Here is a 111,055-nt window from a genome sequence, read left to right as displayed (position 1 = left end):
CGCGCGCGAAGGAGAGGCTCATCATCGCCGTCAGCCGGGCATCGCGGGGCGAGACCTCGACCGCCAGAAGCGCATATTCCGCGCGGTCCGAAACCGGAGACAGCGGCAGTACCCAAAGCGCGTCCGCCCCGTCTTGGCCGATCCGGATCAGCAAAAGTTCCACCCGGTCGCCATCATCGGCCATCAGGGTGTAACGCGCGACCAGCTGCACGAGATCGCCCGCCTGACCGACGGCAGAGCCGGCTGCAACCCGCTGCGCGCCGCAGTCAGCGGCGGCCTCAAGCAGCAGGCGCGACGGGGCTGCGCCCAGCTCAAGCTGATAGATGTCGCCGCTTTCAACCTCATTGGGCAGGCCAAGCCCGTCACCGCTGTTCACACCGGAAGAGACGAAAATATCCCCGGCGGCGAAAACCTGACAGGCCTGCCCGGGCGCCGCGCCAGCCGCTGTTGCGGCGCGCTGGTCCTGGCTGGGGCTCTGGTCGGGGAAAGAAGTCATTTTGCCGGATCTGTCCTGAAACTTTGCCCATCAAAACGAGACCTGTTGCTCTGAAACCAGGTCTCAAAATCGTCCGGGCCACGGCCTGGACATTGGCGGCCCGAATTTGACCGCAAGGTATTTCCGACTGGTTATTACGCTTATGTATAACAGTTCGCGTCGCGCGGGGTCAAACGCGGCTTGTGACAAACATCCGGGAAGAGGTGCATTTTCCTGGACTTTCCTGCGCGAATCCGGCGGTTTTCACCCGGAGGGAATGCGGCCCCGGTCACGCATGACAGGGGGCGTATAACGGGGGTATTGGGTTCGAACGGGGGCTTGCAACCCGGAAGGGGCATTGTCAGGCTGGCCGCTGTAAACGCGCGAAAGGAAGCGATATGGATCTGGGCATCAGAGGTAAGACCGCGCTGGTCACGGCGGCGTCTAAGGGGCTTGGCCGGGGCTGTGCGGAGGCTCTGGCGGCGGCGGGGGTCGATCTGGTGATCTGCGCTCGCGGCGAGGCGGCTTTGGTGAAGACAGCTTCGGAATTGTCTGAAACCTATGGGGTTTCGGTGACACCGGTGGTGGCCGATATCACCGATGCGACGGCGCGGGCGCGGGTGCTGGAGACCGCCGGCGCGGTGGATATTCTGGTGACCAATGCAGGCGGCCCGCCTCCCGGTGTCTGGAGCGACTGGGACCGCGACGATTTCATCCGCGCAATTGATGCCAATATGCTGACACCGATCGCGCTGATGCAGGCGACGGTGCCGGGGATGATGGAGCGGGGCTGGGGCCGGGTGGTCAATATCACCTCGGCTTCGGTCCGGGCGCCGGTGGATGTGCTGGGTCTTTCCAACACCGCGCGCACCGGGTTGACCGGTTTTGTCGCCGGAACTGCGCGCCAGGTGGCGGGGAAGGGAGTTGCAATCAACAATCTTCTGCCCGGCATCCATGCCACCGACCGCGCTGTCGCGCTGGATCAGGGCCTGGCGGACAAAACCGGGCTCAGCCCTGAAGAGGCAAAGCGCCAGCGCGAAGCCACTATCCCGGTGCAGCGCTATGGCACGGCGGCGGAATTCGGGGCGACCTGTGCCTTCCTCTGTTCCGTCCATGCCGGGTTCATCATCGGGCAGAATATCCTCGCGGATGGCGGGGCGACCAATCTGACGATCTGATCATCTCTCCCCGGCGGGGTCACTCATCCGCCGGGTCCATATCGTCGGGTCCAATCCCGGCCTGAGGCAACAGCGTCGTGATCTTGTAAAGCAGATTGCGCGCGGCGCGTGCGAGGCCGGGATCATTGGCCTCGACATGTTTGAGTCCGCAGGCCAGGGCTTCCAGCTCGTCGGGCGTCAGAACGGTCGGCGGCAGCATCAGCGGCGAGCGCAGGATATAGCCCAGCCCGCGTTCGCCTGTCACCGGCAGCCCGGTCGCCGCCATCATCGCCATGTCGCGCCAGACCGTGCGGGTCGAGACGCCAAGGCTGGCCGCCAGCTCTTCCGCCGTGTGCAGCTTGCCGTCGCGCAGGATCTGCACGAGGTCGTAAAGCCGGGCATCGCGTTTCATCTTATGGACCTCTCCTCTCCCGCGACGCCTGTCCCTGCGCCTCCTGTGGTGTCGCCCGGGCCGGGCATCCCCGTCAGGGCAACTGACAAAATACTGTCAGTTGACCAGAGGACACAAGCGGAATGGCTCTTTTATCCGCCCGTCGATTGGCCCTACCCTGGGGACATATCGCGGTCACAGCGGCTGCGAAGACGTGAATCACGCTCCGGCGGTCAATCACCGGGGCCCCGTTTGGATGGAGGTTTCCATGCTTCAGAATATCGGCCTTCCCGGCCTTCTGCTTATCGCCGTTGTTGTTCTCGTGCTCTTTGGCAAGGGCAAAGTATCCTCGCTGATGGGCGAGGTCGGCAAAGGCATCACCGCCTTCAAGAAAGGCGTGTCCGATGGCACTGCCGAGATCGAGAAAGAGCGCGCCGAGGTTGCCAAGGACGTGACCCCGGCCGAGACGGCAGCAAAAGACAAGGTCTGAGCCGCAAGGGTCATCGCCCCCTTTGGCTGCCCCTGACCGGGCCGGGCAAAGACGGGTGAGGCAGTCTTGTTGCAGGCGATGCCGCTGGCCGGATGGCCGGCCGCAAGTCTTGCAGGCGGGCTGATCCTGGGGACAACACGCAGTTTAAGGAGAGGCGCGGATGGAAGTCGGCTGGTCCGAGCTTCTGGTCATTGGTGTGGTGGCGCTGGTCGTCATCGGACCGAAAGACCTGCCCGAGATGTTCCGCACTTTGGGGCGGTTCACGGCGAAACTCAGATCCATGGCGCGGGAATTCTCGCGCGCAATGGAAGATGCCGCGAAAGAAAGCGGTGTCCAGGATGTCGCCAATGACCTGCGCAAGGTGACGAGCCCCAAAAGCATGGGGCTCGATGCGGTGAAATCGGCGGCGGATAAGTTCGAGAAATGGGATCCGCTCAAGACCGCGCGGGGCAGCACGCCTGCCACGACGGCGGCAGCGGGCGGGGCTGTGGCACCTGCTGCGGCGGTCGGGCTCGGATCCGCCGTTGCGGCCGATCCCGCAGGGGCTGAGACGGGCGCGATCCCGGATCCCAATGCGCCTGTCGCTGCCGGAGTCTCTGCTGGCCCGAACACCACCGATCTCGCGATGAAACGCGCCGAGCGTGAGGCCATTGCCCGCGAAGCGGCAGAGCGGCTGCGCAATACGCCGCCTCCGGCACAAAGCACTGCCAGCGCTTTCGAGGATGCGCCAGAGACAATCCCGGCGTCGATCATCACGCCGCCGGTGACCAGCACACCGCTGGGCACCGCACCCGCCGCAAAGCCGGCCGCAAAGCGCAAGGTCGCGGCGGCGAAGGCCGAAGCCGCTGGCGATCCCGGCCCCAAAGCCAAACCCAGGACCGCCGCAAAGACCAAAGCGGCACCGGCCCCGAAGGCCGAAAAGCCGGTGACAAAATCCAGGACGGCAGCGGCAAAGGCAGAGACCGGCACACCCGCCGCGAAGCCCCGCAAGACTGCCGCAAAACCCGCCGTCAAAGCGGCTGCAAAAACTGGCCTCGATAAGGCGGAGGATCAGGCATGACCCAGGAGATCGAAGACAGCTCCGCCCCTCTGATCGAACATCTGATCGAGCTCAGGAACCGCATTCTGTGGTCGGTCGGGGCCTTCCTTGTCGCGATGCTGGCCTGTTTCGTGGTGGCAGAACCCATTCTCGGCTTCCTGCTCAAGCCGATCGAAAATGCGATGCGCGCGCTCGGAAACCCCAATCCGGTGATGCAATATACCGCGCCGCAAGAATATTTCTTTACCCTGATCCATGTCTCGGTGATCGCGGGACTGGTCGTCAGCTTTCCGGTGATCGGCTATCAGATGTGGCGCTTTGTGGCGCCGGGGCTTTATAAAAGCGAAAAGCGCGCTTTCCTGCCTTTCCTGCTGGCCTCGCCGGCACTGTTCCTGCTCGGGGCGGCATTCGCGCAATTCGTCGTCACCCCGATTGCGATGCAGTTCTTCCTGGGCTTTGCCTCGGTCACTTCGATGTTCAACGCGGTCTTCGGCCAGGTTGCGGGGGCGCTGCATGACAGCTCGCAGGTGGTGGTTCCTGGCGCGGCACCGGCGGTGCCGGCCGCGACCGGCAGCGGGATCGGCATCGTCTTCCAGGGTAAGGTCAATGAAACGCTTGATATCTCGCTCAAGCTGATCTTTGCCTTCGGCCTGTGTTTCCAGCTGCCGGTGCTTCTGACCCTGATGGGGCGCGCGGGGCTGGTGACGGCAAAAGGCCTGGCCGGGGTGCGTCGCTATGCCATTGTGATCATCCTGATCGTTGCCGCAGTCGTCACCCCGCCCGATGTCATGTCGCAACTGATCCTGTTCGCCGCCGTCTATCCGCTTTATGAGGTTTCCATTTTCCTCGTGCGCCGGTTCGAGAAGAAACAGGAAGCCGAGGCACGTGCGAATGGCGAATGGGAAGAGGACGCAGACGAAGCATGACTGATAAGCTGAGCGGGGGCGATCTGGCCCCCCAACTCACCCGGATCGCAGCGGCGCTGGAGCGAATGGCTCCGGCGCCTTTGCCCGATCCTGATTTCACTGCCGCCGAGGCCTTTGTCTGGGCCACCGGGCCTGAACGGCTTGACCCCGTTCCGCATGTGTCGCGCGTCGATATCTCGCTGCTGGTGGGCGTCGACAGGTCGCGCGACACGCTTCTGGAAAACACCCGCCATTTCGCGCGCGGGCTGCCCGCGAATAACGCGCTTCTGTGGGGCGCGCGCGGCATGGGGAAATCGAGCCTCGTCAAAGCCGCCCATGCGCAGATCCTTGCAGAGGGGCTGAGCCTCAAGATCGTCGAACTCGCACGGGAAGACCTGCCGACGGTCGCGCGGCTCCTGTCGCATCTGCGCGCGGCGCCGGAGCAGCGCTTCCTCCTGTTCTGCGACGATCTCTCCTTCAGCCATGACGACCAGCATTACAAATCGCTGAAAGCGGTGCTGGATGGCGGGATCTCGGGCCGGCCGGAAAATGTGCTGTTCTACGCCACCTCGAACCGCCGCCATCTGATGCCACGTGATATGATCGAGAATGAGCGTTCCTCGGCGATCAATCCCGGCGAGGCGGTCGAGGAAAAGGTCTCGCTCTCAGACCGTTTCGGGCTCTGGCTCGGTTTCCATCCCTGCAGCCAGGACGAATATCTGGCGATGATCCGGGGCTATTGCGACGCGCATGGCGTTACCGTCAGCCCCGAGCGGCTGCGCGCCGAAGCGATTGAATGGCAGGCGACGCGCGGTTCGCGCTCGGGCCGGGTGGCCTGGCAGTTTTTCTGCGATCTGGCCGCGCGCGAAGGCGTGACGCTGGCGGTGTGACAACAGACTGAAGGTGGCGCGGGCCGGCCACTTTGCGCCCGTTGCGCTGAGAAAGGGCGGCCCGATGCTGACGGAAATCCTGATCCTTCTGGCGCTGATCGCGTTGAACGGCGTTTTTTCAATGTCAGAGTTGGCGGTGGTATCGTCGCGGCCGGCGCGGCTGAAAAGCATGGCCGCCACATCGCGCGGCGCGGCCCAGGCGCTGCGTCTGTCTGAAAATCCGGGGCGGTTCCTCTCGACAGTGCAGATCGGGATCACCGGGGTCGGGGTGCTTTCAGGCGCGCTGGCGGGGGATACGCTGGGCGGGCGCCTTGCTGCCTGGCTGGCCGCCGGCGGGATGAGCGATGCCTGGGCCTCGCGGATCGGTGTCGGCGGTGCGGTGATCGCGATCACCTATGTCTCACTGATCATCGGCGAACTGGTCCCGAAACAGATCGCGCTGCGCAATCCCGAGGCGGTGGCAGCAAAGGTCGCGCCGCTGATGGCGCTTTTGTCGGTCGTGGCGGCGCCGGTCGTGTGGTTTCTGGAAAATTCCGGCCGGCTGATCCTGAGGCTTCTCGGGCAGCGCGGCGAGAGCGGCAACAGGGTCACCGAGGAAGAGGTCAATGTGCTTCTGACTGAGGCACAGCAGGGCGGCGTTCTCGAGGAAGAAGAGCGCAATATGATCTCGGGAGTGATGCGGCTGTCCGATCGCACCGCACGCGCGCTGATGACGCCGCGCCAGGAGGTGACGACGCTGCCGGTGGATCTGGAACCCGATGAGGTGGCAGCGCGGGTCAGTGAGATCGGCCAGAGCCGTATCCCTGTCGCCGATGCGGCGGGGGATGTGCTGGGGGTGATCCGGCTCACGGATCTCTATGGGGTATTGGCGCGGGGCGATCTGCCGGATCTGCGCAGGCTTTTGCGCAATGTGCCGGTGATTTCGGACCGGATGGAAGCGCTGGACGTGGTCGCGGTGCTGCAACGCGCGGGCGAGCACCTGGCGCTGGTCTATGACGAATATGGCAATTTCGAAGGGCTGATCACGCAAAGCGACCTGTTGCAGGCGATCACCGGCGCCGAGGCCGGGGCGGACCCGCGCGAGCCGCCGGTCTTCGAGCGGGCCGACGGATCGCTCCTGGTGGCGGGCTGGATGCCGGCCGATGAATTTTGTGACCGTATGGGGCTGCCGCGCGATGCGGCCGGCGAATATGACACCGTGGCGGGTCTGGTCCTGCACCAGCTCGGCCATATGGCGAGCCTCGGCGAGCGTTTTGCCCTGCAGGCCCCGGATGGCGTGGCCCTAAGCTTCGAGGTCGTGGATCTCGACGGGCTCAGGATCGACAAGGTGCTGGTGTCAAAGCTCTGATGCCGGCGCGTCTGGCAGGCTTCAGATGCCTCCGGCGGGGATATTTAAGAGACAGATGAAATCCGCTCTTCGTCTTTTCATCTGTCTTTAAATATCCCGGGGGGGCTGCGTCAGCAGACGGGGGCAGCGCCCCCTTCCGCAGGTGTCACTGGAGATAGGGCATCGGATCCAGGCTGTCGACGCCCTTGCGGACCTCGAAATGCAGGAAGGACGGGTTGCCCGAACGCACCACACCGATCTGTTGTCCGCGGCTGACAGAGTCGCCCTTTTTCACCTTCAGCTGGTCGACCCCGGCATAGACCGTCATCAGCCCGTTCGAATGCCGGATCACCACGATCTGCACCTGTTCGGTATCGCGGGTGATCGCGGCCACTGTGCCGCCATCTGCGGCCTTGACCGCCGAGCCGGCTGCCGCGCCGATATTGATGCCCTGGTTCGATTTTCGGTCATAGCCTTTGACGATGCTGCCCGAGGCCGGCATCGTCATGCGCGAGGCCGAAGCGCCGGTGCGGCTTGCCCCCATATCGGGTGAGGAAGGAGTGCCAGCGGGCTTCGTGCCGGTCGGCGTCGTCTTCTCATCGGGCAGGGGTTTCGAGGCCGAGGGCGGCACCGGGGTCGCGCTGCCAGAGCCCGGGGCTGAGGGTTTCGGCTCGGGATTCGGGGCGGCGCCGGTTGCGACCGGGATGATCAGCGTCTGACCTTCGCGGATCGCCATATCCGATCCCAGCCCGTTCCATTCTGCCAGCGATTTCGCCGAAACATTATAGGCGCGCGCGATGATGAAGGCGGTCTCGCCGCGTTTCACCGTGTGGCGGGTCGGTTCTTTGCCGCCGCCCGGCGTGGTCACGGCCGCCGGTTTCGTGCTGGCGGGAGGCGGCAGGGCCGAGCTTTCCACCCGGTCAAGCGCCGCCGTTGCGCCTGCGGTGATATCGACTGGGGCAGTTGCGACCATCGGTTGCGGCGCCGCGGCGACCCGGCCGGGGAGCAGCAAAAGCTCGCCCTCGCGCAGCGGATCGTTGATCTGCAGCGAGTTGGTGCGCGCCACATCGGTTGCACTCAGCCCCAGCCGCGAGGACATGCTGGCGACCGTTTCGCCGCGGCGCGCCTGGGCCATCTGATAGCCAGGATATGACAGTACGCCATTGCCATCGGGTACCGGGCGCGAAGCTGTCGCCTGGCGCGCCTCTTCCGAAGTCCCGCCGGGGCCGCCGCGCAGATCCCAGTCGAAATTATTGTTGTTCACGCAGCCTGTCAGCGCCAGCGTGGCACAGGACATGAGAACCAGCCCCAGCCTCGACCGTCCCCTGCCTTGGCCTGGCAAAACGCTGCGCCTCACGGGATCATGGGAAATCTGGGTCATCTGCTCCGCCTTTTGCCTTTTCGCCTCATTCTTCCGGGATTTGCCCCCGGTTCTGCCTGTTTCAGGGGATTCTACTCATTCCCGAGCCCTTCGACCAGAGGGACAAACCGCACCGGGCGAAGTTCCTCGTAATCAAAGCCATTTGGCAGCCGTTTCACCCGGATCAGCTGCTGCACCGTATCGGATTGCCCGACCGGCAGCACCATGATGCCCCCGGGTTTCAGCTGCGCGAGCAGCGGTCCCGGCGGGTCTTCGGCGGCGGCCGTCACAAGAATGCGGTCGAATGGCGCCTGATCGGGCAGGCCGAAAGACCCGTCCCGCGCCAGCGCCGTCACATTGGTCAGGCCCATGGATGCGAAAATCTCCTGCGCCTCGCGCGAGAGGCGTCGCCAGCGGTCGACCGTATAGACCCTTCGCGCCAGCGAAGACAGGATCGCGGCCTGGTAGCCCGAGCCGGTGCCGATTTCGAGCACGGTATCGCGAGGGCCGACCTGGAGGGCCTGGGTCATCAGCCCCACCACCGAGGGCTGCGAGATCGTCTGGCCGCAAGAGATCGGCAGCGGCATGTCATCATAGGCGCGCGCGGCAAAGACGCCTTTCACAAAGCGGCCGCGATCCACCTTTTCCATGGCCGAGAGCACGCGGCTGTCGGTCACCCCATGCGAGCGCAAGGCAAAGAGAAAACGCATTTTTCGTTCGGCATGGCTGCCGGAGGCCTCGTCCTCGGTATCCTCCGGCTGCCATGCGCTCATCCGAGGCGCGCCGCCAGATCGGCGAGCAGGTCATGGGCGGTCAGATCGGCGCGCAAAGGCGTGACCGAGATATGACCGGCAAGGTTCACCTCGGCATCGGTTCCGGGAAGGGTGGGGCTGTGCTGCGGCCCGCCCTTGATCCAGAGGAACCGGCGCCCATTGGGCGAGACCTGACCTTCGGCCGAGAAAGACGTATCGCGGCGGAAGCCCTGGGCGGCCACGCGCAGGGGCCTGGTCTGAGCTGCGGGCAGCGGCGGGAAATTCACATTATAGAAGATGCGGTAATCATCTTCGGTCCAGATGCCATTTTCCAGCAGGCGGCGGATGATCCCGGCGCCATGAACGCGCGCGCTTTCGAACTGGTCAGACAGGCCATCCGTCTCGGGCCCCATATATTGCGACAGCGCAACGGCGGGAATGCCCTGCAGCGCGCCTTCCATCGCGGCGCCGATAGTGCCGGAATAAAGCACATTCTCGGCCGAGTTATTGCCGCGGTTCACGCCCGACAGCACCAGATCGGGTTTTGCGCCCTGAAGCACATCATAGATCGCGGCCAGCACGCAATCGGCGGGGCTGCCCTCGGCCGCATAGCGGCGATGGCCGAGTTTTGCGATGGCCATGGGCTTGTTATAGCTGATGCAATGGCCGACGCCCGATTGCTCGAAAGCGGGGGCGACAGTCCAGACCTCACCGCCCGGTCCGGCGATTTCGGTTGCGATCTCGTACAGCACTTCAAGCCCCTGGGCGTTGATGCCGTCGTCATTGGTGATCAGAATGCGCATGATATCCTCTGGCTGGACTTCTGATTAGCCGGATCGGGGCTTTGCTTCAAGCTATGTGGCCCTGAAAGACCCGTCTGACGCGCTGAATGATGTGCATAATTGCGGCCTGGATACCGCAGGTTGACATCTGACAGCACCGGACCGCGCAAAGCCCGCAGCGCAAAGGGGCGCAAAGCCATGCGCAGGCGGTGGGGGACTTGCCGCGAAGGGGCAGAGGCCTTAGCTCTGGTTCATGCGAAAGTTCATCCCCTTTCTGAAAAAGCCGCCGCTGGTTCCGGTGATCCGTCTTGAGGGCCAGATCGGCCAGGGGGGCAGGGCGCTGAATGATGCCGGCCTTGCTCTGGCAATCGAGCGCGCCTTTTGGCGCGGCAAACCTGCGGCTGTGGCGCTGGCGATCAATTCGCCCGGCGGCTCGCCGGTGCAATCAAGCCTGATCGCGACGCGGATCCGGCGGCTCGCCGATGAAAAGAAGATCCCCGTCCATGCCTTTGTCGAGGATGTGGCGGCTTCGGGCGGCTATTGGCTGGCGACCGCCGCCGATGATATCTGGGTCGATGCAAGCTCGATCATCGGCTCTATCGGGGTGATCATGGCGGGCTTTGGCCTGACCGATCTGATCGCCCGCCACGGGATCGAACGCCGGGTCCATACGGCCGGCACGTCGAAGAGCTTCGCCGACCCGTTCCGGCCCCAGAGCGAGGAGGATGTCGCCCGCATCCGCGCGCTGCTGACGCCGCTGCACGAGAATTTCATCGCGCATGTGAAGGCGCGGCGCGGCGCCAGGCTGGAGGCCGGGGCCGATCTCTTCAACGCTGATATCTGGCTGGGCCAGCAGGCGGTGGATCTGGGCCTTGTCGATGGCGTTGCGCATCTGAAACCGAAGCTGCGCGAGATTTACGGCGACAAGGTCCGCCTGCTGCCGGTGACCACCCGCAAACGCGGGCTGCTCAGCCGTTTCGGCCTCAACCTTGGCGAGGCGGCGCTGGCTGCCGCAGAGGAGCGAGCGATGTTTGCACGTTACGGGCTCTGACATGGTGTGGAAAATCATCCTCGTTTTTCTCTGCGCCATGGCTCTTGTCGGGATGATCGGCAAGATCCTGTTCCCCGATGCGCGAATGCTGCGCGGGCGCCCGGCAAAGGCCGCAAAATGCGGGCATTGTGGCCGGCCGTTGCTGGGGCGCTCGCCCTGTGACTGCCGCAAGGGGAAGAAGTGAAGACGGCGCTGGTCACCGGGGCCGGTCGCAGGCTTGGCCGTGCGATGGCGCTGTACCTGGCCGGTCGCGGCTGGGATGTGGCGGTGCATTACCAGAAATCCGGGACGGCGGCGGAGGAGGTGGTGGCCGGGATCACCGCGCTTGGCCGGCGCGCGGTGGCCTTAAAGGCCGATCTGCTGGATGAGGCCGCCTGCGAGGCGCTGATCCCGCAGGCAGTAGCCGCGCTTGGGCCGCTGACACTTCTGGTGAATAATGCCTCGATATTCGAGCCGGACACGATCCGCTCTGCCACACGCGACAGCTGGGATCGCCATATCGGATCGAACCTGCGCGCGCCCTATCTGCTGATCCAGGGCTTTGCCCGCCAATGCCCGCCTGCGCTGACCGATACTATGGGCGAGCGGCTGGCGCAGGGGATGGTGGTCAATATGATCGACCAGCGCGTTCTGGCGCCCGGACCGGATTTCTCGACCTATACGATTGCCAAGATGGGCCTCTGGGCGCTGACGCAAACGGCGGCGCAGGAGCTTGCGCCCGATATCCGCGTCAATGCCATCGGGCCGGGGCCGACCCTGATCGCAGAGAGCCAGTCCGAGGCCGATTATGGCGCTGAACGCAGCGGCACGATTTTGCAGCGCGGTGTCGGTCTGGACGACATCACTTCCGCGCTTGGCTACCTGACCGAGAGCCCTGCCGTGACCGGCCAGATGATCGCGGTCGATGCCGGTCAGCACTTCGGCGCCCGGGGTCAGGGTGCGTTCCGGCCGGGTCAGGGGCGTTAACTTGTCCACTTTCGCCCCTCGCTTCACAAGCCTGTTACGAAAAGGCCTGATTTCTCAACGCCTTGTCGTAAGTGAGAAAATATTCTCCTGTTTTTCAATGCTTTATGAAAATGCCCAAAAATTAGGCAAACCGGTGAGGCCTGCCGAAAACAAGGAAAATTTCGGCTTCACGAAAGTTTCTCCTCATACTTATCCACAGAAACGGTGGACTTCTTCCCTCTTGCTCCTGGCTCTGGTTCATTGCAGCGCGGAGGCAGAATCGTGACCTTCTGCATTTGTCTTTTGACGGCAGCGGATATGTCAGCGGATGCGCCACGGGGCAGGCCATGAGCACAGCGACACGCAGCGGATATGAGGTGATCCAGGACTATCTGCGGCTGCTTGACGGCAGCCCGGGGGTGTACCGCATGCTCAATGCCGCCTCCGAGGTGCTTTACGTCGGCAAGGCGCGTAATCTGAAAGCGCGGGTGTCGAATTATGCGCGCCCGACCGGCAATTCGAACCGTATCCAGCGCATGATCGCGGAAACGCATTCGATGATGTTCCTGACGACCCGCACCGAGGTCGAGGCATTGCTGCTGGAACAGAACCTGATCAAGCAGCTGAAGCCACGCTACAATGTGCTGATGCGGGACGACAAGTCGTTCCCCTATATCCTGATCGGTGGCGCGCATGATTTCCCGCAGCTGAAAAAGCACCGCGGCGCGCGGAAGGAAAAGGGCAGCTATTTCGGGCCGTTTGCGAGCGCGGGCGCGGTGAACCGGACCCTGAACCAGTTGCAGAAAGTGTTCCTGCTGCGGAACTGTACCGACAGCATTTTCGCCAGCCGGACGCGGCCCTGCCTGCAATATCAGATCAAACGCTGTGCCGCGCCCTGCGTGGGCAAGGTGTCAGAGGCGGAATATGACGCGCTGGTGCAGGATGCCGGGCGGTTCCTTTCGGGGAAATCCTCGACCATCCAGGCCGAACTGGCGGGGCAGATGCAAAAAGCCTCGGACGAGCTGGAATTCGAACGTGCAGCGGCTTTGCGCGACCGGATCCAGGCGCTGACGGCGGTGCAGTCTTCGCAGGGGATCAATCCGCGCACGGTCTCTGAGGCGGATATCGTGGCGCTGCATCTCGATCACGGCCAGGCCTGTGTGCAGGTGTTTTTCATCCGCGCGAATCAGTCCTGGGGCAATCAGGATTTCTACCCGAAAACCGGCTCGGGGGCCGAGGAGGCCGAGATCCTCGAGGCCTTCCTGACGCAGTTTTACGACAATAAGGAACCACCGCGCCTCGTGTTGCTGTCACATGCGCCGGACGACCCGGACCTGGTCAGCGCGGCGCTGAGCGAGCGCGCCGGCCATAAGGTCGAACTTGCGGTGCCGCAGCGGGGCGAGAAGGCCGAACTGGTCGAGAATGCCGCGAGGAATGCCCGTGAAAGCCTTGCGCGGCGGATGTCGGAATCGGCGACGCAACGGCGGTTGCTTGACGGTCTGGCAGAGGCATTCGGGCTGGAAGGCCCGCCCGACCGCATCGAAATCTATGACAACGCCCATATCCAGGGCGCGCATCCGATTGGCGGTATGGTGGTGGCGGGGCCGGAGGGCTTTCTGAAATCGCAATATCGCAAGTTCAATATCAAGGGCGAGGCGGGCGCGGCCGGTGACGATTTCGGCATGATGCGAGAGGTGATGACGCGGCGGTTTGAACGGCTGGTGCGCGAAGACCCGGACCGCCAGTCCGATGCCTGGCCGGATCTCCTGCTGATCGACGGCGGTGCCGGGCAGATTTCGGCGGTCGAAGAGATCCTTGCCGATCTCGGGATCGAGGATATGCAGGTGATCGGGGTCGCGAAGGGCATTGACCGCGATCACGGCAAGGAAGAATTCCACCGCAAGGGCCAGCGTCCCTTCGCGCTGCAACGCAATGACCCGGTACTTTATTTCATCCAGCGCCTGCGTGATGAAGCGCATCGCTGGGCCAATGGCGCGCATCGGGCGAAACGCGCGAAAGTGGTCAGTGCAACGCCGCTCGACGAGATCCCGGGTGTAGGGGCGGCGCGCAAACGCGCCCTGCTGGCGCATTTCGGCTCGGCCAGGGCGGTCAGCCGGGCCGCCCTGCCGGATCTGATGGCGGTCGAGGGGATTTCCGAGGCGATGGCCGAGACGGTCTATAATTTCTTCCATCGCGAGTAGGGGCCTGACGCCGGGGGCTTCGCTCCCCCGGATCCCCGCGGGATACTTTCTGGCAGAAAATGAGCGGAGCTTCAGGCAGCAGGGGGCAATATGCGGTTTCTGGATTTCACCTCATGGCAGACATTGCTGGCGACGGTTGCCAGTTTGCTGCTGGTTACGCTGATCGGTGTGGGGATCCGCATTGTCATGATGCTGACGATTCAGCAGCGTCAGCAGCGGATGAACCGTCAGATCAATGAGCGGCTGAAAGTGCTGATCGCGGCCTACAAGGTGCTGGGCGGATCATTCACGGGCACGCTGACGGTCGATCCGACCCATTTGCGTGACCTGCGGGCCCGGCTGGAAGCCGAGGGCGCCGAGGCAGAAGTGATCAACTCTTCAGCCAGCCGGCTGGAACGGACATGGGTGGTGCGCGATGCGGTCGAGGCGGCGCTTTCGGACATCATCCTGCTCGGGACAAAGGAACAGGTGCGGCTTGCAGCTGCGGCCGCGGCCGATATGGCGGCAGGGCGGCCGGTGCCGACGGCGGAGCTGGTCATTTCCCTGCGCGCCTATATCCGCGCGGCGCTGGATCTGGAGCCGGTGCCGGGGGATGTGGTGATCCCGGCTCAGGGTCCGACACGGGGCGGCGCTGCGGCGGGTAAATCCGGGGGGCGCGGCGGAGATGGCGGCGGCTCTGGTGGAGGTGGCGGCGGTATGGGCGGCGGCGGTGGCATGGGGGGCGGTGGTATGGGTATGGGACCGGGCCGGCGCGAGGGCGAAAGCGGCTGAGGCGGCTGGCAAGGAGTCCTTAAACCTCTGGCGGCAACATAGGGTGATTCTGATCGACAGGTGCCGATGTGACCCGCCCGACCGAGCTGACCGATAATTGTGAGGCTGAGTTCGCCTTTTCCGAACTGATCTATTCGCGCACCTGTCCGCGCGGGCTGATCCGGTCGGGGAATTCCGTGTTCCGACGCATGGCCGGGATCCCCTGGGCCGATCTGATCGGGGCGCCGCACCGGGTTATTCGCCATCCCGATATGCCGAAAGGGTTCTTCTACCTGTTCTGGCAGATGCTGAAAGCGGGCGAGCCTGCGGTCGGCTATGTCAAAAACCGCAAGGCGGATGGCGGCTATTACTGGGTCCTCGCGGCTGCAATGCCCTGCGAAGGGGGGTTCTTTTCGGTGAGGTTACGCCCCTCAAGCCCGATTTTTGAAAAGATCCGGTCGGAATATGCCGGTTTGCGCGAGCGCGAACAAAGCGAGGGACTGACGCCCGAGGCCTCGTCGCAGATCCTGCTGGCCCGGCTCGCAGAGCTGGGGTTCCCCAGCTATGATGCCTTTGCGGCCCAGGCGCTGGCGACAGAAATCCGGTCGCGGGATATGCAGCTGAAACGGCCGGTGGATCGCAGCACCGAAACGCTGGCCTCGCTCCTGAACCTGCTTGTCGAGACACTATCGGAACAGGCGCGGCTGGTGTCGCAGTTTTCCGATCTGGTGCTGCTGCCGGTGAATATGCGGCTGGTTGCGGCCCGGCTGGAACCCCAGGGCGGGCCGATCAGCCAGATTTCGGTGAATTACAAGAACTCCTCGGAAGAGATCTCTCGCCGGCTTTCGGAATTCGTGTCGGGCAAGGGCAATCTTTGCGGACAGATGGCCAGCGCCGTGCGCCGTAGCCTGATCCTTGCCGGCACGTCGCGGCTCCAGGGCGAGCTGGTCGAGATCTACAATAATGGCGAAAGGGTTGAACGCGAAAAAGACGGCGAAGAGCGACGGGTCGAAGGCAAGGTTCTGGAAGGGGTGATCCGCGATTCCCGTACCACGGCCCAGGTTTCCCTGAAAGAGGCCGGCAAGCTGGCGGGGATCCTCAATGAGGCCAGTATGGATCTCAGGCGGATGATCCTGGGCCTTGATACGATCCGCATTCTGGCCCGGGTGGAAAGCCGCAAGACCCAGGACAGCCAGACCGCGCTGACTGCCACAATTGATCGTATTGACGAGGTGCAGGCGTCGGTCTCGGAAAGCCTGAAGGCATTGATGGATCGCTCTGCCGCGATTGATCAGGCGCTGACCCTGCTGCGCGCGCCTGAGCGCAGCAAGACCCTGGCTGCGAGCTGAGGGAACCGGCGAGGGGATATCTGTCCGTTTCCCGGCAGCAGGAAGGGCTTTCTGAAAGCGGAGGCTTTTGTGGAGTCTCTGGCGACATCGGGATCACCTGGCTGACAGCGGGCCGCGCCAGATCCCGCCCGCGTCGAAATGGTGAGGCAGTGAGAAGGCAAGGCCTCTGCCGCAGCTGACGCCAGCCATCACGGGCACCAGACTGGTGCTGGTACCGTCCGGCAGCAGGAGGTAACCGTTATGTACAGGTCAGACCCGGTGGGCGGATTTCAGCTGCCGCAGATTCACCCGGATCAGAAAGCGGCTTCGGCCTGCATCCGGAAAAATACGACGCATTTCTCCTGTTCCTAACGGGCGGCCGGCAAAGAGGTCTGGCCTGTATGCGATAACAGGCGGTCGACAGCGGTATAAAGGTCACCCTGTCGGGCCAGGTCTTTGTCAAATCCTTTGTCCCCCTTTCCAGAGGCCGAAGCCTCGGCTACGAATGGCGGCATGCGCTGGACGATCCCAAATACCCTCACTTTCATGCGGCTGCTCGCGGCTCCCGGCGTAGCTGTGTTGTTTCTCTATTTCCACAGGCCTTGGGCCGACTGGCTTGCGCTCGCGCTTTTCATCGGCGCGGCGGTGACCGACTATTTCGACGGCTATCTTGCGCGGTTGTGGAAACAGGAATCCAAATTCGGGGCCATGCTGGATCCGATTGCCGATAAGGCCATGGTGGTGATCGCGATCATGGTTCTGACCGGCTATAACGGCATGAACCCCTGGCTGATCCTGCCCGCCACCGTGATCCTCTTCCGTGAGGTTTTTGTCTCGGGGCTTCGCGAATTTATTGGGGCAAAAGCCGGCACGCTGCGTGTGACGCAGCTCGCCAAATGGAAAACCACCGCGCAAATGGTTGCGATTGCAGCGCTTTTCCTTGGGACCGGGCTCGATTACGTAAACGGAATCGCGGCGCGCGGCATGACGGTCGAGCAATATGTCGACGCTGTCCGTGCCGGTACGGCCGATCCTATCCGGGCCTGCGTCACCCAAAACTGCGCTTCTTATGCCAATTCCGTCGGCCTTGTGCTGATCTGGATCGCGGCCATCCTCACCGCCTTTACCGGCTGGGAATATTTCGCGAAATCAAGACCATATCTGCGGGATGATCCATGATCGAGATCCTCTATTTCGCCTGGCTGCGCGAAAAGATCGGTCTGCCGCGCGAGAGGGTCGAGACCGGGGCGGCAACGGTCGCCGATCTCGTGCAGGAGCTGGCGCTGCGCGGCGAGGCCTATGCTCTGGCCTTTGCCGATCTGACCAGCCTGCGGGTAGCACTTGATCAGGAACTTGCGGATTTTGAAGCCCCGCTTGCAGGGGTGCGGGAAGTGGCATTCTTCCCGCCAATGACCGGGGGCTGAGCGGTGAACGCGCCACAGATCCGGGTGCAGGCTGCGGCGTTTGACCAGGGGGCAGAGCTGAACCGCTTTTCCTCTGCCGCTGGTCCGGCCGGTGCGGTGGTCAGCTTTTCCGGCATCGTGCGCGATGAGGGCGGTATGCTCGAAGCACTTGAAATCGAACATTATCCTGCGATGACCGCCGTTGCGATCCAGGCCATTGCCGAAGAGGCCGCGCGCCGCTGGTCGCTTACCGCGACACTGGTGATCCACCGTTTCGGGCGGCTGGTTCCCGGCGAGGCGATCATGATGGTCGCCACCGCCGCCCTGCATCGTCGTGAGGCTTTCGAGGCGGCGGAGTTCCTGATGGATTATCTCAAATCGCGCGCGCCGTTCTGGAAAAAGGCCTTCACAGCCGGGGGCGCCGAATGGGTTGCCGCCAGAGACAGTGATGAAGAGGCGCTGGGCCGCTGGGGCTGAAGCATCTGCCCCGACGCGGCTAGCCCTTTCGACCGAACCGTTCAGACCAGCAGGGTTGCAGATCGCCGCGCTGAGGGCTGGCGAGCCAGACCGCGCGGGCAATGGCGCGCGACAGGCAGACTGCCGCCGCATGGCCGATCTGGAACAGATCGGTCAGCGGATCATGCAAGACCCGTGCGCCGCTCGCGGCTGCGAAGACCAGATCTCCGTCGATCAATGTGTGCGACGGGCAGATCGCCCGCGCCATGCCATCATGTGCCGCCACCGCGACCCGATGCGCCTCGGCTTTGGTCAATATGGCGTCGGTGGCGACAATGGCGATGGTGGTGGCCTCGCCCATCCGCTTCATTGGCAGGGGGGCTGCCGCTGCGGGCAGCGCGGGGGCCGGCCCGAGGCCGCCGAATTCGGCCCCCTCTTCGAACGGGGCTGCGAGAAACCAGGGGCCATCGCCCGCCGTCACCTGACCAAGCGCATTGACCGCGACCAGTGCGCCGACCGTGATCCCCGAGGGCAGCAGGGCCGAGGCCGAGCCAAGTCCGCCCTTCAGCGTGCCGGTCATTGCCCCGGTGCCGGCCCCGACGCTGCCGAGCGTGAAATCCACCGCCGCCGCCTCCAGTGCGGCACGACCCAGGGCAGGGTAGGGGCTGGTCACCGCCTCTTTGGCCCAGGCTTTGTCGCCGCCATTGAGCAGGTCGAAGAGGATGGCACCCGGCACGATCGGCACCCGCTGGTCGCCCACCGCATAGCCACGGCCCATCGCGCGCAGCCCCGCCATCACGCCGGAACAGGCGTCAAGACCAAAGGCCGACCCGCCGGACAGCACCAGCGCATCCACCTCGTTCACCAGCCTGTCGGGCGCCAGAAGATCGGTCTCGCGGCTGCCCGGGGCGCCGCCCATCACATGTACCGCCGCCGTGAAGGGGCGGTCAGCCGTCAGGACGGTAACACCCGAACGCAGCACCGGATCCGAGGCATTGCCGACCCGAAACCCCGCGACATCGGTGATCAGATTTCCTGGTCCTGGCCGCATCTGCCGCATCCCTTCCGCATCGCCTGCTCTGCCCTGTTCCAGGCGCAGACTGCCCGCATTTCTGCCATTGATCCAGTGCCTGCGCCTGTACCACCCGGTCCGGACCGGATGAAGCCCGCCCCGGGGCGATGTCTGATTTGTTGCCACAGTCGCAACACTTAACCCGTGCATTGGCCCGTCTGGCACCTGAATCGACGCGCGCGGCCCTTCGGGACTTGACGTGGCGCAGAGGGCGTGGCGCATGGACTCTATGCGGGACGGCGGCGGCCGTCCTGAGTCGTTTTCACCACACCGGGATGACCTTCGTGATTTTCACACTGCCCCGCCTTGTTGCCGTGCTTGCCCTTTCCGCCCTTGCTGCCTGTGGCGCGAAACCTCATATCGCAGAGACGCCGGGCGTGGTCGCCGGCTACGAGGCCGTGGATGACGGCAAGATCCATATTCCGGCCGTTGCGCCGAAATATCTGATGGAGGACCATCGCCGCGCAGAGGTGGCCTATAACGGCGATGATGCGCCCGGCTCGATCGTGGTCGATGTCTATTCGCGCAAGCTCTACTGGGTGCTGCCCGACGGGCGCGCGGTGCGCTATGCCATCGCGGTGGGCCGCGAGGGCACCTCGTTCCGTGGCAATGGCTATATCGGGCGCAAGGCGGAATGGCCGTCCTGGACGCCGACCGCCAATATGATCCGCACCCGCCCCGATCTTTACGCGGAATATGCCGGCGGTCTGCCGGGAGGCCTTGAAAACCCGCTGGGTTCGCGCGCGCTTTACCTTTATCGCGGCGGCCGTGACACCATGTTCCGCATCCATGGCACCATCGACAATGCCTCGGTCGGGCTGGCGACCAGCGCGGGCTGCATCCGTCTTTACAACCAGGATGTGATGGATCTCTACACCCGCGCCGGCAATGGCACCCATGTGAAGGTCCGCAGCGAGGCCGAGAGTGTCGCGCTTGAGGGCCCCTATATGGATGACGCCTTTGGCCGTGCCGTACCGGAGACCGAGGCGAATATCGCGAAAAAGGCGGCGGATGAGGCGGCCATCGCCAAAGCCGAGGCCGATGCCCGCGTGGCGGCTGAAAAGGCCGAGGCAAAGCGCCTGAAGCAATGCAAGCGCAAGAAGATCGCGCCCGAGGATTGCCCGCTGCCAGAGACCGAAGCCACCGCTGGCTGAGCACCTTCGCCCTGACCTGATGAAAACCGCGCCAGAACATGGCGCGGTTTTTTCATGTGAAGGGGGTTTGCGTCTGCCGTGATCGCGGCTTTCCCCTGATCATTGCGCCTCGGTTTCGGGGCATCGACCGGGTCCTTTCGGGGCCTCAGGCGGTGTTCAGGCGACGATCACATAATCTTTGAGCGTGGTCTCGATCACTTCCCAGGTACCGGCATAACCGGGGCGGATGATGAAACTGTCGCCCGCTTTCAGATGGGTCTCAGCGCCATTCTGGTCGGTCACCACCGAATGGCCCTCATGGATATAGACATATTCCCATTCGTCATAAGAGACCTTCCACTTGCCTTTGGTCGCCTGCCAGAGGCCGGAATAAAGCCCCTCTTTTTCCTCAAGGCTCCAGGTCGTATGGACCGGATCGCCCGCGATCACCTTTTCGGGCGAAGGGCGGTCCGTTTCGGGCGTGATGCCGTCACGGGTGACGCGCAGGATCAGGGGATGGGTCATCAATTGCTCCGTGGCTGAAAGGGGCTGCACAGGGCGTAAGCCCTGGCGCAAACCGGTTTGGCCCATTGGCGCCGGGAGGCGCCACGGCGTCAAGAGGGGGCAGCCGGAGGGGCAAAAGCCAGGTGCTGCACTGCGGCGCTTAATTCTTGCACAAGTTGCAGCGCTATGCCCTTATGCCGCGCAATCTGTTAACGAAGCCCGGGACCTGCATCGCCCATGAGCGCCACTTCCTCCGCCAGGGCGGTTCTGCCGCCCGATATCAGGGCCATGAAAGGGGGGGCGCCGATTGTCACCCTCACCGCCTATACGACGCCGGTTGCACGGCTGGTTGATCCACATTGCGATGTGATCCTGGTGGGTGACAGCCTTGGCATGGTGATCCACGGACTGCCCTCGACCATTGGCGTGACGATGGAGATGATGATCCTGCATGGTCGCGCCGTGGTCCGGGGCGCGTCAAAGGCCATGGTGGTGATCGATATGCCCTTCGGGTCTTATGAGGAAAGCCCGGCCCAGGCCTTTCGCAATGCGGGTCGGCTGATGGCCGAGACCGGTGCGACCTCGGTCAAGCTTGAAGGCGGCGCGCATATGGCGGAAACGATTGCGTTCCTGACCGCGCGCGGCGTGCCGGTGATGGCGCATATCGGGCTGACGCCGCAATCGGTGAATACGCTGGGCGGCTATAAGGTCGTCGGGCGTGACGGTGAGGCCGAGAAGGTGATGGCCGACGCCCGGGCCGTCGAGGCGGCGGGCGCCTATTCGGTGGTGCTGGAAAAGGTGCCCGCAGGGCTCGCGGCGCAGATCACCGGGGCTCTTGCGATCCCGACCATCGGGATCGGTGCGGGCGTCGATTGTGACGGCCAGGTTCTGGTGGTCGATGATATGCTGGGGCTTTTTACCGAATTCCGCCCGAAATTCGTCAAGCGCTATGGCAATCTGGGCGAGGCTGCCGATCAGGCCATCGCGACCTATGCCGCCGAGGTGCGCGCACGCGCCTTTCCTGGCCCTGACCATTCCTTTGCTGACACTATGCCAGGACCAAAAACCTCCAAATGACTGAAATCATTCATACTGTAGCCGAGCTGCGCCAACGTGTGCGGGCCTGGCGGGCGGCTGGCGATATGACCGGCGTGGTGCCAACGATGGGCGCTTTGCATGAGGGCCATCTTTCGCTTGCGCGGCGGGCGCGGCTGGAATGCGAGCGCGTGATCACCACGATCTTCGTCAACCCGCGCCAGTTCAACAATCCTGACGATCTGAGCCGCTACCCCCGCACGCTGGACGCCGATGCGGCGCTTTTGAAATCGGTGCCGGTGGATGTGGTCTTCGCGCCGGATGTCAATGAGGTCTATCCCGATGGCTTCATCACCACGGTCTCGGTCGGTGGTGTGTCAGAGCCGCTTGAGGGACGTATGCGCCCGGGCCATTTCGACGGTGTGGCGACGGTGGTAACCAAGCTTCTTGGTATGACCGAGGCGCAGCGCGGCTATTTCGGTCAGAAGGACTGGCAGCAATTGCAGGTGGTGACGCGGCTGGTGGCCGATCTCAACCTGCCGGTGCAGATCGTCGGCTGCGAGACGGTGCGCGAAGCGGATGGCCTCGCCATGTCCTCACGCAACCGCCAGCTGACCGGGGCGGGCCGCAACATTGCACCTGTGCTATATGCCGCGATCAGCCGCGCCGCCGACGAAATCCGTGACGGCCAGAGCGACCGTATGGCGATCCGCGAAGCGGCTGAAACCATGCGCAATGCCGGGTTCGAGCGGGTGGAATATATCGAATTGCGCGATGCAGGCACACTGATGCCCTCGGATGACCCGAAACGCCCGCGCCGGATGCTCGCCGCCGCCTGGCTCGACGGCGTGCGCCTGATCGACAATATCCCGGTCTGACCCTTCCGGGTGGAAGATAGAAGCCAGGAAGAACAGCAGGCTTCCTTCTGATCCGCACAGCCCCGGGGGGAGGGGGCGGCCGCGCCGCCTTGCACCGTCAGAAAGACAGAAAAAGGCGTCCGGATATTCTCCGGACGCCTTTCGTCTTTCGTGAAGTCACCAGTCCCGGCAGGGATCAGTTCAGCGGGCCCATCGGGGTTTCTGCCTCGACCATAGCCTGGGTCGCAGCCAGTTCCGGATCCGAGACGAGGCCGTAAGCGGCGAGCGGGCCATCCGGGCCAGCCACTTCATCCGAGACGAAGAACTGGACGAAATCCTTCAGGCCAGGCACCACGCCGAAATGGGCTTTCTTGACGTAGATATAGAGCGGGCGCGAGATCGGGTATTCGCCGGCCGCGATGGTTTCCACCGAAGGCACGATACCGTCGATGGTGGCGACGCGCAGTTTGTCGGTGTTGTTCTGGTAGAAGCTCAGGCCGAAGACGCCGATGGCGTTCTTATCGGCGTCGATGCGGGCGAGGGTCTCGGTATAGTCGCCGTCGATATCGACCGAAACGCCATCGGTGCGCAGGGCGTGGCAGCCCGAAACAGCGGCTTTTTTCTTCGCATCGTCGTCGCCTTCGGCAGCGGCGAAGAACAGGTCATAGGCGCCGGTGGCCTTGCAGCCGACTTCCAGAACTTTCACGTCGAACACTTCGCGGGTGCCGTGCTTGGTGCCCGGGATCATGGCGAGGATGTTTTGCGCCGGGAAATCGGCCTTCACATCGGCCCAGGCTTTGTTCGGGTTGGCCACCAGAGCGCCGTCTTTGGCAACCTGAGCGGCGAGCGCATTATACCAGTCAGCCGGCTCGAAAGCGAATTCCGGACCGTCCACGGCCGAGGCAAAGACGATGCCGTCATAGCCGATGCGGACTTCGAGGATCTCGGCCACGCCGTTTTTGGCGCAGAGGTCGATATCCGACTGCGAAATGCGCGAGGACGAATTCGCGATATCGATGGTGTTTTCGCCAACGCCTTCGCAGAGTTTCTTGCGGCCGCCACCCGAACCACCACCTTCGACAACCGGGGTCGGGTGGTCGAAATTCTCACCGAAAGCCTCGGCGACGATGGTGGCATAGGGCAGAACGGTGGACGAGCCCGACAGCTGGATCTGGTCGCGCGCAGAGGCGGCCGAAGCCGCAGCAGCCATCGCAAGGGCGGAGACGGCGAGTTTCACGGTGTTCATGGATCACTCCTGATGTGCAGACCGGCGAGTCGGCCTTCGCCAGCCGGAATATGCGGGTTCGGTAACGGCAATCCTGCATTTGTGTAACAAAGACATGACGATTTTGGTCTCCCGGCCCGCAGATCTCGAGGGCTCGCGCTGCCAGGGCAACTTCTGCGCTGCGGCATTGATCAGCATATATGAACACAGATGTCGAGAAAGCGGGCCTGCTGTTAGCGGATGTGCAGGTCTATATCCCTCTCATCCGACGCAAAACAGCGTCATGAAAAACCCGAAAGGACAATGAAATGAAACGCTTCGCTACCATCGCCACCGCTGCCGCCCTCATCGCTGCTTCGAGCCAGTTCGCTCTGGCCGCTCTGCCGGCTCCGAAAATCACCCGCGCTGCTCCGGAAATCATTGAAGTGCCGGCTGCCCAGATCAAATCCAGCAAAGAACTGCATCAGCTGGGTCTGGAACGCTCCACCCCGGTTGAAGTGACCAAAATCCCGGCTGGTCCGCGCGACACCAGCAAAGGCCGTGGCTGAACCAGGATCCGGGCGCAATGCGGCCGGATAGCAAAAGGGGCAGCTGCATCAGCGGCTGTCCTTTTTTAAGTAAGACGACAGAAAAGGGCCGGTATCTGCACCGCGCATGTTCTTCTGTCATTTAACAGTAACATTGATGTGAAATTCGCGCTCTGCCGCACAGATGTGACGCGTGGTCTCCGGTTGTCGGAAGACCTTCGCATGCCTAAATCCTGCACATATAAATCACCGGAAACCGGGTATGTGTTATGGATACGGCAGTTCTGCGTACTTATGTTCATATTATCGAGGAAGGCAGCTTTGCGGGCGCTGCCAGGCGGATGGGGGTCTCGCGCAGTCTTGTCAGCAAATATGTCTCGGATCTTGAGGCGCGGCTTGGCGCGCAGCTCCTGACCCGGTCGACCCGCTCGCTCAGCCCTACAGAACTGGGGCGTTCCTATTTCGAACAGGTGCGCGAAATCCTGCAACATCTGGATGACGCCGATGATTCCGTCCGTCAGGGCGTGGGAATGGTGGCGGGCAAGCTGCGGATCGGCGCGCCGGTCACGTTCACATTGCAGGTTCTGAACCCGCATGTGATGCGCTTTATGGAAGCCTATCCCGATGTCCGGCTGGATCTCTCGCTTGATGATGGCTGTGTTGATCCGGTTGCGGCGGGGTTTGATGCTACCATCCGGGTGGGGGTGCTGGATGACAGCAGCATGCGGGCCCGACATCTGTGCGAGGTCGATACGGTGCTGGTCGCCTCACCGGAATATCTTGCCGAACATGGCACGCCGACAGAGCCGGCCGATCTGAGCGAGCATCGCATTCTTTATTACACCAATACGAAAAGTGCCGGCACCTGGCCGTTCCGTCGCGGCAATGAGGTGATCCATCAGAAGGTGACGCCGGCTTTTTCGACCAATAACGGCGATATGATCCGCACGGCGGCGCTGGAGGGGCAGGGGGTCGCGCTGACGGTCGGCTTTCAGGTTGCGGCGGATCTGGCGGCGGGGCGGCTGGTGCCGATCCTGACGAATTACGGCCTGCCGGAACTGCCGGTGAGTGTGATCTGGCCCAGCTCGCGCAATATGGGGGCCGCGCTCCGGGCCTTTGTCGATTTCCTTGGTCAAAGCGATTTCCACACCCGTCGGGTCGTCACTCCGGAATTGGTCAAGTAGCGAAATCCCGCCGTTTCATATTGAATTTCAGCAGGTTCTTGCCTTGATGCGGGCGCTTCACGATGAGAACTTGCTCTTTGCGTGGCACGCCTGTCTTGTGCCGCAGCAATGATCCCAATTGTGGAGTTTGATATGCGTAAGTCTCTGGTTCTGTCTTCGGCCGCTCTGGTGGCTTCTCTTTTTGCTGCGCCGCTGATGGCGCAAACGATGGATGATGCCGTGGCTGCGGCGCGCAATCAGCTTGGTTTGCTGGAATACTGCCAGGCCGAGGGTCACACCGATGGCGCGGCTGTCGAGGCCCAGACCAAGATGATGGCGCTGCTTCCGGCAGCGACCGATGCCACCAAAGGCGACGAAGCCTATGCCAAAGGCAAAGAGGGCAAGCTCTCGGTCGGCGGCGTCGAGCAGGATCTGGCCGCGGCGGAAGCCCAGGGCAGCAGCATTGCCGATATGTGCAAGCAGATGGCGGATGCTGTCGTTGCGGCTTCGGCCCAGATGGGCGGCTGATCGCCCCGACTGCTTCCGGGATCGTGACGCGGTCCCGGCATGTCAAAGGCCCCCTCAGGGGGCCTTTTTCATTGCCCGCCAAACCCCTATCTTTTGTATGGGATTTTAAGGGGACCGTGCGATGCAGCTTCACCACAGCTATCTGACCGAGCTTCCGGGCACATTCCTGCGTCATATGCCGGATATGGCGCCGTCGCCTGCGCTGATCGTGCTGAATGAAACGCTGACAGAGGCCCTGGGTCTGGATCTGACGGAGTTGCGGGACGAGGGCGCGGCATGGTTTTCGGGGGGTGCCGTGCCGGAAGGGGCGGATCCTGCGGCGCTGGCCTATGCCGGGCATCAGTTCGGCGGCTTTTCCCCCGCTCTGGGCGACGGGCGGGCGCATCTTCTGGGTGAGATCCGGGGGCCGGACGGGCGGCTTTGGGATCTGCAGCTGAAAGGTTCGGGCCGCACACCGTTTTCGCGGGGTGCGGATGGCAAGGCAGCCCTTGGGCCAATGCTGCGCGAATATCTGATATCCGAGGCGATGGCGGCGCTTGGCGTTCCCACGACCAGGGCGCTGGCGGTAACGACCACGGGTGAACGCATTGCGCGGGATGGCGCGTTGGTGCCCGGCGCGGTTCTGGCGCGGGTGGCGGCGAGCCATATCCGGGTCGGCACTTTCCAGTATTTCGCCGCGCGCGGTGACGGCGAAAGGCTGCGCGCGCTCGCCGATTACGCGATCCGCCGCCATTACCCGGAAATCCCAGACACGCCAGAGCGTTATCTGGCGTTCTTCGATCAGGTTTGTGCCCGCCAGGCCGCGCTGATTGCCGAATGGATGGGGCTTGGTTTCATCCATGGCGTGATGAATACCGACAATATGGCGATCTCGGGCGAGACCATCGATTATGGCCCCTGTGCATTCATGGAAGATTACGCCCCCGGCACGGTGTTTTCCTCGATCGACCGCCAGGGGCGTTATGCCTGGGCCAACCAGCCACTGATCCTTGCCTGGAACCTGGCGCGGCTGGCGGAATGCCTGCTTCCGCTGATCGCGGAGGATGAGGCGGCGGGGGTAGACCTGCTGAACACCCGGCTTGAGGGGATCGCGGGGCTTTACCGGCGCGAATGGCTGCGGGTGATGCGGCGCAAACTGGCGCTTTCGGGCGAAGATGACGCAGATGGCGCGCTGATCGACGATCTGCTGACCGCGATGACCGGTGCAGACTGGACCCTGACCTTCCGCCGCCTTGCACCCCTGGTCGAGGGCGATCCGGTGCCGCTGAAAGCGCTGTTCGAGGATTTCACGAAGATGGAGGTCTGGCTGCCGCGCTGGCAGGCGCGGCTTGCACCCGACGCGGCGGCAAAGCTTCGGGCTGCCAATCCGGCAGTGATCCCACGCAATCATCGGGTCGAAGAAGCGCTCGCCGCTGCAACAGAGGGCGATCTTGTGCCCTTCCGGGCGCTGCTGGCTGCGGTGCAGAATCCGTGGGAAGAGGTGGAATATTACATGCTGCCCGCGCCGCAGGGTTTCGGGCGCTATGTGACTTTTTGCGGTACCTGACCCGGGAAACGGTTCCATCACATCTTTTTTGCAGAGGCAGCAACCACCCCATCGGCGGAAAGCTGCACAAAGACGTGCCCCGGGGTCGTGGTTTCCCGCACGAACCGGTGTTTTCAAACACTTATCAGTTGAAGGAAATGTGTCACAGCAGTATCGAATCGCCCGATGATCCCAATGCTGCAGGTGCGAAATACTCGATTCGCGCCCTGAGGCAGTAAGGATCGCCCAGCAAGACGGAAACCGGCAGTCAGGACGTCCTGATCCGCAAGGCCCGCCAGCCAGCACAGGGTTCAGAGGCGAGACGTGAGCGACAAACCAGTGACCGCCAGAGCCGAAGGCGGTGAGCGGCGTGAACGCGACATAAGGCTGGATTTTTTCCGTGGCCTCGCGATGATCGTCATCCTCATCGCCCATATCACCGATAACCCCTGGACCCTCTGGATGCCGGGCCGGTTCGGATTCTCGGATTCCACTGAGATCTTCGTTTTCTGCTCGGGCATGGCCTCGGCGCTGGCTTATGGCGTGATCTTTCACCGCGCCGGCTGGCTGATCGGGACGGGGCGTATTCTTTACCGCATCTGGCAGGTCTATTGGGTCCATATCGGTGTCTTCCTCGTCGCCGTTTTCGCGATGCTCGCTCTGAACATGTCGGGGGCCTTTCCCCGCGATGAGGTCGGTTCGCTGAACCTCTATCCCTTCCTGAAAAACACCGCGTCGAATTTCTTCGGGCTGATGACGCTGACCTATGTGCCGAACTATTTCGACATTCTGCCGATGTATATGGTGCTGCTGGCGCTGGTTCCGGTGATGATGGCGCTGGCAAGGATCGATCCGCGCCTCGCGCTGGCGGCCTCGGTCGTGCTCTGGCTTTGCGGCACCACAGGCAGTCTCTGGCTGCCTGCGGAATGGTGGTTCGTGAACAATTCGACCCGGCCCTGGTTCTTCAACCCCTTTGCCTGGCAGCTGGTCTTTTTTACCGGTTTTGCGCTGATGTCCGGCTGGATCCCGGCGCCCCCCCTGCGGCGTGAGCTGGTGGTCATGGCGTTGGCCATCGTGATCCTGACCGTGCCCTTCGCCTGGCATGTGGTGATCGGCAAATCCACGATCCTGCAGGACTGGCGCAATGAATGGCGCCTGCTTTACGACAAGACCGGCTTTGGCCTGCTGCGCTATGTGCATTTCCTGGCACTGGCCTATCTCGCCTGGGCAGTGGCGGGCGAAAAGGGCGCGCGGCTGCGCGGTCTCGCCACCGACTGGCCGCGCCTTATTGGCATGGTCACCGATATCGGGCGGCAATCGCTTGCGGTTTTCGCGGTGTCGATGGTGCTGGCGCGGGTGCTGGGCGCATTCCTCAAGCTTTTCGGCCCGGGCGTGATCGTGACCCCGGCCATCAATTTCACCGGTCTCCTGCTGATCTGGCTGACGGCGCGTATCGCCGCCTGGTTCAAGGGGCAGGGCTGGAAACGTCATATGAGCGCTGGTGCAGCACCGGATCCGGTGCCGGCCCAGGCGCCGCACATACATGAGGCCGGCCGCGTCGTGCCGCCTCAGGGAGCCAAGGCATGACCAGGACCGTTTCCGATTTCCTCATCTCGGGCGCACTGAACCGGCGCGGCGCGCTTGGCCTCGTGCTGGCCATGGCGGCGGCGGGTGTGTTGCCGCGGGCAGGGCGGGCGGAAGAGCTGCCCGAAGGCGGGATCGTCACCCCCGAAGGCGTGAAGCTCGGTGCGGCCGAGCCCTTTGCCGATGGCATGGTCGAGGCACTGGCCCGCGCCATGGCCGAACAGCCCTATGCCCCCCCGACGGAGATTTCGCCGGAATGGAAGGGCCTGACCTATGATCAGATCCGCGAGATCTGGTTCGATGGCAAACATGCGCTTTACGGTGCGACTGACAGCCCGGTCCGGGCCGAAATGTTTGTGGCCGGTCTGTACCAGCATTTCCCGGTCGAGATTTTCGCCGTCGCCCGGGGCGAAGCGCGCGAGATCCTGTTCGACTACGATCTCTTTGTCCGCACCGACCGTTTCCCTGAACTGCCCGAAACCGGTACCGGGTTTTCGGGCTTCCGCCTGACGGGCGAGATCGAGACCAGGGGCACCTTCCAGGAATATGCCGTCTTCCAGGGCGCAACCTATTTCCGCGCGGTGGCCAAAGGTCAGCAATACGGGCTTTCGGCACGCGGTTTCGCGCTGAACACCGCAGCGCCGGATCAACCCGAAGAATTTCCGCAGTTCCGCCGCTTCTGGATCGAAGAGGGCAAGCTGCATGACGAAGAGGCGGTGGTCTGGGCGTTGATGGACAGCCCGTCTTTGACCGGCGCTTACCGTTTCGCGATCCGCAAGGGCGATGTGACCACGATGGATATCGAAGCCGTCGTTTTCCCGCGCGTCACGCTGACGGCGACGGGTCTGGCGGCGGGGACGTCGATGTTCCTGTTCAATGATATGAACCGGATCGCCTTTGATGATTTCCGCGAAGGCGTGCATGACAGCGACGGGCTGCTGGTCGCGACCGGTTCGGGCGATCTGTTGTGGCGCCCGCTCAATAACCCGAAATCGGTCGAGACATCCTGGTTCAGCGATGAGAACCCGCGCGGATTTGGCCTGATGCAGCGCGCGCGCGATCCGGGCAGCTATAATGACTTTGCCGCGCATTATGAGCGCCGCCCGTCTTTGTGGGTCGAACCCAGAGGCGACTGGGGCAGGGGCTCGGTCGTGCTGGTCGAGATCCCGGCGGATAAGGAAATCTATGACAATATCGTCGCCTTCTGGCGCCCCGAGGCGCCGATGGAGGCCGGATCGGAAAACCGCTTCGCTTATCGCCTTTACTGGGCCGATGGCGCGCCGCCGGTCGATGGTGAAAAGGCCCGCGTGATTGCGTCCCGTCAGGGGGACCGGGTCTTCGAAGCGGGTCGTATGTTCGCGATTGATTATGAGGCGCATCCGGCGCTCGGCTCTGATCCGGGCGCGCTTGAGGCGCGGGTCACGGCCTCGGCCGGAGACGTGACCGGCACGCTGATCCACAGGAATGACGCGACCGGCGGAATGCGGGTCGATGTGACGCTGATCCTGCCGGAGGACCGACCGGTGGAGCTGCGGGTAGAGCTGTGGCGCGGTGGTGTGACCATGGTTGGTGAAGTCTGGCTTTATCGTTGGGTGGCCTGAACATGTCTCGTGCCTTTCGTCCGCAATATGGCTTCCGCCCGGTCACGCTGCCGGCGCCTCTGTCGATGCCTGACCAGCTGCTCGACCGGCCCGCGCATGACCCGGCCGCGCGGGCAGGCGGGCCGATCCGCAGCCATTCGCGGCTGGCCCGCGCGGCTGTGCTGCTGGTGCCGCCGCCCTTTGCGATCGGCTTTGGCTATATGACCGGCACGGTGCTGGCGGCGGATGGCATCTTTACGCCGGCCGATCTGCTGCTGGCGGCTTTGTCGGGCTTTGCGGTGTTCTGGATGGCGATGTCGGTCGTGTCGTCTTTCTTCGGCCTCTTCTGGCGCGCGCCGGCAAAGGCCAATGCGGCGGCCCCCGGCCTTCGGATCGCGATCCTTTTGCCGATGTATGGCGAGGATCCCGAAGCGACGCTGGCGCCGTCGGTGGCGCTGCTCGACAGCCTGCGGGCGCCGGGCCATGCGCATCGCTTTTCGCTGCATGTTCTGTCGGATACCCGCAACGGGCGGGCGGCACTGGACGAGGCGGCTATGGTTGCGAAACTGACCGCGAGCCGCCCGGATCTGGCGATCACTTATCGCCACCGGCTTAAGAATACCGATTACAAACAAGGCAATGTGCGGGACTGGATCACCCGTCAGGGCGCGGCCTATGATGCAGCGCTGATCCTTGATGCGGATTCGGTGATGGGGCGCGGGACGGTGCTGACGCTTGCCGATACGCTGGTCGCCGATCCGGGTTGCGCGCTGGCGCAGACCCTGCCGATCACCGGCGCGGGCGAAAGCCGCTGGCAGCGTATGCAGAGCTTCGCGAGCCGGGTTTACGGCGGCCCGCATGGTCGTGGCTTTGCGATATGGACCGGGTCTGACGGTAATTTCCTCGGCCATAATGCGATGGTGCGGATGAGGGCTTTTGCCACCAATTGCGGCTTGCCGCATCTTCCGGGCCCGCGCCCGATGGGGGGCGTGATCCAGAGCCATGACTTTGTCGAAGCGGCCTTGCTGCGCCGGGCCGGCTGGGGCGTGCGGATCATCCCCGAAGCCGCCGACAGCCATGAAGAGGCGCCGTCGAACCTGCTGGCCCATATCAAGCGGGATGCGCGCTGGTGCCAGGGCAATCTGCAACATATGCGGCTGTTGAAAGTGCCGGGGCTGCACTGGGTCTCGCGGCTGCATTTCCTCTCGGGGGCGATGGCCTATATCGGTTCGGTTCTGCTTTTGGTGATGCTGGTGCTCTGGGCGATGGCCGATCAGGGCCGGACGGGCCAGACGACGGACCGGCTGGAGATCTGGCTGGCCACCACGGTGATCTTTCTTCTGTTCGCGCCCCGGGCCTTCGGAGTGCTGGATTACCTGCGCCGTGTGGGCGTGGCGAAGGGGCGGCGGCTTGGCTTTGTGAAGCTCTTGCTGATCGAGACCGTGGTGGCGGTGCTGTCGGCGCCTGTGATGATGCTGCACCATGCGAAGATCATCTTCCGGGCGCTGACCGGTGCAGATACCGGCTGGCCCCAGCACATGTCGGGACGGATCCCCCTGAAGGCGCTGCTGAAGTTCCATGCGGGCGAGACCGGGCTTGGCGTGCTGCTGAGCGGGATGATCGCGCTTGGCATCCTGAGCGTCTGGTTCCTGCCGGTGGCGGCCGGGCTTTTGCTGGCGGTGCCGGTTTCGGCCTGGGTCTCGGAACCGGCTGGGGACCTGGCAGTGGTGCCGCTTGTCCCGGAGCGCTGAGGCCTGAAGCGGAATTGAGGCCGAGGCTGAGCGGTTTCTGAGGCAATGCAAAAGGGCGACCCGACCGGGTCGCCCTTTTGCATTATGGCGGGCGGGAAGGGGGCTCTGCCCCCGTCTGCGCCTGTGGCGCAGACTCCCCCGGGATATTTTGAGACAGATGAAAGGGGCGGGTTGCGCCTCAGATCCCGGGTCAGACCAGGCGGCCGCTGTCTTTCGCGGCGCGGACGAAATCGGCAAAGAGCGGGTGCGGCGAGAAGGGTTTCGACTTCAGTTCCGGGTGAAACTGGACCCCGATGAACCAGGGATGGTCTTTGATCTCGACGATTTCCGGGAGTTTGCCATCGGGCGACATGCCCGAGAAGGTCAGGCCGCAGGCTTCAAGCTGCTCACGGTACTGAATGTCGACCTCGTAGCGGTGGCGGTGGCGTTCCTCGATCACAGTGCCGCCATAGACTTCGGCGACGCGCGAGCCTTCTTTCAGCTGTGCGGTATAGGCGCCCAGACGCATGGTGCCGCCTTTGTCGTCGGAGGCTTTGCGACGGACCTTGTGATTGCCCTGCACCCATTCTTTCAGGTGATAGACCACCGGGACGAAGCGATTCCCGCCCGCCTCATGGTCAAACTCTTCCGAGCCGGCGCCTTCGATCCCGGCAAGGTGGCGTGCGGATTCGATCACCGCCATCTGCATGCCAAGGCAGATGCCGAGATAGGGCACGCCCTTTTCGCGGGCGAATTGCGCGGCGCGGATCTTGCCTTCGGTGCCGCGTTCGCCAAAGCCGCCGGGGACGAGGATGGCGTCATAGCCATCGAGCCAGGCAGCAGGGTCTTCTTTCTCGAACAGGGTCGAGTCGATCCATTCCGCGCGCACCCGCACCCGGTTTGCCATGCCGCCATGGGTCAGCGCCTCGGCAATCGACTTATAGGCATCTTCGAGCTGGGTATATTTGCCGACCACCGCGACGCGGACCTCGCCCTCGGCATGGTCAAGCCGGTCCATCACATCTTCCCACCGCTCCAGATTGGGGCGGGGTGCGGGCGAGATATCAAAACAATCCAGCACCGCCTGGTCGAGGCCAGCGCGGTGATAGGCCAGCGGCGCCTCATAGATCGATTTCAGGTCATAGGCCGGGACCACATGTTCCTGACGCACATTGCAAAAGAGGGCGATCTTTTCCCGCTCGCGGTCCGGGATCGGATGTTCCGAGCGGCAGACGAGCACATCTGGCGCAAGGCCGATCGATTGCAGTTCCTTGACGGAATGCTGGGTCGGTTTGGTCTTCAGCTCGCCCGATGCCGCCAGATAGGGCAGGAGGGTAAGGTGCATCAGAATGCATTCGCCACGCGGGCGTTCATGGATGAACTGGCGGATGGCCTCGAAGAAGGGGAGGCCTTCTATATCGCCCACGGTGCCGCCGATCTCGCAGAGCATGAAATCGACCTCATCCTCGCCGACGCGCAGGAAGTCTTTGATCTCATTGGTCACATGCGGGATCACCTGGATCGTTTTGCCAAGGTAATCGCCGCGCCGTTCCTTTTCTAGCACATTGGAATAGATCCGTCCCGAAGAGATCGAATCCGTCATCCGCGCCGAGACGCCGGTGAAACGTTCATAATGGCCGAGGTCGAGATCGGTCTCGGCGCCGTCATCGGTCACAAAGACTTCGCCATGTTCAAAGGGCGACATCGTGCCGGGATCGACATTCAGATAGGGGTCAAGCTTTCTGAGCCGCACCGTATAGCCCCGGGCCTGCAACAGCGCGCCCAGAGCCGCAGACGCGAGACCTTTCCCGAGTGACGATACCACGCCACCGGTGATGAAGACATAACGCGCCATTGGGGACTCCCGTAGTTCTGGAAACAGGCGATTCGGACAGGTGGAATCGCATCACCACGGGAGTCGGCAAATAGCCTGATGCGCGTAAGAACGCAACCGCCTGCCGCAAGATCATGTTTGCGGCAGTCGAAACCCGTCAATGGATTGTAGATCAGTTGGCCGGTTGGGCCGGTGTGGTTTCCGGGGCCGCTTCGGGCGCGGTTTCAGCCGGTGCGGTTTCCGCAGGGGCAGGCGCGGCAGGGGGTGCGGCGGGGTCCACAGCAGCAGGCGGTGCTGCCGGATCGGTGCTGCTCGAGGCCGGAGGCGGCATCATGCCCGAGATGTCCGGGCTGTTGCTGTTCGTCTGCGCGGCCGGGGGCATCAGCCCGTCAATCACCGAGCCGGTGCTTGCTCCGCGCGTAGCCAGAACGGTCAGCGCCAGCGAGGTCACGATGAAGGCGCCTGCAAGGATCCAGGTCACGCGTGTCAGGCCATTGGGCTTGGCGCGCGCCTGCATATTGCCGCCGCCGGACAGCAGGGCGGAGCCTTCGCTCTTCTGGACCAGCACCACTCCGATCAGCAGCAAGGCAAGGATCAGGTGGATCGTAAGGACAAAGGTTTCCATCGGGCAGAGGCTCCATCAGCGGATGCGGCTATCTATTCACAAGATCGCGCCTGCGCAAGGGCAAGGCGGTCTTACCGGTGCCAAAGGCTTCGGGAACGGGTGGTGCGGGCCGTGGTGCCGGCCGGGGCGGGGCGGAGCCGCCAGGGGTAAGGCAGGGGTGAGGGGCGCGCCGCCGGACCCGCGCCCGCGTCGTCATATCTCGTGTCAGTATCCGGAGCGCTTCGCGTGCGGCCTTTGCTGTGAAAACGGGCTGCGTGCTGTCGCTTTCAGCATGGCAGTGACCGGCGGGGCAGGGTAGCCAGGATCTATGACCCAGGCCATTTCCACTTCCCGTCCGACTGGCGCCCGTGCCGCCTCAGCCGGTGCCCGTGCCACCGACCGCATCCTGCCGGGCATCATTCTGATGCTGGCCTTTTGTACCCTGGCGCCGCTGCTGGATGTGTCGTCGAAGCTTGCAGCCGAGGCGGGCGTGCCGGTCGGCTGGATCACCGCGGCGCGGTTCATCGTCCAGGGGCTGATGATGGCGCCGATCATCCTCGTGATGGGGATCTCGCCTGCGCTGAACCTGCGTGCGCTTGGCCTTGTGTTCCTGCGCGCCTTCCTCCTGGTCTTTTCGACCTTTTCCTTTGTCTCGGGCCTGACGGTGATGCCGATCGCCGATGCCCTTGCCGTCGCCTTTCTCGAGCCCTTTATCCTGCTGCTCCTCGGCAGCTGGATCTTTGGCGACGAGGTAGGACCGCGCCGGATCGCCGCCTGTATTGTTGGCTTTGCGGGGTCGCTTCTGATCATCCAGCCCTCGATCACCGTTTTCGGGCTGATGGCGCTCTGGCCGCTCGGGACCGCATTTGGCTTCGCGCTTTATATGCTGGTCACGCGCGGCATGTCGTCTTTCATGCATCCGGTTGCGATGCAGTTCCACACCAGCTGGGCGGGGGTGGTGCTTTGTCTGCCGGTTCTGGCGGTGCTGTGGAACGGCCCCCTGCCGCAATTCGCCTTTGTCATGCCCGAGGGGATTACATGGCTCTGGCTGGTCGGCGTCGGCTTCTGGGCCTGCATCAGCCATATGTGCATGACCATGGCGCTGAGCTATGCGCCTTCGGCCACACTGGGGCCGCTGCATTACTTCGAAATCGTGATCGCGGTGATTCTGGGTTATCTCGTTTTCAACGATCTGCCGAATGGCCTGAGTTTCGCCGGCATAGCCATCATCATCGCCTCGGGCCTCTATCTGGTGCATCGTGAGCGGGTGGCGATCCGCGAGCGGGCGCTTCAGACCGCCGCCGCCGGGCAAAGTGCCCGGATCACCTGACGCAGCCGGCGGCGCGGCAGAATTGCGATCATGCCCGGCTGATCGGGCCTGAGCACCACATCCGCAACTGAGGCGCGGTTCGAGGTGGCGATAAAGCCGTCGGGCTGAAAGACATGGCCGTCCAGCGGCCATTCCAGCCCCTCGCTTGTGCCCGTCACGCGCGCGAAGGGATAGAGCGACACCCTGTCCCCGGCCTTCAGCCGCAGCCTTGTCTCGCCCGCGGGCAGCGCAAAGGCCACATCCTGCGGGCCAAGCACCAGGCAGGGCCGTTCGGGATGGCGCACGAGGCTGTTCAAGACGGCAAGCCCGTGATCCATCCTGGCCCCGGTAAAGCCCAGCCCGAGGATGAAGGGCGCCGCAATCCGCCGCAGCGCCTTGTCAAAATCGGTGCTGTCCTGTTCCGCAATCCGGTGCAGCCGGTCGGAAGGGATCTGCGCCAGTGCTGTGGGCGAAATCGAATCAAGGTCGCCGATCACCGCCTCGGGGGTGATTCCCGCCGCAATCAGCCGGTCGGCGCCGCCATCTGCCGCAATTGCGACCGGTGCGAGCCGCAGTGCCAGCGCCAGATCGCGAGCAGGCACCGGGCCACCGCCGACAAGCGTAATCCCAGCGGAGAAGTGAAGGTTCGGGCATTGATCAAGTGGCAATTTCATGCGGATACTGTTCGAATTAAGGCAAAACCCGGGGCGGGGGAACACAATCAATCCTTCAAATTACCCCGGTCTGTCCATGGATTCGAACAGAGCGTCAGCAATGTTTCCGTGATGGAAAGTATGAGGTCCGCGTCGATGAATGATGCCAGCAAGATCCTGACTGTCTCTTATGGGACCTTTAGCTGCACGCTCGAAGGCTTTGATGAGCCCTTTACCACGATGCGGGCGATTGCCGAATATTTCCGCGATCTCGCCGCCGAGGACCGCTATTTCGGCGCGGAGCCGCCGCAGCCCGATGCGGCCATGTTGCACCGGATTGCCGAACGCGAGATCCAGCGCCGGGTAGAGGCGAAGATTACCGACAACAGAGTGGTGCTGCGTGCCGGCGACCAGCAAGACGGCGTTCCCGCCGCGGATGCGCCTGCGCCGCTGACGGTTGCGCCTGTTGCCGCTGTGGCGCCGGCATCGGTTGCCCAGGAAGAAAGGAACCTCCCGGCTGGGGTGCTTAAGCCGGTGGCGGAGGAGGTTATTGAAAGGGCTGCAGAAGCGGCTCCGGCAGAGGCATCCGCGCCCGCCACGGCTGGCGACCGCAAGGCTGCGCGCAATTCTGTTATGCGCGCCACGCCTGAGAACCCCGCACTGACGGCAGAAGATCCGGCACAGGCTGCACCACCCCAGGCGGCGAAAGCGCGGCGCGACGATCCGGTGGGCACGGCTGCTCCCGCGCTTCGTGATACGGTCCCGGAAGGGGTGGCCGCAAAACTCGCCCGTCTGCGCCGCGCCATCGAGCCGGCCTCGCGCGTTGAGGAAGCTGCGGCGGCACCACTGGCAGCTGCTGCGGCGGCATTTGCCGATATCGCGGAAGATGCTGATCTCGCAGAGCCGGAACGGGTTGCGTCCGACCTGGGGGAAGCTGCCGCATTTGTGCCGGAAATGGGTAAGCCGGAATTTGGCACAGATGAGGATTTCGAGCCTGAACTGGGCGATATCTCAGACGATGCCACTCTCGCGGCGGTCGATGACGATCTGCGCGCGGCCTTTACCGAGGTAAGCGAAGCGGCCGAAACTCCGGCGGCGCCGGAAGAGGGCGCGGCGGACCTGGCCGAATTCGGGCTTGCCAAAATCGTGCAGGAAGCGTCCTCCGAAACGCCCGCCGGGATTGAAAAGATTGCGGCGACGCCCGTTGCGCTGGACATCCCGGTTGAGGCCCTGAACGAAAGCCCTGAGGACGATCTTGCGCAGGCTCCCTTTGCGTCCTCGCCGCGTGCGGAGGGCACGAGTGCTGCCGCTTTGGCCGAGCTGCGGGAACTGGCGGCGGAACTCACCAGCGCGCCTGGCACAGGGCAAAGCGAGGCTGCTCACACCGCCTCCGCAGTGGCGGAAGAGGCCGTTGCGCATACCGCAACTGCGGGTGAGGTCGACATCGGCAGCCTGATTGCCAGCCTCTCGCGTGAAGCATCGCCCGAAGAGGCCGCCTCGGCCGCTGCGGCAGCGGCGCAGGCAGAAGCTGATGCGGAAGAGGCCGCGCAGAAGGCGAAGGCGAAAGCCGCGGGGATCCCGGGCGACGCCTTTGCCGATGACCCTGAATATGACGAAAGCGAAGCGGCCTGGGCGGCCGCACTGGAAGAGACCCCGCCGGAAGCTGGTGCGGCGATAGCTGCGGGCACGGCTGAGGATCTTTCATCCGAGGACGCGGTTGCCGGGCTGGACCAGGATCTGCGCGCCGAACTGGAACAAATCGAAAGCGAGCTTGGCGCGCCGCGTGGCGAAGTCGTGGCCGACAGCGGTTTTGAAAGCGATCTCGCAGCAGCGCTGATGGCGGATGCACCGGTGGCGGCGCGTGATCCTGCGGATAAAGCGGCGAAGGCAAAAACCCCTGGTGACGCTGATGCCGCGCGCAGCGCTGCGGCGGAAAGCCGGGTCGGGACCGTGGCCGAAGATCTGCCGGCGCAGTCTGCTGGCGACATTGCCCGGAACACAGAGGGTGCAGGCTTCGAAACGCATCAAACGGTGGTGCCGGACGCCTCTGCAGCGCCTGCAGGCCTGGATATGGAAGCCCGCCCCGGCGCCGGTCTGCCCGCAGATGACGCCGCAGGCCCCGCGCCGGAGGCGCCGCCGCTTGAACCGGCCGCCGCTGCCCGGCTGGAGCGCGCCCGCGCCAGGGTGATCCGGATCCGCCGCGTCGATGCAGTTGTGACCAGCCCCGAGGCCGCTGCGCCCGGCACCGAAGCCGCTGCACCGGCCGAGGTGACCAGTCCGGTTGAAGCCCCGGCTCCGGCCCCGGAAGCCGTTTCCACGCGGTCGGATGACGATCTCGCCCGGCTGATGAAACAGGCCGATGACGAAATGGCCGGGCCGGAAAACAAGCGCCGCATCGCCTCGATCCAGCATCTGAAGGCGGCTGTGGCGGCTGCCATCGCGGATCGCCGCGCCGGCGTGACGCCGGCAGATCCCGGCCAGCGCGAAGGCGCCTACCGCGATGACCTCGCGCAGTCGGTGACCCAGTCGATCACCCCGTCCATGCCGCATGCGCCGCGCCCCGTGCGTCCGGTCCGGCCGGTGCGCCCGATGCGTGAGGGCGGCGAGACCGCTCCGGCCACGGGCACGCTCAAAGCTGCGGGCATGGCACAGGAGGCCGGGGCTGTGGCGCAGTCGCAGCCTCAGACGCCGCCCGGCGCCGCGCGCCCGGCGCCGCTGGTACTGGTCTCGGAGCAGCGGATTGATCAGTCGAAGCGCAGCGATCTGCGCGATACCGGCCCGCGTCCGCATCTGGTGCATGGCTCTGCCGCAGTGGCAACGCCGCTTGGCAGTTTTGAGGCCGAGCCGGAAGAGGCGGCAACCGCGCCCGGCGCGACGCAGGAAATCCGGGAGTTTGTCAGTTCTTCCGATGCCAATGCCGCAGATCTGACCCTGGATGATCTGGCCGCAGAAGATGGTGCGGAGGAAGACGAGATCGCGGATGACGGCAATATCTTCGCAACCAACGGGGCATTCGCGGCCTTTACCGAAGAGGTGGGCGCCCGCAGCCTGCCCGATCTGATGGAGGCCGCCGCTGCCTGGGCCGCCTGTGTCGACAAGCGCGAGTATTTCACCCGTCCCTATCTTATGAGCCGTGTCATTGCGGGCGAGCTGGGGGAGATCTTCACCCGCGAGGAAGGTTTGCGCGCCTTTGGGACCCTCCTGCGCGAGGGGCGTCTGGTGAAGATGCACCGTGGTCAATTTGCCATCGCTGAAACCTCGGTGATCCTCGCCGAAGCGCGCCGCAGTCTCGGCTGACCGGATCCCGGCCTGAAGCCGGGGCCGGGGCCGGTCCTGTGGCCATTGAAATCTGATGAAAGGCCGGTGCCGCTGGGTGCCGGCCTTTGTCTTTGTGGCCGCTCTTCGGCACGGCTTACCCGACAATCCCAGAATTCCGCGGCCGGTCCCGCCCGGATTTTTCGCAATCAGAGCGGGAATGGGGTTTCTTCTCCTGGGAATTAATTTCCTGAGAATAAAATTAAGCTTCCCGAATCGGACCTGAGGCCGCATCGTCCGGCTGGTATTTCGCAGCCTTGGCCTGGCGCACCGAGCGCCTGGCTGGTTCGGGCGTCGGGCAGTCTTGGGTGTCGGGGAGGTCCAGGGTCGTGATTTCGGCGAATTCCTCTGCTCAGGTCTTTGGGCCGGTGGCTGCCCATTCAGCCTTTTTCAATAGCGTGCAGCGGCCTTTTGTGCCGCAGGTCCTTCGGTCCGGAATTGCGCCGGACAGCACGCAACACTTCCGGCGGCACCGGAAAGATCCGGGCCGGAAAAAAGGTGGCCCCTGAGCGCCACTTTCCAAAAGGGCACCGCAAAATAAAAGCCGCGGGCCCATCAACTCTGACCAACAGGAGGGGGATTTGAGCATGAATGATGCGGGAACGGGGCGTGAGGAGAACACGCTTCATCGGGTGATTGGCTGGCCTGCGGCCTTTTGGGTGGCGGCCGGCGTCCCCGCGCTGGTCTTGTTTTCCATTGGCGGGATCGCGGCAACCGTCGGTACGCCAAGCTGGGTGATCTGGATCATCTCGGTCGCCTTTGGCTTTATCCAGGCGCATACCTATGCCGAGATCGCGGGTCTTTTCCCGTCGAAAAGCGGCGGCGCCTCGGTTTATGGGGCTTCGGCCTGGGTGCGTTATTCCAAGGTGATCGCGCCCTTGTCAGTCTGGTGCAACTGGCTGGCCTGGACGCCGGTGCTGGCGATCGGGTCGGGTCTGGCGGCGGGCTATATGCTGAACGCCTTCGCCCCGGCCGATTCGGCGCTGCTGTCCTGGCAGATCACGCTGGCGGATCTGGGCTTTCTGAAAGAGGGGATCACACTGAGGATCAACGCCACCTTCTTCATCGGGGCGGCGGTGTTGCTGGCGGTATTTGCGATCCAGCATCGCGGTATCCTTTCAACTGCGCGGATCCAGACAATTTTCGGCATTGCAGTGATCGTGCCATTGCTGGTGGTGGGTCTCGTGCCGCTGCTCTCGGGCAATGTCCATTCCGAGAACCTCTTCCCGCTGGTGCCGATGGCGACCGACGAGGCCGGGAATGTTGTCGACGGGATCTGGGACCGCCATGGCATCACGCTGTTCCTCGGTGGCCTCTTTATCGCGGCCTGGTCGACCTATGCGTTCGAAACATCGATCTGCTACACGTCCGAGTTCCGTCGTCCGGAGCATGACACCGTGCGGGCCATCCTTTTTTCGGGCCTGCTTTGCGTGGTGATCTTCACGCTCGTGCCGCTGGCCTTCCAGGGGTATCTGGGCGTTGACGGTATCCTGCAGCCGGGCATCGTCGATGGCACGGCGGTCGCCGGTGTGATGGGCGAGATGGTCGGAGGCGGCGCATTCATCACCAAGCTGATGGTGGTTTTGCTGATCCTTGCGACCATGCTGGCGATCATGACCTCGATGGCGGGCTCGTCGCGGACGCTCTATCAGGGTTCGGTTGATGGCTGGCTGCCGAAATACCTGTCCCGCGTCAATGAACACGGGGCACCGGTCACCGCCATGTGGACGGATCTCGCCTTTAACCTGATCCTGCTGATGATGTCGGATTACCTGTTCGTGCTCGCGGTTTCCAACTGCTGCTACCTGATCTTCAACTTCCTCAACCTCAATTCCGGCTGGATCCACCGCATCGACAATGCGGACGTGCCGCGCCCCTGGCGCTGCCCGACGATCCTGATGGCGGCGGGTGTGGCGCTCAGCTTCGTCAATATGGTGCTGCTTGGCGCCGGGGCGAACGTCTGGGGGGCAGGAACGCTGATGTCGGGCATCGTGGCGGCGGCTTTGATCATCCCGGTCTTTGCCTGGCGCCATTATGTCACCGACAAGGGCAAATTCCCCGACCGGATGCTCGAAGATCTTGGCGTCTCGTCGCGCGATCTGCTGGTGAAGAAGGCCGGGATCCTGCCCTATCTGGTGCTGGCTGCGGGTATCGCGGTGGCGGCGGCCTCGAACATGTATTTCACCCTCTGATCTGCGATCAGATATGAAGAAGGCGCGCAGGGGATATCCCTTGCGCGCCTTTTTTCATGAGCTGTGGATCGGATCAGAACGCATCCATCAGAAGGAAGGTTCCCTCCTGCCGGCGCAGCGCGTCAATTTGCGGCACCAGGCGGCGGAAATGCTCGGTGTCGCAATGCAGATCCAGGGCGGCACGATCCGGCCAGGTCTCGACAAAGATGAAATGACCGGGATCTTTCTGATTGGTGAACAGATCATAGCTGATGCACAGGGCTTCGGCCTGGCTCAGCCGCACCAGTTCCTCATAAAGCGGACGCACTTCGGCAAGCGCCTCCGGGCGGATGAAATCCTGCGCGATGACTTTCAGCATGTCAGGGCCCCTTTGGCGCCCCGGGGTCGGGCTGGCCGATCCCGAGGAAAATCCTGCGCAAAGGCAGCGCCCAGGCAAGGCCGAGGCCGATGAAGATCATCGCTTCCAGGAACAGGGGCATCCGCTCGCCAGGCTCTGACCACCAGGCATCATTCGCCAGCCCGATCAGCACCAGCGTGACAAAGCAATAGACCGGCACCCCGATCACGAGGATCAGGAGCGCCAGATTTTTGCGTTTGCGGTAGCTGAGCGCCATCAGCTCAGTCCGCGAAAGGGTCGGTGACGAGGATGGTGTCGTCGCGTTCCGGGCTGGTCGACAGCAGGGCGACCGGGCATTGGATCAACTCTTCAATGCGGCGGACATATTTCACCGCAGCCCCGGGAAGGTCATTCCAGGACCTGGCACCTTGCGTCGATTCGCTCCAGCCTTCCATCTCTTCATAGATCGGCTTCACCCTGGCCTGAAGGTTCGCAGCCGTCGGCAGATAGTCGTAACGTTCGCCATCAAGATCATAGCCGACGCAGATTTTCAGCGTTTTGAACCCGTCAAGCACATCGAGCTTGGTGAGCGCGATGCCCGATACGCCCGAGGTCGCGCAGGTCTGGCGCACCAGGGTCGCATCGAACCAGCCACAGCGGCGCTTCCTGCCGGTGACGGTGCCGAATTCATGGCCGCGCTGGCCCAGACGCTCGCCGTCTTCATCGAACAGTTCGGTCGGGAAGGGGCCTTCGCCGACGCGGGTGGTATAGGCCTTGACGATCCCCAGCACGAAATCAATCGAGGTCGGCCCGAGGCCCACACCGGTCGCGGCCATGCCCGCAAGGGTGTTCGACGAGGTCACATAGGGATAGGTTCCGAAATCGACATCCAGCAGCGAGCCCTGGGCGCCTTCAAACAGGATACGCTTGCCGGCGCGGCGCGCCTCGGTCAGATGCTTCCAGACCGGTTTCGCATAGGGCAGGATCTTGCCCGCAACCTCTTGCAGCGCGGCTTTGAGGGCGCTCACATCAACCGGCTCCAGCCCGAGGCCGTTGCGCAGGGCGTTGTGATGGGTCAGCAGCCGGTCGATACGGGTATCCAGCGTTGCCTCATCGGCCAGATCCGCCACGCGGATCGAGCGGCGGCCGACCTTATCCTCATAGGCCGGCCCGATGCCGCGCCCGGTGGTGCCGATCTTGCCGACCGAATTCTGCGCCTCGCGGGCGCGGTCCAGCTCGCCATGGATCGACAGGATCAGCGGCGTGTTTTCCGCGATGATCAGGTTGTCAGGGTTGATCTCAACCCCCTGCGCTGAGAGGTTTTCGATCTCGGCCAGCAGCGCCCAGGGGTCAAGCACCACACCATTGCCGATCACCGACAGCTTGCCGCCCCGCACAATGCCCGAGGGTAACAGCGAAAGCTTATAGACATTGCCGTCGATCACCAGCGTATGGCCGGCATTATGGCCGCCCTGGAACCGGGCAACGATATCGGCCCGCTCCGAGAGCCAGTCGACGATCTTGCCTTTACCCTCGTCACCCCATTGGGCGCCTACGACAACCACATTGGCCATTGAGCAGCCTGCCTTTGCGAAAGAAAAAATGCGGCTGAGCTATAGCGGCTGTGTCGTCCGGGGGAAACAGGAAAAACCGGTGACACGCCAAACCTGCCTGCGCCCGCACAAACCCATGCAGCTCAATGAAAGCCGCTCGCAGGATTGCTTCTGTCGTTTTAGCGCTTACCTGTAAAGCCGCGCCCGGTCATTCTGGCGCGAGAAAACAAGCCAGGATTCGCGCGAATGTTCCTTTCGGTCTTTGATATGTTCAAAGTGGGGATCGGCCCCTCGTCGAGCCATACGATGGGCCCGATGGTGGCGGGTGCCCGCTTTCTGGACCGGCTGCGCAATTCGCCTTTCCAGGTGAAAGGGGTGCGGGCGGTGCTGCATGGCTCGCTGGCCTTTACCGGGGTAGGCCATGCGACCGATCGCGCGACCGTGCTGGGCCTCGCAGGATTCGTGCCGGAAAGCTATGATAACGACAAGGCCGAGGCGGCACTGGCCGCGATCCGCGCGACGAAAACGGTGACGCCGCCGGGTCTGCCGCCGCTGGCCTTTGATCCGGCCACCGATCTCAGCTTTGATTTCGGCCCGTCTTTGCCGGGTCACGCCAATGGCATGGTGCTGAAAGCGACCGATGCCGAGGGTGATGTGATATTCGAAGAGATCTATTACTCGATCGGTGGCGGTTTCGTCCTGACCGCCGAAGAGCTTGCAGATCAGGCCGGGGGTGGTGCCCGGGCCAAGGCAGATGTGCCCTGGCCCTTTGAATCTGCGGCTGAAATGCTTGAGATGTCGAAGAAATCCGGCCTTACGGTCGCGGCGATGAAACGGCAGAACGAGCTGAAATATCGTTCGGCCCCGGATCTGGATCGCGGCATGGCGCGGATCTGGGAGGTGATGAACAACTGCATCGACCGCGGCATCGAGGTCGATGGCATCCTGCCCGGCGGGCTGAAGGTGCGCAGGCGGGCAAAAGGCATTTATGATGCGCTCCAGACCGAGCGCGGGCTGAACCTGGTGGCGCCGCATACGATCAATGACTGGATGTCGCTTTACGCGATGGCGGTGAATGAGGAAAACGCCGCAGGAGGGCAGGTGGTGACCGCGCCCACGAATGGCGCCGCCGGCGTGGTGCCGGCAGTGATCCGTTACTGGCTTGACCATGTACCGGGGGCCTCCGCGTCGAAAGTGGGCGATTTCCTGCTGACCGCAGCCGCCATCGGGGGGCTGTGCAAACATAATGCGTCGATCTCGGGCGCAGAATGCGGCTGCCAGGCCGAGGTGGGCTCTGCCGCCGCCATGGCCGCAGCCGGGCTTTGCGCGGTGATGGGTGGCACTCCGGAACAGGTGGAAAACGCAGCCGAAATCGCGCTCGAACACCATCTCGGCATGACCTGCGACCCGGTCAAAGGCCTCGTCCAGGTCCCCTGTATCGAGCGCAACGGCCTCGGCGCGATCAAGGCGGTCTCAGCCGCTTCCCTCTCCCTGCGCGGGGACGGTCAGCACCTCGTCAGCCTCGACGCCTGTATCGAGACCATGCGTCAGACCGGACATGACATGCATGAGAAATACAAGGAAACCTCGCTGGGGGGGCTGGCGGTCAACGTGCCCAATTGCTGACCGCCGCGCCACTTGCCGGCTCCGGAAGCCTCCGGCGGGGATATTTAAGAGACAGATGAAAGGGGCAGCTTCTTTCATCTGTCCTTAAATATCCCGGGGGTGAGGCTCCACAGGAGCCGAGGGGGCAGGGCCCCCTCTCTCTGCGGCCAAAAGCCTTTTGCCCTCCGGCTGCGATTGAGGTAAGCCCGGGCCCAGGCCGCGCGCCGCTGTCACAGCCCGGAGACCCCCCCATGCCTGCCGATCTGAACCCCATCGACAAAGCCAAATTCGTTGCCGCCAAACGGGCGGTGGAATTCGTCGAGGACGGGATGAAACTCGGGCTCGGTACCGGATCGACCGCGGCCTGGATGGTGCGCTGTCTGGCAGAGCGCGTGCGCGAAGAGGGGCTGCGGGTCACCTCGGTTGCGACCTCCAGCCGCACGGCTGAGCTTGCCACCAGCCTCGGGCTGAGTGTTCGCAGCCTTGATGAGGTGCGCTGGCTCGATCTGACGATTGACGGCGCCGACGAATTCGACCCGGATCTCAACCTGATCAAGGGTGGCGGCGCCGCGCTTTTGCAGGAGAAGATCGTCGCCACGGCCTCGGATCAGATGATCGTCATCGCCGATGCCGCGAAAGAGGTCGCGCGGCTTGGCGCTTTCCCGCTGCCGGTCGAGGTGATTCCCTTTGGCTGGCAGACCACCAGGGCGCTGATCGAGGAAACCCTTGTCGCGATGGATGTGATGACGCGCGATGTGAGCCTGCGGATGACCGGCGAGCGGGCTCTTGTCACCGATGAGGCCAACCATATTCTCGACCTGCATCTGGGCCGGATCGGCAATCCTCGCCAGCTGGCGCTGGTGCTCAACCAGATCCCCGGCGTGGTGGAAAACGGTCTTTTCATCGATATCTGCGATATCGTGGTGATCGGGGCGCCGGATGGCAAAGTCTCGGTGCGCGACATCAATACGGGCTCGGTCACTGATGATCAGATCGTGTTTGCACCCACCGATAATATTTTTGCGGATCTCGACTGATGGCTTTTGACTGCGATCTCTTTGTTATCGGCGGCGGCTCGGGCGGCGTGCGCGCCGCAAGGATGGCTGCGGCCACCGGCGCAAGCGTTCAGCTGGCCGAGGAAAGCCGGATGGGGGGCACCTGCGTCATCCGGGGCTGTGTGCCGAAAAAGCTGATGGTTTTCGCCTCGTCTTTCCGCGAATTGCCCTCGCAGGCCCGCGCCTATGGCTGGGATATTCCGGAGGGCCATTTCGACTGGCAGGCCTTCCGCACCCGCCTTCATACCGAGCTTGACCGGCTGGAAGGCGTCTATCGCCGGCTCCTGGATGGGTCTGGCGTCACCATCCATGACAGCCGCGCGAAGCTGGTTGACCCGCATGAGGTCGAGCTGGCCGACGGGCGCCGGATTTCGGCGAAACATATCCTGATCGCCACCGGCGGGCGCCCCGAGCGCCCCGATCTGCCCGGAGCGGGAATGGGGATCGTCTCGGATGATGTGTTCAATTTTGAAAAGCTGCCCGAGCGGCTGCTGATCGTCGGTGGCGGTTTCATCGCCTGCGAGATGGCCTGTATCCTTCAGGGCCTCGGCGTCCGGGTCACACAATTCTACCGCGGCGCCCAGATCCTGCGCGGCTTTGACGAAGAGGCGCGGGGCCTTGTGGCCGAGGCGATGCGCGCCTCGGGCATCAACCTGCGCGTCGGCACCAATATCGCGGCGATGGGGCCGAAGGGCGTGTTCGAAGATGGGTTCGACGCACCGGTTTCGGAACTGCAACTCGATACGCGCCGGGGGGGTGCAACGGGCGGGCCCTGTGCTGTCCGTTCGACCACGGGCGAATTGTGCGAGGTTGACCATGTGCTCTTCGCAACCGGACGGCGGCCGAACAGTGATGGCCTCGGGCTGGAAGAACTGGGGATCAGTATCGGGCGGCGCGGCCAGATCGAGGTGAATGAATACAGCCAGACCGCCGTGCCTTCGGTCTATGCCATTGGTGATGTCACCGACCGCGTGAACCTGACCCCGGTCGCGATCCGCGAAGGCATGGCCTTTGTTGATACCGTGTTCCATGGCCGGCCCACGCCGGTCGATCACGACCTGATCCCGATGGCGGTCTTTACCCAGCCGGAGCTCGGCTCGGTCGGGCTGACCGAAGAGGCGGCGCGCGATCTGGGCCCGATCGAGGTCTATGCGACCAGCTTCCGCCCGATGCGCACCGCCTTTGCCGGCTCGGATGCGCGGGTTCTGATGAAGCTGATCGTCTGCGCCGACACGCGCCGCGTGCTGGGCTGCCATATCGTCGCGCCCGAGGCGGGCGAGATGATCCAGCTTGCTGCCATCGCGGTAAAGATGGGCGCGACCAAGGAAGATTTCGACCGCACCTGTGCGGTGCATCCCACCATGGCCGAGGAACTGGTGACGATGCGCAACCCTGTACGCCGGTAACAATTGCGAAAATCCTGACTTTCCCGCGAGATCGGACCGCAGCGACCCTGCTGTGGCTTGAATTCCGGGGCGGGATGCACAATTGAGATCATGATATTGTGAAGGAAAAGGACGTATCGATGGCAGGAGGTCCCTGGGGCGGAGGCGGCGGCGATGATGGTCGCGGCGGGAATCGTGGTTCTGACGACGACGGGCGCCGCGGCCCGAACGGGGGTCCGAATGGGGGCCAGAACGGCGGCCCCAATGGTGGCCGGCGTCCGGAAGGCGGGGTGCCGGAAGTCGATGATCTTCTGCGCAAGGGGCAGGAGCAGCTGCGTGTCCTGATGGGCGGGCGCGGCGGCCAGCGTGGCAATGGCGGCGGCGGGCCCCGTGGTCCGCAGGGACCGGGCCTTGGCCCGATCTTTACCAAACAGGGGCTTGTCTTTGGCGCCCTCGCGGCGGTGGCGGCCTGGGCCTTCATGTCCTTCTATACGGTGCGCCCGGAAGAACGCTCGGTCGAGCTGTTCCTCGGTGAGGCGTCGGGCATCGGCAATCCTGGTCTGAACTTTGCGGCCTGGCCGGTTGTGACCTATGAAAAGGTCCAGGTGACGGGCGAGCGCACCACCGATATCGGTGCTGCCGACGGCAATGCCGGCGAGCTGATGCTGACCCGCGACCAGAATGTCGTCGATATCGGCTTCCAGGTCGTGTGGAACATCACCGATCCGCAGGCCTATCTCTTCAGCCTGGCTGATCCCGAGGAAACCATCCGCGCTGTGTCGGAATCCGCGATGCGCGACATCATTGCGCGTTCGGAACTGTCGCCGATCCTCAACCGCGACCGGGGTGCGATTGCCTCCGATCTGCGGGTGGCGGTGCAATCCACGCTCGACACCTATAACGCCGGGATCCAGGTCATCCGTGTCAACCTTCGTCGTGCGCAGCCGCCGGCGGATGTGGCGGATGCGTTCCGCGCGGTGCAATCGGCCCAGGCAGAACGCTCGCGGCTGGAGAACGAGGCTGACGGCTACGCCAACCGCGTGACCGCCGGCGCAAGGGGTGAGGCCGCGCGCCTGACCGAAGAGGCCGAAGCCTACCGCGCCAATGCGGTGAACTCGGCCGAAGGTGAGGCCGCGCGCTTCGTCTCGGTCTATACCGAATATGTCAAAGCGCCGGAAATCACCCGCCGCCGTCTTTATCTCGAGACGATGGAGCGTGTTTACGCGGGCATGAACAAGGTGATCCTTGACGGGGTTGCCGGTGGGGCGAATGGTCAGGGCGTGTTGCCTTTCCTGCCGCTTAATGAACTTGGACGCGGGTCTTCCGCAACAGCCGCCGCACCTGCGGCAGCAGGGGGGGCCAACTGATGCGCTCTGTCATCATTGTTCCCGTGATCGTCGCCCTTGTCGCAACCGCGCTGTCTTCGGTTTTCATCGTTGATGAACGCAAAAAGGCGCTGGTGCTGCAATTCGGTCAGGTCAAGCAGATCAAGGAAGATGCGGGTCTTGGCTTCAAGATGCCCTTCATCCAGGAAGTGGTCTATTACGAGGACCGTATTCTGGGCCTGAAAACCGCTCCGATCGAGGTCACGCTGCTGTCGGATCGCCGGCTGGTGGTGGATGCTTTCGCGCGCTGGCGGATCAGCGATCTCCAGGCATTCCGCCAGGCGGTCGGGGCCGGTGCTGAAGACCGCGCCCAGGCGCTGCTGAACAACATCCTGCAACAGGCGATTCCCGAGGTGCTGGGTAATACCACCCAGGACCGCGTGCTCAGCCAGGACCGTAACGCGCTGATGAACGAGATCCTGACCATCGCGCGGCGCGAAGCGCAGTCGATGGGCGTTCAGGTGATCGACGTGCGGCTGACCCGCACCGACCTGCCGGATGCCAACCTCAAGGCCACCTTCGACCGGATGCGGTCGGAACGTGACCGTGAGGCTGCTGATGAGATCGCACGGGGCGGCGAAGCCGCGCAGCGTGTTCGCGCTGCGGCTGACCGGACCGTGGTCGAGGAAACCTCCTTCGCCCGTCGCAGCGCCGAGGTGATCCGCGGTGAGGCCGATGCAGAGCGCAACGCGATCCTTGCCGATGCGTATGGCGCGGACCCGGAATTCTTTGCCTTCATCCGCTCGCTCACGGCTTATGAGCAGGCGCTGAAGGGGCAGAATTCCTCGATCGTGATGGAGCCGGACAGCGATTTCTTCGCCTATCTGCGCTCGCCGGGAAGCACGGCCTATACGCCGGTCGAGACGCCGGAAAACCTGCCCGCGCCGCCGGTTGCGCCAGAGGCCGCTCCGGCACCGCAACCGGTCCCGGCTCCGGTGGAGTAAGGCAGACCCCGCGCAAATGCGCGTCAACTACAGAAGGGCTGGCTTTTGCCGGCCCTTTTGATTTTCGCAGACGGGGATCGCGGGCAGGTACAGTCCCGGCTTGTGGATCAAGAGCTCTGCGGTCTTTCGTGATAATCTGAGCGAGACGCGGGCAGGGCGATTTTCCCGCCCGCAGGCGGGGTTGCCCCTGAAGGAACGAACGCTTGCGTCAGGGTTCGGTTACGCGCCGATCCGGCCTGTTCACGCGGCTTTGACAGGGCGCGACAGGGTTTGCATTGCGCGCCGCTTTGGCTCAGAGTTTCTTATGCACTTATCCGGACCGGCCTCAGGCGACTCCAACCCGCGACGATCCGGCTGCACGTCCAAAGGAGACCAGATTTGTCCCGCCCCCACACCGTTTCCCTGCGGCCCGCCCGCTCGTCCATCCGGTCCTCCGTCCTGACCGGATTGCGCAACAGCACGATGCTGGCGCTCGCGCTCAGCGCGGGGCTTGCCTTTACCGCGCCGGCCCCGGTGCTGGCCTTCGGCGCCCCTGATACTTTCGCCGATCTTGCCGAAAAGATCAGCCCTGCAGTGGTCAATATCACGACCTCTTCCGTGGTCTCGCGCCCTTCGGATGGTGGCCCGGTTGTGCCCGAAGGCAGCCCGCTTGAGGATTTCTTCAAGGATTTCGGGGGCAGGGGCAATTCCGGCCCGCAACGCTCAGAAGCGCTCGGATCGGGTTTCGTGGTCTCGGAAGATGGCTATATCGTCACCAATGACCACGTCATCAAAGGCGCGGACGAGATCACCATCGAATTTTTCGGCGGCGAGAAACTGCCGGCGAAACTGATCGGCACCGACCCGCAGACAGATATCGCGCTGTTGAAGGTCGAGGCTGATAAGCCGCTGGCCTTTGTGTCCTTCGGCAATTCCGATCTGGCGCGGGTGGGCGACTGGGTGGTCGCGATGGGCAACCCGCTTGGCCAGGGCTTCTCGGTCTCGGCCGGGATTGTTTCCGCCAGAAACCGTGAGCTTTCGGGTACTTATGACGACTATCTGCAAACCGATGCTGCGATCAACCGCGGCAATTCGGGCGGGCCTTTGTTCAATCTCGACGGCCAGGTGATCGGGGTGAATACCGCGATCCTGTCGCCGACCGGTGGCTCGATCGGGATCGGGTTCTCGATGGCCTCGAATGTGGTGACCAAGGTTGTCGATCAGCTGAAACAATATGGCGAGACGCGGCGCGGCTGGCTCGGGGTGCGTATTCAGGACGTCACCCCGGATATTGCCGAGGCGATGGGGCTGGCCAGTGCAACCGGCGCGCTGGTGACGGATGTTCCGGAGGGCCCGGCCAGAGAGGCGGGCATGATCGCAGGCGATGTGATCCGGCTTTTCAATGGTCAGGATGTGAAAAACGCCGGCGATCTGACGCGCCGCGTCGCCGATGCGCCGGTGGGCGAGGCGGTTCCGGTCGTGGTCATTCGCGACGGCGGTTCCGAGACGCTGAACGTGACGCTGGGGCGGCGTGAAGAGGCGGAGCCGAAGACCTATCCGGCCTCGGCAGACCCGCAGGAGGTGCCGCAGGGGCAGCTTGAGATCCTCGGGATGCAGCTGGAACTGGTGACAGATGGTCTGCGCGATCAGCTTGGCCTGCCGGGCTCGGCCGAAGGGCTGGTGGTTGCCGGCATCGACCAGACCTCGGAAGCCTGGACCAAGGGATTGCGCGAGGGCGATGTGATCACCGAGGTTGGCCAGCAGAAGATCGCGCGGGTGCAGGATATGAAGGACCGGATCGAGGAGGCGAAAAAGGCGGGCCGCAAATCGGTGCTGCTGCGCTTCAGCCGCGGTGGCGATCAGCGCTTTGTGGCCCTGCTGGTGAAGTGAGCCGGTCCCAGAACCAGGCCTGACATCGGGGCGGCGGGGGAAACCTCGCCGCCTTTTTTGTTCGTACGGGGCGTAGGATTTCGGGGGGAGCTGCGCAAAGCGGTCAGAAATCCCCGACCACAAGTCCCAGCTCGCGCGCGGCCGCGAGCGAAAGGTGATCCGAATCGAGCCCCCGGCTTTGCTGCCAGCTTCGCAGCGCCTTGCGGGTCGGCGCGTCTGTCACTCCGGTCAGCGGCAGAAGATATAGGCCGCGCGCCTTCAGCGCCCGTTGCAGGGTGGCGATGAATTCGGGCGTCATAACCTCGGGGCAGGGCACGCGGAACCAGACAGTGCTGCGATCCGTGACAATGCGCTGCCGGGCTTCAGACGCAAAGCGCGCCGGGGTAAGGAGCGTACCGGCCTCGTTCCGGGTCTCGGGTGAGATCAGCACCTGTTCCGTGACCGTCTCGATGACGGCCGGGCGGATGTCGGATTGCCAGCAGGCGCCCTTCGGCCCCTTGGGCGGACCGGGTTTTCCCTTCAGATCCACCAGCTCGGCCGAGAAATCAGCGCGGGCCGGGCCTTTAGGAATGCCCGCGCCGGTGCAGGCGGCGAGGATCAGCACGAAAGGGATAAAGCAGGCGAGACGCCGCTTGCGATATGCGTTTGTCCTGTCACGGGCGAACCCCTGATGCGGCGCAGCGAGGCAGGGCAGGTCAGAGGGGGTCATCGGCTTCTGCTCTTGTTTTCCGGTCACCGGCAGGCCCGATCGGTTCCTGGGGGTCTTTTCCTGTCCGGCGCTGCTGCGGGCACCCGCTCAGGCTGTAAGGCTATCCGCATCGGGAGAGGGTGGCAACAAGCGGCAGGCGCCGGACAAGGAAAAGACATGGTCATTCTGCATGTGGCGATCCTGCGGGGGGCAAAAGCAGGGAGCCCCCCATTTGTCGCAATTCGCCTGTGTGGTGACTGCTCTGGCACAGCGGCACGGGATGACATATGTCATGGGCAAGACAGGGAATTCAGCGCCGGGCCCGGCTTACGGGCCCCAGAAAACAGACGGAAACCGGGGACGGCAATGGCGAAGATCACCTATATAGAATTTGGCGGCAAACAGCATGAGGTCGAGGTCGCCTCTGGCCTGACGGTCATGGAAGGGGCCCGCGACAACGGCATTCCCGGCATCGAGGCCGATTGCGGTGGCGCCTGCGCCTGCTCGACCTGCCATGTCTATGTCGATCCTGCCTGGGTGGATAAGATCCCGGCCAAGGATGCGATGGAAGAGGATATGCTGGATTTCGCCTGGAACCCGGATCCGCTGCGCTCGCGCCTGACCTGTCAGCTGAAGGTCACGCCGGCAATGGATGGGTTGATCGTGCATATGCCCGAGAAGCAGATCTGACCGTCGGCCAGCGGTCGCTCCGGGCGGGCTGAGATTTTTCAGAAAAAATCTCAGAAAATTTCTTAAAAGAAATTTGACCGGAATTCTTTGAATTCCGGCGCTGCTCGCTATCGTTGCACCTCAGGAGGTCAGCCGCGCGGCCTTTCTGCGCACCAGGACGCTGCGCAGGTCATGCATGGCAAGCAGCAGGGCATCGGTGACCTCGTCAAGCTGCGCATCACTGGCCTTTGACTGCACCCATTGCGAGGTCATGTTCAGATGATCCACCGTGCGCAGGATGTCATCCGTCTCGCGACCGTCGAGCAGCGCGCGGCGCTTTTCAAGCCAAGTGCGGATCGCCTCAAGATCCGCCTCTGACAGTTCGCGATCGCCATGCGGCCGGATGGTGCCGTTCTTCACATTGACGCTGGCGATCTCGTCCAGCTCGATGCGGCGCTGGCGGTTTTCCGTATCCACCCGGCAGACCGTGGCCCCGTTTTCCCGGATACGAAAGTAATAGGGGGGCAAGCTGTCGGACATGTCGGGACTATTCCAGGCGCTATGGGCAAAAATCGTCAACCCGGCTGATTTAAGCGTAAATTCCCGCGAAAACCAACCCCCGCTGACGCCCGCCCATCTCAGTCACGATTGTCAATCACCCGCAGCAAAGATCCCTCCGGATCAATCAGCGCGAACATTCTCGGCGCATCATCCGGGCGGAAGAAACCGGTGAGGCGCGGGATCCCCTCGGCGGGGAGGCCTAGCTTTTGCCATTCCCCAAGTAGAATATCCGGGTCATCCACCCGGATACAGGCCGAGAAACTGCTCTGTGCCGGATCAAAATCGGGCCAGGCGAAAAACTCCAGCTCCAGCGCGCCGCGCCCGAGGATCATCCAGCCCTCGCTGAAATAGCGCGTGGCAAAGCCGAGCCGGGCATAGAATTCTGCCGTCGCCCGCATGTCGCGCGACGGCAGATTGGCAGTGATCCGGTCATGCGACATGGTTGTTCCCGGCGGTTCCCTGTCTGATCATGACGTCAGGTTTCCGCTCAGACAAGGCTCGCGCAAAAGTTCTGGATCCGGGCACAGGCATCGCGCAGCACCTCGTCCGAAGTGGCATAGCTCACGCGGAAATTCGGGCTGAGACCGAACGCCGATCCAAAGACGACCGCAACTCCGGTCTCTTCCAGAAGTGCCGTCGCAAAGACCTCGTCATTGGTGATCACCACGCCTGCGGGTGTCGCCTTGCCGATACAGCCAGAAATGTCCGGATAGACATAGAAGGCGCCTTCCGGTTTCGGGCAGGTGATGCCGGTCGCCTTGTTCAGCATCGAAACCACCAGATCGCGGCGCCCCTGGAACACGCGGCGCCAGTCGGCGAGGAAGTCCTGCGGCCCGCTCAGCGCCTCCAGCGCGGCCCATTGGCTGACCGAGCAGGTGTTCGAGGTCGATTGCGACTGGATCGTCCCCATCGCCCTGATCAGCGCCACGGGGCCTGCCGCATAGCCGATCCGCCAGCCGGTCATTGCATAGGCCTTCGAGACGCCATTGCAGGTCAGGGTGCGGTCATAAAGCCCCGGCTCGATCTGGGCCGGGGTGGTGAATTCGAAATCATCGAACACCAGGTGTTCATACATGTCATCCGACATCACCCACACATGCGGGTGGCGCATCAGGACATCGGTCAGGCCCTTCAGCTCTTCGCGCGAATAGCCCGCACCGGTCGGGTTCGAGGGCGAGTTGAAGATCAGCCATTTGGTCTTTGGCGTGATCGCAGCTTCAAGCTGTGCGGGGGTGATGCGGAAATTATTCTCAAGCGTCGCCACCACTTCGACCGGGGTGCCACCGGCGAGCTGCACCATATCCGGATAGCTCACCCAGTAAGGCGCCGGGATGATCACCTCATCGCCTTTGTTCAGCGTGGCGATCAGCGCGTTGAAGAGGATCTGCTTGCCGCCGGTGCCCACTGTCACCTGGTTCGGGGTATAGGTAAGGCCGTTCTCGCGCAGGAATTTTGCGCAGATCGCGGCCTTGAGTTCGGGGATGCCATCGACGGCGGTATAGCGGGTCTTGCCCGCATCAATCGCGCGCTTTGCGGCATCGCGGATATGTTCCGGCGTGTCGAAATCCGGCTCGCCGGCACCAAGGCCGATCACATCCTTGCCGGCTGCCGCCAGTTCTCGCGCTTTGTTTGTGACCGCGATCGTGGCCGAGGGTTTCACGCGGGCAAGCGTATCGGACAGAAAGGCCATTTCCGGGTCTCCGGTGGGATTGTTTGCATTTTCCGGTCTCGGGTCTTAAGTTCGCCCCCCCGTTCATACAAGCGATATCAGCAAAGGAGAGGCATGATGGCGGAAAGCAGCACAGGACGTGAGCCGGGCGTGGATCTGGCACCCGAGGACTGGTTCTCGGCGGATGTGGCGACCTTTGGCGACCGGCTTGCCGGTGCGCGTGAGGCGGCCGGGCTGAGCCAGGAAGATCTGGCGCAGCGGCTGGGGGTGCGGCTGACAACGCTGCAGGCCTGGGAAGACGATATGGCAGAGCCGAGGGGCAACCGGCTTTCGACGCTGGCGGGGATGCTGAATGTCTCGCTCGCCTGGCTCCTGACGGCCGAAGGCGACGGGTTGGGCCTGCCGGAGGCAGAGGCTATGCCGGCAGCGCTGAGCGATGCCCTGGCCGACCTGACGCGGCTCAGGGCAAAGGCGGCGGGGCTTGTGCAGGAGATCGCAACGGTGGAAAAGCGGCTCAGACAGGCTTTGCGGCAGGAGTGAGCGATGGTTGCGAAAGAGGGGGCGGTGCCGGGGGAAAGCCATGACGCCCGGCTCCGCCGGATGCGGATGCGCAGCTGGCGCCGTGGCATCAAAGAGATGGACCTTGTCTTCGGCCCCTTTGCCGATGCCGGGCTGGCGGCGCTGACGGCGGAAGAACTGGATCTTTATGACCGGCTTTTATCCGAGAATGATCAGGACCTGCTGACCTGGGTTCTGGGCACGGTTGCCGCCCCGGACTGGACAGCGCCTTTGCTGCCCCGGATCGCGGATTTCGCCGGGGCGCGGCTCGCGCGCTGATCTCTTCGCGACAACTCGCGGCAAAATCGTCGCGAGTTTACGGAATGTTTGTGCTTTGTGCCGATTCTGTATCCGTCTGTTACGTGCGGAGCAAAGTACAAATGTCCCTCCATCAATCCGTCCTCGATGGATCGCAGAAAGCGTTCCTCTCCTGCTATCTCGACAATCTGGGCCTGGTAGAACGCCTGCACAGATTGCTGCTTGATGTCATCAAGGACGAGTTCGAGCGCCTGCGCGTGCTGGAGGTGAACCCGGTCCAGGCCCTGCTCCTGTTCAACATCGGCGAAAACGAGGTGACCGCGGGCGAGCTGAAAAGCCGCGGTTACTATCAGGGCTCGAATGTCAGCTACAATCTCAAAAAGCTGGTCGATCTTGGCTATATGCACCATCAGCGGTCGGAAATCGACCGCCGTTCGGTACGGGTGCGGCTGACGGAAAAGGGCCGGATCCTGCGCCATCAGGTCTCGGATCTGTTTCTGCGCCATGCCGAAGGCCTCGAAAAACGCGGCGTGATCGATGTCAGCGGCATGGATGAGATCAATACTTCGCTGCGCCGTATGGAGCGGTTCTGGACCGAACAGATCCGCTATATCTACTGAGATATTGCCTTGCCCCCGGGGATGGTGCTCCCGGACCAGCGCGGGCATATGGCCGTGAAAGCGGTCGCGCGGCCGCTTATCTCAACGGCCTGAAGGGGCGCACATTCGCGCTGGGTGCTGTTTAGTGGCCGTGAGGGAATGTGGCGTGCAGCCGCAATGTCGCACAGGCAAATAAGATCATCACGAGGGCGCCGCATCGTGCAGATCACGCTATTCAAGGTCACAGCCGAGGCTGTGGGGCCATTGCGAGATCTGGGTGTCGCTGTGTGGCACAGGCCAGGCGCGACCGCGCTGTCGCAGGGCGCGGCTGCGCCGCTGGATGCCTGATCTGGCATCCGATCCGAGGGCGGCGTTTCCCGGCAATTGGCCTTTTCGGATGGTTCTGGCCGGGAACGCAGCCTTTGACAGGTCGCTGAAATCATCGCGTGGCAGGTCTGCTGTTCAGGGGTGGCCTGCCTCGCAGGTCGCGCCTCTCGTTCCTTCTGCCGGCTATCCGGAGGTGTTTCCCGCAGGGGATCATCAGACCAGTCTTCGATCCCGGACCGAGTCAGGACAAAGCTCTGGCCGGTCTTTGCCACCGTGGTTTTGCGCCTTTGCTGATCCCGACGACCAGCGCGGGTCTCCGCTGCGGCGACCATCAGGTGATGCCCCCTTCGCCAGGTTTTACACCCTGCAGCAGGCGCAGATTTCATCGGGGCGATATACGATTACACAGCGTCCTCGCCCGTTTCTGCGCGATAACGCACTTTCCTGGCGATCAGGGAGCAGTCAGCGCCGTCCGGACATTCCCCGGACAGTCCTGAAACAGGGCCATGTCAGGCTCGTCTCGTACCTTGACCGCCTTACCAAACCGATCTCTGGCCGTGTCGCCTCCCGCCGGAAGGTGCGCTCAGTTGGCCTTGCGGCGCGGCAGGAAGGGCAAAGGCATCACACGCACGCCATCTTCGAGCAGTTTCCGTGCCTCTTCCGGCCTGGCCTCGCCATAGATCGAGCGCTCGGGTGCATCGCCGTCATGGATGCGGCGCGCCTCGGATGCGAAGTTCACCCCGACATATTCCGAGTTCTTTTCGACCTCGCGGCGCAAAACAGCCAGGGCATTCTCGATCTCGGCGCGCGAGGGGGGCGGTGACGCAGCAGGGGAGGCTTCAGGCGTGGCCGAAGCCGGCAATTCCCCGGTGGCTGCCGCCTTGCGGGCGGGGCCGAGCGAAGGCGTCATCAGCGCCTTTTCAACACGCGCGCTGCCACAGACCGGGCAGGCGAGGTGGCCGGCGCGCGAAAGGTTGTCAAAGGCCTGGCCATCGGCAAACCAGCTCTCAAACCCATGGCCTGCTTCGCATTGCAGCGTGTAGCGGATCATTCTTCGTAATCTCCTGCTGGCCCGGGCCTTTGATGCCGGACCACATAGCGCGGAAGCTAGTGTTTCGCGGGCGCGGGTCAAGACCACAGCCGCCGGTTCCTGTCGGGGCCGGTGAAAGGCCGGAAGTCAGACCCGGGCCACGCCCTGCACTGAACCGCTTTCCTCTGTGCCGGTCTGTTTCGCATTGCCTGCCGCGAAGGCCAGGATCAGCTGTTGCAGATCCGGCTCGTCAACCTTGCGGGCCGCTTTCTCCGGGCTGAACCATTTGCGGCGGCGCTGACGATATTCGGGATATTTGCGGGCAAGGCTGGCGACCCGCACCGGATAGACTTCGACATCGCAGCGCAGCGCCAGATCGGTGTCGCGGCACAGAACCTTGTCATAGCTGTAATTTCCGACTGGAAACCCGTCGGTTGCCCCGGTCACCCCGGCCTCTTCCCAGGCCTCGGTCAGCGCCGCATCGGCATGGCTGCGATCCGCCATCGGCCAGCCTTTGGGCAGCACCCAGCGGCCGGTGTCACGGCTGGTGATCAAAAGGATCCGCGTCCCGTCCTTGCTTTCATTCCAGCACAATGCCGCAAGCTGAACCCTGACATCCAAGTCGGAATCCCGATATGTTACCCTGACCTCTTTGTTCATATTCTTTACCAGCTACCTTCGCACCCGTTCGGCCGTCGCAGCAAAACCCTGCGGGCCCGGGAGTCTGTTATACATATGGTTCATTCTGCCTGACGCGCATCGTCCGGCCTATTGCTATATAGAGATTTAACAAGATTTTCTGCCTGTGAGACTAATATGCACAAGATTGTGACGGTGTGCCGGATCGAAATCCCCGCCCGTGCGGGATGTGGGGTGGGCTGATGCGGGTATTCATCGGGCTGGAAATGCCGGGATCTGTGCGCGAGGCGCTTGTCCTGCAGCAATTCCTTCTGCCGCTGCAGCGCAGGGTTGCGGCAGAGGACATGCATCTGACGCTGCTCTTTTGTGAGGATCTCGCCGATGACCTCGCGGATGCATTGCATCTCGCGCTGTCCGATCTGCAGCTGCCGGGGTTTGCGCTGTCGCTGGCGGGGCTCGGGCTTTTTGGCGGCACGAAACCCCACAGCGCCTGGGCCGGGGTTGCGCCCTCTGCGCCGCTTGCCGCGCTGCAGGCTGCGGTCGAGGCCGCCGGGCGGCGTGCGGGGCTTGATCTTCCGCATCGCCGTTTCATGCCACATGTGACGCTGGGTCGTTTCAGCCGCCCTGATCCAGCCACGCTGATGCGGCTGGAACGCGGCGTCGCGGCCGGGGCGGGCTTTGTCAGCGACGAATGGCATGTCGATGAGATTGTGCTCTGGCAAAGCGTGCTGACCGCGGGCGGCCCCCGCTATAGCGCGCTTGCCCGCTATCCGTTTGCGCAGCATCGCCGCCCGCCGCGCGATCCCTGACCGCTTCCTTGACAAGTCCGGGGCAGGGGTGCAGCACGGGCAGAGCTTTACACGATCAGTCCAGGACAGAAAGCAGACCTGCCGATGACCCGTTCCATCACCATTGCCGGCCGCGAGATCGGCCCCGCCCATCCGCCGCTGGTCATCGCCGAAATCGGCATCAATCACGGCGGCGATCTGGATGTCGCGAAAGAGATGGTGCGCCTTGCCGCCGGGGCCGGCTGCGAGATGATCAAGCATCAGACCCATATCCTTGAAGACGAGATGACGGAGGAGGCAAAGCAGATCTTTCCGCCGAATGCCGATGTCTCTATCTGGGAGGTGATGGCGCGCTGTGCTCTGAGCCAGAGCGATGAGGCCGAGCTTAAGCGCTATACTGAAAGCCTCGGGATGATCTGGATCTCGACGCCGTTTTCGCGCGCGGCGGCTGATTTCCTCGAAACCCTCGACGTGCCGGCCTATAAGATCGGGTCTGGAGAGGCCGATAACCTGCCGCTCATTCGCCATATCGCGAAAAAGGGCAAGCCGGTGATCATGTCGACCGGTATGCAGACCATCGACACGATCCGCGCGAGCGTGGATATTCTCGATGCCTCGGGCGTGCCCTATGCGCTGCTGGAATGCACCAATCTTTACCCGAGCCCGCCAGAGATCGTATCCCTGCGCGGCGTGACCGAGCTGAAGGACGCCTTCCCGAACGCTGTTGTCGGTTTTTCCGACCATTCCATCGGGCCGGAAATGGCGCTGGCCTCGGTCGCGCTTGGTGCCACGATCCTTGAGCGCCACTATACGGACTCGCGCTACCGCAAGGGCCCCGACATCATCAATTCGATGGACCCGGCCGAACTGCGTTTCCTGGTAGACCGTTCGAAAGAGATCTGGATCGCGGCGAATAACCCGAAACAACGCTCGGCGCCGGAAGAGGATGTCTACCGTTTCGCGCGCGGCTCGGTCGTGGCGGATCGTGACCTGCCGGAAGGCCATGTGATCCATGAGATCGATATCTGGGCGCGGCGTCCGGGCTCGGGCGAAATCCCGGCCTATGAGTTCGACAAGCTGATCGGCAAGCGTCTGACGCGCGCGGTTACGCGCAATACCCAGCTGAAATGGAGCGATCTGGCGTGACGTCGGTGCCGCGCAGGATCCTCTTCCTCACCGGCACCCGCGCCGATTTCGGCAAGCTGGAGCCGCTTGCGGCGGCGGCGCGTGAGGCGGGGCATGAGGTCACGTTTTTCGTGACCGGCATGCATATGATGACCCGCTACGGGCTGACCGCGCATGAGGTGCGCCGCCAGCCCGGTATTGCGACGCATGAATTTCTGAACCAGCGCCCCGGCGATCCGCAGGATATCGTGCTGGCGAAAACCGTCACCGGCTTTTCGGATTTTGTCACCGAAAGCCGCCCGGATCTGATCGTCCTCCATGGCGACCGGATCGAGGCAATGGCGGGCGCGCTGGTTTCGGCCACGAATTACATCCGCTCGGCCCATATCGAGGGGGGCGAGGTTTCCGGGACCATCGACGAGGTGTTCCGCCACTGCAATACCAAGCTTTGCACCCATCATTTCGTGTCATCTGAGACCGCGAAACGCCGGGTGATGGCGCTTGGTGAGCCCGAGGATGTGATCCATGTGATCGGCTCGCCGGAACTCGATTTCCATGCGCGTGCCTCGGGCGTGACGCTGGACGAGGTGCGGGCACGCTACGCGATCCCCTTCGAGGAATACGGTATCGCGACCTTCCATCCGGTGACCTCGGAACAGGCAACGATGGGTGCCCAGGCCGAGGCGCTCTTCGCGGCTCTGGTCGAGAGCCAGCGCGATTTCGTGGTGATTGCGCCGAATAATGACCCGGGGTCCGAGGCGATTTTCCGGGTGCTCGACAGCCTGCCGAAGGCGCGGTTCCGGGTGCTGCCCTCGATGCGTTTTGCGCATTTTTCCGAACTGATGCGCAATGCCGCCTGTATCGTCGGCAATTCCTCGGCCGGGGTGCGCGAGGCGCCGTTTCTGGGCGTGCCTTCGCTTGATGTCGGCACGCGGCAGACCAACCGGTCAGATGCGGCCTCGGTCACGGCGGTGTCGGCTTTTGACCGCGCGGCGATCCTTGGCTTCCTCACCACGGCCTGGGGGAACAAAGCGCCCCGCGATGCCGGTTTTGGCGAAGGCGCTGCGGCGGATCGTTTTGTCGAAGTGCTGGCCGACCCCGCCTTCTGGGACCGGCCTTTGCAAAAGGCGTTTCACGATTGAGGCGCCGCGGGGGGCGGGCCGTTACCAGCCCGAGAAACCGCCATCCACATTGATCAGCTGCCCGGTGATATAGCCGGATTGCGGGCTTGCAAGGAACAGCATCGCATCGGCAATCTCATCGGGTTTTGCCATACGGTCGAGCATGATCAGCTCGCCCACGCGTTTCTGGAATTCCTCGGAATGGCCATTGAACACCGCGCCTGGCGCGATGGTGTTCACGGTCGCGCCACGCCCGGCCCAATAGCCGGCAAGCCAGACCGTCAGCCCATGCACCCCGGCTTTCGAGACGCCGTAGGCCGAGAAATTCTTGAAGGGCATCCCGTCATAGATCCGGTGATGCGCGCCGTTCAGAGCATACATCGAGGCGACATTGACCAGTGTGCAGGGGCGACGCCCGACAATGTCACGATCCATCTGCCGCGCGATCATGAAAGGCGCGGTCAGATTGGTGCGCATGGTCTTTTCCCAATCCGCCACTTCGAGATCGGCGAAATCGGGGAACCCCTTGCCGGCGCCCATCAACAGCTCGCCGGTAATGGCGGCATTGTTGAGAACGACATTGGGCTCCCATCCGTCTTTTTCGATGCGCTTGAAGATGGTTACGACCTGATCTTCATCCGACACATCAAGGTCGTAAAAGCGGAAATTCTCGTTTCCGGCATGGGCCTCTTTCAGCGCCTCGGCCCGGTGCCCGGCAAGGTCGGAACTTACCACCCGCGCGCCTTCGGCCAGCATGCGGCGCACATAGGTGCTGCCGAGCACGCCGCCCGAGCCGGTGATGAAAACCGTGCGGCCTTTCAGTTGATCAGCCATGATGCTCCCCTTCCTGTGCTTCTTTCAGCAAAAATTCGACCAGCCGGAAATCGAACGGGCTGTCGATATCGACGCAGCGCTCGGGCGGCATGAGGTAAGGGATCACGCGCCCCTCCCAGAGACCTTTCGAGCGATGCAGGTAATCGGGCGCAACGACATAGGTCGAGGCCGCATGTTCATAGACCACCGGCGCCTGCTGACGCGCGACCACGCCGCCGGGCAGGGGTTTTGAGACATGCAATGCGCCGGTCGCATCGGGTTCCACAAGGTTGAAATAGGGGTTCTTGCGCGCCTCGCAGCAGGACATGACCATGTCCGGCCTCTCACTCGCAAAGAGATCCAGCGCGCCGGTGATATCCTCGGGCAGCCGCAAAGGCGAGGTGCAGTCAAGGTCGAGAAACGCCGTCACCGTGCGGTCAAGCAAAGCCTGCGAAGCGTCAAGCGCATGCGCCCAGACCCCCCATTTCCCCGCCTGATCGGTCGCCAGATGCGCAGGCCGCAGCCCGATTTGCAGCGCGCCCTTTGCCACGGCATGGTCATAGATCTCTTCATCATCGGTCGAGACCACAACGGCATCGACGCCGGGATGCGCGAAAAGCTGATCCAGAGACCAGTCGATCAGCGGCTTGCCGCAGATTTCACGGAAATTCTTGCGCGGCACGCCCTTGGACCCTTTGCGCGCGCCGATATGACCCAAAATCATGTGAGCTCCTTATCGATCAGGCCAATGAACCGGCGATTCTGCCAGGCCTCGCTGATGAGTTTCGCTGATGCGATGACGCGATCCAGCCGTGGCAGACGTTCGACCGGATCGGGGCTTTGCCCGGCCACCAGCGCCAGAAAAGCCCGCATCGCATCCAGGAACATCGCATTGCGCTCCAGCGGCAGGTCAAGCAGCCGCTCGCCCGCCAGGTCCTGGATCCGGTAGATCTGGGCCGCGAAATCAAAGTCAAAGCTCTGGCGGGTGCCGTGCAACACCGTCCGCCGATGCAGGCGCGGCGTCAGGTAATCCATTGCGACCGAGCCCGCCGCCTCTCCCTCGCGCTGGCGGAGTGTTACGAAACTCGCCAGATCAACACCCGGGTAATCGGCATGGCCCTGTGACAGCACCTCGTCTGGCTGCAGCCCGGGGAACAGGCATTGCGCCATATCAAGCTCATGGCACAGATCCAGCAGCACGCCGCCGCCTTTCTCCCGCGCAGCATAGCTTTCCGCAAAGGACCAGTTCTGCCGCCATCGGGTGACATCATGGCCAATCGCAAAGGAAAACCGAAAAATATCCGACAGATCGCGGCGCGCGAGTTCGCGAAACGCCGGATGCCAGCGCATCATATAGCCAACCATCGACCGCTCTGCGACCGGCGCAGTGCAGGTGCTGATCTGCTCCACTTCTTCTGTCGTAAAGGACAGCGGTTTTTCTACATAGACCGGCAGCCCCTGGTCCGCCGCCGCACAGATCACTTCCTTTCGGATATCGGTCGCGGTCGCCACCACCACCGCATCATGGTCGCGCAGATCCGCCTGCAATCCGGCCGCGCCGTATCCCCTCCAGCCGCGCAGGCTCGCCACCGCCCCAAGCGTCTGCAGGTTGTCATGATGGCGCCGCCCGATCGAGCCCGCACCCACCACCAGAACCTTCACCACCATCGCCAGCCTCCGCTTTCTCTGTCCGGCATCGCATGAACCTGCAGCGCCGAACAGCCCTTTTCATCTGTCCGAAAATATCCTCGGGGGGAGCGCGGGCACCGCGCGCGGGGGGCAGACAGCCCCCCGTTGCCCGATCCGTCAGGCCTCACCCCGCCACGGCTGCGCGCCGGTTCCAATACACGGCCGCCTCCACCTCGGCGCAAAGCGCGATCAGCTCCTCATCCGCACCAAAGGGCGCGGCCAGATGCACGCCGATCGGCAGGCCCGAGGCCGACCAGCCGAGAGGCAACGACGCCGCCGGCTGGCCGCTTGCGTTGAACACGGCGGCAAAAGGCGAATAGTCGAAACAGCGCCCCGGCCCGAGGCGGTAATCGACGTAATCCTCGGTCTCATGGCTGAACCGCCCGACTTTGGCCGGTGGTTCGGCCAGGGTAGCCGAGAGCAGGATGTCGTAACCGGGGCCGGTTTCAGGCCGGAAGAAGGATGCCATTTCACGGCCGAAATCATGGATATCCTCGACCGCTTCCAGATAGCGCAGCGGCCCGAGCGCTTCGGCATGTTTCACCGCGCCGCGCCCGACACCCTCGACCAGATCCTCCGTCAGCGCGCTGCCCTTCAGCTTCTGCCGGATCGTAAGCGCGGTGCCGACCGCAACGATATCGGTCCAGGCCCGCATCATCGCCCCGATATCCGCCTTTGGCCGCGCCGGCTCCACATGGTGCCCAAGGCCTTCCAGCAGCCGCCCGGCCTCCTGCACCGCGGCTGCGACCTCCGGGTCAATCGCGGCGCCGGTAAAGGTCGTGTCGCAGATCGCCACGCGCAGCCGCCGGGGCGGGGCCGAGATCGCCTGGCCGTAGCCCTTTGCCAGCGGCGGCGCGCAATAGGGGGCACCGAGGTCGGGCCCCTCGCAGGCATCCAGCATCACCGCCGTGTCGCGGACCGAACGTGTCAGGAACCCGTCAATCGCCATGCCGGCCCAGCCCTCGCCGGACCATGGCCCGTCGGGCAGCCGCGCGCGGGTCGGCTTGAAGCCGAAAAGCCCGCAATTCGAGGCCGGAACCCGGACCGAGCCACCACCGTCTGATCCATGCGCGAAAGCGACGATCCCTGCCGCGACCGCCGCCGCCGCGCCGCCCGACGAGCCGCCGGCGGTATGGTCAGTGTTCCAGGGGTTGCGGGTTGGCCCGCCATAGACGGCGGCCTCGGTTGCGATGCCGACCCCGCCTTCGGGGCTTGTCGTGCGCCCGAATGTCACCACCCCGGTCGCCCGCATCCGGGCCATCATATTGCAATCGGCGGCATAGGTCCTGGCCGGACCAAGCCGCGTGCCGTTAAGGGACGGCAGCCCCTTTGCCTCGAGCCCCAGATCCTTGATCAGAAAGGGCACGCCGCGAAACGGTCCGCGCGGCAGGCCTGCGCGGATTTCAGCGCGCGCGACCTCTTCCTGCACCAGCACCACGGCGTTGATTGCCGGATTTCGGGCGCCGACCGCGGCCAGCGCCGCATCCAGCAGCTCATCCGGGCTGACCTCGCCCTTTGCCACCAGCCCCGCAAGTTCGGTCGCATCCCGTGCGCCCAGATCCCCGATCATCTGCGATTCCCCGTTATTCATCCCGATGCCAGTCTGGACGCGGCGCCCGGGAAAGGTCCAGAGGCGCCGCGCATCAGGCTGTTACCGCAACCATGTGACCCGGGCGACCAAAGCGGCGACTGCCGCAACCCTGCGCCCCGTCAGCCGCTTGACAGAGGGCAAGGGCGGATCGCATGGAGGACAGAGCAACGGTTCCGGCACCGCGCCCGCAAAGCGCGGTTTTCCGGAGAAAAGGGAATGTGGCCGGTCCTTTCTGCACAGGGATCCGGGACCACAGCTGCCCCCGCAACTGTAAGCGGCGAGCGGCGGTTGATGATGCCACTGGAGCCCCCTCAGGGGGGCAGTTCCGGGAAGGCCAGCCGTCCGCCCGGACCCGCGAGCCAGGAGACCTGCCGCTGCTGATCACCCTTTCCCTCGCACGGGGCGTGCGGCGGAGGGCGGAGTGCCGCCAGAGGTGACGTTCACGCGCATCGGGCGGGCTTTCCCCCGAAGCGAAAACGCATCAGGGCGGCGGTCAGGGACCGGCGGCTCCGAAGAAAGGGCTGAGAGATGTTTCACAGGGTTTCCCATCTTGCAGTGATTGCCGCGCTGGCTGCCGGTGCGGCCGGCAATGCGCGCGCACAGACACAGGACGAAGACCCTGTTGACCTGGGCACGATCACGCTCTCGGCCCTGCGTTACGGGGCCGATATTGCGCGCTCCGGCGTCTCGGTCAGTGTGGTTGACCGCGCCGAGCTGGACAAAAGCGCCGATCTGCGGCTCGCGGATTTTCTTGGCACATTGCCGGGGGTCTCGGTGATCAGCCAGGGTGGTTTTGGTGCCAATACCGCCTTGCGGATCCGTGGCTTCGACGGGCGTCATATCGCGGTCTATATCGACGGGATCCGCATTGACGACCCGTCCGGCGTGCAGGTCTCGACCGATTTCGGCGCGCTGATGACCGATGATATTGCCCGGATCGAGGTGCTGCGCGGGTCGCAATCGGCGCTGTGGGGCGGCTCGGCCGTGGCCGGGGTGATCAATATCTCGACATTGTCCGGGGCAGAGCCGGGGCTGCATCAGAAGGTGAGCGTCGAAGGGGGCAGCCATAATTCGGTCCGCCTTGCCTGGGGCCTGACCCAAAAGGATGACCAGCTTGAACTGGCCCTGAATACCAGCCATTTCCGCACCGACGGGATATCGGCCTTTGACGGGGGCACCGAGGCGGATGGCGCCGAGGCCAGCCGGCTGTCGTTTTCGGCGCGCTACCGGGTCTCGGATCTGGTGACGCTGGGGGGCGCCGCTTTCTGGCAAAAAACCCGCAGCGATTATGACGGCTATATCGATACGGATGGCGATGGCTATACCGATACTTTCACCGATCTGCCCAATGTGATGCGCCGCCAGGACCTTGGCCTTCGGCTCTTCGCAGAGCTGGAGACCGGCAATACGCTGCATGTGCTGGGCATCGGCTTTTCACGCAACAAGCGCGATATGGATGACGAGAACGGCAAAAGCGCCTTTACCGGCGAGCGTCTGACGCTGGACTGGCAGGCGACCAGCACGCTGTCTGACCAGCTGACCCTGTCTTATGGTGCGGATTTCAACCGTGAAGAGGCGAAAACCTCGGCCATGCCCGGTGGCTCGGGTAATACCGATACCAAAGGCATCTGGGGCCAGCTTGCCTGGTCGCCGCGCGAAGGCTTCGATGTGACTGCGGCACTGCGGTATGATGACCATTCGGCCTTTGGCGGTTTTGGCACCGGGCGGCTTTCCTTTGCCTGGGCGGCTGCCGAGGGGCTGACCCTGCGCGGTGCCGTCGCGCGGGGCTTCCGCGCGCCCTCGCTTGACGAGCTGTACGGTGATTATCCGGGGCTGTTCTTCACCGGTAATCCCGATCTCGATCCCGAAACCAGCGTCTCATACGAGCTGGGTGCAGATTATGCCTTCGGGACAGGTGCGTCGCTGTCTTTCACGGCTTTCCGCATCGAGGTCGAAGACCGTATCGCCGCCGATCCCGCGACCTTCTGGTCAACGCTCGGCAATCTGGCGGGAAGTTCGGTGTCGAAAGGGGTCGAGCTGGCCGCGAAAACCAGGCTGAACGATACGCTGAGCCTCACGCTCGCCTATACCTATACCGATGCGCATGACCCGAATGGGGCGCGCCTGACGGCGGTGCCGCGCCATAATCTGGCGCTCGCGCTGGATGCACAGATCAGCGAGCGGGTCTCGGCGCGCTTTACCCTCAGCCATCTGGCCGGACGCCGCGACAGGCATGTGAACAGCTTTGCCGCCCTCGACATGCCCGATGTCACCTTGCTGGACGCCGCTTTCAGCTATCAGATTAGTGACAGTATCGGCGCCACATTGCGCATTGAGAACCTGACCGATGAACACTGGCAGTCGTCGCATGGCTATGGCACGCCGGGTCGCACGGCCTGGCTCGGGCTGCAGGCACGGTTCTGATGCTGCGCGCCGCCACCCTTGTCCTGCTCTTTGGGGCCTTGCCGGTGGCGGCCGACCCTCTTCCCTCTCCGGGGCGGGTGGTCTCGATCAACCTGTGCACCGATCAGCTGGCGATGATGCTGGCGGCGCCGGGGCAACTGGTTTCGGTCAGCCATCTGGCCTCGGACCCGCTGGCCTCCTCCATGCCGGAGGAGGCCGCCGCCTATACCGCAAACCGGGGCGGCGCCGAGCAGGTATTTCTCATGACGCCCGGTCTCGTGCTGGCCGGCACCTATACTGCCCGTGCCAGTGTCGATCTGCTGCGCAGGCTTGGCATCCGGGTGGAACAGGTGACGCCGGTCACCTCGCTGGAGGGCGTCAGCGCGCAGATCCGCGAGGTGGCGGGGTATCTCGGGCGCGAGGCGGCGGGCGAGGCGCTGGTCGCTGAATTCGAGGCCGGTCTTGCGGCGCTGGCGACTGATCTCGCCCTGAAACCGGCGGCACTTTATTATCCCAATGGCTATACGACGGGGAAGGGCACCCTGTCGGATGATGTCCTCGCACATACCGGTTTCGCCAATATCGGCGCGGTCGCGGGCGTCACTGGCGGAGGTGTCCTGCCGATGGAGCTGCTCGTGATGGCGCAGCCCGACCTGGTCGTGACCTCGAAACCCTATCCCGGCGCCTCGCGTTCGGAAGAGATCCTTGACCACCCCGCGCTGGCGCTTTTACAGGCTGAGGCCGGGGTGGTGGCCTTCAGCGATGCCGACTGGATCTGCGGCACACCGCATATCCTGCGCGCCGTCGCGGCGATGCGTGCGGCGCGGCTGGGGCTGGAGGCCGCATCGGCCACAAAAGACGCGGGGGAGCGCGCGGAATGAAAATGCTGATCCCGCTGTTGCTGGCGCTGGTGGCGGCGCTGTTTGCGGCCTCGCTACTGATCGGGCCGGCAGGGCTGGGCCTTGGCGAAAGCCTGCGCGCGCTTTTGGGCGGCGAGGGCGGGCCGGTCATGCTGGTGATGCAGGAGATCCGCCTGCCGCGCGCGCTCCTCGGGCTGCTGATCGGCGCGGCGCTCGGGATTTCCGGCGCTGCGATGCAGGGCTATCTGCGCAACCCCCTGGCCGAGCCGGGGCTGATCGGCGTTTCGGCCTCTGCGGCCCTTGGCGCAGTTCTGACCCTGCAGACCGGGCTTGCGGCGGCTTTTTCGCTGGCCTTGCCGCTGGCGGCGCTGGCGGGGGCGGGGCTGGCCTCGCTGCTGATCCTGGGGCTTGCCGGCCCGCGCGGCGGTGCGCTGGCGCTGATCCTTGCCGGGATCGCGATTTCCGCGCTGGCCGGCGCGGCGACCTCGCTGGTCCTGAACCTCTCGCCCAACCCCTTTGCCGCGGCCGAGATCGTCTATTGGATGATGGGTTCGCTCGCGGACCGGTCTTTCACCCATGTCTGGCTGGCGGCGCCGTTTATCCTTGTGGGCGTTGTGGCGCTCCTGAGCCTCGGGAGGGGCCTTGATGCGATGACGCTGGGCGAGGATGCGGCCGAGAGCCTCGGCATCCGCCCGGCAAGGCTGCGCCTTGTGCTGATCCTCGGGTGTTCGGCGGCGGTGGGTGCCTCGGTCGCGGTTGCGGGGGCGATTGGCTTTGTCGGGCTTGTGGTGCCGCATGTGCTGCGCCCGCTGGTTGGCGCCAGTCCCTCGCGGCTTTTGCCGGCGGCGGCCCTTGGCGGCGCCGCGGTGCTGCTTGCCGCCGATATCGCGACCCGGCTGATCGCGCCGGATCGCGACCTGAAGCTCGGCGTGCTGACGGCTCTGGTCGGGGCGCCTTTCTTCCTGCATCTGATCTGGAAGATGCGGAGGGTCGAGGCATGACATTGCTGACGCTGGACAGGGTGACCGTGCGGCGCGGCGCCCGCGCAGTGGTCGAAGGTGTTTCGCTGACGGTGTGCGAGGGAGAATTCGTCGGGCTGATCGGCCCGAACGGCGCCGGCAAGACCACTCTGATGCGCGCCGCTCTGGGGCTTTTGCCGCATGAGGGGCGATCGAGCCTTGCCCTGATGCCGGCCCGGGCCCGGGCGCGGACAGTCGCCTTCCTGCCGCAGGGGCGCGAGATCGCCTGGCCCGTCTCGGTCGCGGATCTGGTGGCTCTGGGCCGTGCGCCCTGGGGCCATGCCGATCCTGCCGATCCGGCAGTGGCGCGGGCACTCAGACGTCTCGGCATAGAGCATTTCGCGACCCGGCCCGCGACCGAGCTTTCGGGCGGCGAACAGGCGCGGGCGCTGATTGCCCGCGCGCTGGCGCAGGAGACGCCGCTGCTGATCGCCGATGAGCCGGGCGCCGGTCTCGACCCGGAGGCGCAGATCCGCATGATGACGATCTTCGCCGATCTGGCGCGCGAGGGGCATGGGGTGATGGCCTCCGTCCATGATCTGGGCCTTGCCGCCCGCCATTGCACCCGGCTTTTGCTGATGGATCGCGGGCGTCTGGTCGCCGATGGCCCGCCGCGCGAGGTGCTGACTGAGGCGCGGCTTGCGGTTACATTCGGCATCCGCGCCCATCTTTCGGAAAGCGCGGAGGGGCTGATTTTCCAGCCGCTCGGGGTGATCCGGTGATCCGCGACCATCTCGCGCGGCCCTGGCTGTTCGCGCAATTGCCGGGCCCGATGCGCATCCTGTCCCATGCGCCCTTTGGCGCGGGGTTCGTGACCGGCGACACCATCGCCTGGCGTGAGGTGCGCGACCAGGATCTGAAGCCGGATTTCCCGGTGGAAGTCTGGTTCGGGGCCGAAATGGCCCGCGCCCCGATGCAAGCGACGGTTGGCATGATGACCTCGCGCGATGTATCGAGCCGGGTGCTGGCCGAGGCTGAGGCGGAAGGTGTCCGGGCGGCGGCGCTGGTGACGCTGGGCCTCTCAAATGCCGAATCCGTCGGGCGGCGCCTGCCCTGGCACAGCGCCGATGGATCGGGATTTGGGACGGTGAATATCCTCGTCAGCACCGATGCCGCGCTGTCGAAGACCGCACAGATCGAGGCGCTGACCATTGCCGTCGAGGCCCGCACCGCCGCGATCATGGATCTGGGGCTGGATCTCACCACCGGCCGCGCCACAGGGACCGGCACCGATTGCCTGGCGCTGGCCTGCCTGCCGGGCGAGGGGCGCTATGCCGGGCTCCATACCGCGGCAGGCGAAGCGGTGGGCGCCGCCGTGCGCAAGGCGGTGGCGCAGGCAGGCGCGGAATGGATGGCCTGGCGCGCGCGGAAGCTGCGCGACCCGGGCACGCAGGCCACCCGTTAAGGCCCGCCTCCCGAAAATCTTACCCGTGGAGATCTGAGGCAGATGAACTCCGGCGCGACGGGAGGGGCGTCTCCCCGCTTCGGTTTGCGCCGGGCAGGGGCCTTTCATCAGACGACGGTCTGAGAGGCCGGAATCACGGGGCTTCATCCCAAAAGGATCCGGCGCAGGCAGGTCAGGCATGTCTTTGCCACCGATCCCCGGGGGCGGCAGGTCTCCGGCAGGTACCCGCCAGGGGCGTCCTGCGCCATGCCGGCCTTTCCGCCGCAGCCTTCCCTGGCGGCAGCTGACAGGAAGGCGGCGCAGCTGCGGAAACTCGCCCATCAGAGCGTTTTTGACTGTTGACACCAGCAGGGATGCCCTTAAAAGGCTGGCTCAGAGATTTCGCGGGGAAGCCATCTTTCCCGATGCAGGAGAGACGACTATGGCGAAGCCGACGACGATCAAGATCCGTCTGAACTCGACGGCGGGCACCGGGCACTTCTACGTGACCAAAAAGAATGCCCGCACCATGACCGAGAAGATGGTTGTTAAGAAATACGACCCCGTCAAGCGGGAGCATGTCGAATATAAAGAAGGCAAGATCAAGTAAGATCTGCCTCCCATTCGGGATGTAAGGCCGTGCCCTCCGGGCGCGGCCTTTTCGTTTTTGCGGCACAGAGAATCCGGGGAGCCTGGCATGCAGCGCATCATGATCATCGGTCAGCCTGGCTCGGGGAAATCGACACTGGCGCGGGCTTTGTCGCAGATCACCGGGCTGCCGGTCATCCATATCGACCGCATTCACTGGCAATCGGGCTGGGTGGAGCGCTCGCGTGCGGAAAAGACCCGGCTGTGTCATGAGGCAGAAGCGGGGGAGGCCTGGATTTTCGAAGGCGGGCATTCTGCCACCTGGGACAATCGTATCCGGCGGGCAGATCTGCTGATCTGGCTGGATCTGCCGCTGGGGCTCAGGATGTGGCGCGTGCTCTGGCGGCTTGTTCGCCATTATGGCCGCAGCCGCCCTGATCTGCCCGAGGGCTGCCCCGAGCGTCTGGGGCGCGAGAGCCTGGCATTCTGGGCCTGGATCTGGAACACGCGCCATTCGGCGCGCCAGGGGATGGCGCGGCTTGCCGGATCGGAAGCGGCAAGGGGCAAGCTGATCCATCTGCGCGCGCGTCGCGAGGTGGCGGCATGGTTGCAGGCGCAGGAATGTGGGCGCAGGAACGGGCCTGGCGACGCTGAGCTGCGATAAGGAACAGGGGCGGAAAAAGAAAACCCCGCGCTGCCGGAAGGCTGCGCGGGGCTTCTGTTCTTACCAGGCCAGGTCTGGCCCGGACGTTCTGCTTATTCGCGGTTGCCCATGAATTGCAGCAGGAACATGAAGAGGTTGATGAAGTCGAGATAGAGGCTCAGCGCGCCCATGATGGCGGCCTTGCCGAGCCATTCCTGATCACCCGACACTGCGTGCTGGATATAGGTGTTCTTGATGTTCTGCGTGTCATAGGCGGTCAGGCCGGCGAAGATCAGCACGCCGATCACCGGGATCGCGAAAGCAAGACCTTCCGATTGCAGGAACATGTTCACGATCATCGCGACGATCAGACCAACGAGGCCCATCATCAGGAAGGTGCCCATGCCCGACAGGTCGCGCTTGGTCAGATAGCCATAGAGCGACAGCGCGAGGAACGAGATCGAGGTCACGAGGAAGGTCGAAGCGATCGATCCGCCGGTGAAGACGATGAAGATCCAGGACAGCGAAAGGCCCATGGCCGCCGCATAGACGTAGAAGAACAGCTGGGCCGACGCGACCGAGAGGCGGTTGACCAGTGCACCAAAGGCGAAAACCATCACCAGCGGCAGGAACATGATCACCCATTTCAGCGGCGAGGCGAAGAGGGTGTAACCAAACTGGGTCAGATAGGTGCCGCTGCGGATTTCAGCCACAGCCAGCGACGGATCGGTGGTCGTGGTCAGGCCCGAAATCCCCCAGGCCACAGCAGCCGTGATCAGCATCGCTACGGACATCAGCCCGTAGACCTTGTTCATATGGGCGCGAAGCCCTTCGTCGATCTGAGCGCGGGCGCCAACGCCTACGCCGCGGATCGTTTCATATTGAGCCATTTAAGCCTCCGATGTTGTCCCTAAGGGCAACGCCGGGGAGTCCGGCGCACCTCACTGCCCGAATATCGGAAAGGATCGGCGTGATTTCAAGGATTTCCGCCCTCGCCAGGGTTAAAAATCATGTCATCTGTTGCGAATTGTTGTATCCGGCCCCGGATCGGGCAGGCGCGCGGGGCGGAGTTGCGCCGTGAATGCCCGCGCGGCCCGCAGTGATATCTCTCAGTGATACCAATGGCCCGGCGCATCCCAGAACGGGCGCGCGGCCTCGGCTTCGGCCTCGCGATGGCTCAGGCCGATATCCAGCAACAGCCGGCTGTCCAGCCGCGCGAGCTGTCGGCGGTGGCGCCGGAGGGCATAGGCAAGCGCGATGCGGCGCCAGAAGCCGGAGCGCGCGTTTTTGCGGGGCAGGCGCGAGAGGAAAGGCAGGCTGAGGGCGCGCATCACCGGAATCCTTGTGATCTGATTTTGTGATGCGGACCTTTGGTTGCATCAGGCATGTTGATGTTTCGCCGAAATCCTTCCATAATGGAAATGAATGATTGTTGGGTTAATCATCAGGATCTGTGATATGCCGCGCAACCTCGACATGACCGCTTTGCGCTCTTTCGTCACCGTGGCCGATGTCGGCGGTGTGACGCGGGCGGCGGGCTTTCTCAATCTGACGCAATCGGCGGTTTCGATGCAGATCAAGCGGCTTGAAGAGGCGCTTGGGCTGCCCTTGTTCCTGCGGGCGGCGCGCAAGCTGGCGCTCTCGCCCGAGGGAGAGATGCTGGTCTCTTATGGCCGGCGCCTCCTCGAGATCAATGACGAGGCGCTGTCGCGGCTGGGGGGCGCGAAATACCAGGGCGAGATCCGGCTGGGTGTGCCCTATGACATTGTTTATCCCGCGATTCCACAGATCCTGAAACGGCTGGGGCAAAGCTGGCCACTGATGCGGATCAACCTGGTGTCCTCGTTCACGCTGCACCTGAAAGAGGATTTCGCGCGCGGCAAATTCGATGTGATCGTGACCACCGAAGACCAGCCCGATGCCGGCGCCGAGGTGCTGTCATTACGGCAGTTGCAATGGATCGGGGCGATTGATGGCACCGCCTGGCAGCGCCGGCCGCTGCGGCTTGGCTTCAAGCAAAGCTGTATCTTCCGGCCGCTGGCGATGACCGCGCTGGATCAGGCCGGCATCCCCTGGGAGCTGGCGGTGGATGGCGAAAGCGACCAGGTGGTGGATGCCTCGGTCGCGGCGGATCTTGCGGTGACGGTGCGCATCGCAGATGGCCTGCCCGAAGCGACCCAGCCGATCAGCGGCGAGAATGCGCTGCCCGCCCTCGGGCGGACGAAGATCGGGCTCTATGCGCTGGACACGATGCGCGGCGATGCCGGGGGTGAAGTGGCGGCGGCGCTTCTGTCCGAATTGCGCTGCGCCTATGGCGGGTAGGGGCGGTCGCCTCAGCCGGGGGTGGTCAGCAGAACCAGCTTGCCGGTCGCCTGGCGGCTGCGGATGGTCTCCAGCCCTGCTTCCAGCTGCGTGAAGGGCAGCTGTTGCGAGATCAGCGGATGAATGCGCCCCTCCTGCCACCAGGCGAAGAGCTGGCGCAGGCTCGCCGCAAGCTCGCCGGGCGCGAAATCGGAATAGCCGCCATACCAGAAGCCGATCACCGTAATATTGCGCACGAGCAACTGATTGAGCGGCACCTGCGGCACCTCGCCGCCGGCGAAACCGATGGCGAGCATCCGCCCGCCTGGCCTTGTCGCCCGCATTGCGGCATCAAATCCCGGACCGCCCACCGTGTCATAGGTCACGTCGATGCCGCCAAGCGCGCGCAACCGGTCCTTCAGATCGGGCGCATCGCTGTCGATCACCTTATCGGCGCCGGCCGCGCGGGCGATGGCCGCTTTCTCTGCCCCCCGGACTGAGGCAATCACCCGCGCGCCGAGGAGATGCCCGATTGCGACCGCCGTCAGCCCGACCCCGCCCGCCGCGCCGGTGACGAACAGCGTCTCGCCCGCCCGCAGCATGGCCTTGCCCGCAAGCGCGAGATGCGAAGTGCCCCAGGCGATCTGGAACCCGGCGGCGGTGGCGAAATCCATACCCTCGGGCAGCTCGACCAGCGCCGCCGCCGGCGCGACCGCATATTCCGCAAATCCGCCCTTTGAGACCAGCGCCGCCACGCGCGCGCCGATTGCGGGCCCGCCGGTTTCAGCGTGTCCGGGTCCGAGGGCGACCAGGCTGCCGGAAAGCTCCAGCCCGCCGGTCACCGGCAGTGTATGGCGCACCTGATAACGCCCCTCGTTCATCAGCAGATCGGCAAAATTCAGCCCTGCCGCTGCAACCTGCACCAGAGCCTCGCCCGGGCCGGGGATGGGGATATCCACCTCGCAAAGCTGCATCGGCGCCCCTGGGGCCAGCGTCTGCCATGCTTTCATCCGCGTCATCTGCCTGATCCCCTCCAGCCTCTGGCGAAGACTTCCCGCACAACTGCCAGAAAGCAAATGGTTTTCTCACAGATGTCGTGCAGGTTCACCAGCATCGTTCTCAGGGGCTTGTGCAATTTGCACAATATTATCATTTTGAGACGCATAATGGAGGTATCGCAATGGGCGAGTAGGCGCCTGTGCAAAGCATCTATAGGTGAAGTTGCCTAGGGCGTTCGGAGTAAATTACGTGGCCGGAAATTTCATCGGGCCAAAACCAGCCTGTTTTATGGTCGTTTGTCGGATGGTGCTAAAAAATCTCGGTGCCGCTGTGCAAATGGCATGAAATATGCTTGTATCCTTATGGGAGGAGCCCGTTGAGAAGGCTCACTTGCGGTTTAGTTCCTGGTAGAAGTCGTACGGAGTTAAGAATGAAGCACCCTGTTGACGCCCATGTGGGCAAACGTATCCGCCACCGTCGCTGGATGGTGGGGATGACTCAACAACAGCTGGCCGACAAGGTTGGCATCAAATTCCAGCAAATTCAGAAATATGAAACCGGCATGAACCGGGTCAGCGCGTCGCGGCTCTGGGATATTGCCGATGCTCTGGGGGTGCAGATTGCCTTCTTCTTCGAAGGGCTCGCCGAGGGTGTCGAGGCTCATTCCGGGCAGGGTGATATGATGGCCGATAAAGAGGCGCTGGAACTGGTGCGCTCCTATTATTCCATCCCCGAGGCGCAGCGTCGTCGCCTCTTTGATCTCGCCCGGGTTCTTTCCGCCGCCTGATCGCCTGACGCGAAGTTTCCCGCGTTATTGGCCCTGACAGGCCAGCTCGTTATGTTCGGGCGACGGGGATGGCCGGGATGTGGGCGCAGCCGCGCCCCATCCTGGCCACCGGGGTTTCTTGACCTCATGACCCGGGGCGGTTAGCGCCGGAGGGACATGTAAGGTGAGACGATGACATCTGATTCCCTGACGCTTTCCGACAGCACGCTGCGCCGCCCGCCCTCGGGCCTTGCCGCTGCGCTGCCGCTGACCGAGATCAACGCGCTGATCGCCACCGCCCATGCGCTTGCCGATGCGGCGCGGGTGGCGACGCTGGACTATTTCCGCCGCCCCGGCCTTGCAGCCGACAACAAAGAGACTGCGCGCTTTGATCCGGTCACCATGGGGGACCGCCTCTCAGAGCAGCGGATGCGCGAGATCCTCGCGCAGCAGCGGCCGCAGGATGCGATCCTTGGTGAAGAATTCGGCACAACCACCGGCACTTCGGGCCTGACCTGGGTGCTCGACCCGATCGACGGCACCCGTGGCTTTCTGACCGGAAGCCCGACCTGGGGTGTGCTGATCTCTCTGCGTGACGAGACCGGCCCGGTTTACGGCATCATCGACCAGCCCCATATCGGTGAGCGTTTCGAGGGCGGCTTCGGTCTCTCCCGCGTCGCCGGGCCGCATGGCACGCATCCGCTTGCGACACGCCCGGAGCGGGGTCTGGAGGAGGCTTTTCTCTATACCACCTTCCCTGAGATCGGCAGCGAAGCGGAATATGCCGCTTTCCGCCGCGTGTCACAAAAGGCCAAGCTGGTCCGCTATGGCATGGATTGCTACGCCTATGCTTTGCTGGCGGCTGGGCAGATCGATCTTGTGATCGAGGCCGGTCTGCAGGCCTATGACATCCAGGCGCCGATGGCGGTGATCCGGGCGGCGGGGGGGATTGTGACCTCCTGGGATGGGGGCGACTGCGCAGAGGGCGGCCGGGTTCTGGCGGCGGCCAATCCCGGGATCCACGCGGCGGCGCTGGAGCTTCTGAACGCGACCGCCTGATCTGGTATCGGGTTCCGACATGAAAAAGGGCGGTGCCTGCCGGCACCGCCCTTTTCTGCTTCAGACGATCTGGCAGCTGCTTTGCGCCCGGATTACCTCCGGTCCCAGCCGATCAGCGCGGCGAGCAGCAACAAGGCCGAGCCGGCAACCCAGGCCCAGGCGCCTGGCCCGGCAAGGTCGGTGACGGCCCGGACGACGTCATTGGCCTTCCCGATATCGACATTGACCGGCACCGGAAGGTCTGAGGCGCCCTTGCTGATCTTCCACACCGTCCAGCCGGTCAGGCCCACACCAAGGCCCCCGCCCAGAAGGCCAATCAGACGCGAGGGCAGGTTGAACAGAACAAGCACCAGAAACACCGCCGCCAGCACAAAGGTCGCAAGGAAAGCCACCAGTTCCCCGGGTGAGCTGGCGACGAAACTGCGCAGCGCCGCGACATCGGGTTTCAGCGCGCTGATCAGATCCCAGGGCGTGACCGCGGGGATGGGAAGGGCAGGGCCGGTCCAGGACAGGAAAAGGCTGACCAGAATGGCAATGGCGGAAAGTATAGAAAGGGCACGCAAATCAAGGCTCCGATACTGACTGTCCGGCGGCCAGGCGATATGCGGCCCTGCCGGCGGTTCACGGCGATGTGATGGATGTGATCCGGCCATCGCTTTGTGGTCAAGCATAAAGATCGGGATGTCGAAGGCCGGGCAGAGAGCCGGCGGGGCGGCGGCGCTTATGGGGCTATTCCAGGACGGTTTTGCCCGGATGGGCGCGATTTTGCTGACTTACGGCACAGGGATCGGCCTGTCCCGGCGCGTTTTTCTTTGCCTGCATTCGGGGCCTGCATTCGGGCGATTGAGCCGGCGGCCCGGCTCGGCTATCACTGGCGCCATGAGCCATGATTTCAATTTCCAGCGCCGTGAGACCTTTGACACCTTCCGCGAGTCGAAAGGGGTGAAGCTGCCGGCCCGCGCCGTGGTGGATTTCGCCTTTTTCCCCGAGCTGGAAAAGCCCGACTGGACGGGTATTTCCCGCGCGCTCGAAGCGGCGGGCTACCGTGTCAGCCGCCCCGATGTAGAGGGGGAGGAAGGCGAAGAACTGATCGCCTCGACCGGGCCGATCCCGATCAGTGCCGAGGAAATCTGGAAATATGAAGAGGCCGCGACAAAGATCGCGATCCGCTTTGATTTCTATCCCGATGGCTGGGAACTCGATATCTGAGGCGGGGATGGCGCCGGTGGTGATCAGCGGCGCCTGCAGCCCCGTCGCGCCAGGCCACGCAGCGGCTTTTCACTCACGGATGCTGAAAATGGATGAAGCACGCCGATGCGCGGGCTATAAAGATGCAATCAGTTGGATAATCTTATCCCAATGCGGGTCCGGGCCCGCCGGGCCTGGTTGGGATCCGGGCGGCCGTAACGGGCCGGATCAGAGATCAGTATAAGGGACAGCAGGCAGTTCTGCATAAATGTCCGGCGTGTGCGGTTGAGCGGCAGGGAGAAACAAGTGTTCGGCAGATTCCTTCTTGGAGCGGGGCTGGGTGGTCTGGTCGGGACCGGCGTGCTTGCGCTGGTGTCGGTATCGCTTTCCGGGCCGTTTCCGCAAAACTCCACCGCCAGCACTGTCCGCACCGAAGCCAGTATCGAAGACCCTGACGCCAAAACCCTGACCGAAAAGACCGCCGGCGAGGCTGCCGCAGTGGTTGATCCTGCAACCAATCCTGTGGCCGGGACCCCGACAGTACCGCCCCTCAATGCTGCGGAAGCGCCGGAGGTCACAGAGACCGCAAAGCAGACCGCGCCCGAGGAGCGGGCGGATCCCGAATTCGCTGCTGCGCCGAAACTGATCGACCTTCCCGAACTGGCGCTGGAACATTCTTCGGACCCGGCGCTGGCCGCTGCGCTGGAGGCTGCGTTTGACGCGGGTGATACGGCGCCGGGCCTCGTCCCGGATCAGCCGGCGGATCTTGCCGATGCCGCAAATGACGCGGTGCCGCAGGCCCCGGTCGCGCCTGAAGCCGCGCCGCTGGTCGCAGGCGTAACGGAGGGCCCGGATGCTGACGCGACGCCGCCGGCTGACCTCGCGGGGCTGCCTGAAACGCCGGCTCTGCCGCAAGACGGTCTCGCGAATGGCGAAACCGGGGGCACCGCCGCCGGAGCGACGGTATCGCGTCCGGCAGATCCTGCCGAGGACAGCGCGCCGGCGCTCGCAGCGGCGCCCGAGCCACCGCCCCTGACGGTTGAGGAAGAGCGGATGCTGGCGCAGATGGCGGCCGATCAGCTGTCGGAGGGCACAGCGCCGGCCAAAGACGCACCTGAGCTGCCGGCGGGCGATGGTTTTGTGATCATTGAAGACATGCCCCCGTCCGCAACGACACCGGCAGAGGCTGCAGCCGATACCGCTCTGGCAGATGCTGCAGGCGGGCAGGGCGCCGTCGAAGACCTGCCTGCGGATCGCGACCCTGCACCAGATAGCGCGGAGCTTTCTGCCGGCAGCGAAGGGCCAGAGACCGGAGCGGCATCGGACCCGGCGGCGGTTAAAATGCTCACTCTGGACGGTAACTCGTCATTGCCCGGCAATGGCGCGATCAGCCGCGAAACCGGTGATGGCAGCAACCGCCTGCCGCGGATCGGCGAAACGCCGCAAGAAGTGACGGCGGAAGGCGCTGCAATCGGGTCTGACGCGCCGCGCCTCCTTTTTGCGCGCGACTTTGAAAACCCCGCCAACAAGCCACGTTTTGCGGTGATCCTGCTGGATGACGGCTCGCCGGAGCTGGATCGTGCCGCCCTTGCCGATCTGCCTTTCGCGGTCAGTTTCGCGATCGATCCGCAATTGCCCAATGCCGCTGAGATCGCCGCGCTGTACCGCGCCGCCGGCCAGGAGGTGATCATGGTCGCGTCCGGCCTGCCGAAGGGCGCCGTGGCGAGCGATGTCGCGGTGGCCTTTGGTGCCATGGCGCAGGTATTGCCCGAAGCGGTGGCGACAATGGACGCGCCGGGGCGCAGCTTTCAGGCCGACCGCCCGCTGGCCAGCCTTGTCGTGCCCGAGATCGCCGCTCAGGGGCGCGGGCTCATCACCTGGAATATCGGCCTCAACGCGGCTGACCAGGTGGCAAAGCGCGAGGATGTTCCGGCAGCCGTGATCTTCCGCGATCTTGATGCCGAGGGCGAGGAGGCGCCGGTGATCCGCCGCTATCTCGACCGTGCTGCCTTCAAGGCGGCGCAGGATGGCGGCGTGACGGTCTTTGGCCGGGCCAGCCATGCGGCAACGGTGACTGCGCTTCTTGAATGGGCCGTCGAGGGCCGCGCCGCCAGTGTCGAACTGGCGCCTGTTACGGCGATGCTGGATGTCGACTGAGCAGATGGTAATGATCCGCCCGGCCCTGCGCGCCGATGTGCCGGCGATCTTTCGCATCCGTCTTGCGGTGCGGGAAAACGCGCTGAGCGAGGCGGAACTGGCCGCGCTGGGGATCACGCGCGAGACGGTGGCAGAGCTGGTTGAGGCGCCTGGCACCGCCTGGGTGGCGCAAGAGGCAGGCAAGATTCTTGGCTTTTCGATGATCGACCGCGAGGAAGGCTGTCTCTTTGCCGCTTTCGTGGCGCCGGAGGCCGAGGGCAGGGGCATCGGACGCGCGCTGACCAGCGCCGCCGAAGCTGCACTTTTTGCCGATCATGCGGAGATCTGGCTGGAAACGGCGGCAGGCAGCCGGGCCGAGGGCTTTTATCGCCGCCTTGGCTGGGGCGGCGATACGCCGGTGGGGGATGGCGATCTGCGGCTGACAAAGCAGCGCGGCTGAGGCGTCACGCCGCGTCACCCGCTGACAGGCGTGGCTCAGCTGCGCGCCTTGCGGTAGCTGTCTTTCACCGCGATCAGCACGCCGTCAAAGCTGAAAATATCGCAGCCCCGCATATCGACGCTGGCCCCCGCCGCCGAAGTGCCGCGAAAGCGCCAGGTCGACAACCCGGTCTCGCCGGTGATGTGATGCGCGCCCTCAAGCCAGGCGGCGTCAGGGAAGGCCGCGAACAGCGCCGCATAGGCCGCCCGCACTGCCGCCTGACCCTGATGGATCACGCCTTCGGCCTCGGGCCCGGCCGCGCCGTGAAAGGCAGGATCGGCTGACATACAGCCCATCAGGCCGTCAAGATCGCGCGCATTGAAACAGTCCATCAGCCGCGCCATAGTTGCGAGGCGTGCCTCATCCCGGGCATCATCAACCACCTCAACCTCGAGGAAAGACAGCGGCGCGGTGCCGGCATTGGTCACATTGTGTTCAACCCCCACCCGGCGCGAGTAGGGCACGCCCTGGCTCAATGCCGCCTCTGCCCGCCCGCCACCGGAGAGATCAAGGCCCAGCACACCATCCGTCAGCGGCACGATCACATAGTCATGGCCATGGCGGTGCCAGCCAGTTTCGGCCCCCGGCACGAAACGCCATTCGGTGACGCGAAAACGCTCGTCGTCAATATGGGTGACGGGTTCGGCCTGGGGTTTCGGGGCCCGGGGTTCAGATGCGGGCGGGTGTTCAGACATGGTGACCTCCGGTTTGCTGCACCGATGCTGGCGCAGGCCGGTTGCCTGCCGCAAGCCTGTCGTCCGTCTGGCCTGACCATGCGGAGCGGTCTGGCGTTAAAGCGCCTCTTTCACCGCCTCCATCGCGACATAGGTCGAGGTCTGCGCCACATGCGGCAGCGCCGAGATCCGTTCGGCCAGCACCCGGCGGTAATCGGCGATATCGGCGGTGCGCACCTTAAGAAGGTAATCGAAGCGGCTGGCAATCATATGGCATTGCTCGACCTCGGGCACGGTCAGAACGGCGCGGTTGAAGGCCTGAAGCGCTGCCTCGCGCGTATCGGCCAGCCGCACCTCGACAAAGGCCACATGCGCCAGCCCCATTTTCACCGGGTCGAGAATGGCGCGATACCCCGCGATCACCCCGTCTTCCTCAAGCCGTTTCATCCGCGCCTGGACCGGGCTTTTCGACAGACCGACCCGGCGCGCAAGTTCCACCGCTGAAACCCGGCCCTCGACGGCCAGAATGCGCAGAATCGCATGATCAAATCGATCAAGATCAACAAGGGGATTTGGCATGTAAAATCAACCTTTTCTGGCCATAATGGCCAGCGTTTGCGGAAAGATCAGGAATACTGACTGGCAGATCAGGTGTATCATAGTCAAAACGCAGGAGGTCTGCATGACAAATTCGCTTGATCTGGTCGCTGATGGAAGTCTTGCCCCCGAGGGGGAGCTGGTGCGGGATCTGATCGCGCAAAGCGGTTTGGATCAGGCGGACCGTGACCGGATCGCGGCGGCGGGTGCCGATCTCGTGCGCCGCATCCGCTCGGGTGCGAAGCCGGGGCTGATGGAGGTTTTCCTCGCCGAATACGGGCTCTCGACCGATGAGGGTATCGCGCTGATGTGTCTGGCCGAGGCGCTTTTGCGGGTGCCGGATGCGCCGACGATGGATGCTCTGATCGAGGACAAGATCGCGCCCTCGGACTGGGGCAGGCATCTGGGCCAGTCGGCCTCGTCGCTTGTCAACGCCTCGACCTGGGCATTGATGCTGACCGGCAAAGTGCTGGACGAGCGTGGCCCGGGCATCGCAGGCAGCCTTCGCGGCGCGATCCGGCGGCTGGGCGAGCCGGTGATCCGTTCGGCCACCACGCGCGCGATGAAAGAGATGGGCCGCCAGTTCGTGCTGGGCGAAACCATTGAAAAGGCCATGAAACGCGCGACCGAGCTGGAAGGGAAGGGCTATACCTATTCCTATGATATGCTGGGCGAAGGCGCGAAGACCGAGGCCGATGCCCGCAGCTATCACCTCGCCTATACCCGCGCGATCACCGCAATTGCCGGGGCGGTAAAGGGCCGCGACATCGGCGCCAATCCGGGCGTTTCCGTTAAGCTTTCCGCAATCCATCCGCGTTATGAAGTGGCCCATGAGGCGCGCGTGATGGACGAACTTGTGCCGAGATTGCGGGCTTTGGCGGGGCTCGCGAAATCGGCCGGGATCGGGTTGAATGTCGATGCGGAGGAGGCGGACAGGCTCGATCTGTCGCTGAAGGTGATTGCGGCCACGCTGGAAGACCCGTCGCTGGCGGGCTGGGACGGCTTTGGCGTGGTTGTGCAGGCATATGGCCGGCGCTGCGGTGCGGCGATCGATGTGCTTTACGATCTTGCGACCCGGCTGAACCGCCGCATCATGGTGCGCCTGGTGAAGGGCGCCTATTGGGATTACGAGATCAAACGCGCCCAGGTGATGGGGCTGGAAAGTTTCCCGGTCTTTACCCGCAAACAGGCGACGGATGTGTCTTACATCAGCAATGCGCAAAAGCTGCTGGGCATGACCGACCGCATCTACCCGCAATTTGCGGGTCATAACGCCCATACCGTGGCGGCGGTGCTCGACATGGCGGCGGCGGCGGGCGTGAAACCCGAACAATATGAGTTCCAGCGCCTGCATGGCATGGGCGAAAGGCTGCATGAGATCGTTCATGCCGATCAGAACACGCGCTGCCGCATCTATGCGCCGGTCGGCGCGCATCGCGATCTGCTCGCCTATCTCGTGCGGCGGCTGCTGGAAAACGGGGCGAATTCGTCCTTTGTCAACCAGATCGTTGATGAGGATGTGACCCCGGAACAGGTCGCCGCCTGCCCGCTGGCCTATATGGAAAGCGTCTCGCCGGTCGAGAACCCGGCTGTGCCGCCGGCACCGCAGATCTTCCCGGGCCGGGTCAATTCGAAAGGTTTTGATCTGACCTCGCGCGCCGATCTGCGCGAGATCGAGGCCGCGATGCAGCCGCATCTGACCCAGACTTACAACGCCGGGCCGATCATCGCGGGCCGCGCCGCCGGTGCTTTGCGCACGGATGTGGTGAACCCCGCGACGGGCGAGAGGGTGGGCCATGTCCTCGCCGCCTCCCGCGCCGATGTTGATACCGCCTTGCGTCTGGCCGAGCCCTGGGCCGCCGATGCTGCCACCCGGGCCACCGTCCTGCGCCGCGCAGCCGACGCCTATGAGGCAAATTTCGGCCAGATCTTTGCGCTGCTCACGCGTGAGGCCGGCAAAAACGCCCCCGATATGGTCGGCGAACTGCGCGAAGCGGTTGATTTCCTGCGCTACTACGCCAACGGCGCCGAGGCCCTGACCGCCCCCGCCCGGGGTCGTTTCACCTGTATCAGCCCGTGGAACTTCCCGCTGGCGATCTTTTCGGGCCAGATCGCGGCGGCGCTCGCGGCTGGCAATGCCGTGCTGGCGAAACCGGCGGAACAGACGCCGCTGATCGCCGCGCTGGCCGTCGATCTTTTGCATCAGGCCGGGGTGCCGGTCACCGCGCTGCAGCTTTTGCCGGGCGAGGGCGATGTGGGCGCCTGGCTCACATCGGATCCGCGCGTGGATGGGGTCGCCTTTACCGGCTCGACCGAAGTGGCGCTGCTGATCCGCCGTGCGATGGCGGAAAACCTTGCCCCCGGCGCGCCGCTGATCGCCGAGACCGGCGGGATGAATGCGATGGTGGTTGATTCCACCGCGCTGCCGGAACAGGCGGTGCGCGATATTGTGGCCTCGTCCTTCCAGTCGGCGGGACAGCGCTGTTCGGCCTTGCGCTGCCTTTACGTGCAGGAAGACATCGCGGCCCCAATCCTCGAGATGCTGGAAGGCGCGATGGACGAGCTGTCGATCGGCAATCCGGGTCTTCTGACCACCGATGTCGGGCCAGTGATCGATGCCGAGGCACTTGCAACCATCCGCGCCCATCTCGATCAGGCGCGGGTCGAGGGGCGGCTGGTCAAGGAACGCGCTGTGCCGGGGCAGGGGACATTCGCGCCGCCTGCGGTGATCCGCGTGCCGGGGATCGCTGCGATGGAGCGTGAGATTTTCGGCCCGGTCCTGCATGTCGCGACCTTCAGGGCCGGTGAGATCGACAAGGTTATCAATGAGATCAATGCCACCGGCTATGGTCTGACCTTCGGCCTCCATACCCGCATCGATGACCGCGTGCAGCATTTCGTCGAGCGCATCCATTCCGGCAATATCTATGTCAACCGCAACCAGATCGGCGCGGTGGTGGGCAGCCAGCCCTTCGGTGGCGAGGGGCTTTCGGGCACCGGACCAAAGGCCGGCGGCCCGGATTACCTGACCCGCTTCACCCGCCAGGCAGCGCCGCTGCAAGGGGCCGCCGGCGCGGCCACCAGCGAGGCCGAGGTCGCCGCAGCACTTGCCAGGGCAGCTGAGGTCGCACCGTCAGAGCCGCTCGACCTGCCCGGCCCGACCGGGGAATCGAACCGGCTTGGCCATTTCGCCCGCCCGCCGGTCCTGTGCCTCGGGCCAGGAGCTGCGGCGGTGGCGGCCCAGGCCAATGCGGTCACCGCGCTCGGCGGCGTGGCGGTTGCGGCTGACGGTCTTGACCCTGAGGCGCTGACCAGGCTGCAGGGCTTCAGCGGCGCGCTGTTCTGGGGCGAAGAGGCCGGGGCACGCAGCCGCGCCCTCGCATTATCCGCCCGCCAAGGCGCCATCCTGCCGCTGATCACCGGCGCACCCGACCGCGCCCATGTCACGCTCGAGCGCCATGTCTGCATCGATACCACGGCATCGGGCGGTAACGCCAAGCTGCTCTCCGAGGTGGCGGAGGCATAGCGGCCCGACCTGATGGGCGGGCCCTGGCAAGGCTCGCCCAGGTTTGCGACCCGGCCAACAGCTTCCCCGTACTTGCGGTTTTCTTTGCGTTCGCTTTGACCGCGCTGAACATGGTGGGGCTCTGGCTGGGTAAACTGTCCCGTGGACTGGTAATCCTCCCCGTTTTAAAGGGGTGCAGAAGCAGACTTCAGGCAGCCATCTTCAGTTGTCTCGAGCGGGTGTGATACCGCCGATACCCATGTTGGGCGCCCATTGTTGTGAGTCCATAGCCAGTCAGTTGCGATCTGTTGCGCCTCCTCGATGGCTTCAAAGACGCAGAGGCCCAGCCATTCATGCCGGACCGTTCTGTTGTAACGCTCGACATATATCGAGCCCGAACGCCATGCGTTCGAGTGAGGGCGAGATGGTTCTGCTGGGGCTGCCCGGGCTGGATGTGGTTCAGGGCGATGCCCTGCTTCTCGGCCCAGATCATCAGCGTGGAGCTGATGTATTCAGGGCCATTGTCGACCCTGATGACCAGGGGCTTTCCGCGCCACTCGATGATCTGATTGAGGGACCGGACCACCCGCTCAGCCGGGAGCGAGAAGTCGACCTCAATGCCCAGCCCCTCACGGTTGAAGTCGTCCAGCACGTTCAGAAGCCGGAACTGGCGGCCGTCGGCCAAGCGATCAGCCATGAAGTCCATTGACCAGACGGTATTCGGGGCCTTTGGGACACTGAGCGCATCGGGTTTGTCGCGCTTGATCCTCCGGCGGGGCTTGATCCGCAGGTTCAGTTCCAGCGCGCAATAGATCCGATGGATGCGCTTGTGATTCCACGGGTGCCCCTGGACGTTGCGCATATGCAGGAAACATAGCCCAAAGCCCCAGGTCCGGTGGGCCTTTGTCAGCCCTTCAAGAAGGCCTGCGATGAACTCGTTCTCGGCATCGCGCTTCGGGCTGTAGCGAAAGCAGGTCTCGCTGACGCCAAATGCCCGACAGGCCAGCGCGATGCTCACCCCCTTCGTCGCCACAGCCTTCTCGGCCAGCTCCCGGCGTTGAGCTGGCCGCGTCATTTTTTTCCAAGCGCTTCCTTGAGCAGTTCGGCCTGCATGCTCAGGTCGGCAAACATGCGCTTCAGCCGCCGGTTCTCGTCTTCAAGCGCCTTCATCTGGCTCATCATCCCTCGCCATGGTTGCTCGAACCAATGGCGCAATCATGGCTCGACATCCATGCCGCCATACTTAGAGCGCCATTTGTAAAAGCTCGCTGTGCTGATCCCGTTGTTCGCTACAATCGATCCCCCGGATCGATTGTGAACGCTCCAACCCCGGCAAAGTTCAGGCACGGCCACGCCGCTCTCGGCCTGACGAAGCACAGCCATGATCTGCGGCTCGGTGAAACGGCTCTTTCTCATTCGAATCTCCTCAGCTCACGCTACGAGAAAACTCTACTTATCCAGCCCCTTAACCAAGGGGAGGATTGCCGAATTATGGCTCGATCCTCCTGCCACCAGCCTGCGCCGGGATTCGGGCAAGGGGCGGTGAAAAAGGCCCCGCCGAAGCGAGGCCTTGGTTCGGAAAGACGGACGTCGGTTCAGAGGTCGTTCTGGACCTTGTTTGCTTCACTGGTGATCGCGTGGCCGGCGCCCTGCATGTCGCGGCCAGCGCCTTTGACAGTCTCGCACGCAGCAAGTGCTGTGAGCGCAAGGAAGATCATTACGGTTTTCATGACGAGACTCCATGATGATTGTCATCGAGAAAACGCCCGAGGATTGTAACGGTTCCACCTGAGGGCTGCGCCGAGCGAAAATCCGTCACGACATGGTCGTACCGTCATACACCCTCCAATTCGTGAAGCTCTGGCCGGGTGACGGCGGTGGGCTTAGCCCAGAGTGATCCCCGTGAAATCCTTAACGCTCCGCAGCCTTCGGTAGACCCGGTCGCGTCTGTCGCTCGCGATTAGAGCTTTACGGGAACTTTACCGGTGGCGGGCGGGCACGGGGGCGACGGAAGAGAGAGATCGACAGGCGGCTTGACCGAATGATTGAGGTGGCCGGCGAGATTGGTATGCTTTTCCTCGATCCGGACGCCGGTCCAGCGATAGATGCGGCCTATGAGGATCGGCGGAGCCACGGTCAGGATCAGCCCGATCATGGCGACCAGCAGCCCGGCCAGCGAGGCGGTCACCTCGGGCGAGAGAAGGGATTTCAGAAAATCCATGGTTCAGGCTCCTTTTGCGGTGAGAGCGGCCCAGGTCATGGGACCGCAGATCCCATCCGGCAGAAGCTGCCGGCGGGATTGGAAGGCGATCAGGGCGGCGCGGGTTTTCGGCCCGAAAATGCCGTCAGCAGCGACACCAAGGCTGGCTTGCAGCTCGCGCACATGCGGGCCGGTTGAACCCTGCCGGATCGTCGGGCGGGCGCCGTGCGACGGTGTCGGTGCGGGCTTACCCAGCAGGGCGATTAAAACCTCACACCTCAGCTCATCACCGATGACGATGGGATCGCGGGCGCCGGTGCCGCGCAGGGGATAATCGAAATCCCACTTGTTCTTCTGCTTGACGCCCAGGGTGATCTCGACCCCGGCATGGCTCAGCACCATTTGCCGCGTGACCGGGATGCCGTAGATCCGGCAGAGCCGGGCAATCTCGATCACCAGCGCATCCACCTGAGCCGGCTTGAGCGGATGGGTCCAAGAGGCAGGCGCGCCCCATGCCGCGTTTGCCATGGCGCATATCGAGACGCCGATGCTGCCCGAGTTGAGATTGAGACAGTGGGCCGCATAGGTTCCTGCGGTCAGCGCGCGACCGGGGGCATTGGCCGAGATTGGGTGCTTGCCGTCATGCGGCTGGCCGTCACCATCCAACAGTCGGTGACAGGCTGCGAGGTCGGTCGCATTAGGGAAATAAGCCCCGCCCGTGTGATGGGCGATGATGCGGTTCATCATGTCGATGCTCCATAAAAAAGCCCGCCAGCGGGCGGGTGTTGGGTCGAATCGGTTTTTGTGGTATGGTCAGGCCGTCGTCGGCCCTCGCTTGATTACCTCGACATCCCTAATGGTCCCGAACTTGCGCAGTGCGCGACGACGGTACGCTTAGGGCGGGCGCAGCGATCCGGTTGCGCCCGCTGCTGATCACCCCTTCCGGCTGGCCCACCGCTCCACCATCGCCCCGGCACCACGCGGGCCCAGATAGGACAGGACGGCAATCAGCCCGACCGTGACCTCACGCGACAGGCCCCATGTAGGCGCCAAGGGCATCCCCCGCGATGGCCATGCCAACAGCGGTCGGGATCTCCCATTTCAGATCATAGGACATGATTGGCCGGCGGCGGGCCCGGACCTCACCCGCGTGATACATCGCGCGACCGGAGAACGCGGCGAGCATTGCAGTCACTGCCCCGCCGATAAATTGGTTGATGGTTACAATCAGGCCGGGATCGGGCGGCGGTATGTCAGTCAAAAGCGCCTCCTGCGCATCGGAGATTTGCGGCGATTACCGTCGCCCACATAACGGCCCCGCCGAGGATCGACGGGACCAGCCAGCAGCAGGGGGTCACCAGCCGTTGCTCAACGAGGCACCGAGTATCTGCCCCGCCCGCAAAGTATCACCTGCGGGATTGATGTGGCCGTCATTCAAGGCGGTTCGCAGAGAGCGGGTCACAAGGCCAGGCTCCTTAATTTCGATGGCGTTGCACTGCGCAACATCGTCATGGGGCGCGAAGCCCGCGCCATCTATGCTGCGCTGCGCGGGTATGAGGGTCAGGTGAATATCGGGGTCGAGGGCGTTGCAGCATCTGCCGCCAGCCTGATCGTCATGGCCGGCGAGACTATCACCATGACGCCTGGCGCGTTCCTGATGATCCATGATCCCGCCAGTTGGTATGTGGACGGTCGCGGCACCGAAGATGATCACCTGAAGGCTGCGAAATCCTTGGGTGTCATCGCGAACGCCTATGCCGGTATTTACGCAAAACGGGCTGGTCTCAGCGTCGAGGGTGCCCGGGCGATCATGAAAGAGGAGACCTATTACGACCCGCAGGGTGCGCTTGACTCTGGCTTTGCGACGGATCCTGACGATGACAGCGACGAGGCAGAGCCCGCCGCATTCGATTACCGGATTTACCAGCATGCGCCTGAGCGCCTGCTGACCGCTGCGGGCGCTATCCAGCGTCAGCGGCCCACGGCCGAGGTGTTCGCCATGATGACTGGCACCACCCCGAAATCATCCAAACCGAAACCTGCCAGAGGAACGAAAGCTATGGCGAATACGAAACCCGCCCCGAGGGGCAGGATCACCGGTGCAAAGCCAAAGGCCGAGGGCGATGTGTATTTCGATCTGGTCCTGCGCCAGATGGAGGATGAGCATGCCCAGCACATGCGGGCTGCAGGTCAGGTCCATCCCGATGGCCGGACCCGTATCCAGATCCAGCTGACCCGCTACTGGATCGTCAGCGTCGGCGAGATGCTTCGGGCGACCCGAAACCGGACTGAAAAGGGTTCAGAACTTTGCCAGAAGATGACCGATCTTGTGAATCGGTTCGGCGCGGTTCGCATGATGATCGCGAAGCAGGATGTGCAGAAGCACCGTGAACCACGTCCGGAAACCATCGGCGCCGGGGTCCTGGTCGAAGCTGACGATGGCACCTATCAGATGTCATGTGAACGCGTAGGGCTGCAGGGGGCTTACCAGGTCGCTCCGATCATGAACCGGGAAAACGGGAGCATCTGCCTTCCTGTTTATGACGCCGCCGGCCAGGTCCTGCGCGTAGACGATCGGAGGACCTTGTCTGACCTCCTGCTGTCGGAGTTTTCATGAATCGACGAGCCTCATCGAAGTGCGACAGAGGGTGACCGACTATACTCATGGTGGGGGAGGGCAGCGTCCATCCGAACGCAAGACCACTCCCGTTGAAGGGGACGTCCCAAGGCCATCTAAGGCCTCGTTATCCAACAAAACTTGGGGGTTTTTATGGTGCTGTGAGAGAGGATTGAACTCTCGACCTCTCCCTTACCAAGGGAGTGCTCTACCACTGAGCTACCACAGCGCCGTCTCGGTGAGCGGGGGAATAAACATAATCATTCCCGACCGCAAGCCCCTTTTCTTGCTCTTGTGACAGGTTCCTTCCGGCGGGCTCTGGACCGTGCCGGGGGGAGAGGCTATTTCTTCAGGGCATGGACCAGTTCGAGAAAAATCCCCCCCAGGACAGACCCGTGGAGAGACCTGCGGACAGACCCGCGCGCAAGGTGGCCGGAGCCCCGGTTGTGAGCGCGGCGGCCACGCGGGAAGGGCGGCTCAAGGCGGCGCTGAAAGCCAATATGGCAAGGCGAAAGGCGCAGGCGCGGGGGCGGGCGGAAGGCCCCGGGCCCGAGGATGGCGCCCATGGCCAGTCGGGCGGAAATATCGGTTCGGAAGAAGGCAGTTAAGCCGTGACCCCGGGATCTGGTCTGAGGGGATCAGGTCCGTGGCATCTGACAGACGGCAAGGTCGCCGACAGATCCAGGAACCGGCGCGGATCTGTCGGGGCGATGCGTAACAAGGGCTGTGACCGGGCCCGAGAGTGGCGGTCATAACAAGGATAAAGGGTAAGAGGCGGGCATGGATTCGATTCTGGTTAAGGGCAACGGCGCACTCAACGGTGTGATTCCCATCGCGGGCGCCAAGAATGCCTGTCTGACACTGATGCCTGCGACGCTTTTGTCGGAAGAGCCGCTGACGCTGACCAATGCACCGCGTCTTTCGGATATCCGGACGATGACGAGCCTGCTGGAATCGCTCGGCGTTGAGGTTTCGGCGCTGCAGGATGGCAAGGTCATCACCATGTCGTCGCATGGCACGCTGAACCCGACGGCGGATTATGACATTGTGCGCAAGATGCGGGCGTCCAATCTGGTCCTTGGCCCGCTGCTGGCGCGGCTGGGTCATGCAGTGGTCTCGCTGCCCGGAGGCTGTGCGATCGGGGCGCGGCCGATGGATATTCATATCGATGCGCTTTCGGCACTTGGGGCCGAGATCGATCTGCGGGACGGCTATCTTCATGCGAAAACGCAGGGCGGGCTGAAGGGCGCGGTGCATGAGATGCGCTTTGCCTCGGTCGGTGCGACCGAGAATTTCGTCATGGCGGCGACGCTCGCCAAGGGCACCTCGGTCCTGAAAAACGCCGCGCGCGAGCCCGAAATCGTTGATCTTGTTCATTGCCTGCGCCGCATGGGCGCGGAAATTGACGGCGAGGGCACCTCGACCATCACCATTCAGGGCGTGACCAGCCTGCGCGGCGCTACGCATCCGGTGGTGACTGACCGGATTGAGCTGGGCACCTATATGCTCGCACCCGCGATCTGCGGCGGCGAGGTGGAATGTCTGGGCGGGCGGATCGACCTGCTGGCGGCGTTTTGTGAGAAACTTGACGCGGCGGGGATTTCCGTCACCGAGACCGAAAAGGGCCTGAAAGTCGCGCGCAAGAATGGCCGCGTGAGGGCGGTCGATGTGGTGACCGAGCCTTTCCCGGGCTTCCCGACCGATCTTCAGGCGCAGATGATGGCGCTTTTGTGCACCGCCGAGGGCACCAGCGTTCTGGAAGAGAAGATCTTCGAGAATCGCTTCATGCATGCGCCGGAACTGATGCGGATGGGCGCCAGAATCGAGGTTCATGGCGGTCATGCCACCGTGCATGGCGTCGAAAAGCTGCGTGGCGCGCCGGTGATGGCGACCGATCTGCGCGCGAGCGTGTCGCTGATTCTCGCCGGCCTCGCGGCCGAGGGGGAGACGGTGGTGAGCCGGGTCTATCACCTTGATCGCGGCTATGAGCGGGTCGAGGAGAAGCTTCTCGCCTGTGGGGCGCATATCGAACGGATCAGTGGCGTCTGAGGGGGCGGATATGGCAGATGCGCGTTTTGAGGATGGCGATGAGGCACCGCTGAAGCTGGTGGCTCTGGAGCCAGAGGATCTGACGGTGATCGCCAGCCTGATCCAGGACGCGGTTCTGCCAGCCACCGAGATGAAATATGATCGCCAGCGCCGCCGTTTTGCGGCGCTTGTCAATCGCTTCCGCTGGGAAGACAGCGGTTTTGCCGAACGTTCCGGACGTGCCTATGAACGGGTGCGCAGCCTGTTGACGGTTGAAGATGTGCTTGAGGTACGCAGCCAGGGCATCAGCCCGGGCGACGCCGATCAGGTACTGTCCGTTCTGGATCTGGCCTATGCGCCGGGCGAGGACGGCACCGGGGCGCTGACGCTGATCCTTGCCGGAGACGGGCTGATCGAGCTGCGGCTGGAAGCCCTGGAAGTGGTGCTGACCGATGTGACGAAACCCTATATCGCGCCATCGGGGAAAAAGCCGGAACACCGGGACTGACAGCAGACCCTTGCCGGGCCTGCTGTCAAAGGAGCTGCCACAGTTTCAGCCGGGCGGGCAGGAGGTCAGCCAGAGCTGGTCCCAGGGCTCATCCCCCGGGCTGGAGAAAATGGCATAGCGCAGCTGGCGCCCGAGATCGGTGAAGAGAAGACTCGGCGGAGCCTTGTCGCCTTCGATGGGGAAGGCGCCGATCTGGTTGCCCTCGACCGAATACACCAGACCCTCCCAGACGCGACAGGCTTCCAGCTGGTCTTCCGAAGGCGCATCTTCGGGGCCGGGGGGAGGGCAGCCGTCATAGATCACACCGGTATCGCGGCTGGTGCCCATATTGGTGCGGATCTCGCCCCAGAGCTCGTGCCCGTCCCGGGTCTCGATGTCAAAGATCGCAAGCACCATGCCGCTTTGTTCCCAGCTTTGCAGCGGGCGGAAGCTGAGGCGGAAGCCGGTTTCTTTGTCGGTATAGACGGATTGGGTCACCGGGCAGGCGACGTCCGCGATTGCGGGCGCCACAGTTGATGTCAGCGCGAGGGCGAGGCCCGCGCGGCTGAAAAGGCGGCGGATCACTCCAGCACCACGAGCGCGTGGCGCTTTTTACCGGCGGTGAGTTTCACCGGATCGGCCAGCTCGCCCGCGCCAAGGCGCAGGCCCGCATCAAGAATGATCTCGTCATTCATCTTCGCGCCCCCTTCGGCGATCAGCCGTTTCGCATCTTTGCCCGAACCCGAAAGCCCGGCGCGGACCAGCAGTTGCACGATGCCGATACCATCGGCCACTTCGTCCGCGGTCAGCGCCACGGTCGGCAGGTCATCGCCGATACCGCCCTTTTCAAACACCTCGCGCGCGGTCGCCTGAGCCGCCTTGGCCGCTTCTTCGCCATGCAAAAGCGCGGTGGCGAGATTGGCGAGAATGATCTTCGCCTCGTTGATTTCAGACCCCTGCAGCGCGCCCAGCCGGTCGCATTCTGCAACCGGCAGTTCAGTGAAGATCTTCAGGAACCGCGCCACATCGGCATCGGTCGTATTGCGCCAGAACTGCCAGAATTCATAAGCCGAGAGCATCTGGTCATTCAGCCAGACCGCGCCATTGGCGGACTTGCCCATCTTGCGCCCGTCAGACGTGGTCAGAAGCGGTGTCGTCAGCCCGTAAATCTCTTTCTCCGCGACGCGGCGCGCAAGGTCGATCCCGTTGACGATATTGCCCCACTGGTCTGATCCACCCATCTGCAGCAGGCAGCCGTAACGGCGGTTGATTTCAACGAAATCATAGGCTTGCAGGATCATGTAGTTGAATTCGAGGAAAGAGAGCGATTGCTCGCGATCCAGCCGCGACTTAACGCTTTCAAAAGACAGCATCCGGTTGACCGAGAAATGCCGCCCGATATCGCGCAGGAAATCGAGGTAATTCAGATGATCCAGCCATTCGGCATTATTGAGCATGATGGCCCCATTGGGCGCATCCGAGTAATCGAGATATTTCGCGAAAACGCGGCCCATACCGGCGATATTCTCGTCGATCTTTTCCGGGGTCAGCAGCGGGCGCTCTTCCGATCGGAACGAGGGATCGCCCACTTTGGTCGTGCCGCCGCCCATCAGCGTGATCGGTTTATGGCCGGTTTTTTGCAGCCAGCGCAGCACCATGATGTTCATCAGATGGCCGACATGCAGGCTTGCCGCGGTCGCGTCATAGCCGATATAGGCGGGCACCACCCCCTTGATCAGGGCCTCGTCCAGCGCCTGATAATCGGTGCAATCGGCCACAAAGCCGCGCTCGAACATCACACGCAGGAATTCTGATTTCGGATGGTAGGTCATGGGTCGCGCTCCGCGCTTTCGCTTGCATATAGTCAGGCGGGTATAGCCGGGCGGGGGGTAAAGGAAAAGATGGGCAGCATGGCGGAAAAAGATCCCTGGAAAAGTGCCTCCGCTAAACATGGCGACCATAAAGGCGATCAGGGGCCGGCGGTCTGGGCGCTTGGCACCATGTCGGGGACCTCGCTTGATGGGGTCGATGCGGCGATGGTGCTGACCAACGGCCATGAGGTGCTGGAATTCGGCCCCTCGGCCTTTCGCCCCTATACCCCGGCCGAGCAGGCGGTCCTGCGTGCAGCCCTCGGGCGCTGGCCCGGCGAGCCCGGCGTGGCTGAGGCGACTGAGATTGTCGAGACCGCCCATGCCGAGGTGATGGCGCGCTTTGACGGTGTGCAGATCGCGGGCTTCCACGGCCAGACTCTGGCGCATGATCCGGGCGGGCGTGGCACGCATCAGGCGGGGAATGGCCAGCTGCTGGCCGATACGCTTGGCCTGCCGGTGTTGTGGGATTTCCGCACCGCAGATGTGCAGATGGGCGGGCAGGGCGCGCCGCTTGCGCCGTTCTACCATTTCGCGCTGGCGCGTCGGATCGGCGCGACCGCGCCGGTCGCGTTTCTCAACCTGGGCGGCGTTGGCAATCTGACCTGGGTCGATCCCGCACTGCCGCATCCACAATCCGAAGGCGCGCTGCTGGCCTTTGACACCGGCCCGGCCAATGCCCCGGTCAATGACCTGATGCAGGCCCGACTGGGGAAAAGCCATGACGAGGGGGGCGCGGTGGCGGCAAAGGGACGGGTGAAAAAGCCCGTGCTGGATCAGTTCCTTGCCCATCCCTATTTCCTGAAAATGCCGCCGAAATCGCTGGATCGTGACGCTTTCGCGGGGCTGGTCGCTGCGGTCAGAAAGCTCGACACGGCGGCGGCGGCGGCGACGCTGACCGCAGCGGCGGTTGCGGCAGTGGTTGAAGGCGCGAAACATTTCCCGCGCCCGGTCTCACGGCTGCTGGTCACCGGCGGCGGGCGGCATAATCCGGTGATGATGAAAGGCCTCGCAAAGCGGCTCGGCTGTCCGGTCGATCCGGTCGAGGCGGTCGGCCTTGACGGGGATATGCTCGAAGCCCAGGCCTTCGCCTTCCTCGCGGTGCGGGTGGCGAAGGGGCTGCCGACCTCATGCCGGACAACCACCGGCGTTGCAGCCAATATCGGTGGTGGCACCCTGTCGCGGCCAGCACTGTCAGACTGAGCGGCAGCACCCCCGGACCGCAGGTTCTGCGGCGGATCGGGGTCTGATGCTGCATTATCGCACCATGTGAATCCTGTATTGCACAGTAAACTTTGCGTGCCAGGCGTTTAATTCCTGCGCCAGAATTCTATCTGTTGCCAGACCTGTCGCGACAGGGATTGCGACCCGGAAATATGCGCCCGGCAGGGCGCTGCTCTGAATGGATGACTGGCTTGGCAACCTTTGAATTTTACGCGACCGGCGATCAGATCGGCACCTATGGCGCGGCCAGCGGGCAGGGCAATGGGATGGAGATGGTCGTCACCCTGACCAATGTCCATGCGATCGGCGGTTCCACCGATATTTACCGGATCGTTGTCTCCCAGGCCAACAGCAACGACACCACTTTGCATAACGGCCAATGGGTGTCGATCTACTCCTGGTCGGAAAGCAACCCCTCCGGCACATTGGTCTACAGCCAGCTGAACCCGCAGGACGATATGTTCCAGGGCCGGGCTTCGGGCGCGAATTACCAGATTTTCAGCTACAGTTCCAACCTGGTGATTGACCTGCGCGGCGTTGCGAACGGCACTGCCACCTATGGCGTCGAACAGAACGAGGCGCTGAATGCGCAGCTCCCCTTCACCGGATTTGCTAAAGACCCGCAGGATCTGTTTCCGCCAATCCCTTGTTTCGTCAGCGGAACCCGGATCCTGACAAAGCGTGGCCCCATTGCGGTAGAACAGTTGCAGCCCGGCGACCGGGTCTGGACCCGCGGCCATGGGATGCAGCGGATCCGCTGGATCGGATCAGCGTCTGCGGCCGGTATCGCGCATCTGGCGCCGGTGCGTTTTGACACCGGCATCCTTGGCAATGACCGTCCGGTCTTTCTGTCGCAACAGCATCGCGTGCTGATCAGCGGCTGGCAGGCGGAGCTGAATTTCGGCGCAGAGGAGGTCCTCGTCGCTGCGCTGCATCTGGTGGATGGCGAGCGGGTCCGGATCGAGAGCCGGCCACGGGTCGAATACTGGCATATCGCTTTCGCGCAGCATGAGATCATTTGTGCCGAAGGTATGCTGGCCGAGAGCCTCTTCCCCGGCCCGATGGCGCTTGCCTCGCTTTCGCCTGCCGCGCGGGAAGAATTGCTGGCGCTGTTCCCGGACTATTTCGGCGCGCGCGCGCGGGGGGGGCCGCAGACGACGCGCCAATGCCTGACCCGGCGCGAGGCGCAGCTGCTGCATCTGGCCTGAGGCGGTCTCTGGCCATAACCGCGATTGATCTGAACAGGGACCGGATACGCGACCCAGACGCCACTCAGCCGGTGGTGACAACCGGGCTGTGATCGCCTGCCGCATAGCGGCGCAGCACTTCCGGGTAGAGACGATGTTCCTCGCGCAGAACCCGCGCGGCGAGGGTTTCGGCTGTATCCCCTGCCAGGACCGGCACCCGTGCCTGACCCAGCACTGGCCCGTCATCCAACACCGCCGTCACCTCATGCACCGTGCAGCCCGCCTCCTGGTCGCCCGCATCAAGCGCGCGCTGATGGGTGTGCAGCCCGGGATATTTCGGCAGGAGGGATGGGTGGATGTTCAGCATCCGGCCCTGAAACCGCGCGACAAAGCCCGGCGTCAGCACGCGCATGAACCCGGCAAGGCAAAGGATGTCCGGCTGTGCCGCCTCGATATGGGCGATCAGTTCGGCCTCGAAGGCCGCGCGGTCGCCTTTGAACGGGCGGTGATCGACGGCGGCCGTGGCAATGCCGGCCGCGCGCGCTTTTTCCAGCCCCGAGGCCGTGGGATCATTCGATGCCACCAGCACCGCGCGGGCCGGATGGTCGCCGGTCATCGACCTGACCAGCGCCACCATATTCGAGCCACCCCCCGAAATCAGGATGGCAACCCGTTTCACAGCAGGCGCCCTTTATAGATCACGCCTTCGCCCGAAGCATCCTGCGCCACGATCCGGCCCATCCGCACCGGCTCTTCGCCGGCGGCTTTCAGGCTGGCCTCGATTGCATCAGCCTGGCCGGCGTCAACCACCAGCATCATGCCGATGCCGCAATTGAAGGTTTTCAGCAGTTCCGGCTCCGACATGCCGGCAGTCTCGGCCAGCCAGCGGAAGACAGCCGGCAGATCCCAGGCGCCAAGGTCGATCTCGCAGGCGAGGCCGCCATTTTCGTCCGGGGCGGGCAGCACGCGCGGCGGATTTTCGGTGATGCCGCCGCCGGTGATATGCGCAAGCCCATGCACGCCGCCCAGTTTCGCCGCCGCCAGCGCCTGTTTGACGTAAAGCCGGGTCGGGGCGAGCAGCGCCTCACCCAGCGTCGATTGCGCCCAGGGGCAGGGATCGGACCAGCCAAGGCCGGAAATCTCGACCACTTTGCGCACAAAGCTATAGCCGTTGGAATGGACGCCGCTCGACTTCAGCCCGATCAGGATATCGCCCTCGGCGACCCCGGCGGGCAGGTGGGTTCCCCGCTCCATCGCGCCGACCGCAAAACCTGCGAGGTCGAAATCGCCCTTGTGATACATGCCCGGCATCTCGGCGGTTTCGCCCCCGATCAGGGCACAGCCGGAATCGGCGCAGCCCTTTGCGATGCCTTCGATGATCCGGGTCGCCTGATCGACATCAAGCTTGCCGGTGGCGAAATAGTCGAGGAAGAACAGAGGCTCCGCGCCCTGGCAGACGAGGTCATTGACGCACATTGCGACCAGATCGACGCCGATCGTATCGACATTGCCGGTATCGATCGCGATCCGAAGCTTGGTGCCAACCCCGTCGGTCGCCGCCACCAGGATCGGATCCTTATAACCCGCATCCCTGAGGTCGAAAAGCGCGCCAAAGCCGCCAAGCCCCCCCATCACGCCCTTGCGCGACGTGGCCTTTGCGGCCGGTTTGATCCGGTCGACCAGCCGGTTTCCGGCGTCGATATCGACGCCCGCGCCCGCATAGGTCAGCCCTTGTTTCCCGGCATTCTCGCTCGTGGTCATTCGCCCGTCTCCCGGCCCGCTGGTCGCCCGTTCAATATCCGGCCCGCTTAGCCCAAAGCCTTGCAAAGCGCAACGCGCCCCGGGAGGTAAGACAAAGGCAGCGGTTTCGAATCCTTGACCCCCGGCCATCATCTGCTTAGGCAGGTTGCACTTTCCGGGAGGCATATGGCACAGGGGGCACCCCCGCGTCATACGCTCCTGCCGGGCCTGTAGCTCAATGGTCAGAGCAGGGCGCTCATAACGCCTTGGTTGGGGGTTCGAGTCCCTCCGGGCCTACCATTATTCCGGTAGTGTGTTGAAAATAAAACGTTAATGTGCGCGTGGGTCACTTTTGGGCAGCGCGTGGGTCAGTCGGCCGTTCTGGGAATGATCTGATCAAGCCTGTCGACTGCATGCGCGGCGAGCCGCGCGCGCTCTGCGGACCGGATGTAAATCTTCGTCTCTGAGCTGCCGAGTTCGTGTCCGAGCAGCACGTCAATCTCACCGCTGCTGGCACCTCCGGCGGTGAGAATCGCAGACAGTCCTTTCCGCACCCCGTGCAGGCTCCGGTTCTTCAGGCCGGCAGAAACAGACCAGTCGCGAAACTTATTCCCCAGGCCAGCGGCGGAGAACGCGGCGCCGTAGCCGTTCAGCAGGTAAGTCATATTGCCATGGCCGGACAGTTCGTCGGTGAGCGCGCTGGACATTGGCATCTCGACCAGGCCGTGTGGGGCCTTGTCCTGCTTCCAGCGAAGCCATGACCGGCCGTCGCGCAGATACTCATTCTGGCGCCCGAGGCGGCAGAGATCACCACGCCGTGCAGTCGTTGCCATTGCGAGGATAAGGGCGCGCCGCGCCATCGTGCCGGGTCCGTGATGAGCAAGGAACGCGGCGATATCCTCGGCAGTCCACGCCTGAAACCCATCTGTCTTCTTGCGGTTTCGGGAGACGTCCCTTGTGGGGTTTCCGCATGTCACGTGATCGCGTCGGATTGCCCATTTATAGAGGGCAGAAATTGCCTTCAGAAGATTGTCTGCTGCGCCGGGCGTAGACATGAATTTGTCATGCAGTTTGATGACTGCGCTGCGCGGCATATTGGCGTCCTTGGACCCATACTCCTCGACCAGGCGGCCAAGATGATGCCGGTGGCCTTTCAGGGTCAGTGGAGAGGCAAGGTTTGTCGCGGCGCGCTGCTCCAGATCGGCAAGGTATAGCCCTACCAGCCATTCGACACTGCCACGTACTGCCCTCGACACCAGGACAGGGACGTCATCCCTCAAGCTCGAATAGTGATCCAGAAACTCCCGGCTTCCCGGTTCACCCTTGAGGGTGACTTTTACCTTGCCGCGTCGATACCGGTAGCGGATCGCGCCAGAAGGCAGATTTTCTTCAGTCACATATGGCAGACGCATCACGTCCACGGATCTGGTTTCCGTTCATCCTTAGCGTCCGCGTCCGCCTTGTCCACTTCGGCAGTGAGGATCCGAATTGACCCGTCGCGTGGAAATTCCAGCCCGTGGATATTGAGGCCGGCCTTCTGGGCGATGGCTATTGCCTTGAGGGAGGCGGCTTCGCTGATGGCAAATCGCTTCCCCATTATGCCGCTTCCTCCCTCACCATCAGATGGGCGCAGTTCGCCCGGGTCATTTTGGGATCTCCGGATTGCAGTCCGGGCACTGCTCAAGGATCACGTGGCTATCCATAAACCGCGTGTCCTCGCAGCGCGGGCAGTGCCACGAATTTCATGCTGGATTTCCTCGGCAGCTCGACCCTGTCCGGCGCGACCCGGGCGGGGGTGACCCTGCGCCTGCACCGGCTGGATTTCGAGGAGGTGCTGGCCAACAGCCAGACCTCGATCTACCAGCGCGCGGTTGTGGATCTGGCCGGGATACAGTCTTCCGTGGTCGGGCTGCGGGCGGTGGCGGGATCCGCCGGCGCGCTGCTGGAACTGGCCGCGCTGTCTGATCCAACCGGCAGCACGAGCATCGCCCGGATCGCCGCCCGCCATATCCGTCTTGATGGCGATGTGCTGGTCGACGGCAGTTTCAAGGTCACCGGCGCGATGATCGTCAACGATGCGGTGACGCGGGTGGCCTTCAGCGAGATGTCGGTCTCGCCGGGGGTTCTGGACAATACCGTGACCTCGCTGGTGATCATCGGCGGCGGCACCGGGATCAATGGCCCGGTTCAGCTGGACTACATCCCCTATGGTCTGAGAGCGCGCAACCGGCTCGCCTTCACGGTCACCGGCACCCTTGCGATACAGGGCACAGTTGCGGGTACCGCGACGATTGCGGTCGAGGGTCTGGCCACCAGCGGCGGCCAGGCGGGCAACTGGATCGCGCTTGATGCCCTCTATCTCACCCGAACCATCTCCTGGCCCGCGAACTTCGCCGGGCTCGATATCCCGTTCACCTTCCTTCTGACGGATCGGGACGGCGATGTGACCTCTGCCGGCATCGGCGGTCCCTTCACCGAATTCCGCGTCAAGGCATCTATGCCGGCGGCCGCAAACCGGCGCTGTCAGTTCCTCATGACCGCCATGAAAGTGGAGCAGCTCAACAGATGATCCGGGCAATTCTCACCGTCGCAGGGCTTTGCGCCACGGTTTTTTCCACACCGGCCGCTGCCGATCCTGATCGGGTATCGCTCCTGATCGGATCGGCGCATCCCGGCGATGGCGGGTATTTCGACAGCCGCAATCCGGGAGTCTTTCTGACCTGGGAGCAGCGCGGCGCGCTCGGGCTGGACATCTCGGCCGGGATTTACCGCAACAGCTATGGCCGCGCCTCGGCCGCCGTGACGGCCGCGCTGCCGCTGATCCGCTGGGAGGGCGGTGAGGCTTCGGTGCTGGCCGGGGTGGCGCTTTATCCCGGAGACGGGTGCCGCTTCGCGGTCCATGCCGGCGATCTGGTGCCGCTGGCGGGGTTCCAGATCCGCCACCGCCAGCTGTTCGTCCAGATCCTGTCCGGCGATGGCAAAGCCGCAGATGCGGTGATCGCCGCCGGAATCACCTTCGCGCTCGACTGACCCCCAACCCCTTCAGGAGACCTTCCATGCCCAATGACGACATTCAAACCGCACTCGACACGGCTGCGCTCGACCTGCTGCGCAGCGGGATAGAGGCGCTGCCCTCCGAGGTCGACGGCATCGATCTCACCCAGACCCGGCAGACCGCGCTGATCCAGCTCGAGCAGCTGCTCACCTCGGTCAAAATCCTGAACAAGCTCAGCAACTGAGGAGGTCTGACATGCCGCAACATGCCACAATGCAGATCCAGCCGCGCGCCTGGACCCGCGTCACCAGCGCCGCCGTCACCGCGCTACGACTGCAAAACCGGGGCCTCGATCCGCTCGAGGTGCAGGCCACCGCCGGCACAGTCGAGCCTGCCAATGCGATGGGCGCGCTGAGCCTTGGCTATCAGGAGGCGATCCTGCCCGACCGGCCGCTGGCGCAACTCTTCCCCGGCGTGACCGGCGCGGCTCATGTCTGGGTCTGGTCTCCGTCTGGGGGCGAGGTCTCTGTCAGCCATGTTTAAGCCCTTTGAGACCTTCCGGCTGGCGGGAGGCGCGGCCCTCTGTACGTCTGCCGCGCTCTTTGCCGCAGGGCAGGCCGGGCATTGGTCCAAAGTCAGTGAGGTTATGACGATGCTGTTTCAGGACGCCGCCGGCACCATTCCGGCAACCCCGGGCAGAACAACCGGCGCTGCAAACGCCTCACTGCGCGGCCGTTCCCAGGAATGGATGTGCCAGGTTTCATTCAGACGCTCGAGCACATCGGAGGCAATGCCGGACCAGAGGGGGCGAGTGTAAGGCTTGAGCTTCGGCACGGCGGTAAGCTCCTTTCGGTATAAAGTTCACTGGTTCGAAAAGCGGGCGCTTATCGGTTCGGGTGAATGATGAATGTTGGAGGCTGGGACAGTCGTGCTTGAGAAAGCCGGCCTGAACTTCAGCGGGTGAGCGTCAGGTTGGCGAGCGGGCAATGCAGCGTCAAGCGACGCCGCCTAAGACATTGGGGACGCGTCTCACGGCGATCATGGATGAAGTGCTGGAGGGTGGATTTTGTTAGGGTATTGAAATATAATGATATAATTCAAGTTTAGCCAAAGATGGTCGTTAATCACCTTGTTTATGGTCGCCGAAAACCCGGAACTGGGCCTTAATCGGCTGGTAATTCACAACTACAAAGCTGCCCAGGCCTGGTGAGGTCCTAGAAAGTGAGTTTGTTTGCTTATTTGCATTTTGCGAAAATTGTGATGGCAATAGTTTGCAAATTTCCGAAGTTTCGTTTTCTTTTCCTGTCGCGCAATATTATTGTCCTCTCGATTCCCGGGGAGGTGCGCCATGAAAGATATCCTGCAAGAGCTTGAAGACCGTCGCGCGGTGGCGCGGGCAGGGGGCGGGCAGCGGCGTATCGATGCGCAGCATGCCAAGGGGAAACTCACCGCGCGCGAGCGGATCGGGCTTTTGCTCGATGAGGGCTCGTTTGAGGAATTCGACATGTTCGTCGCCCATCGCTGCACCGATTTCGGGATGGAGCAGGACCGGCCTCCGGGGGATGGGGTCGTCACCGGCTGGGGCACGATCAATGGCCGCATGGTCTATGTCTTCAGCCAGGATTTCACCGTGTTCGGCGGCTCGCTCTCCGAGACCCATGCGCAGAAGATCTGCAAAATCATGGATATGGCGATCCAGAATGGGGCGCCGGTGATCGGGATTAACGATTCCGGCGGGGCGCGGATCCAGGAGGGCGTGGCTTCGCTTGCCGGCTATGCCGATGTGTTCCAGAGGAATGTTCTGGCCTCGGGCGTGGTGCCGCAGATCTCGCTCATCATGGGGCCCTGCGCAGGGGGCGCGGTCTATTCGCCGGCGATGACAGACTTCATCTTCATGGTGAAAGACAGCTCTTACATGTTCGTCACCGGCCCGGATGTGGTGAAAACCGTCACGAATGAGGTGGTGACGGCCGAGGAGCTCGGTGGCGCCTCGACCCATACGAAGAAATCTTCGGTGGCGGATGGTGCCTTTGAAAACGACGTCGAGGCGCTGGCCGAGATCCGCCGGCTGTTTGACTTCCTGCCGCTCAACAATCGCGAAAAAGCACCGGTGCGGCCCTTCTTTGACGAGCCGGGCCGGATCGAGCAGAGCCTTGACACGCTGATCCCTGACAATCCGAACCAGCCCTATGACATGAAAGAGCTGATCCATAAGATCGCCGATGAAGGTGATTTTTACGAGATCCAGAAGGATTACGCCGGCAATATCATCACTGGTTTCATCCGGATCGAGGGGCAGACGGTGGGCGTGGTCGCGAACCAGCCGATGGTGCTGGCGGGGTGCCTCGATATCGATTCCAGTCGCAAGGCGGCACGGTTCGTGCGCTTTTCCGATGCGTTCGAGATCCCGATCCTGACGCTGGTTGACGTGCCGGGCTTTCTGCCGGGCACAAGCCAGGAATATGGCGGCGTGATCAAGCATGGCGCGAAACTGCTGTTCGCTTACGGCGAGGCGACGGTGCCCAAGGTCACGGTGATCACCCGCAAGGCTTATGGCGGCGCCTATGATGTGATGTCCTCGAAACATCTGCGCGGCGATTTCAACTATGCCTGGCCCACCGCCGAGATCGCGGTGATGGGGGCGAAGGGCGCGGTCGAGATCCTGTACCGCTCGGAGCTGGGCGATAAGGACAGGATCGCCGAACGCACGAAGGATTATGAGGACCGTTTCGCCAATCCTTTCGTCGCGGCCGAGAAGGGCTTTATCGATGAGGTGATCCAGCCCAGATCCACCCGGCGGCGTGTGGCGCGCGCTTTTGCGAGCCTTCGCAACAAGAAGCTCTCGAACCCGTGGAAGAAGCACGACAATATCCCGCTCTGAAACCCCCATGAGGTGAGGTCGGGATATGTCTTCTCTGTTCAGCCGTCTTTTTATTGCCAGTTCTCTGGCGCTTTGCCTTGCGGCGGGGCGCTGCGACGATGGGGAGGCCGCCGCGACGGGCGAGGGGGTAATCGCGCTGCCTTCGGGCAAAGCCGCCGAATGGCTCGACGTGCAGAGCGATACAGCCGGAGTTGAGGGCGCGACCGCGCGCTTTCGTTTCATCGACAAGAGCCTGAAGCCGGGCGAGGACCGCAGCGAAGATATGCAGAGCCTTTGTGACACATTCGCGCGTGAGCGGGTTGCGGCCATGGTGCCCGCGCCGCGCCAGATCGTGATCACTCTGGCCGATCGCCCGGTGCCTTTCGGCGCAACCGATCCCGAAGCCGTGCAGCTTTTCGAGGCGTATCGCCTCGAAAACGCTGCCTGCATCTGGGAGATGTTCTGAAGATGGCACTACATCTGGTTGAAAACAGGGGTAAAACACCCGCTTCTGATGTAATGGAGTCACAGGGTGGCAACTTACTCACGCGCGCGTGTTTTTCGGCCCCGGATTCCGCTATCTTCACCTCAGGCCGACCCCAAGCGGCCTTTACCTCGCAAAGGGACAGGGCCGGCATAGTGCTGGCCTCAAGATCCCTGAATGAATGGAGCAGAAGATGTCGAGCACTATCCGTATTGTCGTTGCACTGGCTTTCGTGGGCACCATTGCTGCCTGCGCAAAGAAAGTTGAAGAAGAAGTGGTGTATATCGACCAGCCGGTTTCGGTCGAGCCGGTCTATACCGGTAAATACAAGTAAGACGACCGCTCAGCCCGGACGAAGATTCGGACGGGCTGAGCCGTTTCTGCGGCGCGTGGCACTGGCCGGCGCCGCTTGTTTTGGGCCAGTCTCAAAGCATGTCAGAGCTGTTGCCGCATTCGTTGCGCAGGCTTTTGCAAATTCTGTGAAATCTCCGATTCCCTTCTGCGAGCGCACACCATATGGTGCGGCACATCACCCTGATTCGCACTGGAGGTTGTCATGCGGACCACTGCTATCGTCGCCCTTATCGCTCTCTCGACCCTGGCCGCTTGCGCCAAGAAAACCGAGACCGTTGTTGTTGCTGAGCCCGTTTCGGTCGAGCCGACCTACACCGGCAAGTACAAGTGATTTCGCAGGGCGGTTGATCCCTGACGGATCGGCCGCCCGGCTTTCTTGCCTGACCGGATTTATTCCGGGTTTTCTGTCGAATGTTTCCCGCGCCGCTGGCGCCACGCCTGCCCAGCCTGCTAAAGCCGGTTCCGCAAAGAAAGGAACCGCGCCATGTTAAAGCACAGGGGCTTTCCGGGGCGTCTTACCGGAACCGATTTCCAGTTCACCATCCGTCGTGCCAATCTCAAGGATGGGCCTGCAAAGATCATCCGCCGCGAGCGGTTCAGGGATCGCAAATTCGTCGACCGCAAGGCTGACGAGGCCTTTATGGCGGCACTCTGGGCCTGTTTCGGCGAAGAGGTTTTCGAGCGTGGCAATCTTGATGCCGGGCGTCTGTCCTGGCTGTTTGGCCGCGAGGTCGTGCCCGCAGAGGATCCCTTCAACCCGGCCAGCTATGAGGCCCTGCTGAAGATCGACGTCAAGCGTGCCGAGGCGGCCTTTCCGGCGGTCTTCGCGCCGGATGCGCCGGCAGTCAGCTTTGATGAGGATGACGGGGAGGATTGGGAATGATCCTCCTGCCGGCAGTCTTTTCGCGTAACATGCCCCCGGCAGCCCCGGCCATAAACGCCGGCCTGGCGGGTTTCAGCCGCTTTGGCGGTCGCATTTACGTGAAAACTGCCGGCATATCTTTTGCAACGCAAAAGAATGCGCTAGAATCGGCCTCAACCATAACAAACCGAGGCAGTCTCTCATGCGTAAACTTGTCCTGCTCCTCCCGATTCTCGCCCTGCCGCTGGCTGGCTGCGTCAATAATGGCGGCGGCTATAACAACGGCTATGGCAGCTCTTCGCCGATGGACAGCGCCGCTGTGCGCACCGTTGGCGGCGCTGCGGCCGGCGCGCTGGTTGCAAGCGCAACCGGTGGTTCGAAAACCCAGGGTGCCCTCATCGGCGCCGTTGCCGGCGGGGGCTCCTGCATGGTGCCCGGCCTCAACAACTGTAACTGATCCGTCACCCGCAGCCGCGGGGTCTGATCTTATTTTCGACAATCTGAAACGGGGTCTTCCGGCAGCACATGCCGGAGGACCCTTTTGCATTTCGGCCCGTTTGGCCCGGGCCGGGACTGAGGGAGAGCCATGTTCAAGAAGATCCTGATCGCGAACCGGGGTGAGATCGCCTGCCGTGTCATAAAGACCGCGCGGAAGATGGGCATTAAGACGGTCGCCGTCTATTCCGATGCCGACCGCAACGCGCTGCATGTGCAGATGGCGGATGAGGCCGTGCATATCGGCCCGGCCCCGGCGAACCAGTCCTACATCGTGATCGGGAAGATCCTTGACGCCATCCGCCAGACCGGCGCCGAGGCGGTGCATCCGGGCTATGGCTTCCTGTCTGAGCGGATGGATTTCGCCGCCGCCCTTGAGGAAATGGGCGTGGTGTTCATCGGGCCGCCCTCTCCGGCGATCGAGAAGATGGGCGATAAGATCACCTCAAAGAAACTGGCGCAGGAGGCCGGGGTCTCGACGGTGCCGGGCTATATGGGGCTGATTGCCGACGCGGAAGAGGCTGCGCGCATCTCGGACCAGATCGGCTATCCGGTGATGATCAAGGCCTCTGCGGGCGGTGGCGGCAAAGGGATGCGGATCGCCTGGTCGGCCGATGAGGCGCGCGAAGGGTTCGAGTCGTCAAAGAGCGAGGCGGCGAACAGCTTCGGCGATGACCGCATTTTCATTGAAAAATTCGTGACGCAGCCGCGCCATATCGAGATCCAGGTGCTGGCCGACAAACACGGCAATACCGTCTATCTGCATGAGCGCGAATGTTCGATCCAGCGCCGGAACCAGAAGGTCATTGAAGAGGCGCCGTCGCCCTTCCTTGACGAGGCGACCCGCAAGGCGATGGGCGAACAGGCCTGTGCGCTGGCGAAAGCGGTGGGTTACACCAGTGCGGGGACGGTGGAATTCATCGTCGATGGCGCGCGGAATTTCTACTTCCTCGAGATGAACACCCGGTTGCAGGTGGAACATCCCGTGACCGAACTGATCACAGGTATCGACCTTGTCGAGCAGATGATCCGTGTGGCAGCGGGCGAGAAACTGCCCTTCGTGCAATCGGATCTGAAGATCAACGGCTGGGCGATGGAAAGCCGGCTTTACGCCGAAGACCCCTATCGCAACTTCCTGCCTTCGATCGGTCGCCTGACCCGTTACCGCCCGCCCGCTGAGGGGCAGACCGCGCGCGGTGGCATCGTGCGCAATGATACCGGCGTCTATGAGGGCGGCGAGATCTCGATGTATTACGACCCGATGATCGCGAAGCTCTGCACCTGGGCGCCGACCCGTGAGGCCGCGATTGGCGAGATGCGCCTGGCGCTGGACACATTCGAGGTCGAGGGGATCGGCCATAACCTGCCCTTCGTCGCGGCGGTGATGGATCACCCGAAATTCGTCGCAGGTGACATCACCACCGCCTTTATCGCCGAAGAGTATCCCGAGGGCTTCCAGGGCGCGACGCTGCCCGAGACGGAGCTGAAGCGGATGGCGGCGGCGGCGGCAGCGATGAACCGCGTGGCCGAGATCCGGCGGACGAAGATTTCCGGCACGATGGACAATCACCAGCGCAGGGTGGGGGATGACTGGGTCGTGAGCCTTGGCGGCCATGATTTCGCGGTGACGATTGCGGCGGATCGCGAGGGCTCGACCGTGGGCTTTGCAGATGGCAGCAGCCTGCGCGTGAGTTCAGACTGGGTGCCGGGCCAGCCGCTGGCGCGGATCGCGGTCGATGGTTCGGATCTGGTGATGAAGGTCGACAAGATCCCGATGGGGTTCCGCCTGCGCAGCCGTGGCGCTGATCTGAAAACACATGTGCGCAGCCCCCGCGCGGCAGAACTTGCCAGGCTGATGCCCGAGAAACTGCCGCCGGACACCTCGCGTTTCCTTCTGTGCCCGATGCCCGGGCTGGTGGTGAAGATCCAGGTCGAGGAAGGCCAGGAGGTCCAGGAAGGCCAGGCGCTCGCCACTGTCGAGGCGATGAAGATGGAGAACATCCTGAAGGCCGAGAAGAAGGGCGTGGTGAAGCTGATCAAGGCCAAGGCCGGCGAAAGCCTGCGCGTTGACGACGTCATTATGGAGTTTGAATGATGTCACCCTCCGCCGTCAGACTCTGTGTCGCCTGTGTGATCTCCGCCGTGTTGGCGGCGGGGGCAGGTTTTGGCTTCATGGCGCTCCCGGCACTCAACATGCTGAGCGGGGACGGCGCCAATCCCGTATCAGATCTCGGGTTCGGCGTGCTGCTTGTGCTGGGGGTACTGGCGGTGTTTCAGCTGGCGTTCGGGCTGATGACGGGAAATGGGCGCGGTCTGCTTTATCGGCTGGTTGCGCCTCTGGTTCTGGCAATCGCGCTCGGGGGGGGCTGGTTGCTTTCCCTGACGCCGCTGGACGAGGGGCCGCGTATCAATGACCTGGACGGTTATGGCCACGCCTTCATTGACATGGTGCAACATGCGGCGGTGATCGCCTTGGTTTCGCTTGCCCTGACGCTGATAGCTGGTCTCACCGTTGTGCTGTCCGAGGCCTCGCGTTCGCGCGGGGACATCAGTTGAGCGGGCAGCAAAATGAGGCGGAGCGTTACCGCCCCGCCGGGTTCTTCTCAAGCGCCTCGGTGCGGGCGATGGGCATTTTGTCGATGGTGTTGATGATCTCGCGTGCCGCGCGGGGCGAAGGGCGGCGGACCGGCGAGCGCCAGTCCT

At 63.5% G+C, this 111,055-nt stretch carries 114 protein-coding genes, 2 tRNA genes, 2 pseudogenes and 1 riboswitch (2 of these 119 only partly in view); of the genes and pseudogenes, 74 read left to right on the top strand and 44 right to left on the bottom strand.

Annotated features, from left to right (window positions below; translation table 11 throughout):
- A protein-coding gene (locus M3484_RS10080; protein ID WP_249496763.1) for a Hint domain-containing protein crosses the window boundary here: on the bottom strand, nt 1-496 show its start. 662 nt of this gene lie to the left of the window's left edge; only the first 496 of its 1,158 coding nucleotides appear in the window; its start codon is at nt 494-496; its stop codon lies beyond the left edge, outside the window.
- Nucleotides 497-873: 377 nt separating this feature from the next.
- On the opposite strand from M3484_RS10080, the gene M3484_RS10075 reads away from it, so the two are divergent.
- Entirely contained in the window at nt 874-1,653 is a 780-nt protein-coding gene (locus M3484_RS10075) for an SDR family oxidoreductase (protein WP_249496762.1), read from the top strand.
- A gap of 19 nt (nt 1,654-1,672) precedes the next feature.
- Here the strand turns inward: M3484_RS10075 and M3484_RS10070 are convergent, their stop codons facing one another.
- The gene (locus M3484_RS10070; protein WP_249496761.1) at nt 1,673-2,044 is read right to left on the bottom strand and encodes a helix-turn-helix transcriptional regulator; all 372 of its coding nucleotides are present in this window, start codon (nt 2,042-2,044) and stop codon (nt 1,673-1,675) included.
- 247 nt (nt 2,045-2,291) lie between these two features.
- Here M3484_RS10070 and M3484_RS10065 point away from each other — a divergent pair, with 247 nt between their 5' ends.
- The 5 genes from M3484_RS10065 (at nt 2,292) to M3484_RS10045 (ending at nt 6,695) form a co-directional block, all read left to right on the top strand.
- Entirely contained in the window at nt 2,292-2,513 is a 222-nt protein-coding gene (locus tag M3484_RS10065; RefSeq protein ID WP_249496760.1) for a twin-arginine translocase TatA/TatE family subunit, read from the top strand.
- 160 nt (nt 2,514-2,673) lie between these two features.
- Nucleotides 2,674-3,573, top strand: a complete 900-nt coding sequence (gene tatB, locus M3484_RS10060; RefSeq protein WP_216279324.1) for a Sec-independent protein translocase protein TatB — start codon at nt 2,674-2,676, stop codon at nt 3,571-3,573.
- Nucleotides 3,570-4,478, top strand: a complete 909-nt coding sequence (tatC, locus tag M3484_RS10055; protein WP_092896329.1) for a twin-arginine translocase subunit TatC — start codon at nt 3,570-3,572, stop codon at nt 4,476-4,478. Before tatB ends, tatC begins: the two co-directional genes overlap by 4 nt.
- On the top strand, nt 4,475-5,347 hold the full coding sequence (locus M3484_RS10050; RefSeq protein ID WP_249496759.1) for an ATP-binding protein: 873 nt from the start codon (nt 4,475-4,477) through the stop codon (nt 5,345-5,347). Before tatC ends, M3484_RS10050 begins: the two co-directional genes overlap by 4 nt.
- A 64-nt stretch (nt 5,348-5,411) precedes the next feature.
- Entirely contained in the window at nt 5,412-6,695 is a 1,284-nt protein-coding gene (locus M3484_RS10045; RefSeq protein ID WP_249496758.1) for a hemolysin family protein, read from the top strand.
- Between the two features lie 145 nt (nt 6,696-6,840).
- Here the strand turns inward: M3484_RS10045 and M3484_RS10040 are convergent, their stop codons facing one another.
- The 3 genes from M3484_RS10040 to surE all read right to left on the bottom strand — a co-directional run bounded on the left by M3484_RS10040 (nt 6,841) and on the right by surE (nt 9,589).
- Nucleotides 6,841-8,055 carry a peptidoglycan DD-metalloendopeptidase family protein gene (locus tag M3484_RS10040; RefSeq protein ID WP_249496757.1) on the bottom strand — a complete coding sequence of 405 codons (1,215 nt, stop codon included), beginning with the start codon at nt 8,053-8,055 and terminating at the stop codon, nt 6,841-6,843.
- Between the two features lie 71 nt (nt 8,056-8,126).
- On the bottom strand, nt 8,127-8,807 hold the full coding sequence (locus M3484_RS10035; RefSeq protein ID WP_249496756.1) for a protein-L-isoaspartate(D-aspartate) O-methyltransferase: 681 nt from the start codon (nt 8,805-8,807) through the stop codon (nt 8,127-8,129).
- A complete protein-coding gene (surE, locus tag M3484_RS10030) occupies nt 8,804-9,589 on the bottom strand; it encodes a 5'/3'-nucleotidase SurE (protein ID WP_092896337.1) in 786 nt (261 codons plus the stop codon). Before surE ends, M3484_RS10035 begins: the two co-directional genes overlap by 4 nt.
- Nucleotides 9,590-9,821: 232 nt before the next feature.
- Between surE and M3484_RS10025 the strand changes: the two genes are divergently transcribed.
- The 9 genes from M3484_RS10025 to M3484_RS09985 all read left to right on the top strand — a co-directional run bounded on the left by M3484_RS10025 (nt 9,822) and on the right by M3484_RS09985 (nt 17,723).
- Complete coding sequence (locus M3484_RS10025) at nt 9,822-10,619, top strand: S49 family peptidase (RefSeq protein ID WP_249496755.1); 798 nt, start codon at nt 9,822-9,824, stop codon at nt 10,617-10,619.
- 1 nt (nt 10,620) lies between these two features.
- Nucleotides 10,621-10,803, top strand: a complete 183-nt coding sequence (locus M3484_RS10020; RefSeq protein WP_249496754.1) for a hypothetical protein — start codon at nt 10,621-10,623, stop codon at nt 10,801-10,803.
- The gene (locus M3484_RS10015; RefSeq protein ID WP_249496753.1) at nt 10,800-11,585 is read left to right on the top strand and encodes an SDR family oxidoreductase; all 786 of its coding nucleotides are present in this window, start codon (nt 10,800-10,802) and stop codon (nt 11,583-11,585) included. The genes M3484_RS10020 and M3484_RS10015 overlap by 4 nt, the downstream gene beginning before the upstream one ends.
- 326 nt (nt 11,586-11,911) lie before the next feature.
- The gene (gene uvrC / locus M3484_RS10010) at nt 11,912-13,765 is read left to right on the top strand and encodes an excinuclease ABC subunit UvrC (protein WP_249496752.1); all 1,854 of its coding nucleotides are present in this window, start codon (nt 11,912-11,914) and stop codon (nt 13,763-13,765) included.
- A 90-nt stretch (nt 13,766-13,855) separates the two neighbouring features.
- Nucleotides 13,856-14,536 carry a hypothetical protein gene (locus M3484_RS10005; protein WP_249496751.1) on the top strand — a complete coding sequence of 227 codons (681 nt, stop codon included), beginning with the start codon at nt 13,856-13,858 and terminating at the stop codon, nt 14,534-14,536.
- 68 nt (nt 14,537-14,604) lie between these two features.
- Complete coding sequence (locus tag M3484_RS10000) at nt 14,605-15,864, top strand: PAS domain-containing protein (RefSeq protein WP_249496750.1); 1,260 nt, start codon at nt 14,605-14,607, stop codon at nt 15,862-15,864.
- A 492-nt stretch (nt 15,865-16,356) separates the two neighbouring features.
- Nucleotides 16,357-17,022, top strand: a complete 666-nt coding sequence (gene pgsA / locus M3484_RS09995) for a CDP-diacylglycerol--glycerol-3-phosphate 3-phosphatidyltransferase (RefSeq protein WP_092896351.1) — start codon at nt 16,357-16,359, stop codon at nt 17,020-17,022.
- A complete protein-coding gene (gene moaD, locus M3484_RS09990; protein ID WP_092896353.1) occupies nt 17,019-17,267 on the top strand; it encodes a molybdopterin converting factor subunit 1 in 249 nt (82 codons plus the stop codon). The genes pgsA and moaD overlap by 4 nt, the downstream gene beginning before the upstream one ends.
- Before the next feature lie 3 nt (nt 17,268-17,270).
- Nucleotides 17,271-17,723: a molybdenum cofactor biosynthesis protein MoaE gene (locus tag M3484_RS09985; protein ID WP_249496749.1), complete on the top strand. Its 453-nt coding sequence runs from the start codon at nt 17,271-17,273 to the stop codon at nt 17,721-17,723.
- Between the two features lie 19 nt (nt 17,724-17,742).
- On the opposite strand, the gene M3484_RS09980 is transcribed toward M3484_RS09985, so the two are convergent.
- A complete protein-coding gene (locus M3484_RS09980) occupies nt 17,743-18,753 on the bottom strand; it encodes a P1 family peptidase (RefSeq protein ID WP_249496748.1) in 1,011 nt (336 codons plus the stop codon).
- 305 nt (nt 18,754-19,058) lie between these two features.
- Here M3484_RS09980 and M3484_RS09975 point away from each other — a divergent pair, with 305 nt between their 5' ends.
- On the top strand, nt 19,059-19,928 hold the full coding sequence (locus M3484_RS09975) for a L,D-transpeptidase (RefSeq protein WP_249496747.1): 870 nt from the start codon (nt 19,059-19,061) through the stop codon (nt 19,926-19,928).
- A 156-nt stretch (nt 19,929-20,084) separates the two neighbouring features.
- Here M3484_RS09975 and M3484_RS09970 read toward each other — a convergent pair whose 3' ends face one another.
- Nucleotides 20,085-20,432: a cupin domain-containing protein gene (locus tag M3484_RS09970; RefSeq protein WP_092896357.1), complete on the bottom strand. Its 348-nt coding sequence runs from the start codon at nt 20,430-20,432 to the stop codon at nt 20,085-20,087.
- 216 nt (nt 20,433-20,648) lie between these two features.
- Here M3484_RS09970 and panB point away from each other — a divergent pair, with 216 nt between their 5' ends.
- Nucleotides 20,649-21,488, top strand: a complete 840-nt coding sequence (gene panB / locus M3484_RS09965) for a 3-methyl-2-oxobutanoate hydroxymethyltransferase (RefSeq protein WP_092896359.1) — start codon at nt 20,649-20,651, stop codon at nt 21,486-21,488.
- The gene (gene panC, locus M3484_RS09960; RefSeq protein ID WP_249496746.1) at nt 21,485-22,324 is read left to right on the top strand and encodes a pantoate--beta-alanine ligase; all 840 of its coding nucleotides are present in this window, start codon (nt 21,485-21,487) and stop codon (nt 22,322-22,324) included. Before panB ends, panC begins: the two co-directional genes overlap by 4 nt.
- Nucleotides 22,325-22,499: 175 nt before the next feature.
- On the opposite strand, the gene M3484_RS09955 is transcribed toward panC, so the two are convergent.
- Nucleotides 22,500-23,549, bottom strand: coding sequence for a substrate-binding domain-containing protein (locus tag M3484_RS09955; RefSeq protein ID WP_092896363.1), 1,050 nt, complete (start codon nt 23,547-23,549; stop codon nt 22,500-22,502).
- Between the two features lie 287 nt (nt 23,550-23,836).
- Here M3484_RS09955 and M3484_RS09950 point away from each other — a divergent pair, with 287 nt between their 5' ends.
- The 7 genes from M3484_RS09950 (at nt 23,837) to mdoH (ending at nt 32,186) form a co-directional block, all read left to right on the top strand.
- Nucleotides 23,837-24,076 (top strand): hypothetical protein, encoded by a 240-nt coding sequence (locus M3484_RS09950; protein WP_092896365.1) that lies wholly within the window; start codon nt 23,837-23,839, stop codon nt 24,074-24,076.
- A gap of 248 nt (nt 24,077-24,324) precedes the next feature.
- Nucleotides 24,325-25,239: a LysR family transcriptional regulator gene (locus M3484_RS09945; protein ID WP_249496745.1), complete on the top strand. Its 915-nt coding sequence runs from the start codon at nt 24,325-24,327 to the stop codon at nt 25,237-25,239.
- 132 nt (nt 25,240-25,371) lie between these two features.
- Entirely contained in the window at nt 25,372-25,746 is a 375-nt protein-coding gene (locus tag M3484_RS09940; RefSeq protein WP_092901435.1) for a pore-forming ESAT-6 family protein, read from the top strand.
- A 121-nt stretch (nt 25,747-25,867) separates the two neighbouring features.
- Complete coding sequence (locus tag M3484_RS09935) at nt 25,868-27,292, top strand: protein adenylyltransferase SelO (protein ID WP_249496744.1); 1,425 nt, start codon at nt 25,868-25,870, stop codon at nt 27,290-27,292.
- A gap of 303 nt (nt 27,293-27,595) precedes the next feature.
- The gene (locus tag M3484_RS09930) at nt 27,596-28,858 is read left to right on the top strand and encodes an OpgC family protein (protein WP_249496743.1); all 1,263 of its coding nucleotides are present in this window, start codon (nt 27,596-27,598) and stop codon (nt 28,856-28,858) included.
- Nucleotides 28,855-30,456 (top strand): OpgD/OpgG family glucan biosynthesis protein, encoded by a 1,602-nt coding sequence (locus tag M3484_RS09925; RefSeq protein ID WP_249496742.1) that lies wholly within the window; start codon nt 28,855-28,857, stop codon nt 30,454-30,456. The genes M3484_RS09930 and M3484_RS09925 overlap by 4 nt, the downstream gene beginning before the upstream one ends.
- Before the next feature lie 2 nt (nt 30,457-30,458).
- Entirely contained in the window at nt 30,459-32,186 is a 1,728-nt protein-coding gene (gene mdoH / locus M3484_RS09920) for a glucans biosynthesis glucosyltransferase MdoH (RefSeq protein ID WP_249496741.1), read from the top strand.
- Nucleotides 32,187-32,376: 190 nt separating this feature from the next.
- On the opposite strand, the gene pyrG is transcribed toward mdoH, so the two are convergent.
- Both pyrG and secG read right to left on the bottom strand, forming a co-directional pair.
- Nucleotides 32,377-34,020 (bottom strand): CTP synthase, encoded by a 1,644-nt coding sequence (gene pyrG, locus M3484_RS09915; RefSeq protein WP_092896377.1) that lies wholly within the window; start codon nt 34,018-34,020, stop codon nt 32,377-32,379.
- A gap of 151 nt (nt 34,021-34,171) precedes the next feature.
- Nucleotides 34,172-34,624 (bottom strand): preprotein translocase subunit SecG, encoded by a 453-nt coding sequence (gene secG / locus M3484_RS09910; protein WP_249496740.1) that lies wholly within the window; start codon nt 34,622-34,624, stop codon nt 34,172-34,174.
- A gap of 307 nt (nt 34,625-34,931) precedes the next feature.
- On the opposite strand from secG, the gene M3484_RS09905 reads away from it, so the two are divergent.
- Nucleotides 34,932-35,933 carry a DMT family transporter gene (locus M3484_RS09905; RefSeq protein WP_249496739.1) on the top strand — a complete coding sequence of 334 codons (1,002 nt, stop codon included), beginning with the start codon at nt 34,932-34,934 and terminating at the stop codon, nt 35,931-35,933.
- Here the strand turns inward: M3484_RS09905 and M3484_RS09900 are convergent.
- A complete protein-coding gene (locus M3484_RS09900; RefSeq protein ID WP_249496738.1) occupies nt 35,894-36,586 on the bottom strand; it encodes a thiamine diphosphokinase in 693 nt (230 codons plus the stop codon). The two genes, M3484_RS09905 and M3484_RS09900, sit on opposite strands and share 40 nt — an antisense overlap.
- A 135-nt stretch (nt 36,587-36,721) precedes the next feature.
- Here M3484_RS09900 and M3484_RS09895 point away from each other — a divergent pair, with 135 nt between their 5' ends.
- Together M3484_RS09895 and M3484_RS09890 are read left to right on the top strand one after the other, a co-directional pair.
- A complete protein-coding gene (locus M3484_RS09895) occupies nt 36,722-39,862 on the top strand; it encodes a hypothetical protein (RefSeq protein ID WP_249496737.1) in 3,141 nt (1,046 codons plus the stop codon).
- 605 nt (nt 39,863-40,467) lie between these two features.
- Nucleotides 40,468-42,072 (top strand): trimethylamine N-oxide permease, encoded by a 1,605-nt coding sequence (locus M3484_RS09890; RefSeq protein ID WP_249496814.1) that lies wholly within the window; start codon nt 40,468-40,470, stop codon nt 42,070-42,072.
- Between the two features lie 73 nt (nt 42,073-42,145).
- On the opposite strand, the gene M3484_RS09885 is transcribed toward M3484_RS09890, so the two are convergent.
- The 3 genes from M3484_RS09885 to M3484_RS09875 are packed head-to-tail and all read right to left on the bottom strand — an operon-like array spanning nt 42,146 to nt 43,983.
- The gene (locus M3484_RS09885; RefSeq protein WP_249496736.1) at nt 42,146-42,430 is read right to left on the bottom strand and encodes a putative quinol monooxygenase; all 285 of its coding nucleotides are present in this window, start codon (nt 42,428-42,430) and stop codon (nt 42,146-42,148) included.
- A gap of 1 nt (nt 42,431) precedes the next feature.
- A complete protein-coding gene (locus tag M3484_RS09880; RefSeq protein ID WP_092896389.1) occupies nt 42,432-42,686 on the bottom strand; it encodes a DUF2842 domain-containing protein in 255 nt (84 codons plus the stop codon).
- A 4-nt stretch (nt 42,687-42,690) separates the two neighbouring features.
- The gene (locus tag M3484_RS09875; RefSeq protein ID WP_249496735.1) at nt 42,691-43,983 is read right to left on the bottom strand and encodes an adenylosuccinate synthase; all 1,293 of its coding nucleotides are present in this window, start codon (nt 43,981-43,983) and stop codon (nt 42,691-42,693) included.
- A 225-nt stretch (nt 43,984-44,208) separates the two neighbouring features.
- Between M3484_RS09875 and M3484_RS09870 the strand changes: the two genes are divergently transcribed.
- The 6 genes from M3484_RS09870 to M3484_RS09845 all read left to right on the top strand — a co-directional run bounded on the left by M3484_RS09870 (nt 44,209) and on the right by M3484_RS09845 (nt 52,205).
- Nucleotides 44,209-45,588, top strand: a complete 1,380-nt coding sequence (locus M3484_RS09870; RefSeq protein WP_249496734.1) for an L-serine ammonia-lyase — start codon at nt 44,209-44,211, stop codon at nt 45,586-45,588.
- A gap of 230 nt (nt 45,589-45,818) precedes the next feature.
- The gene (gene rpiA, locus M3484_RS09865) at nt 45,819-46,604 is read left to right on the top strand and encodes a ribose-5-phosphate isomerase RpiA (RefSeq protein ID WP_092896395.1); all 786 of its coding nucleotides are present in this window, start codon (nt 45,819-45,821) and stop codon (nt 46,602-46,604) included.
- Nucleotides 46,604-48,028 carry an FAD-dependent oxidoreductase gene (locus tag M3484_RS09860; RefSeq protein WP_249496733.1) on the top strand — a complete coding sequence of 475 codons (1,425 nt, stop codon included), beginning with the start codon at nt 46,604-46,606 and terminating at the stop codon, nt 48,026-48,028. The genes rpiA and M3484_RS09860 overlap by 1 nt, the downstream gene beginning before the upstream one ends.
- A 119-nt stretch (nt 48,029-48,147) precedes the next feature.
- Nucleotides 48,148-49,374 carry an FtsH protease activity modulator HflK gene (gene hflK, locus M3484_RS09855; protein WP_283258384.1) on the top strand — a complete coding sequence of 409 codons (1,227 nt, stop codon included), beginning with the start codon at nt 48,148-48,150 and terminating at the stop codon, nt 49,372-49,374.
- Nucleotides 49,374-50,336 carry a protease modulator HflC gene (hflC, locus tag M3484_RS09850; RefSeq protein ID WP_249496731.1) on the top strand — a complete coding sequence of 321 codons (963 nt, stop codon included), beginning with the start codon at nt 49,374-49,376 and terminating at the stop codon, nt 50,334-50,336. Before hflK ends, hflC begins: the two co-directional genes overlap by 1 nt.
- Before the next feature lie 378 nt (nt 50,337-50,714).
- Nucleotides 50,715-52,205, top strand: coding sequence for a Do family serine endopeptidase (locus tag M3484_RS09845; RefSeq protein ID WP_249496730.1), 1,491 nt, complete (start codon nt 50,715-50,717; stop codon nt 52,203-52,205).
- Between the two features lie 103 nt (nt 52,206-52,308).
- On the opposite strand, the gene M3484_RS09840 is transcribed toward M3484_RS09845, so the two are convergent.
- The gene (locus tag M3484_RS09840) at nt 52,309-52,914 is read right to left on the bottom strand and encodes a peptidoglycan-binding domain-containing protein (RefSeq protein WP_249496729.1); all 606 of its coding nucleotides are present in this window, start codon (nt 52,912-52,914) and stop codon (nt 52,309-52,311) included.
- Nucleotides 52,915-53,259: 345 nt separating this feature from the next.
- Between M3484_RS09840 and M3484_RS09835 the strand changes: the two genes are divergently transcribed.
- Nucleotides 53,260-53,583 carry a 2Fe-2S iron-sulfur cluster-binding protein gene (locus tag M3484_RS09835; RefSeq protein WP_092896405.1) on the top strand — a complete coding sequence of 108 codons (324 nt, stop codon included), beginning with the start codon at nt 53,260-53,262 and terminating at the stop codon, nt 53,581-53,583.
- 120 nt (nt 53,584-53,703) lie between these two features.
- On the opposite strand, the gene M3484_RS09830 is transcribed toward M3484_RS09835, so the two are convergent.
- From M3484_RS09830 to M3484_RS09820, 3 genes are all read right to left on the bottom strand, one after another.
- Nucleotides 53,704-54,102, bottom strand: a complete 399-nt coding sequence (locus M3484_RS09830) for a hypothetical protein (protein WP_092896407.1) — start codon at nt 54,100-54,102, stop codon at nt 53,704-53,706.
- Between the two features lie 98 nt (nt 54,103-54,200).
- Nucleotides 54,201-54,521: a DUF8817 family protein gene (locus M3484_RS09825; protein WP_502942450.1), complete on the bottom strand. Its 321-nt coding sequence runs from the start codon at nt 54,519-54,521 to the stop codon at nt 54,201-54,203.
- Nucleotides 54,522-54,610: 89 nt separating this feature from the next.
- A complete protein-coding gene (locus M3484_RS09820) occupies nt 54,611-55,813 on the bottom strand; it encodes a pyridoxal phosphate-dependent aminotransferase (RefSeq protein WP_092896411.1) in 1,203 nt (400 codons plus the stop codon).
- Between the two features lie 96 nt (nt 55,814-55,909).
- Between M3484_RS09820 and M3484_RS09815 the strand changes: the two genes are divergently transcribed.
- The 3 genes from M3484_RS09815 to M3484_RS09805 all read left to right on the top strand — a co-directional run bounded on the left by M3484_RS09815 (nt 55,910) and on the right by M3484_RS09805 (nt 57,228).
- Complete coding sequence (locus M3484_RS09815; protein WP_092901444.1) at nt 55,910-56,332, top strand: helix-turn-helix domain-containing protein; 423 nt, start codon at nt 55,910-55,912, stop codon at nt 56,330-56,332.
- 3 nt (nt 56,333-56,335) lie between these two features.
- Entirely contained in the window at nt 56,336-56,629 is a 294-nt protein-coding gene (locus M3484_RS09810) for an FAD assembly factor SdhE (protein WP_249496727.1), read from the top strand.
- A 101-nt stretch (nt 56,630-56,730) separates the two neighbouring features.
- Complete coding sequence (locus M3484_RS09805) at nt 56,731-57,228, top strand: MarR family winged helix-turn-helix transcriptional regulator (RefSeq protein ID WP_092896413.1); 498 nt, start codon at nt 56,731-56,733, stop codon at nt 57,226-57,228.
- An 889-nt stretch (nt 57,229-58,117) separates the two neighbouring features.
- On the opposite strand, the gene M3484_RS09800 is transcribed toward M3484_RS09805, so the two are convergent.
- Together M3484_RS09800 and M3484_RS09795 are read right to left on the bottom strand one after the other, a co-directional pair.
- Nucleotides 58,118-58,585 (bottom strand): DUF1178 family protein, encoded by a 468-nt coding sequence (locus M3484_RS09800; RefSeq protein WP_249496726.1) that lies wholly within the window; start codon nt 58,583-58,585, stop codon nt 58,118-58,120.
- A gap of 126 nt (nt 58,586-58,711) precedes the next feature.
- Complete coding sequence (locus tag M3484_RS09795; RefSeq protein ID WP_249496725.1) at nt 58,712-59,185, bottom strand: NUDIX hydrolase; 474 nt, start codon at nt 59,183-59,185, stop codon at nt 58,712-58,714.
- A 260-nt stretch (nt 59,186-59,445) separates the two neighbouring features.
- Between M3484_RS09795 and thpR the strand changes: the two genes are divergently transcribed.
- The 3 genes from thpR to neuC all read left to right on the top strand — a co-directional run bounded on the left by thpR (nt 59,446) and on the right by neuC (nt 62,258).
- On the top strand, nt 59,446-60,012 hold the full coding sequence (gene thpR, locus M3484_RS09790) for an RNA 2',3'-cyclic phosphodiesterase (RefSeq protein WP_249496724.1): 567 nt from the start codon (nt 59,446-59,448) through the stop codon (nt 60,010-60,012).
- An 84-nt stretch (nt 60,013-60,096) separates the two neighbouring features.
- Nucleotides 60,097-61,137 (top strand): N-acetylneuraminate synthase family protein, encoded by a 1,041-nt coding sequence (locus tag M3484_RS09785; RefSeq protein ID WP_171909464.1) that lies wholly within the window; start codon nt 60,097-60,099, stop codon nt 61,135-61,137.
- Nucleotides 61,134-62,258, top strand: a complete 1,125-nt coding sequence (gene neuC / locus M3484_RS09780) for a UDP-N-acetylglucosamine 2-epimerase (RefSeq protein ID WP_249496723.1) — start codon at nt 61,134-61,136, stop codon at nt 62,256-62,258. Before M3484_RS09785 ends, neuC begins: the two co-directional genes overlap by 4 nt.
- Before the next feature lie 21 nt (nt 62,259-62,279).
- Here neuC and M3484_RS09775 read toward each other — a convergent pair whose 3' ends face one another.
- From M3484_RS09775 to M3484_RS09760, 4 genes are all read right to left on the bottom strand, one after another.
- Nucleotides 62,280-63,071: an SDR family NAD(P)-dependent oxidoreductase gene (locus M3484_RS09775; protein WP_092896425.1), complete on the bottom strand. Its 792-nt coding sequence runs from the start codon at nt 63,069-63,071 to the stop codon at nt 62,280-62,282.
- Nucleotides 63,064-63,774 carry an acylneuraminate cytidylyltransferase family protein gene (locus tag M3484_RS09770; RefSeq protein ID WP_249496722.1) on the bottom strand — a complete coding sequence of 237 codons (711 nt, stop codon included), beginning with the start codon at nt 63,772-63,774 and terminating at the stop codon, nt 63,064-63,066. The genes M3484_RS09775 and M3484_RS09770 overlap by 8 nt, the downstream gene beginning before the upstream one ends.
- Nucleotides 63,771-64,718, bottom strand: a complete 948-nt coding sequence (locus M3484_RS09765; RefSeq protein ID WP_249496721.1) for a Gfo/Idh/MocA family protein — start codon at nt 64,716-64,718, stop codon at nt 63,771-63,773. Before M3484_RS09765 ends, M3484_RS09770 begins: the two co-directional genes overlap by 4 nt.
- Before the next feature lie 145 nt (nt 64,719-64,863).
- Nucleotides 64,864-66,309: an amidase gene (locus M3484_RS09760; protein WP_249496720.1), complete on the bottom strand. Its 1,446-nt coding sequence runs from the start codon at nt 66,307-66,309 to the stop codon at nt 64,864-64,866.
- Nucleotides 66,310-66,481: 172 nt separating this feature from the next.
- Nucleotides 66,482-66,720, top strand: a riboswitch (cobalamin riboswitch).
- 138 nt (nt 66,721-66,858) lie between these two features.
- Here M3484_RS09760 and M3484_RS09755 point away from each other — a divergent pair.
- From M3484_RS09755 to M3484_RS09725, 7 genes are all read left to right on the top strand, one after another.
- Entirely contained in the window at nt 66,859-68,754 is a 1,896-nt protein-coding gene (locus M3484_RS09755; protein ID WP_249496719.1) for a TonB-dependent receptor plug domain-containing protein, read from the top strand.
- On the top strand, nt 68,754-69,614 hold the full coding sequence (locus M3484_RS09750) for an ABC transporter substrate-binding protein (RefSeq protein ID WP_249496718.1): 861 nt from the start codon (nt 68,754-68,756) through the stop codon (nt 69,612-69,614). The genes M3484_RS09755 and M3484_RS09750 overlap by 1 nt, the downstream gene beginning before the upstream one ends.
- Nucleotides 69,611-70,594, top strand: a complete 984-nt coding sequence (locus tag M3484_RS09745; RefSeq protein ID WP_092896435.1) for a FecCD family ABC transporter permease — start codon at nt 69,611-69,613, stop codon at nt 70,592-70,594. The genes M3484_RS09750 and M3484_RS09745 overlap by 4 nt, the downstream gene beginning before the upstream one ends.
- Nucleotides 70,591-71,334 (top strand): ABC transporter ATP-binding protein, encoded by a 744-nt coding sequence (locus tag M3484_RS09740; protein WP_092896437.1) that lies wholly within the window; start codon nt 70,591-70,593, stop codon nt 71,332-71,334. The genes M3484_RS09745 and M3484_RS09740 overlap by 4 nt, the downstream gene beginning before the upstream one ends.
- Complete coding sequence (locus M3484_RS09735; protein WP_349306271.1) at nt 71,331-72,017, top strand: adenosylcobinamide amidohydrolase; 687 nt, start codon at nt 71,331-71,333, stop codon at nt 72,015-72,017. Before M3484_RS09740 ends, M3484_RS09735 begins: the two co-directional genes overlap by 4 nt.
- Before the next feature lie 421 nt (nt 72,018-72,438).
- The gene (gene rpmG, locus M3484_RS09730; protein WP_023666545.1) at nt 72,439-72,606 is read left to right on the top strand and encodes a 50S ribosomal protein L33; all 168 of its coding nucleotides are present in this window, start codon (nt 72,439-72,441) and stop codon (nt 72,604-72,606) included.
- Nucleotides 72,607-72,693: 87 nt separating this feature from the next.
- Complete coding sequence (locus tag M3484_RS09725) at nt 72,694-73,248, top strand: AAA family ATPase (protein WP_249496717.1); 555 nt, start codon at nt 72,694-72,696, stop codon at nt 73,246-73,248.
- 92 nt (nt 73,249-73,340) lie between these two features.
- On the opposite strand, the gene M3484_RS09720 is transcribed toward M3484_RS09725, so the two are convergent.
- The gene (locus tag M3484_RS09720; RefSeq protein ID WP_092896443.1) at nt 73,341-74,117 is read right to left on the bottom strand and encodes a Bax inhibitor-1/YccA family protein; all 777 of its coding nucleotides are present in this window, start codon (nt 74,115-74,117) and stop codon (nt 73,341-73,343) included.
- A 219-nt stretch (nt 74,118-74,336) separates the two neighbouring features.
- Nucleotides 74,337-74,558 (bottom strand): DUF1127 domain-containing protein, encoded by a 222-nt coding sequence (locus tag M3484_RS09715; protein ID WP_092896445.1) that lies wholly within the window; start codon nt 74,556-74,558, stop codon nt 74,337-74,339.
- Between the two features lie 127 nt (nt 74,559-74,685).
- On the opposite strand from M3484_RS09715, the gene M3484_RS09710 reads away from it, so the two are divergent.
- Nucleotides 74,686-75,549 (top strand): LysR family transcriptional regulator, encoded by an 864-nt coding sequence (locus M3484_RS09710; RefSeq protein WP_092896447.1) that lies wholly within the window; start codon nt 74,686-74,688, stop codon nt 75,547-75,549.
- An 11-nt stretch (nt 75,550-75,560) separates the two neighbouring features.
- Here the strand turns inward: M3484_RS09710 and M3484_RS09705 are convergent, their stop codons facing one another.
- Nucleotides 75,561-76,547, bottom strand: coding sequence for an NADPH:quinone oxidoreductase family protein (locus tag M3484_RS09705; RefSeq protein ID WP_249496716.1), 987 nt, complete (start codon nt 76,545-76,547; stop codon nt 75,561-75,563).
- 410 nt (nt 76,548-76,957) lie between these two features.
- On the opposite strand from M3484_RS09705, the gene M3484_RS09700 reads away from it, so the two are divergent.
- Nucleotides 76,958-77,314: a helix-turn-helix domain-containing protein gene (locus M3484_RS09700; RefSeq protein ID WP_092896451.1), complete on the top strand. Its 357-nt coding sequence runs from the start codon at nt 76,958-76,960 to the stop codon at nt 77,312-77,314.
- Between the two features lie 171 nt (nt 77,315-77,485).
- Nucleotides 77,486-78,352 (top strand): inositol monophosphatase family protein, encoded by an 867-nt coding sequence (locus M3484_RS09695; protein WP_249496715.1) that lies wholly within the window; start codon nt 77,486-77,488, stop codon nt 78,350-78,352.
- A 92-nt stretch (nt 78,353-78,444) separates the two neighbouring features.
- Here the strand turns inward: M3484_RS09695 and M3484_RS09690 are convergent, their stop codons facing one another.
- A complete protein-coding gene (locus tag M3484_RS09690) occupies nt 78,445-78,915 on the bottom strand; it encodes a hypothetical protein (protein WP_143040433.1) in 471 nt (156 codons plus the stop codon).
- A 316-nt stretch (nt 78,916-79,231) separates the two neighbouring features.
- Between M3484_RS09690 and M3484_RS09685 the strand changes: the two genes are divergently transcribed.
- The 3 genes from M3484_RS09685 to M3484_RS09675 all read left to right on the top strand — a co-directional run bounded on the left by M3484_RS09685 (nt 79,232) and on the right by M3484_RS09675 (nt 82,136).
- Nucleotides 79,232-79,561 (top strand): ribonuclease E inhibitor RraB, encoded by a 330-nt coding sequence (locus M3484_RS09685; protein WP_249496714.1) that lies wholly within the window; start codon nt 79,232-79,234, stop codon nt 79,559-79,561.
- Between the two features lie 285 nt (nt 79,562-79,846).
- Complete coding sequence (locus M3484_RS23785) at nt 79,847-81,697, top strand: divergent polysaccharide deacetylase family protein (RefSeq protein ID WP_249496713.1); 1,851 nt, start codon at nt 79,847-79,849, stop codon at nt 81,695-81,697.
- Nucleotides 81,687-82,136, top strand: a complete 450-nt coding sequence (locus M3484_RS09675; protein WP_249496712.1) for a GNAT family N-acetyltransferase — start codon at nt 81,687-81,689, stop codon at nt 82,134-82,136. Before M3484_RS23785 ends, M3484_RS09675 begins: the two co-directional genes overlap by 11 nt.
- A gap of 35 nt (nt 82,137-82,171) precedes the next feature.
- Here the strand turns inward: M3484_RS09675 and M3484_RS09670 are convergent, their stop codons facing one another.
- The 3 genes and pseudogenes from M3484_RS09670 to M3484_RS09660 form a co-directional block, all read right to left on the bottom strand.
- Nucleotides 82,172-82,507, bottom strand: coding sequence for a nuclear transport factor 2 family protein (locus M3484_RS09670; protein WP_283258386.1), 336 nt, complete (start codon nt 82,505-82,507; stop codon nt 82,172-82,174).
- A gap of 48 nt (nt 82,508-82,555) precedes the next feature.
- Nucleotides 82,556-82,870: pseudogene (locus M3484_RS09665) on the bottom strand (cupin domain-containing protein); the annotation flags it as partial.
- 96 nt (nt 82,871-82,966) lie between these two features.
- Nucleotides 82,967-83,428 carry an Lrp/AsnC family transcriptional regulator gene (locus tag M3484_RS09660; protein WP_092896463.1) on the bottom strand — a complete coding sequence of 154 codons (462 nt, stop codon included), beginning with the start codon at nt 83,426-83,428 and terminating at the stop codon, nt 82,967-82,969.
- Between the two features lie 103 nt (nt 83,429-83,531).
- On the opposite strand from M3484_RS09660, the gene putA reads away from it, so the two are divergent.
- Complete coding sequence (gene putA / locus M3484_RS09655) at nt 83,532-86,972, top strand: bifunctional proline dehydrogenase/L-glutamate gamma-semialdehyde dehydrogenase PutA (RefSeq protein ID WP_249496711.1); 3,441 nt, start codon at nt 83,532-83,534, stop codon at nt 86,970-86,972.
- Between the two features lie 187 nt (nt 86,973-87,159).
- On the opposite strand, the pseudogene M3484_RS09650 reads toward putA, so the two are convergent.
- The 5 genes and pseudogenes from M3484_RS09650 to M3484_RS09630 form a co-directional block, all read right to left on the bottom strand.
- Nucleotides 87,160-88,367: pseudogene (locus M3484_RS09650) on the bottom strand (IS3 family transposase).
- Nucleotides 88,368-88,546: 179 nt separating this feature from the next.
- On the bottom strand, nt 88,547-88,681 hold the full coding sequence (locus M3484_RS09645) for an entericidin A/B family lipoprotein (RefSeq protein ID WP_249496710.1): 135 nt from the start codon (nt 88,679-88,681) through the stop codon (nt 88,547-88,549).
- A 230-nt stretch (nt 88,682-88,911) separates the two neighbouring features.
- Complete coding sequence (locus tag M3484_RS09640; RefSeq protein WP_249496709.1) at nt 88,912-89,172, bottom strand: hypothetical protein; 261 nt, start codon at nt 89,170-89,172, stop codon at nt 88,912-88,914.
- A gap of 3 nt (nt 89,173-89,175) precedes the next feature.
- A complete protein-coding gene (locus tag M3484_RS09635) occupies nt 89,176-89,898 on the bottom strand; it encodes a peptidoglycan recognition protein family protein (RefSeq protein WP_249496708.1) in 723 nt (240 codons plus the stop codon).
- A gap of 277 nt (nt 89,899-90,175) precedes the next feature.
- Nucleotides 90,176-90,412: a hypothetical protein gene (locus tag M3484_RS09630; protein ID WP_249496707.1), complete on the bottom strand. Its 237-nt coding sequence runs from the start codon at nt 90,410-90,412 to the stop codon at nt 90,176-90,178.
- Between the two features lie 249 nt (nt 90,413-90,661).
- Here M3484_RS09630 and M3484_RS09625 point away from each other — a divergent pair, with 249 nt between their 5' ends.
- Entirely contained in the window at nt 90,662-91,768 is a 1,107-nt protein-coding gene (locus tag M3484_RS09625; protein WP_249496706.1) for a Clp protease ClpP, read from the top strand.
- A gap of 154 nt (nt 91,769-91,922) precedes the next feature.
- Here M3484_RS09625 and M3484_RS09620 read toward each other — a convergent pair.
- Nucleotides 91,923-91,997, bottom strand: a tRNA-Thr gene (locus tag M3484_RS09620).
- 166 nt (nt 91,998-92,163) lie between these two features.
- On the opposite strand from M3484_RS09620, the gene M3484_RS09615 reads away from it, so the two are divergent.
- The 3 genes from M3484_RS09615 to M3484_RS09605 all read left to right on the top strand — a co-directional run bounded on the left by M3484_RS09615 (nt 92,164) and on the right by M3484_RS09605 (nt 94,304).
- The gene (locus M3484_RS09615; RefSeq protein WP_249496705.1) at nt 92,164-92,376 is read left to right on the top strand and encodes a hypothetical protein; all 213 of its coding nucleotides are present in this window, start codon (nt 92,164-92,166) and stop codon (nt 92,374-92,376) included.
- Nucleotides 92,377-92,548: 172 nt separating this feature from the next.
- Nucleotides 92,549-93,817 (top strand): UDP-N-acetylglucosamine 1-carboxyvinyltransferase, encoded by a 1,269-nt coding sequence (murA, locus tag M3484_RS09610; RefSeq protein ID WP_092896487.1) that lies wholly within the window; start codon nt 92,549-92,551, stop codon nt 93,815-93,817.
- A gap of 10 nt (nt 93,818-93,827) precedes the next feature.
- The gene (locus M3484_RS09605) at nt 93,828-94,304 is read left to right on the top strand and encodes a DUF2948 family protein (RefSeq protein WP_249496704.1); all 477 of its coding nucleotides are present in this window, start codon (nt 93,828-93,830) and stop codon (nt 94,302-94,304) included.
- 45 nt (nt 94,305-94,349) lie between these two features.
- Here M3484_RS09605 and M3484_RS09600 read toward each other — a convergent pair whose 3' ends face one another.
- Nucleotides 94,350-94,868 carry a hypothetical protein gene (locus M3484_RS09600; RefSeq protein WP_249496703.1) on the bottom strand — a complete coding sequence of 173 codons (519 nt, stop codon included), beginning with the start codon at nt 94,866-94,868 and terminating at the stop codon, nt 94,350-94,352.
- Nucleotides 94,865-96,115: a tyrosine--tRNA ligase gene (tyrS, locus tag M3484_RS09595; protein ID WP_249496702.1), complete on the bottom strand. Its 1,251-nt coding sequence runs from the start codon at nt 96,113-96,115 to the stop codon at nt 94,865-94,867. Before tyrS ends, M3484_RS09600 begins: the two co-directional genes overlap by 4 nt.
- Before the next feature lie 78 nt (nt 96,116-96,193).
- On the opposite strand from tyrS, the gene M3484_RS09590 reads away from it, so the two are divergent.
- Together M3484_RS09590 and M3484_RS09585 are read left to right on the top strand one after the other, a co-directional pair.
- Nucleotides 96,194-97,354: an anhydro-N-acetylmuramic acid kinase gene (locus M3484_RS09590; protein WP_249496701.1), complete on the top strand. Its 1,161-nt coding sequence runs from the start codon at nt 96,194-96,196 to the stop codon at nt 97,352-97,354.
- A 212-nt stretch (nt 97,355-97,566) separates the two neighbouring features.
- Nucleotides 97,567-98,583: a Hint domain-containing protein gene (locus M3484_RS09585; protein ID WP_249496700.1), complete on the top strand. Its 1,017-nt coding sequence runs from the start codon at nt 97,567-97,569 to the stop codon at nt 98,581-98,583.
- A gap of 64 nt (nt 98,584-98,647) precedes the next feature.
- Here the strand turns inward: M3484_RS09585 and purN are convergent, their stop codons facing one another.
- Both purN and purM read right to left on the bottom strand, forming a co-directional pair.
- A complete protein-coding gene (gene purN, locus M3484_RS09580) occupies nt 98,648-99,241 on the bottom strand; it encodes a phosphoribosylglycinamide formyltransferase (RefSeq protein ID WP_249496699.1) in 594 nt (197 codons plus the stop codon).
- Nucleotides 99,238-100,323: a phosphoribosylformylglycinamidine cyclo-ligase gene (purM, locus tag M3484_RS09575; protein ID WP_249496698.1), complete on the bottom strand. Its 1,086-nt coding sequence runs from the start codon at nt 100,321-100,323 to the stop codon at nt 99,238-99,240. The genes purN and purM overlap by 4 nt, the downstream gene beginning before the upstream one ends.
- A gap of 203 nt (nt 100,324-100,526) precedes the next feature.
- Here purM and M3484_RS09570 point away from each other — a divergent pair.
- Nucleotides 100,527-100,602 (top strand) — tRNA-Ile (locus M3484_RS09570).
- A gap of 68 nt (nt 100,603-100,670) precedes the next feature.
- On the opposite strand, the gene M3484_RS09565 is transcribed toward M3484_RS09570, so the two are convergent.
- Nucleotides 100,671-101,714 (bottom strand): tyrosine-type recombinase/integrase, encoded by a 1,044-nt coding sequence (locus M3484_RS09565; RefSeq protein ID WP_249496812.1) that lies wholly within the window; start codon nt 101,712-101,714, stop codon nt 100,671-100,673.
- Nucleotides 101,714-101,899, bottom strand: a complete 186-nt coding sequence (locus M3484_RS09560) for a hypothetical protein (RefSeq protein ID WP_249496697.1) — start codon at nt 101,897-101,899, stop codon at nt 101,714-101,716. Before M3484_RS09560 ends, M3484_RS09565 begins: the two co-directional genes overlap by 1 nt.
- 147 nt (nt 101,900-102,046) lie before the next feature.
- Between M3484_RS09560 and M3484_RS09555 the strand changes: the two genes are divergently transcribed.
- The 12 genes from M3484_RS09555 (at nt 102,047) to M3484_RS09505 (ending at nt 110,908) form a co-directional block, all read left to right on the top strand.
- On the top strand, nt 102,047-102,871 hold the full coding sequence (locus tag M3484_RS09555; protein WP_249496696.1) for a hypothetical protein: 825 nt from the start codon (nt 102,047-102,049) through the stop codon (nt 102,869-102,871).
- A complete protein-coding gene (locus M3484_RS09550; RefSeq protein WP_249496695.1) occupies nt 102,868-103,332 on the top strand; it encodes a hypothetical protein in 465 nt (154 codons plus the stop codon). Before M3484_RS09555 ends, M3484_RS09550 begins: the two co-directional genes overlap by 4 nt.
- A gap of 26 nt (nt 103,333-103,358) precedes the next feature.
- Nucleotides 103,359-103,541 (top strand): hypothetical protein, encoded by a 183-nt coding sequence (locus M3484_RS09545; protein WP_249496694.1) that lies wholly within the window; start codon nt 103,359-103,361, stop codon nt 103,539-103,541.
- Between the two features lie 11 nt (nt 103,542-103,552).
- Complete coding sequence (locus M3484_RS09540; RefSeq protein ID WP_249496693.1) at nt 103,553-103,840, top strand: hypothetical protein; 288 nt, start codon at nt 103,553-103,555, stop codon at nt 103,838-103,840.
- An 805-nt stretch (nt 103,841-104,645) separates the two neighbouring features.
- On the top strand, nt 104,646-106,178 hold the full coding sequence (locus tag M3484_RS09535) for an acyl-CoA carboxylase subunit beta (RefSeq protein WP_092896507.1): 1,533 nt from the start codon (nt 104,646-104,648) through the stop codon (nt 106,176-106,178).
- A 25-nt stretch (nt 106,179-106,203) separates the two neighbouring features.
- Entirely contained in the window at nt 106,204-106,623 is a 420-nt protein-coding gene (locus M3484_RS09530; RefSeq protein WP_092896510.1) for a DUF6497 family protein, read from the top strand.
- Between the two features lie 211 nt (nt 106,624-106,834).
- Nucleotides 106,835-106,975, top strand: a complete 141-nt coding sequence (locus M3484_RS09525; protein ID WP_171909468.1) for a hypothetical protein — start codon at nt 106,835-106,837, stop codon at nt 106,973-106,975.
- A gap of 222 nt (nt 106,976-107,197) precedes the next feature.
- Complete coding sequence (locus M3484_RS23630) at nt 107,198-107,326, top strand: hypothetical protein (RefSeq protein WP_255532374.1); 129 nt, start codon at nt 107,198-107,200, stop codon at nt 107,324-107,326.
- 153 nt (nt 107,327-107,479) lie between these two features.
- Nucleotides 107,480-107,878 (top strand): hypothetical protein, encoded by a 399-nt coding sequence (locus M3484_RS09520; protein WP_092896512.1) that lies wholly within the window; start codon nt 107,480-107,482, stop codon nt 107,876-107,878.
- A gap of 181 nt (nt 107,879-108,059) precedes the next feature.
- Nucleotides 108,060-108,314 (top strand): YMGG-like glycine zipper-containing protein, encoded by a 255-nt coding sequence (locus M3484_RS09515; protein WP_092896514.1) that lies wholly within the window; start codon nt 108,060-108,062, stop codon nt 108,312-108,314.
- Between the two features lie 129 nt (nt 108,315-108,443).
- Nucleotides 108,444-110,447, top strand: a complete 2,004-nt coding sequence (locus tag M3484_RS09510) for an acetyl-CoA carboxylase biotin carboxylase subunit (protein WP_249496692.1) — start codon at nt 108,444-108,446, stop codon at nt 110,445-110,447.
- Nucleotides 110,447-110,908 (top strand): hypothetical protein, encoded by a 462-nt coding sequence (locus M3484_RS09505; RefSeq protein ID WP_249496691.1) that lies wholly within the window; start codon nt 110,447-110,449, stop codon nt 110,906-110,908. The genes M3484_RS09510 and M3484_RS09505 overlap by 1 nt, the downstream gene beginning before the upstream one ends.
- Nucleotides 110,909-110,933: 25 nt before the next feature.
- Here the strand turns inward: M3484_RS09505 and M3484_RS09500 are convergent, their stop codons facing one another.
- On the bottom strand, nt 110,934-111,055 hold the 3' portion of the coding sequence (locus M3484_RS09500) for a DUF4174 domain-containing protein (RefSeq protein ID WP_249496690.1). 376 nt of this gene lie beyond the right edge of the window; only the last 122 of its 498 coding nucleotides appear in the window; its start codon lies off the right edge, out of view; the stop codon is at nt 110,934-110,936.

This window comes from Pseudomonas sp. GX19020, assembly GCF_023371075.1.
Taxonomy (GTDB): domain Bacteria; phylum Pseudomonadota; class Alphaproteobacteria; order Rhodobacterales; family Rhodobacteraceae; genus Pseudogemmobacter.
This window is presented reverse-complemented; position numbering and strand designations above follow the sequence as displayed.

Coding starts and splice junctions, on each gene's coding strand:
- M3484_RS10075 (WP_249496762.1), top strand. CDS start 874: ATGGATCTGGGCATCAGAGGTAAGACCGCGCTGGTCACGGCGGCGTCT.
- M3484_RS10070 (WP_249496761.1), bottom strand. CDS start 2,044: ATGAAACGCGATGCCCGGCTTTACGACCTCGTGCAGATCCTGCGCGAC.
- M3484_RS10065 (WP_249496760.1), top strand. CDS start 2,292: ATGCTTCAGAATATCGGCCTTCCCGGCCTTCTGCTTATCGCCGTTGTT.
- tatB (WP_216279324.1), top strand. CDS start 2,674: ATGGAAGTCGGCTGGTCCGAGCTTCTGGTCATTGGTGTGGTGGCGCTG.
- tatC (WP_092896329.1), top strand. CDS start 3,570: ATGACCCAGGAGATCGAAGACAGCTCCGCCCCTCTGATCGAACATCTG.
- M3484_RS10050 (WP_249496759.1), top strand. CDS start 4,475: ATGACTGATAAGCTGAGCGGGGGCGATCTGGCCCCCCAACTCACCCGG.
- M3484_RS10045 (WP_249496758.1), top strand. CDS start 5,412: ATGCTGACGGAAATCCTGATCCTTCTGGCGCTGATCGCGTTGAACGGC.
- M3484_RS10040 (WP_249496757.1), bottom strand. CDS start 8,055: ATGACCCAGATTTCCCATGATCCCGTGAGGCGCAGCGTTTTGCCAGGC.
- M3484_RS10035 (WP_249496756.1), bottom strand. CDS start 8,807: ATGAGCGCATGGCAGCCGGAGGATACCGAGGACGAGGCCTCCGGCAGC.
- surE (WP_092896337.1), bottom strand. CDS start 9,589: ATGCGCATTCTGATCACCAATGACGACGGCATCAACGCCCAGGGGCTT.
- M3484_RS10025 (WP_249496755.1), top strand. CDS start 9,822: ATGCGAAAGTTCATCCCCTTTCTGAAAAAGCCGCCGCTGGTTCCGGTG.
- M3484_RS10020 (WP_249496754.1), top strand. CDS start 10,621: ATGGTGTGGAAAATCATCCTCGTTTTTCTCTGCGCCATGGCTCTTGTC.
- uvrC (WP_249496752.1), top strand. CDS start 11,912: ATGAGCACAGCGACACGCAGCGGATATGAGGTGATCCAGGACTATCTG.
- M3484_RS10005 (WP_249496751.1), top strand. CDS start 13,856: ATGCGGTTTCTGGATTTCACCTCATGGCAGACATTGCTGGCGACGGTT.
- pgsA (WP_092896351.1), top strand. CDS start 16,357: ATGCGCTGGACGATCCCAAATACCCTCACTTTCATGCGGCTGCTCGCG.
- moaD (WP_092896353.1), top strand. CDS start 17,019: ATGATCGAGATCCTCTATTTCGCCTGGCTGCGCGAAAAGATCGGTCTG.
- M3484_RS09980 (WP_249496748.1), bottom strand. CDS start 18,753: ATGCGGCCAGGACCAGGAAATCTGATCACCGATGTCGCGGGGTTTCGG.
- M3484_RS09970 (WP_092896357.1), bottom strand. CDS start 20,432: ATGACCCATCCCCTGATCCTGCGCGTCACCCGTGACGGCATCACGCCC.
- panB (WP_092896359.1), top strand. CDS start 20,649: ATGAGCGCCACTTCCTCCGCCAGGGCGGTTCTGCCGCCCGATATCAGG.
- panC (WP_249496746.1), top strand. CDS start 21,485: ATGACTGAAATCATTCATACTGTAGCCGAGCTGCGCCAACGTGTGCGG.
- M3484_RS09955 (WP_092896363.1), bottom strand. CDS start 23,549: ATGAACACCGTGAAACTCGCCGTCTCCGCCCTTGCGATGGCTGCTGCG.
- M3484_RS09950 (WP_092896365.1), top strand. CDS start 23,837: ATGAAACGCTTCGCTACCATCGCCACCGCTGCCGCCCTCATCGCTGCT.
- M3484_RS09945 (WP_249496745.1), top strand. CDS start 24,325: ATGGATACGGCAGTTCTGCGTACTTATGTTCATATTATCGAGGAAGGC.
- M3484_RS09940 (WP_092901435.1), top strand. CDS start 25,372: ATGCGTAAGTCTCTGGTTCTGTCTTCGGCCGCTCTGGTGGCTTCTCTT.
- M3484_RS09935 (WP_249496744.1), top strand. CDS start 25,868: ATGCAGCTTCACCACAGCTATCTGACCGAGCTTCCGGGCACATTCCTG.
- M3484_RS09925 (WP_249496742.1), top strand. CDS start 28,855: ATGACCAGGACCGTTTCCGATTTCCTCATCTCGGGCGCACTGAACCGG.
- mdoH (WP_249496741.1), top strand. CDS start 30,459: ATGTCTCGTGCCTTTCGTCCGCAATATGGCTTCCGCCCGGTCACGCTG.
- pyrG (WP_092896377.1), bottom strand. CDS start 34,020: ATGGCGCGTTATGTCTTCATCACCGGTGGCGTGGTATCGTCACTCGGG.
- secG (WP_249496740.1), bottom strand. CDS start 34,624: ATGGAAACCTTTGTCCTTACGATCCACCTGATCCTTGCCTTGCTGCTG.
- M3484_RS09905 (WP_249496739.1), top strand. CDS start 34,932: ATGACCCAGGCCATTTCCACTTCCCGTCCGACTGGCGCCCGTGCCGCC.
- M3484_RS09900 (WP_249496738.1), bottom strand. CDS start 36,586: ATGAAATTGCCACTTGATCAATGCCCGAACCTTCACTTCTCCGCTGGG.
- M3484_RS09895 (WP_249496737.1), top strand. CDS start 36,722: ATGAATGATGCCAGCAAGATCCTGACTGTCTCTTATGGGACCTTTAGC.
- M3484_RS09890 (WP_249496814.1), top strand. CDS start 40,468: ATGAATGATGCGGGAACGGGGCGTGAGGAGAACACGCTTCATCGGGTG.
- M3484_RS09885 (WP_249496736.1), bottom strand. CDS start 42,430: ATGCTGAAAGTCATCGCGCAGGATTTCATCCGCCCGGAGGCGCTTGCC.
- M3484_RS09880 (WP_092896389.1), bottom strand. CDS start 42,686: ATGGCGCTCAGCTACCGCAAACGCAAAAATCTGGCGCTCCTGATCCTC.
- M3484_RS09875 (WP_249496735.1), bottom strand. CDS start 43,983: ATGGCCAATGTGGTTGTCGTAGGCGCCCAATGGGGTGACGAGGGTAAA.
- M3484_RS09870 (WP_249496734.1), top strand. CDS start 44,209: ATGTTCCTTTCGGTCTTTGATATGTTCAAAGTGGGGATCGGCCCCTCG.
- rpiA (WP_092896395.1), top strand. CDS start 45,819: ATGCCTGCCGATCTGAACCCCATCGACAAAGCCAAATTCGTTGCCGCC.
- M3484_RS09860 (WP_249496733.1), top strand. CDS start 46,604: ATGGCTTTTGACTGCGATCTCTTTGTTATCGGCGGCGGCTCGGGCGGC.
- hflK (WP_283258384.1), top strand. CDS start 48,148: ATGGCAGGAGGTCCCTGGGGCGGAGGCGGCGGCGATGATGGTCGCGGC.
- hflC (WP_249496731.1), top strand. CDS start 49,374: ATGCGCTCTGTCATCATTGTTCCCGTGATCGTCGCCCTTGTCGCAACC.
- M3484_RS09840 (WP_249496729.1), bottom strand. CDS start 52,914: ATGACCCCCTCTGACCTGCCCTGCCTCGCTGCGCCGCATCAGGGGTTC.
- M3484_RS09835 (WP_092896405.1), top strand. CDS start 53,260: ATGGCGAAGATCACCTATATAGAATTTGGCGGCAAACAGCATGAGGTC.
- M3484_RS09830 (WP_092896407.1), bottom strand. CDS start 54,102: ATGTCCGACAGCTTGCCCCCCTATTACTTTCGTATCCGGGAAAACGGG.
- M3484_RS09825 (WP_502942450.1), bottom strand. CDS start 54,521: ATGCGGGCGACGGCAGAATTCTATGCCCGGCTCGGCTTTGCCACGCGC.
- M3484_RS09820 (WP_092896411.1), bottom strand. CDS start 55,813: ATGGCCTTTCTGTCCGATACGCTTGCCCGCGTGAAACCCTCGGCCACG.
- M3484_RS09815 (WP_092901444.1), top strand. CDS start 55,910: ATGGCGGAAAGCAGCACAGGACGTGAGCCGGGCGTGGATCTGGCACCC.
- M3484_RS09810 (WP_249496727.1), top strand. CDS start 56,336: ATGGTTGCGAAAGAGGGGGCGGTGCCGGGGGAAAGCCATGACGCCCGG.
- M3484_RS09805 (WP_092896413.1), top strand. CDS start 56,731: ATGTCCCTCCATCAATCCGTCCTCGATGGATCGCAGAAAGCGTTCCTC.
- M3484_RS09800 (WP_249496726.1), bottom strand. CDS start 58,585: ATGATCCGCTACACGCTGCAATGCGAAGCAGGCCATGGGTTTGAGAGC.
- thpR (WP_249496724.1), top strand. CDS start 59,446: ATGCGGGTATTCATCGGGCTGGAAATGCCGGGATCTGTGCGCGAGGCG.
- M3484_RS09785 (WP_171909464.1), top strand. CDS start 60,097: ATGACCCGTTCCATCACCATTGCCGGCCGCGAGATCGGCCCCGCCCAT.
- M3484_RS09775 (WP_092896425.1), bottom strand. CDS start 63,071: ATGGCTGATCAACTGAAAGGCCGCACGGTTTTCATCACCGGCTCGGGC.
- M3484_RS09770 (WP_249496722.1), bottom strand. CDS start 63,774: ATGATTTTGGGTCATATCGGCGCGCGCAAAGGGTCCAAGGGCGTGCCG.
- M3484_RS09765 (WP_249496721.1), bottom strand. CDS start 64,718: ATGGTGGTGAAGGTTCTGGTGGTGGGTGCGGGCTCGATCGGGCGGCGC.
- M3484_RS09760 (WP_249496720.1), bottom strand. CDS start 66,309: ATGATCGGGGATCTGGGCGCACGGGATGCGACCGAACTTGCGGGGCTG.
- M3484_RS09755 (WP_249496719.1), top strand. CDS start 66,859: ATGTTTCACAGGGTTTCCCATCTTGCAGTGATTGCCGCGCTGGCTGCC.
- M3484_RS09750 (WP_249496718.1), top strand. CDS start 68,754: ATGCTGCGCGCCGCCACCCTTGTCCTGCTCTTTGGGGCCTTGCCGGTG.
- M3484_RS09745 (WP_092896435.1), top strand. CDS start 69,611: ATGAAAATGCTGATCCCGCTGTTGCTGGCGCTGGTGGCGGCGCTGTTT.
- M3484_RS09740 (WP_092896437.1), top strand. CDS start 70,591: ATGACATTGCTGACGCTGGACAGGGTGACCGTGCGGCGCGGCGCCCGC.
- rpmG (WP_023666545.1), top strand. CDS start 72,439: ATGGCGAAGCCGACGACGATCAAGATCCGTCTGAACTCGACGGCGGGC.
- M3484_RS09725 (WP_249496717.1), top strand. CDS start 72,694: ATGCAGCGCATCATGATCATCGGTCAGCCTGGCTCGGGGAAATCGACA.
- M3484_RS09720 (WP_092896443.1), bottom strand. CDS start 74,117: ATGGCTCAATATGAAACGATCCGCGGCGTAGGCGTTGGCGCCCGCGCT.
- M3484_RS09715 (WP_092896445.1), bottom strand. CDS start 74,558: ATGCGCGCCCTCAGCCTGCCTTTCCTCTCGCGCCTGCCCCGCAAAAAC.
- M3484_RS09710 (WP_092896447.1), top strand. CDS start 74,686: ATGCCGCGCAACCTCGACATGACCGCTTTGCGCTCTTTCGTCACCGTG.
- M3484_RS09705 (WP_249496716.1), bottom strand. CDS start 76,547: ATGACGCGGATGAAAGCATGGCAGACGCTGGCCCCAGGGGCGCCGATG.
- M3484_RS09700 (WP_092896451.1), top strand. CDS start 76,958: ATGAAGCACCCTGTTGACGCCCATGTGGGCAAACGTATCCGCCACCGT.
- M3484_RS09695 (WP_249496715.1), top strand. CDS start 77,486: ATGACATCTGATTCCCTGACGCTTTCCGACAGCACGCTGCGCCGCCCG.
- M3484_RS09685 (WP_249496714.1), top strand. CDS start 79,232: ATGAGCCATGATTTCAATTTCCAGCGCCGTGAGACCTTTGACACCTTC.
- M3484_RS09675 (WP_249496712.1), top strand. CDS start 81,687: ATGTCGACTGAGCAGATGGTAATGATCCGCCCGGCCCTGCGCGCCGAT.
- M3484_RS09670 (WP_283258386.1), bottom strand. CDS start 82,507: ATGGACTGTTTCAATGCGCGCGATCTTGACGGCCTGATGGGCTGTATG.
- M3484_RS09660 (WP_092896463.1), bottom strand. CDS start 83,428: ATGCCAAATCCCCTTGTTGATCTTGATCGATTTGATCATGCGATTCTG.
- putA (WP_249496711.1), top strand. CDS start 83,532: ATGACAAATTCGCTTGATCTGGTCGCTGATGGAAGTCTTGCCCCCGAG.
- M3484_RS09645 (WP_249496710.1), bottom strand. CDS start 88,681: ATGAAAACCGTAATGATCTTCCTTGCGCTCACAGCACTTGCTGCGTGC.
- M3484_RS09640 (WP_249496709.1), bottom strand. CDS start 89,172: ATGGATTTTCTGAAATCCCTTCTCTCGCCCGAGGTGACCGCCTCGCTG.
- M3484_RS09635 (WP_249496708.1), bottom strand. CDS start 89,898: ATGATGAACCGCATCATCGCCCATCACACGGGCGGGGCTTATTTCCCT.
- M3484_RS09625 (WP_249496706.1), top strand. CDS start 90,662: ATGGGGCGCGAAGCCCGCGCCATCTATGCTGCGCTGCGCGGGTATGAG.
- murA (WP_092896487.1), top strand. CDS start 92,549: ATGGATTCGATTCTGGTTAAGGGCAACGGCGCACTCAACGGTGTGATT.
- M3484_RS09605 (WP_249496704.1), top strand. CDS start 93,828: ATGGCAGATGCGCGTTTTGAGGATGGCGATGAGGCACCGCTGAAGCTG.
- tyrS (WP_249496702.1), bottom strand. CDS start 96,115: ATGACCTACCATCCGAAATCAGAATTCCTGCGTGTGATGTTCGAGCGC.
- M3484_RS09590 (WP_249496701.1), top strand. CDS start 96,194: ATGGCGGAAAAAGATCCCTGGAAAAGTGCCTCCGCTAAACATGGCGAC.
- purM (WP_249496698.1), bottom strand. CDS start 100,323: ATGACCACGAGCGAGAATGCCGGGAAACAAGGGCTGACCTATGCGGGC.
- M3484_RS09565 (WP_249496812.1), bottom strand. CDS start 101,714: ATGCGTCTGCCATATGTGACTGAAGAAAATCTGCCTTCTGGCGCGATC.
- M3484_RS09560 (WP_249496697.1), bottom strand. CDS start 101,899: ATGGGGAAGCGATTTGCCATCAGCGAAGCCGCCTCCCTCAAGGCAATA.
- M3484_RS09555 (WP_249496696.1), top strand. CDS start 102,047: ATGCTGGATTTCCTCGGCAGCTCGACCCTGTCCGGCGCGACCCGGGCG.
- M3484_RS09550 (WP_249496695.1), top strand. CDS start 102,868: ATGATCCGGGCAATTCTCACCGTCGCAGGGCTTTGCGCCACGGTTTTT.
- M3484_RS09545 (WP_249496694.1), top strand. CDS start 103,359: ATGCCCAATGACGACATTCAAACCGCACTCGACACGGCTGCGCTCGAC.
- M3484_RS09540 (WP_249496693.1), top strand. CDS start 103,553: ATGCCGCAACATGCCACAATGCAGATCCAGCCGCGCGCCTGGACCCGC.
- M3484_RS09535 (WP_092896507.1), top strand. CDS start 104,646: ATGAAAGATATCCTGCAAGAGCTTGAAGACCGTCGCGCGGTGGCGCGG.
- M3484_RS09530 (WP_092896510.1), top strand. CDS start 106,204: ATGTCTTCTCTGTTCAGCCGTCTTTTTATTGCCAGTTCTCTGGCGCTT.
- M3484_RS09525 (WP_171909468.1), top strand. CDS start 106,835: ATGTCGAGCACTATCCGTATTGTCGTTGCACTGGCTTTCGTGGGCACC.
- M3484_RS23630 (WP_255532374.1), top strand. CDS start 107,198: ATGCGGACCACTGCTATCGTCGCCCTTATCGCTCTCTCGACCCTGGCC.
- M3484_RS09520 (WP_092896512.1), top strand. CDS start 107,480: ATGTTAAAGCACAGGGGCTTTCCGGGGCGTCTTACCGGAACCGATTTC.
- M3484_RS09515 (WP_092896514.1), top strand. CDS start 108,060: ATGCGTAAACTTGTCCTGCTCCTCCCGATTCTCGCCCTGCCGCTGGCT.
- M3484_RS09510 (WP_249496692.1), top strand. CDS start 108,444: ATGTTCAAGAAGATCCTGATCGCGAACCGGGGTGAGATCGCCTGCCGT.
- M3484_RS09505 (WP_249496691.1), top strand. CDS start 110,447: ATGTCACCCTCCGCCGTCAGACTCTGTGTCGCCTGTGTGATCTCCGCC.